Origin of the sequence: Paraburkholderia youngii (assembly GCF_013366925.1) — a bacterium.
Lineage (GTDB): Bacteria > Pseudomonadota > Gammaproteobacteria > Burkholderiales > Burkholderiaceae > Paraburkholderia > Paraburkholderia youngii.
Window position 1 is genome coordinate 171,225 of the sequence record NZ_JAALDK010000003.1, and the last position, 115,343, is coordinate 286,567.

Annotated in this window: 90 protein-coding genes and 27 pseudogenes (1 of these 117 only partly in view); 58 read left to right on the plus strand and 59 right to left on the minus strand. The window is 60.0% G+C overall.

Annotation, left to right across the window (positions count from 1 at the left end):
* The first annotated feature begins 101 nt into the window (after positions 1–101).
* From G5S42_RS39355 to G5S42_RS45335, 5 genes and pseudogenes are all read left to right on the plus strand, one after another.
* Complete coding sequence (locus G5S42_RS39355; RefSeq protein WP_176112150.1) at positions 102–890, plus strand: transporter substrate-binding domain-containing protein; 789 nt, start codon at positions 102–104, stop codon at positions 888–890.
* Positions 891–983: 93 nt separating this feature from the next.
* Positions 984–2,228 carry an NAD(P)/FAD-dependent oxidoreductase gene (locus G5S42_RS39360; protein ID WP_176112489.1) on the plus strand — a complete coding sequence of 415 codons (1,245 nt, stop codon included), beginning with the start codon at positions 984–986 and terminating at the stop codon, positions 2,226–2,228.
* A gap of 85 nt (positions 2,229–2,313) precedes the next feature.
* Complete coding sequence (locus G5S42_RS39365; RefSeq protein ID WP_176112151.1) at positions 2,314–3,435, plus strand: aminotransferase; 1,122 nt, start codon at positions 2,314–2,316, stop codon at positions 3,433–3,435.
* 324 nt (positions 3,436–3,759) lie between these two features.
* Positions 3,760–4,635: a tyrosine-type recombinase/integrase gene (locus tag G5S42_RS39370; protein ID WP_176112152.1), complete on the plus strand. Its 876-nt coding sequence runs from the start codon at positions 3,760–3,762 to the stop codon at positions 4,633–4,635.
* 21 nt (positions 4,636–4,656) lie between these two features.
* A pseudogene (locus tag G5S42_RS45335) lies at positions 4,657–4,836 on the plus strand (transposase zinc-binding domain-containing protein); the annotation flags it as partial.
* A gap of 81 nt (positions 4,837–4,917) precedes the next feature.
* Here the strand turns inward: G5S42_RS45335 and G5S42_RS39380 are convergent.
* From G5S42_RS39380 to G5S42_RS39395, 5 genes are all read right to left on the minus strand, one after another.
* Entirely contained in the window at positions 4,918–5,907 is a 990-nt protein-coding gene (locus G5S42_RS39380; RefSeq protein ID WP_176112153.1) for a tyrosine-type recombinase/integrase, read from the minus strand.
* Entirely contained in the window at positions 5,904–6,035 is a 132-nt protein-coding gene (locus tag G5S42_RS45340; protein WP_281375186.1) for a hypothetical protein, read from the minus strand. The genes G5S42_RS39380 and G5S42_RS45340 overlap by 4 nt, the downstream gene beginning before the upstream one ends.
* A 75-nt stretch (positions 6,036–6,110) precedes the next feature.
* Entirely contained in the window at positions 6,111–6,923 is an 813-nt protein-coding gene (locus G5S42_RS39385; protein WP_176107577.1) for an IS5 family transposase, read from the minus strand.
* Between the two features lie 19 nt (positions 6,924–6,942).
* Positions 6,943–7,677: a tyrosine-type recombinase/integrase gene (locus G5S42_RS39390; RefSeq protein WP_176112154.1), complete on the minus strand. Its 735-nt coding sequence runs from the start codon at positions 7,675–7,677 to the stop codon at positions 6,943–6,945.
* Positions 7,674–8,921 carry a site-specific integrase gene (locus tag G5S42_RS39395; RefSeq protein WP_217710323.1) on the minus strand — a complete coding sequence of 416 codons (1,248 nt, stop codon included), beginning with the start codon at positions 8,919–8,921 and terminating at the stop codon, positions 7,674–7,676. The genes G5S42_RS39390 and G5S42_RS39395 overlap by 4 nt, the downstream gene beginning before the upstream one ends.
* A 166-nt stretch (positions 8,922–9,087) precedes the next feature.
* Here G5S42_RS39395 and G5S42_RS39400 point away from each other — a divergent pair.
* Positions 9,088–9,831: pseudogene (locus tag G5S42_RS39400) on the plus strand (IS91 family transposase); the annotation flags it as partial.
* Positions 9,832–10,107: 276 nt separating this feature from the next.
* Here G5S42_RS39400 and G5S42_RS39405 read toward each other — a convergent pair.
* A pseudogene (locus G5S42_RS39405) lies at positions 10,108–10,862 on the minus strand (IS110 family RNA-guided transposase); the annotation flags it as partial.
* A gap of 70 nt (positions 10,863–10,932) precedes the next feature.
* Here G5S42_RS39405 and G5S42_RS39410 point away from each other — a divergent pair.
* Positions 10,933–11,958 (plus strand): IS110 family RNA-guided transposase, encoded by a 1,026-nt coding sequence (locus G5S42_RS39410; RefSeq protein ID WP_176112155.1) that lies wholly within the window; start codon positions 10,933–10,935, stop codon positions 11,956–11,958.
* A gap of 255 nt (positions 11,959–12,213) precedes the next feature.
* Here the strand turns inward: G5S42_RS39410 and G5S42_RS39415 are convergent.
* A pseudogene (locus G5S42_RS39415) lies at positions 12,214–12,477 on the minus strand (IS110 family transposase); the annotation flags it as partial.
* 125 nt (positions 12,478–12,602) lie between these two features.
* Here G5S42_RS39415 and G5S42_RS44725 point away from each other — a divergent pair.
* Positions 12,603–12,864, plus strand: a pseudogene (locus G5S42_RS44725) (transposase); the annotation flags it as partial.
* Positions 12,865–13,213: 349 nt separating this feature from the next.
* Positions 13,214–13,744, plus strand: a pseudogene (locus G5S42_RS39420) (transposase); the annotation flags it as partial.
* A 164-nt stretch (positions 13,745–13,908) separates the two neighbouring features.
* Here G5S42_RS39420 and G5S42_RS39425 read toward each other — a convergent pair.
* Both G5S42_RS39425 and G5S42_RS39430 read right to left on the minus strand, forming a co-directional pair.
* Positions 13,909–14,862: an IS5 family transposase gene (locus tag G5S42_RS39425; protein WP_176112156.1), complete on the minus strand. Its 954-nt coding sequence runs from the start codon at positions 14,860–14,862 to the stop codon at positions 13,909–13,911.
* 11 nt (positions 14,863–14,873) lie between these two features.
* Entirely contained in the window at positions 14,874–15,797 is a 924-nt protein-coding gene (locus G5S42_RS39430; protein WP_176112157.1) for an SDR family oxidoreductase, read from the minus strand.
* 150 nt (positions 15,798–15,947) lie between these two features.
* Here G5S42_RS39430 and G5S42_RS39435 point away from each other — a divergent pair.
* Positions 15,948–16,754, plus strand: a pseudogene (locus tag G5S42_RS39435) (helix-turn-helix transcriptional regulator).
* A gap of 507 nt (positions 16,755–17,261) precedes the next feature.
* Positions 17,262–19,664 carry a two-partner secretion domain-containing protein gene (locus G5S42_RS39440; RefSeq protein WP_176112158.1) on the plus strand — a complete coding sequence of 801 codons (2,403 nt, stop codon included), beginning with the start codon at positions 17,262–17,264 and terminating at the stop codon, positions 19,662–19,664.
* Positions 19,665–19,887: 223 nt separating this feature from the next.
* On the opposite strand, the pseudogene G5S42_RS39445 reads toward G5S42_RS39440, so the two are convergent.
* The 4 genes and pseudogenes from G5S42_RS39445 to G5S42_RS39460 form a co-directional block, all read right to left on the minus strand.
* Positions 19,888–20,965 (minus strand): annotated as a pseudogene (locus tag G5S42_RS39445) (amidohydrolase family protein); the annotation flags it as partial.
* Between the two features lie 40 nt (positions 20,966–21,005).
* Complete coding sequence (locus G5S42_RS39450) at positions 21,006–22,319, minus strand: MFS transporter (protein ID WP_176112160.1); 1,314 nt, start codon at positions 22,317–22,319, stop codon at positions 21,006–21,008.
* A gap of 90 nt (positions 22,320–22,409) precedes the next feature.
* Positions 22,410–23,684 (minus strand): CaiB/BaiF CoA transferase family protein, encoded by a 1,275-nt coding sequence (locus G5S42_RS39455; RefSeq protein ID WP_176112161.1) that lies wholly within the window; start codon positions 23,682–23,684, stop codon positions 22,410–22,412.
* The gene (locus G5S42_RS39460; RefSeq protein WP_176112162.1) at positions 23,681–24,664 is read right to left on the minus strand and encodes a hydroxymethylglutaryl-CoA lyase; all 984 of its coding nucleotides are present in this window, start codon (positions 24,662–24,664) and stop codon (positions 23,681–23,683) included. The genes G5S42_RS39455 and G5S42_RS39460 overlap by 4 nt, the downstream gene beginning before the upstream one ends.
* A gap of 167 nt (positions 24,665–24,831) precedes the next feature.
* Between G5S42_RS39460 and G5S42_RS39465 the strand changes: the two genes are divergently transcribed.
* The 3 genes from G5S42_RS39465 to G5S42_RS39475 all read left to right on the plus strand — a co-directional run bounded on the left by G5S42_RS39465 (position 24,832) and on the right by G5S42_RS39475 (position 27,863).
* The gene (locus tag G5S42_RS39465) at positions 24,832–25,653 is read left to right on the plus strand and encodes an IclR family transcriptional regulator (protein WP_176112163.1); all 822 of its coding nucleotides are present in this window, start codon (positions 24,832–24,834) and stop codon (positions 25,651–25,653) included.
* Between the two features lie 362 nt (positions 25,654–26,015).
* Positions 26,016–27,449 (plus strand): MFS transporter, encoded by a 1,434-nt coding sequence (locus G5S42_RS39470; protein WP_176112164.1) that lies wholly within the window; start codon positions 26,016–26,018, stop codon positions 27,447–27,449.
* A 192-nt stretch (positions 27,450–27,641) separates the two neighbouring features.
* Positions 27,642–27,863, plus strand: coding sequence for a hypothetical protein (locus G5S42_RS39475; protein ID WP_176112165.1), 222 nt, complete (start codon positions 27,642–27,644; stop codon positions 27,861–27,863).
* A gap of 234 nt (positions 27,864–28,097) precedes the next feature.
* Here the strand turns inward: G5S42_RS39475 and G5S42_RS39480 are convergent, their stop codons facing one another.
* Positions 28,098–29,258 carry a phage integrase N-terminal domain-containing protein gene (locus G5S42_RS39480; protein WP_176112166.1) on the minus strand — a complete coding sequence of 387 codons (1,161 nt, stop codon included), beginning with the start codon at positions 29,256–29,258 and terminating at the stop codon, positions 28,098–28,100.
* Between the two features lie 1,150 nt (positions 29,259–30,408).
* Between G5S42_RS39480 and G5S42_RS39485 the strand changes: the two genes are divergently transcribed.
* From G5S42_RS39485 to G5S42_RS39500, 4 genes are read left to right on the plus strand one after another with little or no spacing between them, the layout of a single operon-like run.
* Positions 30,409–31,425: a PRTRC system protein D gene (locus tag G5S42_RS39485; RefSeq protein ID WP_176112491.1), complete on the plus strand. Its 1,017-nt coding sequence runs from the start codon at positions 30,409–30,411 to the stop codon at positions 31,423–31,425.
* Entirely contained in the window at positions 31,422–31,787 is a 366-nt protein-coding gene (locus G5S42_RS39490; protein WP_217710324.1) for a hypothetical protein, read from the plus strand. The genes G5S42_RS39485 and G5S42_RS39490 overlap by 4 nt, the downstream gene beginning before the upstream one ends.
* A gap of 35 nt (positions 31,788–31,822) precedes the next feature.
* The gene (locus tag G5S42_RS39495) at positions 31,823–32,047 is read left to right on the plus strand and encodes a hypothetical protein (protein WP_176112027.1); all 225 of its coding nucleotides are present in this window, start codon (positions 31,823–31,825) and stop codon (positions 32,045–32,047) included.
* The gene (locus G5S42_RS39500) at positions 32,047–32,313 is read left to right on the plus strand and encodes a hypothetical protein (RefSeq protein WP_176112168.1); all 267 of its coding nucleotides are present in this window, start codon (positions 32,047–32,049) and stop codon (positions 32,311–32,313) included. Before G5S42_RS39495 ends, G5S42_RS39500 begins: the two co-directional genes overlap by 1 nt.
* Positions 32,314–32,385: 72 nt before the next feature.
* Here G5S42_RS39500 and G5S42_RS39505 read toward each other — a convergent pair whose 3' ends face one another.
* The 6 genes from G5S42_RS39505 to G5S42_RS39530 form a co-directional block, all read right to left on the minus strand.
* Complete coding sequence (locus G5S42_RS39505; RefSeq protein WP_176112169.1) at positions 32,386–32,610, minus strand: hypothetical protein; 225 nt, start codon at positions 32,608–32,610, stop codon at positions 32,386–32,388.
* Between the two features lie 104 nt (positions 32,611–32,714).
* Positions 32,715–33,854, minus strand: coding sequence for a primase-helicase zinc-binding domain-containing protein (locus G5S42_RS39510; RefSeq protein WP_176112170.1), 1,140 nt, complete (start codon positions 33,852–33,854; stop codon positions 32,715–32,717).
* 246 nt (positions 33,855–34,100) lie between these two features.
* On the minus strand, positions 34,101–34,670 hold the full coding sequence (locus tag G5S42_RS39515; RefSeq protein ID WP_176112171.1) for a single-stranded DNA-binding protein: 570 nt from the start codon (positions 34,668–34,670) through the stop codon (positions 34,101–34,103).
* Positions 34,671–34,681: 11 nt separating this feature from the next.
* On the minus strand, positions 34,682–35,542 hold the full coding sequence (locus tag G5S42_RS39520) for a hypothetical protein (protein WP_176112172.1): 861 nt from the start codon (positions 35,540–35,542) through the stop codon (positions 34,682–34,684).
* Between the two features lie 8 nt (positions 35,543–35,550).
* The gene (locus G5S42_RS39525; protein WP_176112173.1) at positions 35,551–35,979 is read right to left on the minus strand and encodes a hypothetical protein; all 429 of its coding nucleotides are present in this window, start codon (positions 35,977–35,979) and stop codon (positions 35,551–35,553) included.
* 125 nt (positions 35,980–36,104) lie between these two features.
* The gene (locus G5S42_RS39530; protein WP_176112174.1) at positions 36,105–36,476 is read right to left on the minus strand and encodes a hypothetical protein; all 372 of its coding nucleotides are present in this window, start codon (positions 36,474–36,476) and stop codon (positions 36,105–36,107) included.
* Between the two features lie 541 nt (positions 36,477–37,017).
* On the opposite strand from G5S42_RS39530, the gene G5S42_RS39535 reads away from it, so the two are divergent.
* The 7 genes from G5S42_RS39535 (at position 37,018) to G5S42_RS39565 (ending at position 42,716) form a co-directional block, all read left to right on the plus strand.
* A complete protein-coding gene (locus tag G5S42_RS39535; RefSeq protein ID WP_176112175.1) occupies positions 37,018–37,701 on the plus strand; it encodes a nuclease-related domain-containing protein in 684 nt (227 codons plus the stop codon).
* A 241-nt stretch (positions 37,702–37,942) separates the two neighbouring features.
* On the plus strand, positions 37,943–38,368 hold the full coding sequence (locus tag G5S42_RS39540) for a hypothetical protein (protein ID WP_176112176.1): 426 nt from the start codon (positions 37,943–37,945) through the stop codon (positions 38,366–38,368).
* An 85-nt stretch (positions 38,369–38,453) separates the two neighbouring features.
* Positions 38,454–39,704 carry a hypothetical protein gene (locus G5S42_RS39545; RefSeq protein ID WP_176112177.1) on the plus strand — a complete coding sequence of 417 codons (1,251 nt, stop codon included), beginning with the start codon at positions 38,454–38,456 and terminating at the stop codon, positions 39,702–39,704.
* Between the two features lie 38 nt (positions 39,705–39,742).
* Positions 39,743–40,921: a FlhC family transcriptional regulator gene (locus G5S42_RS39550; protein ID WP_176112492.1), complete on the plus strand. Its 1,179-nt coding sequence runs from the start codon at positions 39,743–39,745 to the stop codon at positions 40,919–40,921.
* Positions 40,911–41,093, plus strand: coding sequence for a hypothetical protein (locus tag G5S42_RS39555; RefSeq protein WP_176112178.1), 183 nt, complete (start codon positions 40,911–40,913; stop codon positions 41,091–41,093). The genes G5S42_RS39550 and G5S42_RS39555 overlap by 11 nt, the downstream gene beginning before the upstream one ends.
* A gap of 18 nt (positions 41,094–41,111) precedes the next feature.
* Entirely contained in the window at positions 41,112–41,480 is a 369-nt protein-coding gene (locus G5S42_RS39560) for a hypothetical protein (RefSeq protein WP_246392478.1), read from the plus strand.
* A gap of 228 nt (positions 41,481–41,708) precedes the next feature.
* A complete protein-coding gene (locus G5S42_RS39565; RefSeq protein WP_176112180.1) occupies positions 41,709–42,716 on the plus strand; it encodes a CAP domain-containing protein in 1,008 nt (335 codons plus the stop codon).
* 809 nt (positions 42,717–43,525) lie between these two features.
* Here G5S42_RS39565 and G5S42_RS39570 read toward each other — a convergent pair.
* From G5S42_RS39570 to G5S42_RS39635, 14 genes are read right to left on the minus strand one after another with little or no spacing between them, the layout of a single operon-like run.
* On the minus strand, positions 43,526–44,695 hold the full coding sequence (locus tag G5S42_RS39570; protein ID WP_176112181.1) for a hypothetical protein: 1,170 nt from the start codon (positions 44,693–44,695) through the stop codon (positions 43,526–43,528).
* Between the two features lie 12 nt (positions 44,696–44,707).
* The gene (locus G5S42_RS39575; RefSeq protein WP_176112182.1) at positions 44,708–45,316 is read right to left on the minus strand and encodes a type 4 pilus major pilin; all 609 of its coding nucleotides are present in this window, start codon (positions 45,314–45,316) and stop codon (positions 44,708–44,710) included.
* 17 nt (positions 45,317–45,333) lie between these two features.
* The gene (locus G5S42_RS39580; protein ID WP_176112183.1) at positions 45,334–46,467 is read right to left on the minus strand and encodes a type II secretion system F family protein; all 1,134 of its coding nucleotides are present in this window, start codon (positions 46,465–46,467) and stop codon (positions 45,334–45,336) included.
* Complete coding sequence (locus G5S42_RS39585) at positions 46,464–48,722, minus strand: ATPase, T2SS/T4P/T4SS family (protein WP_176112184.1); 2,259 nt, start codon at positions 48,720–48,722, stop codon at positions 46,464–46,466. Before G5S42_RS39585 ends, G5S42_RS39580 begins: the two co-directional genes overlap by 4 nt.
* A gap of 3 nt (positions 48,723–48,725) precedes the next feature.
* Entirely contained in the window at positions 48,726–49,448 is a 723-nt protein-coding gene (locus tag G5S42_RS39590) for a hypothetical protein (protein WP_176112185.1), read from the minus strand.
* Positions 49,435–50,763 (minus strand): type 4b pilus protein PilO2, encoded by a 1,329-nt coding sequence (locus G5S42_RS39595; protein ID WP_176112493.1) that lies wholly within the window; start codon positions 50,761–50,763, stop codon positions 49,435–49,437. Before G5S42_RS39595 ends, G5S42_RS39590 begins: the two co-directional genes overlap by 14 nt.
* 8 nt (positions 50,764–50,771) lie before the next feature.
* Positions 50,772–52,385 (minus strand): type II secretory pathway protein, encoded by a 1,614-nt coding sequence (locus G5S42_RS39600; protein ID WP_176112186.1) that lies wholly within the window; start codon positions 52,383–52,385, stop codon positions 50,772–50,774.
* A gap of 4 nt (positions 52,386–52,389) precedes the next feature.
* Positions 52,390–53,001, minus strand: coding sequence for a toxin co-regulated pilus biosynthesis Q family protein (locus tag G5S42_RS39605; RefSeq protein ID WP_176112187.1), 612 nt, complete (start codon positions 52,999–53,001; stop codon positions 52,390–52,392).
* A 3-nt stretch (positions 53,002–53,004) separates the two neighbouring features.
* A complete protein-coding gene (locus G5S42_RS39610; RefSeq protein WP_176112494.1) occupies positions 53,005–53,433 on the minus strand; it encodes a lytic transglycosylase domain-containing protein in 429 nt (142 codons plus the stop codon).
* The gene (locus G5S42_RS39615; protein WP_176112188.1) at positions 53,433–54,734 is read right to left on the minus strand and encodes a TrbG/VirB9 family P-type conjugative transfer protein; all 1,302 of its coding nucleotides are present in this window, start codon (positions 54,732–54,734) and stop codon (positions 53,433–53,435) included. The genes G5S42_RS39610 and G5S42_RS39615 overlap by 1 nt, the downstream gene beginning before the upstream one ends.
* Complete coding sequence (locus tag G5S42_RS39620; protein WP_176112189.1) at positions 54,731–55,534, minus strand: transglycosylase SLT domain-containing protein; 804 nt, start codon at positions 55,532–55,534, stop codon at positions 54,731–54,733. Before G5S42_RS39620 ends, G5S42_RS39615 begins: the two co-directional genes overlap by 4 nt.
* Positions 55,527–56,825, minus strand: a complete 1,299-nt coding sequence (locus G5S42_RS39625) for a TraB/TrbI/VirB10 family type IV secretion system protein (RefSeq protein ID WP_176112190.1) — start codon at positions 56,823–56,825, stop codon at positions 55,527–55,529. The genes G5S42_RS39620 and G5S42_RS39625 overlap by 8 nt, the downstream gene beginning before the upstream one ends.
* 12 nt (positions 56,826–56,837) lie before the next feature.
* Positions 56,838–57,722 (minus strand): TrbG/VirB9 family P-type conjugative transfer protein, encoded by an 885-nt coding sequence (locus G5S42_RS39630; RefSeq protein ID WP_176112191.1) that lies wholly within the window; start codon positions 57,720–57,722, stop codon positions 56,838–56,840.
* Positions 57,719–58,420, minus strand: coding sequence for a VirB8 family type IV secretion system protein (locus G5S42_RS39635; RefSeq protein WP_176112192.1), 702 nt, complete (start codon positions 58,418–58,420; stop codon positions 57,719–57,721). Before G5S42_RS39635 ends, G5S42_RS39630 begins: the two co-directional genes overlap by 4 nt.
* A gap of 831 nt (positions 58,421–59,251) precedes the next feature.
* Here G5S42_RS39635 and G5S42_RS39640 point away from each other — a divergent pair.
* On the plus strand, positions 59,252–59,800 hold the full coding sequence (locus G5S42_RS39640; protein WP_176112193.1) for a hypothetical protein: 549 nt from the start codon (positions 59,252–59,254) through the stop codon (positions 59,798–59,800).
* Positions 59,801–60,098: 298 nt separating this feature from the next.
* Here G5S42_RS39640 and G5S42_RS39645 read toward each other — a convergent pair whose 3' ends face one another.
* Complete coding sequence (locus G5S42_RS39645; RefSeq protein WP_176112194.1) at positions 60,099–61,298, minus strand: replication initiation protein; 1,200 nt, start codon at positions 61,296–61,298, stop codon at positions 60,099–60,101.
* A gap of 980 nt (positions 61,299–62,278) precedes the next feature.
* Between G5S42_RS39645 and G5S42_RS39650 the strand changes: the two genes are divergently transcribed.
* Together G5S42_RS39650 and G5S42_RS39655 are read left to right on the plus strand one after the other, a co-directional pair.
* Positions 62,279–63,505, plus strand: a complete 1,227-nt coding sequence (locus G5S42_RS39650; protein ID WP_176112195.1) for a ParA family protein — start codon at positions 62,279–62,281, stop codon at positions 63,503–63,505.
* Entirely contained in the window at positions 63,502–64,521 is a 1,020-nt protein-coding gene (locus G5S42_RS39655) for a ParB/RepB/Spo0J family partition protein (protein ID WP_176112196.1), read from the plus strand. The genes G5S42_RS39650 and G5S42_RS39655 overlap by 4 nt, the downstream gene beginning before the upstream one ends.
* A 309-nt stretch (positions 64,522–64,830) precedes the next feature.
* Here the strand turns inward: G5S42_RS39655 and istB are convergent, their stop codons facing one another.
* The gene (istB, locus tag G5S42_RS39660) at positions 64,831–65,676 is read right to left on the minus strand and encodes an IS21-like element helper ATPase IstB (protein ID WP_176112197.1); all 846 of its coding nucleotides are present in this window, start codon (positions 65,674–65,676) and stop codon (positions 64,831–64,833) included.
* A pseudogene (gene istA, locus G5S42_RS39665) lies at positions 65,673–67,176 on the minus strand (IS21 family transposase). Before istA (G5S42_RS39665) ends, istB begins: the two are co-directional and overlap by 4 nt.
* A gap of 4,072 nt (positions 67,177–71,248) precedes the next feature.
* Between istA (G5S42_RS39665) and G5S42_RS39670 the strand changes: the two are divergent.
* Complete coding sequence (locus tag G5S42_RS39670; protein WP_176112495.1) at positions 71,249–72,400, plus strand: PDDEXK nuclease domain-containing protein; 1,152 nt, start codon at positions 71,249–71,251, stop codon at positions 72,398–72,400.
* A gap of 614 nt (positions 72,401–73,014) precedes the next feature.
* Here G5S42_RS39670 and G5S42_RS39675 read toward each other — a convergent pair.
* From G5S42_RS39675 to G5S42_RS39700, 6 genes are all read right to left on the minus strand, one after another.
* Positions 73,015–73,983, minus strand: coding sequence for an SMP-30/gluconolactonase/LRE family protein (locus tag G5S42_RS39675; RefSeq protein WP_176112198.1), 969 nt, complete (start codon positions 73,981–73,983; stop codon positions 73,015–73,017).
* Complete coding sequence (locus tag G5S42_RS39680) at positions 73,983–74,768, minus strand: SDR family oxidoreductase (RefSeq protein ID WP_176112199.1); 786 nt, start codon at positions 74,766–74,768, stop codon at positions 73,983–73,985. Before G5S42_RS39680 ends, G5S42_RS39675 begins: the two co-directional genes overlap by 1 nt.
* Positions 74,769–75,036: 268 nt before the next feature.
* Positions 75,037–76,236, minus strand: coding sequence for an IS110 family RNA-guided transposase (locus G5S42_RS39685; protein ID WP_176112496.1), 1,200 nt, complete (start codon positions 76,234–76,236; stop codon positions 75,037–75,039).
* Positions 76,237–76,342: 106 nt separating this feature from the next.
* Positions 76,343–76,849 carry a hypothetical protein gene (locus G5S42_RS39690; protein ID WP_176112200.1) on the minus strand — a complete coding sequence of 169 codons (507 nt, stop codon included), beginning with the start codon at positions 76,847–76,849 and terminating at the stop codon, positions 76,343–76,345.
* A gap of 8 nt (positions 76,850–76,857) precedes the next feature.
* On the minus strand, positions 76,858–77,853 hold the full coding sequence (locus G5S42_RS39695; RefSeq protein WP_246392482.1) for an iron-containing redox enzyme family protein: 996 nt from the start codon (positions 77,851–77,853) through the stop codon (positions 76,858–76,860).
* 56 nt (positions 77,854–77,909) lie between these two features.
* Positions 77,910–78,842 (minus strand): IS5 family transposase, encoded by a 933-nt coding sequence (locus G5S42_RS39700; protein WP_217710326.1) that lies wholly within the window; start codon positions 78,840–78,842, stop codon positions 77,910–77,912.
* 377 nt (positions 78,843–79,219) lie between these two features.
* On the opposite strand from G5S42_RS39700, the gene G5S42_RS39705 reads away from it, so the two are divergent.
* The 6 genes and pseudogenes from G5S42_RS39705 to G5S42_RS46075 all read left to right on the plus strand — a co-directional run.
* The gene (locus G5S42_RS39705) at positions 79,220–79,477 is read left to right on the plus strand and encodes a DUF8583 domain-containing protein (protein ID WP_176112201.1); all 258 of its coding nucleotides are present in this window, start codon (positions 79,220–79,222) and stop codon (positions 79,475–79,477) included.
* A 70-nt stretch (positions 79,478–79,547) separates the two neighbouring features.
* The gene (locus G5S42_RS39710) at positions 79,548–79,808 is read left to right on the plus strand and encodes a hypothetical protein (RefSeq protein WP_176112202.1); all 261 of its coding nucleotides are present in this window, start codon (positions 79,548–79,550) and stop codon (positions 79,806–79,808) included.
* Positions 79,809–79,939: 131 nt separating this feature from the next.
* Positions 79,940–80,081: pseudogene (locus tag G5S42_RS39715) on the plus strand (IS5/IS1182 family transposase); the annotation flags it as partial.
* Between the two features lie 3 nt (positions 80,082–80,084).
* A pseudogene (locus G5S42_RS39720) lies at positions 80,085–80,201 on the plus strand (transposase); the annotation flags it as partial.
* A gap of 580 nt (positions 80,202–80,781) precedes the next feature.
* Positions 80,782–80,964, plus strand: a complete 183-nt coding sequence (locus G5S42_RS44735) for a DUF3892 domain-containing protein (protein WP_246392581.1) — start codon at positions 80,782–80,784, stop codon at positions 80,962–80,964.
* 246 nt (positions 80,965–81,210) lie between these two features.
* Positions 81,211–81,432 (plus strand): annotated as a pseudogene (locus G5S42_RS46075) (IS110 family RNA-guided transposase); the annotation flags it as partial.
* A gap of 57 nt (positions 81,433–81,489) precedes the next feature.
* Here the strand turns inward: G5S42_RS46075 and G5S42_RS39735 are convergent.
* Entirely contained in the window at positions 81,490–82,224 is a 735-nt protein-coding gene (locus tag G5S42_RS39735; RefSeq protein WP_176112203.1) for an IS6 family transposase, read from the minus strand.
* Between the two features lie 560 nt (positions 82,225–82,784).
* Between G5S42_RS39735 and G5S42_RS39740 the strand changes: the two genes are divergently transcribed.
* The gene (locus tag G5S42_RS39740; RefSeq protein WP_376777309.1) at positions 82,785–83,495 is read left to right on the plus strand and encodes an IS6 family transposase; all 711 of its coding nucleotides are present in this window, start codon (positions 82,785–82,787) and stop codon (positions 83,493–83,495) included.
* Positions 83,496–83,529: 34 nt separating this feature from the next.
* Here the strand turns inward: G5S42_RS39740 and G5S42_RS39745 are convergent, their stop codons facing one another.
* The gene (locus tag G5S42_RS39745; RefSeq protein ID WP_246392484.1) at positions 83,530–83,769 is read right to left on the minus strand and encodes a cupin domain-containing protein; all 240 of its coding nucleotides are present in this window, start codon (positions 83,767–83,769) and stop codon (positions 83,530–83,532) included.
* 157 nt (positions 83,770–83,926) lie between these two features.
* On the opposite strand from G5S42_RS39745, the gene G5S42_RS39750 reads away from it, so the two are divergent.
* The 3 genes and pseudogenes from G5S42_RS39750 to G5S42_RS39760 all read left to right on the plus strand — a co-directional run bounded on the left by G5S42_RS39750 (position 83,927) and on the right by G5S42_RS39760 (position 87,496).
* A complete protein-coding gene (locus tag G5S42_RS39750; protein ID WP_176112205.1) occupies positions 83,927–85,276 on the plus strand; it encodes a tetratricopeptide repeat protein in 1,350 nt (449 codons plus the stop codon).
* A 40-nt stretch (positions 85,277–85,316) separates the two neighbouring features.
* Positions 85,317–86,576: pseudogene (locus tag G5S42_RS39755) on the plus strand (MFS transporter).
* 11 nt (positions 86,577–86,587) lie between these two features.
* The gene (locus tag G5S42_RS39760) at positions 86,588–87,496 is read left to right on the plus strand and encodes a LysR family transcriptional regulator (RefSeq protein WP_176112206.1); all 909 of its coding nucleotides are present in this window, start codon (positions 86,588–86,590) and stop codon (positions 87,494–87,496) included.
* Positions 87,497–87,707: 211 nt separating this feature from the next.
* On the opposite strand, the gene G5S42_RS39765 is transcribed toward G5S42_RS39760, so the two are convergent.
* Together G5S42_RS39765 and acnA are read right to left on the minus strand one after the other, a co-directional pair.
* Positions 87,708–88,601 carry a GntR family transcriptional regulator gene (locus G5S42_RS39765; protein ID WP_176112207.1) on the minus strand — a complete coding sequence of 298 codons (894 nt, stop codon included), beginning with the start codon at positions 88,599–88,601 and terminating at the stop codon, positions 87,708–87,710.
* 50 nt (positions 88,602–88,651) lie between these two features.
* Positions 88,652–91,275 (minus strand): annotated as a pseudogene (acnA, locus tag G5S42_RS39770) (aconitate hydratase AcnA).
* A 260-nt stretch (positions 91,276–91,535) separates the two neighbouring features.
* Here acnA and G5S42_RS39775 point away from each other — a divergent pair.
* A pseudogene (locus tag G5S42_RS39775) lies at positions 91,536–92,165 on the plus strand (lactonase family protein); the annotation flags it as partial.
* Positions 92,098–93,092: pseudogene (gene tnpC / locus G5S42_RS39780) on the plus strand (IS66 family transposase); the annotation flags it as partial. The pseudogenes G5S42_RS39775 and tnpC (G5S42_RS39780), both read left to right, overlap by 68 nt.
* On the opposite strand, the gene G5S42_RS46195 reads toward tnpC (G5S42_RS39780), so the two are convergent.
* From G5S42_RS46195 to G5S42_RS39790, 3 genes are read right to left on the minus strand one after another with little or no spacing between them, the layout of a single operon-like run.
* On the minus strand, positions 93,003–93,215 hold the full coding sequence (locus G5S42_RS46195; RefSeq protein ID WP_512885626.1) for an IS66 family transposase: 213 nt from the start codon (positions 93,213–93,215) through the stop codon (positions 93,003–93,005). The pseudogene tnpC (G5S42_RS39780) and the gene G5S42_RS46195 overlap by 90 nt on opposite strands.
* Positions 93,112–94,368: an IS66 family transposase gene (tnpC, locus tag G5S42_RS39785; protein WP_512885839.1), complete on the minus strand. Its 1,257-nt coding sequence runs from the start codon at positions 94,366–94,368 to the stop codon at positions 93,112–93,114. Before tnpC (G5S42_RS39785) ends, G5S42_RS46195 begins: the two co-directional genes overlap by 104 nt.
* Entirely contained in the window at positions 94,344–94,790 is a 447-nt protein-coding gene (locus G5S42_RS39790) for a transposase (protein WP_246392486.1), read from the minus strand. The genes tnpC (G5S42_RS39785) and G5S42_RS39790 overlap by 25 nt, the downstream gene beginning before the upstream one ends.
* A 14-nt stretch (positions 94,791–94,804) precedes the next feature.
* Here G5S42_RS39790 and G5S42_RS45535 point away from each other — a divergent pair, with 14 nt between their 5' ends.
* The 3 genes and pseudogenes from G5S42_RS45535 to G5S42_RS39805 form a co-directional block, all read left to right on the plus strand.
* Entirely contained in the window at positions 94,805–95,008 is a 204-nt protein-coding gene (locus tag G5S42_RS45535) for a transposase (RefSeq protein ID WP_176112208.1), read from the plus strand.
* 225 nt (positions 95,009–95,233) lie between these two features.
* Positions 95,234–95,587 carry an IS66 family insertion sequence element accessory protein TnpB gene (gene tnpB / locus G5S42_RS39800; RefSeq protein WP_176112209.1) on the plus strand — a complete coding sequence of 118 codons (354 nt, stop codon included), beginning with the start codon at positions 95,234–95,236 and terminating at the stop codon, positions 95,585–95,587.
* A gap of 90 nt (positions 95,588–95,677) precedes the next feature.
* A pseudogene (locus tag G5S42_RS39805) lies at positions 95,678–96,391 on the plus strand (transposase domain-containing protein); the annotation flags it as partial.
* Between the two features lie 318 nt (positions 96,392–96,709).
* On the opposite strand, the gene G5S42_RS39815 reads toward G5S42_RS39805, so the two are convergent.
* The 3 genes and pseudogenes from G5S42_RS39815 to G5S42_RS46080 all read right to left on the minus strand — a co-directional run.
* Positions 96,710–97,255 carry a non-canonical purine NTP pyrophosphatase gene (locus tag G5S42_RS39815; RefSeq protein WP_176112210.1) on the minus strand — a complete coding sequence of 182 codons (546 nt, stop codon included), beginning with the start codon at positions 97,253–97,255 and terminating at the stop codon, positions 96,710–96,712.
* The gene (locus G5S42_RS39820; protein ID WP_246392488.1) at positions 97,201–98,307 is read right to left on the minus strand and encodes an adenosine deaminase family protein; all 1,107 of its coding nucleotides are present in this window, start codon (positions 98,305–98,307) and stop codon (positions 97,201–97,203) included. The genes G5S42_RS39815 and G5S42_RS39820 overlap by 55 nt, the downstream gene beginning before the upstream one ends.
* Before the next feature lie 280 nt (positions 98,308–98,587).
* Positions 98,588–98,770, minus strand: a pseudogene (locus G5S42_RS46080) (DDE-type integrase/transposase/recombinase); the annotation flags it as partial.
* 130 nt (positions 98,771–98,900) lie between these two features.
* Here G5S42_RS46080 and G5S42_RS39830 point away from each other — a divergent pair.
* The 4 genes and pseudogenes from G5S42_RS39830 to G5S42_RS44740 all read left to right on the plus strand — a co-directional run.
* Positions 98,901–99,833, plus strand: a complete 933-nt coding sequence (locus tag G5S42_RS39830) for an IS5 family transposase (protein ID WP_217710326.1) — start codon at positions 98,901–98,903, stop codon at positions 99,831–99,833.
* 35 nt (positions 99,834–99,868) lie between these two features.
* Positions 99,869–100,160: pseudogene (locus G5S42_RS39835) on the plus strand (DDE-type integrase/transposase/recombinase); the annotation flags it as partial.
* Between the two features lie 942 nt (positions 100,161–101,102).
* Positions 101,103–101,324, plus strand: a pseudogene (locus G5S42_RS45920) (transposase); the annotation flags it as partial.
* A gap of 155 nt (positions 101,325–101,479) precedes the next feature.
* Positions 101,480–101,815 (plus strand): annotated as a pseudogene (locus tag G5S42_RS44740) (transposase); the annotation flags it as partial.
* A 93-nt stretch (positions 101,816–101,908) separates the two neighbouring features.
* On the opposite strand, the pseudogene G5S42_RS44745 reads toward G5S42_RS44740, so the two are convergent.
* A pseudogene (locus G5S42_RS44745) lies at positions 101,909–102,179 on the minus strand (helix-turn-helix domain-containing protein); the annotation flags it as partial.
* A 51-nt stretch (positions 102,180–102,230) separates the two neighbouring features.
* Between G5S42_RS44745 and G5S42_RS39850 the strand changes: the two are divergent.
* Together G5S42_RS39850 and G5S42_RS39855 are read left to right on the plus strand one after the other, a co-directional pair.
* On the plus strand, positions 102,231–103,583 hold the full coding sequence (locus G5S42_RS39850; RefSeq protein ID WP_176112211.1) for an STM4012 family radical SAM protein: 1,353 nt from the start codon (positions 102,231–102,233) through the stop codon (positions 103,581–103,583).
* On the plus strand, positions 103,580–104,533 hold the full coding sequence (locus G5S42_RS39855) for a class I SAM-dependent methyltransferase (RefSeq protein ID WP_176112212.1): 954 nt from the start codon (positions 103,580–103,582) through the stop codon (positions 104,531–104,533). Before G5S42_RS39850 ends, G5S42_RS39855 begins: the two co-directional genes overlap by 4 nt.
* A gap of 57 nt (positions 104,534–104,590) precedes the next feature.
* Here the strand turns inward: G5S42_RS39855 and G5S42_RS44750 are convergent, their stop codons facing one another.
* On the minus strand, positions 104,591–105,184 hold the full coding sequence (locus G5S42_RS44750; protein ID WP_246392490.1) for an IS4 family transposase: 594 nt from the start codon (positions 105,182–105,184) through the stop codon (positions 104,591–104,593).
* Positions 105,126–105,737 carry a hypothetical protein gene (locus tag G5S42_RS44755; protein ID WP_246392611.1) on the minus strand — a complete coding sequence of 204 codons (612 nt, stop codon included), beginning with the start codon at positions 105,735–105,737 and terminating at the stop codon, positions 105,126–105,128. The genes G5S42_RS44750 and G5S42_RS44755 overlap by 59 nt, the downstream gene beginning before the upstream one ends.
* Here G5S42_RS44755 and G5S42_RS39865 point away from each other — a divergent pair.
* A complete protein-coding gene (locus G5S42_RS39865; protein ID WP_176108167.1) occupies positions 105,663–106,985 on the plus strand; it encodes an IS5 family transposase in 1,323 nt (440 codons plus the stop codon). The two genes, G5S42_RS44755 and G5S42_RS39865, sit on opposite strands and share 75 nt — an antisense overlap.
* Before the next feature lie 27 nt (positions 106,986–107,012).
* On the opposite strand, the gene G5S42_RS39870 is transcribed toward G5S42_RS39865, so the two are convergent.
* On the minus strand, positions 107,013–107,366 hold the full coding sequence (locus G5S42_RS39870) for an IS4/Tn5 family transposase DNA-binding protein (protein WP_246392582.1): 354 nt from the start codon (positions 107,364–107,366) through the stop codon (positions 107,013–107,015).
* Positions 107,367–107,519: 153 nt separating this feature from the next.
* Between G5S42_RS39870 and tnpC (G5S42_RS39875) the strand changes: the two are divergent.
* The 6 genes and pseudogenes from tnpC (G5S42_RS39875) to G5S42_RS39900 all read left to right on the plus strand — a co-directional run.
* Positions 107,520–108,192, plus strand: a pseudogene (gene tnpC, locus G5S42_RS39875) (IS66 family transposase); the annotation flags it as partial.
* A 160-nt stretch (positions 108,193–108,352) separates the two neighbouring features.
* Entirely contained in the window at positions 108,353–109,585 is a 1,233-nt protein-coding gene (locus G5S42_RS39880; protein ID WP_176112213.1) for a site-specific integrase, read from the plus strand.
* On the plus strand, positions 109,582–110,529 hold the full coding sequence (locus tag G5S42_RS39885; RefSeq protein ID WP_176112214.1) for a tyrosine-type recombinase/integrase: 948 nt from the start codon (positions 109,582–109,584) through the stop codon (positions 110,527–110,529). Before G5S42_RS39880 ends, G5S42_RS39885 begins: the two co-directional genes overlap by 4 nt.
* Entirely contained in the window at positions 110,526–111,521 is a 996-nt protein-coding gene (locus tag G5S42_RS39890) for a tyrosine-type recombinase/integrase (protein WP_176112215.1), read from the plus strand. Before G5S42_RS39885 ends, G5S42_RS39890 begins: the two co-directional genes overlap by 4 nt.
* Before the next feature lie 88 nt (positions 111,522–111,609).
* A pseudogene (locus G5S42_RS39895) lies at positions 111,610–111,867 on the plus strand (transposase domain-containing protein); the annotation flags it as partial.
* 175 nt (positions 111,868–112,042) lie between these two features.
* Positions 112,043–113,170: a molecular chaperone DnaJ gene (locus G5S42_RS39900; protein WP_176112216.1), complete on the plus strand. Its 1,128-nt coding sequence runs from the start codon at positions 112,043–112,045 to the stop codon at positions 113,168–113,170.
* A 95-nt stretch (positions 113,171–113,265) separates the two neighbouring features.
* Here the strand turns inward: G5S42_RS39900 and istA (G5S42_RS44760) are convergent.
* Positions 113,266–114,283 (minus strand): annotated as a pseudogene (istA, locus tag G5S42_RS44760) (IS21 family transposase); the annotation flags it as partial.
* Between the two features lie 517 nt (positions 114,284–114,800).
* Here istA (G5S42_RS44760) and G5S42_RS39915 point away from each other — a divergent pair.
* Positions 114,801–115,146, plus strand: a pseudogene (locus G5S42_RS39915) (transposase); the annotation flags it as partial.
* Positions 115,147–115,162: 16 nt separating this feature from the next.
* On the opposite strand, the pseudogene G5S42_RS39920 reads toward G5S42_RS39915, so the two are convergent.
* Positions 115,163–115,343: pseudogene (locus G5S42_RS39920) on the minus strand (IS110 family RNA-guided transposase) (it continues 1,027 nt past the right edge of the window).

Sequence of the window (115,343 nt, forward strand, 5' to 3'; positions counted from 1 at the left end):
GGCACGTCAGCAAGCCGTCTTACGCGATGTCTCCATAGCGCCGCACTGAAACCACGCTCGCGCACCCACTCGTTGCCGCCCACATACACAGGGGACTTCTTATGCTTCGGAAGCTTGAACTTTCTTTCATTGTCGCTGCCGCGTTAACGGGCTCGCTCGGGACTATCAGTGCGCATGCGCAGGACACATTGCGCTTCGGCATCGAGGCGGCCTACCCGCCGTTCGAAAGCAAGTCTGCGAGCGGCCAACTGCAGGGCTTCGACATCGATGTGGGCAATGCCGTGTGCGCCAAGCTGGCTGTCAAGTGCATCTGGGTGGAGAACGCGTTTGATGGGTTGATCCCCGCGCTGCAGGCGAGGAAATTCGGCGTAATCAATTCCGCAATGAACATCACAGCCAAGCGCAAGCAGTCTATCGACTTCACCAAGCCGATCTATGTCGTTCCGATTGTTATGGTTGCGAAGCGGGACTCGGGTTTGGCACCCGACGTGAAGAGCCTTCAGGGAAAGCGCGTGGGCGTGCTGCAGGCATCGTCCCAGGAAGATTTCCTGAAGCGCCACTGGGAAAACGCGGGCGTCACTATCGTTTCGTATTCCGACCAGGACCAAGTGTACGCAGACCTCATTGCCGGACGCATCGACGCTGCCGTGCAGGAAGCGCAGACAGCTCAGAACGGTTTTCTGAGTAAGCCGGCGGGCCAGGAATATGCGATCCTCGGCAAACCACTTGCCGATCCAGCGACGCTCGGCGAGGGAACGGGATGGGGTCTGCGCAAGGGCGACAAGGCGTTGGTCGCGAAAGTCGATGCCGCGCTCGACGCACTCAAGAACGATGGCACATTGAGCAGTCTTTCGCAGAAGTATTTCCATCGCGACATCATCGCGAAGTAAGTGATCCTCGCTGGGCGAGACATCCCTGCGGCAGATCGTGCGAGCCTCCCCATGGCGCTAATCCGATTCGGACAACCAAAGCGAAGCGAGTTTATGGATTTCGATGTGATAGTGCTCGGCGCAGGGATCATCGGCGTGTCGTGCGCGGTGCAGTTGCAGGACCGCTGTCTGAGGGTCGCCCTGGTGGACCGGCGCGCTCCAGGCGAAGAAACGAGCTTCGGCAACGCGGGGCTGATAGAAAGTTCTTCAGTTGTCCCGTACGGTTTTCCGCGCGATCTCGGCACATTGCTCCGTTATGCAAAGAATCGCTCGACCGACCTGTACTGGGACTACCGGGCGTTGCCGCACTTCGCAAGCTGGCTGGCGCGCTTCTGGTGGGAGTCGTCCGCCGAACGATTGATGGCTGCCGCGCGCGACATGTTGCCCTTGATCCGGCAAAGCATGGCGGAACATGACCGCCTGATCCAACGCGCGCATCTTGGCCATCTCGCTCGCGACAGCGGCTGGATGGATGCGTTTCGCACGCCGCGGGAGTTCTCCAGGCAGGCGCAGTTTGCCCACAGCCTTGCGCGAACCCATGGCTTGCGAGTCGCAGTGCTGGATGCGGCGGCGCTATCCGCACGCGAACCGGGTATTGCTGACGGATTTTGCGGCGCGCTGCATTGGCAGGATCCAAAGAGCATCGTCAATCCTGGCGAACTGACCAAAGGTTATGCGCGTCTCTTCGAAGCGAACGGCGGCGCTCTGCTGACTGGCAACGCCACCACGCTCGATGCACACGCCGACGCCTGGATAGTTCAGACTACGTCTGGCCGTATCAGCGCACGACAAGCCGTGGTGGCGCTCGGCCCCTGGTCTGACACAGTCTACGGGCCGCTCGGCTATCGCATCCCTTTGCGTGCGAAACGTGGGTATCACATGCATTACAGCCCTACCCGGCCGATGTTGCAGATGCCGTACGTCGACGCTGAACAGGGCTACGTCGTGGCGCCGATGGAAGGGCGCTTGCGGCTGACCACCGGCGTCGAGATCGCGCGGCGCGAAGCCTGGCCCACGGGTATTCAGCTGGAACGCGCGGAGCGTGCGGCGCGACCCACTTTCGGTCTTGGCCACCGAATGGACGCTAGTCCATGGCTCGGCCTGCGTCCATGCACACCCGACATGCGTCCCGTGATCGGTCCCGCTCCCCGCCACCGCGGACTGTGGTTCGCTTTCGGGCATAACCACCATGGACTCACGCTCGGTCCGGTGACGGGGCGGCTCCTGGCTGAGATGATGACAGGAATGCCGACGTTTTCCGATGCAACGCCCTTTCGCCCCGAACGGTTCTGCCACTAGGCAGGCCGATGCCTGTCGACGAATAGAGGGCATTACCACCTGCTGCAGAACTCAAACAGGTTACTAAACAATCAAGGAGTGTGACATGAGAATCAAGGACTTTGGCGTCGAGCGCTGGATGGATCTATATGAGACCAAGTGCACGTATAACCTTGCTGAAACATGTGTCGAATCGCTGACCGTGGACCAGTTGTTGACGCTCGCCGGCAAACAGGACAGCATCCTCGATGAGCTGCGCGAGCTCAAGCTCACATACGGCGCAATCGAAGGCTCAGCGCGATTGCGCGAGGCGATCTCGGCAATGTACGACCGTCAGTCACCCGAGAACGTGATCGTCACGCACGGGGCTATTGGTGGAAATGCGTTGGTCTATGAGACGCTGGTCGAACCGGGCGACACGGTGATTTCGGTTCTGCCCACCTATCAGCAGCACTACTCCATCCCTGAAAGCTACGGCGCCGATGTACGAATTTTGAAGCTGCGCGAGGAAAATGACTTCCTTCCCGATCTGGCTGAACTGCGCAGTCTCGTCAACGATAACACCCGGCTCATCGCGATCAACAACCCGAACAACCCCACGGGCTCGTTGATGGACGAAGAGTTTCTCACCAAGGTCGGTGACATTGCGCGTTCGTGCGGAGCCTACGTGCTGTGCGACGAGGTTTATCGCGGCACCGATCAGCACGGCAGCGGCTATACCGCATCGATAGCAGACGTCTACGAGCGCGGCATCAGCACGGGCAGTATGTCGAAGACGTACTCGCTCGCCGGACTTCGTCTTGGATGGATCGCCGGCCCCACAGAACTGATTCGTGCCGTCGCAATCCATCGTGACTACAACACGATCAGCGTTGGAATGATCGATGACCACTTTGCGTCAATCGCGCTGGAGAACCGGGCAAGGATTCTCGCCCGCAACCACGATATCGTCCGCACTAACCTCGCACTGGTGGACGCCTGGATCGCCGAGGAACCCTCCATCTCGTATGTGAAGCCGAAGTCGGGGACGACCGCGCTGTTGAAGTACGACCTGTCGATGAACTCCGTCGAATTTTGCACACAACTCATTCAGGAAACCGGCGTCATGCTGACGCCCGGCAGCGCACTAGATATGGAAGGGTATGTGCGTCTGGGCTATGCGAACAATCGGAAGGTGCTGGAGACGGGGCTCCGCAAGATGTCGGAGTTCCTTGCCGCACATCACTGACTGATGCAAACGCTCGCGGTTGTTTCGGACTGGATTTTATACATTGACTAGCGGTGCGAATGCCGGGCTTTTCGACGCTTTCCGCCGGCGTACCTTGTGTGGTCCGGGCAGGCACGGATTCTTTGCGGTACTTCGAACGGCTGCCTGGCCACCAGGAGCAGGCAAAGATCGAAAAATGCACCGCCGTCCGGTATGGGTCGACGGACTAAACCGCTTACGCGGTAGGGGCTACGGTCCGGCGCTTGAGGTCTGGGAGAGGCCGGGCGCGCGGTTCTATGTTGGCGAATGAGGCAATCCGCCTCGTTCTCCAGCAGGAGCCGAATCATGACCTCCTCCCAACCAACCGTCAGCCCGCTGCGCCAGCGCATGATCGACGATATGCGCATGCGTCAGCTTTCTCCGAAGACCCAGTACGCCTATCTGAGGGTCGTGCGAGAGTTCGCCCGGTTTCTCCACCGCTCTCCCGACACCGCTTCCGCCGAGGACCTGCGACGCTACCAGTTGCACCTGGTCGATCACCGTACCTCTCCGGTTTCTCTCAACGCCGCGATCACCGGGCTGAAGTTCTTCTTCGAGATCACGCTCAGGCAGCCCGAACTGATGGCTCGCATGCAGCCGGTGCGCGTGCCCCGTGTGCTGCCCGTCGTCCTAAGCCCCGATGAGGTCCGCCGGCTCATTGCCGCGGCGGGCAATCTCAAGCACCAGACTGCGCTCTCGGTTGCCTACGGCGCCGGCCTGCGCGCGAGCGAAGTGGTCGCGCTGAAGGTCGGCGACATCGACAGCCAACGCATGACGCTGCGCATCGAGCAGGGTAAGGGCCGCAAGGATCGCTACGCGATGCTCTCGCCCGTGCTGCTCGAACGCCTGCGCGTCTGGTGGCGCGTCGCGCGGGCCCAGGGGAAGATGCTCGATGGTGGCTGGCTGTTTCCGGGCATGGATCCGGTCAACCCACTGACCCCAAAGCAGCTCAACCGCGCAATACACGCCGCTGCCGTGACTGCGCAGATCGACAAGCGCGTGTCCATGCACACGCTGCGTCACAGCTTCGCCACCCATCTTCTGGAACAGAGGGTCGACATCCGCGTCATCCAGGTGCTGCTTGTTCACAAGAAGCTCGAGACGACTGCGCTTTACGCGCAGGTGGCCACCGACCTGCTGCGCGAAGTCACCAGCCCACTGGAGCTCCTGCCCTCCGAATAGACTGGCCCCGCAGGACGTCCCGTGCTTGAGGTCGCGGACATATTCCGCGCCCGCGGGCCAGCATGGCGAAACACGATACGGCTGAGCCCGGGGCAACTGAAGGTCATGTCGGCCATCGAACGGTGCCGCGCGGCGGCACTGGGCGGACATGTGCTGCGCTGTTCAGGCTGCGCAAGGACAGAGGTGTCCTTCAATTCGTGCCTTATGGGGAGTCTTTCCGTATGTGGAGTAGACACGTCGATCGAGCGCGAGCCGGGGAGCCCGCGCCCCTGCTACTCTCCATTAAAGCCTCGCCTTGAGCATGGCGATGACCTTGTCGGATGGCCTAAACGAGCCCCTGCGCAGTTCCGGAGGAACGATTGCGTTGAGTGCTTCAAGCTTCTCGCTAGGGTCGGCGCGGGTGTAGATTTCAGTAGTAGCCAGATCGCTATGTCCGAGCCAGAGAGACACTTTTCGGATATCGTTCGTGCTCTGCAGCACTATCATTGCGCACGTATGCCTCAAGACGTGCGGCGAAACACGTTTCTGTAACAATGAAGGGCACTTCTCGCTCGCTATCTCAGAATGATGTTTGAGGACGTAGGCAAACCCCCAGCGGCTCATCGCTTCACCCCGGGCGTTGACGAACAACTCCGGTACTGGAGCCGTTCCCCGTACCGCGATCCATGCACGCAACGCATTTGCGGTCACCTTCCAGAGGGGGAGCGTACGCTCACGCCGTCCCTTGCCATGAACGCGGATACTCATCGACGGCAGTGCAACATCCGTCATTTGTAACCCCGTCAACTCTGAAACGCGCAGGCCACCGCAGATAGCCAGATGCAGCATCGCCCGATCCCGGATTCCCTCACGTGTTGTCGGGTCTGGCGTATCGAGGAGAGCCCGGATTTCCCTTTCTAACAGGTACGGTACCAGGCGGGAATCAGTCTTCTTGTATGGAATGCCGAGGACACGCTGTACCTGCTCGAGCATTACGGGCTCGCGATGCTCAAGGAAGTGGAAGAAGGACCTGATTGCGGCTAGTCGTACATTGCGGGTCTCCGGCGAGTTGTGTCGTACATTTTCAAGATATTCCAGGAACGCACTGATCATTCCGGCATCGAGGTGCTCCAGTGCAAGTGATGAGGGAGACGCTTTGAGCCGTTGGGCGGCAAACTCGAACAGAAGTTGGAAGCGGCAGGCATAGGAATCGCAGGTATGCTGACTGGCGCCTCTCTGATGTGCGAGGGTCTCGCGAAGGAATGTTACGACGTGGGGTGCGAGCGGGATCATTTCTGCTCTCCGGCGAGGAAGCCCTCTGCGGCCACTGCAATATCGCGCAGGAGCTCCGGAGTGGCCTCGAGGTACCAGTACGTGGCATAGATGTTCGCGTGCCCCAGGTACGTCGCGAGGGCCAGCATGTGCTGTCCGACGCGGTCCCGCCCTTCAGAGCTCGCCTCCAGCGCACGGACTGCGAACGTGTGCCTTAGAGCGTGTTAGGAACTTTGAAGTACTGACACGGCGTGGACAAGCATGAGCATTGCGAAGACGACGAAATGAAGCCCAGCGAGAGTTTCGGGGAGCCGTTCATAGTCACGTGCGAGACGCCGGAAACGGTTGAGCCAGCCAAAGCTGCGCTCGACCACCCACCGGCGGGGGAGCAGAACGAAACCCTTTTTCGTTTCTTCGAGTTTGATCACCTGAAGGTCAATGCCCTCGTCGAACGCAGCCTGCGCTGGCTCTTTGCCCGTGTATCCCTGATCGGCAAATGCCACCTTGACCGTTCGTCCCGTTACCTGCTGGACCTGCCGCGCAAGCTCCGCTACCTGTGCGCGCTCCTGTTCATTGGCTGGGGTCACGTGCACCGCCAGCAACTGTCCCAACGTGTCTACTGCAATATGTACCTTACTACCGCGCTTGCGCTTATAACCGTCATAACCCGCACGCGGGCCGCTCTCGCAGGTCGACTGTATCGTGCGGCCATCGAGGATGACCGCGCTGGGCTGTCCCCGACGGCCCTGTGCCACGCGTATCACCGAGCGCAGGTCACTCACCATGCTCTCAAAGCAGCCAGCCTGCAACCAGCGTTGAGTCTGCTGATACACCAACTCCCACGGCGGGAAATCATTGGGCAGCATCCTCCACGGCGCGCCGGCACGAGCCATCCAGCGCAATGCATCAAACATGTCGCGCAGTTCGTATTTGCGCTGGGGCGCGTCAACGTCCATCAGCGTCAGATACGGCGCCGCGAAACTCCATTCCTCATCCGACACATCAGTCGGATACCCTTTGCGGTCGGTTGTTTTCATCCCGCCAGGATACCAGGTCTCAATCGAAGTTCCTAACACGCTCTAGCTCATGTAACCGGGGACTGTGACCGTTGAACGTGACGCCAATGCCGGCGATTTTCAGCAGCTTCCGGAACGTCCAGTAAACAACCGTGTACCTGAGCGGGTGACCGTCGTCATCAACAAACGCATGGTCATCGCCCGGGTGTGCCAGTCGCCGTAGCGTCAGATATTTCTGCAGACCCTCCGTCGCCGTCTCGTGCAGAGGAACCAGACGGCTCTTCTGGAATTTGCTCCTTCGAATGACGAGTCCGTCGGACGTAATGTCAGCAAACCGTAGATTCAGTGCTTCGGAGACGCGCAGACCAGTGGCGGATAGCAGAGCGATCAACGCCGCATATGTGTGTGGTCGCAGTGCGCTGGCAGGCCCGAGATTCATCGCAGCGTCGATCAGGCGCTCGATGTCAATCTGTGTGTAAATGTACGGAGGCCGTCGGGTCTTTCGGTAGCCAATGTAACGTTCCGGCGGTAGCTCATGGTTCTGATCTTCGATGGACAGATACCGGGCGAACCTGCATACGGTCTTCAGCCGCGCGTCACGCTGGGCCACCGACGCAGCCTCAGTTGCCCAGTCGATCGCAGTCTGTGCGCGGACGTGCGTTTCACCGCGATTGACTGCAAAGCGCGCGAAGCTGCGCAGCAGGTATTCCACGTTCGACAGCTTGAAGCCCGCGGCACGACGCGCCGCGAGATAGGACTCCACGGCGGGCATCATTTCATCACCTCTGGCCAGGGCTGGGCGATCTGCTTGAGCAATGCGAAGTCGACTTTGGCGTAGTAGGCTGTGGTGTCGATACGGCGATGCCTGAGGACCATGCCGATCTGGTCGAGGGGAAGACCGTGACGCAACATCTCGGTCGCTGCTGTGTGTCGCAGCAGATGTGCACCTTTGGCCGGTGAATTTACCTTGGCCCGCTTGAGCGCGCGTTTTACTACCGAGGAAATGCCATCGCCCGAAACAAACGGTCTGAACGGAGCAATGTTGCGTACGAAGACGCGGTCACCTCCTGTCACTCGGGATCGGGATTCGAGATAACGCAGGAGTGCCTCACCAGCGTCTTGGGGCAGCGGTAGTCGAACTTCATAACGCCCCTTGCCCGAGACCCGCAGCGTCCCGGTTTCCCACTCAATGTCTCTCATTCGAAGGTTTGCGAGGTCGCCCGCACGCACCCCGAGTCGCACAAGTAACAGAATGATCGCGCGGTCGCGACGTGCTCGAACTGATTGGCCATCGCAAGCGGCAATCAGACGGTGAACATCGTCAGGTGCAAGACACTGGGGGAATGTCGACAGGCGCCAATGCGCCAGTGTGGGAACTGCTTGATCGAGACCGGCCCGACACAAGCCGTGAACACACAGATAACGCAGGAAGGCCCGCGCGCTGGTGACCCGCTTTTCAGCGGTACCGGCACCACAACTGCTAACGCTGTCCAGCAGGAACGTGCGTACGCGCTTTGGATCCCATCTGCTGACATCGTCCCCAAGCGACTCGAGCATTGTCGTTGCATCGCGACAGTAAAGCCGAAGTGTTGCGGGCTTCGCACCCCGATGCTTTTGCATCCAACGCCGGAAACCGCTAACGATCGCGGGTTCGCAAATCCCAACACTTGCAGGAATCCCGGCTTCACAGACACCAATCTCGACCAGGTATTCATGAAAGCGCTTTGCGCCGAAGTAGACATGATGGTTTGCTTTACCTCCTTTTGCATCTGGACAACTGCACGTTGGAAGATGTCGACGGAAGATTTCCAACATCTGCGGACCTACCTCAACCAGCGCTCTGCCACTCATCAGCATGAAGCGGCCCAGATGATCGGCGGCCCGTATGTACCGCACAGCGCTCGCCGCTGAATATCCATCCCGCTCCAGCGCATCAGCAAAGCCGTCAATGAAGACGCCGGCCGGTCCTGTACGCAAGCGCCTCAATGTCTTGGGTGCTACCAGGTATGTGTCTAGCATCACGTCCTCCTGTGATGATTGCCCGTTAAAGCCAGACCACGATAGCAACGGAGGGACGTGTTTTAATGGGGAGTAAAAATACAGGATTGTTCGGTCTGTCGAGCCGAACATGGTTTCGGACTCCCTGTTATCCAGGACTCCCCATAATGCATGTAATGGAGCGCACTCCATTACGTGTGGGGACCGGCATTGCCCGAAGTGCCAGGCCAGCGCCGCACACCGGTGGCTCGAGGCACGTCAGGCCGATCTGCTACCCATCGAATACTTCCACGTCGTCTTCACGCTTCCCGCACCCGTCAGTGCGATCGCCTGGTACAACAAACGGATCATCTACGGCCTGCTGCTCGACATCGCCGCCGACACGCTGCGCACGATCGCCGCCGATCCCAGACACCTCGGCGCCCAGATCGGGGCCACGCTCGTGCTGCCCACCTGGGGCTCGGCACTCACGCATCATCCACACGTGCACGGCATCGTACCCGGCGGCGGACTCTCGCCCGATGGCGAGCGCTGGATTGCGTGCCGGCCCGGCTTCTTCCTTCCGGTGCGCGTGCTCTCACGCCTGTTCCGCCGCCGCTTCCTCGAGGCACTCCAGTTGATTCACCGCCGTGGCGAGCTGCGGTTCTTCGGCGAGTACACCGGGCTCGCGGACCCCGCCACCTTTGCCCGGTGGCTTGCACCGCTACGCACCTGCGAATGGGTGGTCTACGCCAAGCGCCCGTTCGCCGGACCAAAGGCCGTGCTCGAGTACCTCTCACGCTACACGCACCGCGTCGCCATCTCCAACCAGCGTCTCATCTCCTTCGATGAACGCGGCGTGACGTTCCGCTGGAAGGACTACCGTGCCAAGGGGCGTACCCGCTACAAGACCATGACTCTTGAAGCTGGCGAATTCATGCGCCGCTTTATATGAACGCGTCCCGTTTGCAACAGTTTTCTTGTGTTCAGACAGACAGGATGGGCTGCGGCTCTATATCCGGCCTTGTTGCAGTCGGTATTGCTGCCTGCGGGCCTCTATGAAATACGCTGACTCGCACCTCATTCCCTGCACGAGCTTGGAGCTCGACGGCGCATTCAGGTTTAGCGAGTCCCGGTCCTACCTGGTTTGTCATCACACTCGATTGCTGCGCAACCTTTCGACGTTCACCCTGTGTTGAACGTTGACCTTCTGCTTCGCGTGAACCATTCAGGCCGGCTTCACGCTCACGTAGGCCTTCTCGTAAGGCCGGTCATGGGCCAGCACGGCCCAGATCGTCCGAGCCATCTTGTTCGCCAATGCAACGACCACCACATTCTTTGGCCGCCGCCTGATCATCTGCTCGACCCACTCGCCGGGTTCCTTTGCGTGCTCTATTACGCTACGCGCACCGTGGATCAGCAGTGTGCGCAAATAGGTGTCGCCTCTCTTGCTGATCCCGTGCAGCTTACCTTTCCGCCCGAGCCGGTCTGCTTCGGCACGATGCCAACCCATACAGCAAACTCCCGGCCCGAACTGAATGCCTTCGGATCGCCCATCATTGAGACAGCTGCCGTTGCCGTCAGCAGCCCAACGCCGCAAATTTCGCTAACAGCCTTCACCGCTTTGTCTTCCTTCTTCCACTCGCGCATCCGGCGCTCTATCTCGGCAACCTGTTCATCCAGCTTCGCCAGTCCATTCCACTGCTCGCGAAACGTATCGATCAGCACGGCAGGCAGACGCTCCGCGATCCGTTCGAGCACGACCGGTATCTCCTTGTTCAGCTTGTTCCGGCCCTTGCTCATGACCTCCCCATATTCCGTCAGCAGTCCACGCAGACTATTGATCTGCATCGTGCGAAATTTGATCAGCTGCTGTCGCATACGGTGTAGCGCCAGCATCGCCTGTTGCATCTCGGTCTTCACCGCGATGGGCTTACCGGGTTGCTGCACGGCCATCCAGAGTGCCCGGGCGTCCGCTGCATCGTAATGGGATGGTCCTCCCCACCTGACAGTGGGTTACGCTGTATCGGCTCGTTCAACCGGAGGCAATGCCATGCAAGACGTAACAGTCATTGGAATCGATCTCGGCAAACGTTCGTTTCACCTACACGGCCAGGACAAGTCTGGTAAGGCTGTGTTCCGCAAGAAGGTATCGCGACAGCAGCTGATCGAATTTCTAAGTAACTTTCACGCTTGCACGGTAGTTATGGAAGCCTGCGCCGGCGCCCACTTCATGGCACGCAAACTTGCAACCTTCGGGCACCAGATCAAGCTCATCTCACCGCAGTTCGTTCGCCCATTCGTAAAATCAAACAAGAACGATTTTGTTGACGCCGAGGCAATCTGCGAAGCTGCCTCACGGCCGGCCATGCGATTTGTTACTCCGAGGACGGAATCGCAGCAGACGCTGTCCGCACTACACCGGGTACGCGATTCACTGATTCGCGATCGCGTATGCACAACGAACCAGTTACATGCCTTCCTGCTTGAGTTCGGCATCAGCCTGCCGATTGGCAACGCGGTCGTCAGGCGACTCCCGGCCCTGCTCGCTGAACACTCATTGCCACCGCGTCTGGTTACCATTCTCGAACGCTTACATACCCACTACAAGTATCTTGCGCAACAGATCGCGGAGCTCGACAGGGAAATTGCACAGCAACTCGCCGACGACGACCTCGGCCGGCGTCTGTTGACGATCCCTGGGGTCGGCCCGATCACCGCTAGCGTCCTTACAGCAGAGATGGGCGATGGCAAACAATACGCCCGCAGCCGTGATTTCGCGGCCTCGATAGGTCTGGTTCCGCGTCAATACAGTACAGGAGGCCGAGCGAACCTTCTGGGCATCAGTAAAAGAGGCGACAAGAATCTCCGCCGGCTGCTGGTTCAATGCGCGAGAGTGTTCATGCAGAGAATTGACAAGAATTCAGGCCCATTGGTCACGTGGACGCGGCAAATGCTCGCGCGACGACACTCCAATGTTGTGGCCTGCGCATTGGCCAACAAATTCGCGCGAATCGCATGGGCGATCGCAGCGCGCAAGACGAGTTTTAACGCTGGGGCTGCAGCCATGCCCGCATAGCGAGTTTCACACAGCACCAAACAAGTTACCCAACTGGTTTTGCGACCGCTGACACCTGATGACGTGAACGGCACAGTGGCCCGACGAGGAACCCGAAACAAGAATGGGCTCATATGAAGCCGCCATCGTTCTGAGGTTCGTCGGGCGCGACTCTCATCGTGGCGCGGGGAGTGATCCCCTTCAAGACGCCGAATAGATTCACGCAAGCCAACCACAAAATCGGAATCAGCGTTGCAAAAACGGGGAGGACCATAGATTCTTGTTGCCGATGTTGAACGCCTTCACGAACTTCGCCGGCATCAGCTTTACCTCGTGACCCATGTTCGTCAGTTGCCGGGCCCAGTGGTGCGATCCGCCGCACGCCTCCATGCCGATCAGGCACGGAGCCCGGTTCGCGAAGTGCTCGAGAAACTTTGCCCGCTTGATCGGCTTGTTTACGATTTCTCCGGTTTCCTGATCGACGTAGTGGACCTGAAAAACCGACTTTGCAATGTCAATCCCCACTGGCGTAAGCTTCACGACGGATCCTCCGGTTTGCCTGGAAACTTCGTATTTTCCACGTGGGCACATCGATGCCGTTGGCCCGTGAGGATCCACCTCCCTTTGCGCTCACATTCACGGGTGGGACGCGTTCATTTCATTCCCTGCTCCATGTCCTGCCCGGCAGGCTTCCATCGTATCCGTCACTATGGATTGCTTGCCAACCCGGTGCGTCGAGCCAATCTGGCAAAGGTGCGCGAACTGCTGCATGTTGCACCCAGGCTCAGCCCGTCACCAGACGACGCTCTCATTGAACGCCGGCCCACCTTTATCTGCCACCACTGCGGCGCGCCAATGATCGTCATCGACATCCTCGCGCGCAGCGCCCCGATCCGGGCACCACCGATGCGACGGGGGCAGACATGAGCACCGCGGTTCCTCGATCTGCATGTCGAACGTCGGCTTCGCGTCAATGCGGCCCACGAATGGACGCTCGCGCATATCACTTCGCGACCTGCCTCGCGTGCCCGCGTCATCATCGCGATCGCACCTCAGCACCGCTTCGTCATCGCGTCAGTGCCCGTCCTGCATCCCGCCTGAACGCGCCGCATCCGGCACCGCTGAGCATCCTGACCCATCAATCGCCATAGCCGCGAAGCTCCGATCGAATCGGCGCGCCCCGCGGTTTCCTCCATCGAGATCCTATGTAGCAGAGAGTCGCGCAATCGGTGGATCGTATAATCAGCCGTAGGAGCCTTACCCAAAGGAGAGGATCATGCGCACGGATCAGGCACGCACGACATATTCCGAAGCAGTCGTGCTCGCAGTTTCGCTGGAACTTGCGGCGGCAAAGTGGAAGATCGCGCTTCACGACGGCCAGCGCGAGAAGCCTGCGGTGCATACGGTAGCGCAGCCACATGCCGCCACTCGCCTGCAAGCCGTGTTGGACGTGATCGAACAACAGAAGCTGCAGTGGTCGCTACCTTTGGAGACACGCGTTGTGGCGAGTTACGAGGCCGGCCAGGACGCGTTCTGGATCTGCCGCGCTCTGCAGGCTCGCGGGATCGAATGTCATGTCGTCGATCCCGCGGGCATTCCCGTCGAGCGTCACAGGCGGCGCGCCAAGACGGACCGACTCGATGTTATCAAGCTGGTCATCAATCTACGCGCGTGGCTGCGCGGCGAGCGCGATCGGATGCACGTGGTCCACGTGCCCTCACCACAGGACGAAGCGTCGCGCCAGCTGATGCGCGATCGCGGCGAATTGCAGAAGGAAGTGCTGCAGCGCTTCAGCTATTCGAGGCGCCAAGCCGTTCTAGGGAAGGTCTGCACAACTCGTTTTCAGAGAGTTGGCCGTTTGCCACTTGCGTCGTATCAGCCATGAGAGTCTGCTGGCAGGTTGGTCGCCTGGTTTTTTGAAGCGTGACGACCACTGTTTGCCGAGATTCGCGGCCTGAATCTGCGAGCGTTTCAAGCTTTCCACAAAGCCTTGCGTGCCATCCACAGGTTGCCCAGAGCAAATAGTGTCGTGATCTGGGCGGTGTTCTTCATCAACCCCCGGTACCGGGTCTTCGTATAGCCAAACTGCTGTTTGAGGACGCGGAACGGATGTTCAACCTTGGCGCGGATGCCGGCCTTCAGGCGTTCAATCTGATCGAATATCGCGTCCAGCCGATCGGTTAGGTCCAGTTGTCTGCGCCTGCCTGGTCGCATCGCGACATGCCAGCGAACCGCGCTTACCTGGCAGCGCTTTTCGATACCCTGATATCCGGCGTCAGCGTACACATCCATTTCCTGGCCGTGCAACAGCGCTTCGGCCGCATTGATGTCATGAACGTTGGCGGCTGTGCCGATGACCGTGTGGACCAGGCCCGACTCTGCGTCCACGCCGACGTGCGCTTTCATCCCGAAGTACCATTGATTTCCCTTCTTCGTCTGGTGCATTTCCGGGTCCCGTGTACCAGAGCCGTTCTTCGTCGAAGTGGGTGCGGAAATCAAGGTAGCGTCGACCGCCGACCCCACCTTCAGCATCAAGCCTTTCTCGCTCAGGATCTCATTGACCAGCGTTAGCATCTGCGCAGCCAGGCCGTGCGTTTCGAGAAGGTGACGGAACCGGAGAATCGTGCTCTCGTCCGGCAAACGCGTCATACCCTCGTCCAGCCCAGCAAACTCACGATACAGCGGCACGTCATAAAGCGCCTCTTCCATCGCCGGGTCTGACAGACCAAACCACTGCTGCATGAAGTGGATCTGCGGCATCGTCGCAATAGGAAACGGCGGCCTTCCAGTCTTACCCCTTGGATAGTGCGGTTCGATCAACGCAATCAACCTCGACCATGGCACAACGCGCCTCATCTCATCGAGAAATTCCCGCTTGCGCGTGCGTTTAGTTGAAAGATCCAGACCAAGACCAAGCTGTGTCATCGAGGTACCCCTTAAACCTGCCTTCTCCCAGGATAGTCCACCGAGACGTCAACGCCAGGACTTTTGCAGACCTTCCCTAGATCGGCAATCAGCCCGGGCCCGGTCGGAGTCCAGCCGAGCGTCCTCCGCGTCTTTTCGCTTGATGCCACAAGGTCGCGGCTAGCGAACATTGCCAGCCAACCAAAGTGCGTCGAAGCTTCTCCCGCGGATATGGATCTTGTGGGCACTTTCAGCCCGCGGCCGATGGCTTCGGCAATATTCAGCATCAGCACGCCTTCTTCAGCCACCGCATGATATTTCGCGCCCGCTTCGTTCTTTTCCAGCGCCAACCGGTAAAGACGGGCGACATCCGAGATGTGTGCCGCTGCCCAGCGGTTGCGTCCTTCCCCGACATAGGCTGACACGCCTTTCTCGCGCGCCACAGCAACAGCGTAAGCCAGAAGCCCTTGCCGCATTGTGTTGTGAACTTGGGGAAGCCGCACCACCGAGGCGCGCACGCCTCCCAGTGATAGCGCCGTCTGCTCGGAGACGCGGGGAAAGGGGAAATCTGGCGGCACGTCATCGTACTCGGTCGCGACCTGGCCCGGCCCGGCTAATCCTGCCGTCCCCGACGTGGCAATCAGAAGCCGATCTGAGCCAGCGAGGACTGAGCCCAAAGCTTCGATCGCGCGGCGATCGACCTCGCAAGACCTTGCAAAGTTGGACCAGTCGTGAATAAAGCCCAAGTGAATGACGGCATCGGCCGCCGCTGCGCCCCTCCGAAGGCTTTCGAGGTCTTCAAGCGAACCGCGATGTACGTCTGCTCCAATAGCTGCCAGGGCTTTTTCTCCCTCGTCTGAACGAGCCATGCCGAGAACCTTATCTCCCGCAGCAATCAGTTCCTTAACGGTGGGAATGCCGATAAATCCGGTGGCGCCGGTGATGAAAACGCGCATGAACCTGTCTCCAACTTTCGCTGGAGACAAGTCTCAGCTTTGCGAGTGTTCCGGTAAAGTAGTGACATTATCATGGTAAGACTACAAACAGCATGAAGTCGCGCCGGGACAACGAAAAACCTCCTCGCCGCCTATTTGCGGGACCGGCGGATGAAGCTTGATCCCGCAGTACTCGGCTTTCCCGCAGAGCGCCGGCGGACGCCTGGGCTGCGCCGTGAGGAAGTGGCGCAGCGCGCCAATATCAGCCCCACCTGGTACACGTGGCTCGCACAAGGTCGCGGCGGTGCCCCCTCGGCCGATGTGCTCGATCGAATATCGCGGGCCCTGATGCTGACGGATGTCGAGCGCGAGCACCTTTTTTTTCTAGTTGGCCTCGGGCGGCCGCCCGAAGCCCGCTACCAAGAGAAGGAAGGTGTCACGCCTCGGCTGCAGCGTGTCCTCGACGCCTTGGACCCCAGCCCCGCCCTCATTCGCACTGCCACCTGAAACGTCCTTGCCTGGAATCGGGCGGCCACTGTCATGTTGGGCGACTATGGCTCCCTGCCGCCAAACCAACGCAATGTGCTGCGCACTATTTTCCTTGATCCGCGTGCGCGCGCCGTGCAGTATGACTGGGAGAGCGTCGCGCGCCACATCATCGGTGCATTCCGGGTCGATGCCGCGCGTGCGGGAGCGGCAACGGAGGTGGCGCCTCTTGTTGATGAGCTGTGCCGGCTCAGTCCCGAGTTCAAGGTGATGTGGCGCGACAACGAGGTTCGAGAGGTCCACGGCGAGGTCATCAAGCGCATCCGCCATCCGGTGCTCGGCCCGCTCGCCTTCGAATATTCGACCTTCTCCGTCGACGGCCGGACTGATCTCAGCATGTATCCCGCGACGCCGGAGGATGCGAAGACGATCGCGTCCCAGATCAGCTTGCTGTCAAACCGACTACCGTCGGCCGACATGCGAGGGCCGTAGTGGCGCTCGCAATAACGCAGGTTCAGGCATTCGAAGCTCGATTCCCGAGAGTCTCTCAGGACCCTGCAGGCACCGAATATGGCAAGCGGCTGTGGACACCAACGCTCGGCTTGCGAACGGCCGTTCGGGGCCGGCTAGCGCCCGACGACCAAGCCTGGCGATCGCCGCGGGCGCGGCTTTTCATGCAAGCGGCATAGAGCGACCCATAGCCGTCCTTCGGCCTGACGCGAAAGCGAGGGCAGCTTTCCCAGCCCGAACGGCCATTCGATTAACCGCCAGTCTTCGACCTCTTAATGCGCGCCGCACCTTCATCCGCGTGCGCGAGGCCGCGAAGTCGGCCTATCCCTCGGGCGGTAATCCTGAAGCAACACACATTGTGACGAAGGGCGCAAAACGCGTAGATTTAGGCGCATCTGGAAAACGTCTCGCGCTAATCTTCATACATAGGTCGCGCAGTTCGCGCCCTTTCTGGCGCGTGCCGATCGTACTCCGTTACACGGAGGACGTATGAGCCCTGCTGCTGGTTTGGCGCGTCTGCAACGCGCATCTGGAACCTGTCGGTCGTCGCGAAAGCTCTCGCTGTTTGTCGCTGCACTGACAGTACTGCTCTCTGGACAACACGCCTTCGCCGCAGGGCCGCTGCCGCAAGGCGGCCGCTTCGTAGGCGGATCAGGAAGCATTGCCCAGAACGGCACGAACCTGAACATCACGCAAACAGGCTCGCGGGGCATTATCGAATGGGACAGTTTCTCGATCGGACGGCGCGCCACGGTTTCAATTAACAACGGCACTGGCGCGACACTCAACCGCGTAACGGGTAACGACTTCTCCACCATCCTCGGCACGTTGAGCGGCACCGGCAGTGTGTACCTTGTCAACCCGCATGGGGTTTTAATCGGGCGAAACGGCGTGGTCTCGACGGGCGGCCGCTTCGTCGCTTCGACGCTCGACATCCCCAACGACACATTCTTGAATCCGCCCGCGATCGGTGGGTCGGTGTACGCGGGCAGTTCCACGGCCAATGTGATCAATCTCGGCAAGCTCATCTCGTCGGGCGGGGACGTGTTCCTCATATCGGCGAACAAGGTCAAGAACGCAGGGACGATCGATGCGCCAAACGGCAATGCCGAACTTGCCGTGGGGCATCAGGTCCGTCTGATGGACGGCACGTATCAGCAAGTTTTCGTGGATGTGGGAAGCGGCGGCACGATAATGAACACGGGGTCGGTGCAGGCGGCGATCATCAATCTGCAGGCGGCCGACGGCAACATTTTCGCGCTCGCCGGTCATTCGGGCGCGCTGCGTGCCACCGGCACGGCGACACGCGCCGGCCACGTGTGGCTGGTCGCCAACACCGAGACCGCGACGTCGGTGATCAACACTGGCAACGTGGATGCGCGCAGGGCGCAGATCAGCGCACGCAATGCGGACGGCAGCGGCGGCGCGGTCGATATGTCCGGCAAGGAGGTCGAGGTCGGCGGCGCGGACGTTCAGGCGAAAACCTGGAACATTACAACTGGGGACTTCATCGCGGACGCCCCTACCGCTCGCACGCTAAGCGCAAGCCTGAGCCACGGTGCCTCGATCAACGTGGACGCGAACGGCGCTGACGGTCAACGTGGGGCGACCGGCAAGGGAGACATCGCGATTGAGGCTAGTGTGCGCTGGCACGGCGCCACCTCGCTGACGCTCGACGCGGCGCACTCGCTGACCATTGCGCCGAACGCGACCGTCGCCAACCACGGCGCAGGCTCGCTGATTCTCAATGCCGACTCGTCGGGATTCGACAACGGCGGCAGCGTGACCAACCTGGGCACGATCAACTGGTCGCGAAGCACGGGCATCGTCACGGCGCTCTACGACATGAACGGCAGCTACACGCCCGGTACATTGCGCAGCAATCCGTCCTGGCGTGCCGCGCCGTTTAGTGGCCTGGTGACCCAGATCACTGCCTATCAGCTCATTAACTACCTGGCAGACCTCAGTGCGGTAAACAACAACCTCGCCGGCAACTATGCGATGGGCAACCGGGCAATCGATTTCCTGAATCCGGTGAATTTCGGCGGCATCGGCACCGCTGCCACACCGTTCACCGGCCAGTTCGACGGTATGGGCCATGGCGGCATCTCGGGACTGAACATCTCCGGCAGCGCCGATACCGGACTTTTCAGCGTGATCGGCAAGACAGGCGTCGTGCGCAATTTTGATCTTTCACAAAGCTCAGCGACCTCCTCCGCAGGACCGGTCGGCTTGCTGGCGGGCACCAACTATGGGCTCATCGTGCGGATTGGCGCCTTCGGTAGCGTGCAATCCACGGGTGACACAAGCAGCGTGGCCGGGGGGATCGTCGGCGAAAATAGGGGCCGAGTTGAACAGTCATTCGCCGGCGTGAGCGTGACCGGGGCTGGAACCGTGGGTGGCCTTGCCGGTACGAACGACGGTTGCATTGACCAGTCGATTGCGTTGGGTAGTGTGACGGGCGGTGCGCAAGCCACGCTCGGTGGACTCGTCGGTGTGAACAATGGCCGGATCAACCAATCCATGTCCGAGGAGATCGTAGGGGGTGGCGTGAACGGTGGCGCGGTGGTCGGCGGCATCGTGGGCAGCAATGCGGGCGTCATCCGCGAGTCCTATTCCCAATCGACGCTTATGCCTGATCCGGGTGCGACGACTGGCGGTATCGCTGGCATCAATAGCGGAAGCATCGCCCCGGACGTGTTCTGGAACAGCGAGTCTTCCGGCGCGACTGCGGGGGTGGGCTCGGGAACACCGGTGGCAGATGCGAGCGGACTCACTAATGCCCAGCTACTCGACCGTGCGAGCTTCGGCCCGACCTGGGATTTCAGCGCGACCGGTACATGGGTGATGTCCTCTAACGGGCCGGCGCTGCGCTGGTTGGCCGGACGTTGATATCCGGGTATGGGTGACCAGGGTCGTGAGTAAGCTTCCGTGGCAGTTTCGCACGACTCCGCTTCGGGGACTGGCAACCGTATCTCAAGCGGGTGTCATTGATAAAGCGGGCAGCCGACCCGTTTCTGTCATACGTTCAAGCCTGTCCAAAGGCAGCTTTCTGATCGACAGCGGTCATTACAGGCTTACAGCCGGCCCGCTGATCGTTCCGACGCACTTCCGTGAGGCGATAGACCTTGCTCACCGTCCCCCGGAACAAGGCCTCGCGCTCGTCAGCGCTAGCTTGTGCAGTCAGCTTCTTGAAGGCGTTCCAACCATTACTGAATGGATAGGAGCCCTTGTCCACCGGGAAATTGCTCTCGAACATGCAGCGGTCCGCACCGAACGCTTCGATACACGTATGCATCCATGGCTTCCACGCTTGCGCCAATTCATCCGATGACGGCGGTCGCTCGCCCTTTTCAAACTCGAAGCCATTGATACGCATGCCGAGTCCGCCCACCTTCACATAGACATTCGGCAACTGAGCGAGTGCGCGCATTGAGCTCGACCAGGCGTCGAACGCTTCAGCGCGGTGGCTTGCGTAACTGGCGATGCGGACTACCCCGCCGCAATGGTTGATGATGAAAGGCGTATCAGGATGGACCTTTGCCAGATCGAACAACTCCGGCAATTGCGCGAAGAACAGCCATGCGTCGTACGACAGCCCCAGCGATCGGAGCTCCGCGACCCCGGCCCGGTAGTCGCGATCGAGCAGCAGTCCCCGCGGCGCTGCCGAAATCGGATTCACCAGCGTCTGGTCAGCATCCCACGTAACCAGATGCCGAACGCCGCGGAAACGGCCATCGCCAGCATCCAGTTCCGCTTCGAGAACATCGCGCACCGCCGGCCCCCGGCGAAGATCCGCATAGCCGACCATACCTTTCGCCACCTGCGGCTCGCCACTCTGCAAAGGAGCCGTGACACCCGCGACATACTCGATCTCTCCGACCGGTCGCATCGGCTCCGGACCCGACGGGCGATACCGGGTCAACGCCTGCATGAACACCGACGCGGTGATGTTGTGACCGGATCGCGCGTCCTCGAGATACTCGTCGACAAGATAGGTCCATCCCGGACGTTCATAAAAGTGGTGATGGGCGTCGATGATCGGCATGTCGGGCTCAAGCGCAGCCTCGGTGCCAGAGGCGAGCCAGTCCGACCGAACGGGAAGGTAGTTGCTAGTCGTACTCACGGCATGTTTTCCTGTTTGCAAACGCCTGACGTAGAGCGATAGCAGGCAGCATCATTGGTACCGCCATTGCGCTCAGCAAGCGGCGGCGTCGGGTGATGATGGTATTGCTATGAGCGCTCTGCGCGATCGAATGTATAAAGTGACAAAGGCAGCAATGTCGTGATGCCTAGCACAATCGACAGACCAATCATGCCGGCCTCGAACGTACCGAAACTGTCCTTCAGATAACCCACGAGGTACGGTCCCGCAAAGCCGCCGAGTGCACCGATCGAGTTGATAAAGGCCAGGCCACCGGCAGCCGCCTGTCCGGAAAGGAACCGGGCAGGAAGCGTATAAAAGATCGTCCGGCCCGCAATCGTGCCGATCAACGCCAGCGTGATGCCAGTCATCGCCGGAACCAGCTGATGGAAATACGTCGAGACACCCAGCGCAATCGCACCAATCAAAAGGCCTGCGGCGAGATTTGCGATCGGGCCGCCGCGACGATCGACCCGCTTTGCCCACCAGAGCAACGCGACGGTGGCAAAGAAGTAAGGCACGGCCGACATCCAGCCGGTCTGCATTACGCTCATCCCGTGAGCCCGCAGCATCTGGGGCAGCCAGATGCCGATGCCGTAAGAGCCCATCGTAAAGCCGAAGGAAATCATCGCCAGAATGTAGGTGCGCGCGTCCTTCAACGCTGCGACGAAATTTTTCTTCTTCTGACTGGACGAGCCTTCCCGATCAAACGCACCTTGCAGAGCTTGCCGTTCCTCGTGAGACAACCACTTCGCATCGGCGGGCTTATCCGCCAACATTTTCAGTACGAGAAAGCCGAGCACGCATGCGGGCAGTCCTTGAACGATGAACATCCACCTCCAGCCCGCCAGTCCCAGGACACCGTCCATATGGAGCAGCGCCGCCGAGAGCGGACCACCGACGAGCGACGACAGCGGCGTGGAGACGGTGAACCACGCGAGCACCCGAGTGCGATAGCTGGCCGGGAACCAGACGGCGAGGAAAAAGATCACACCGGGAAAAAAGCCCGCCTCACCGATGCCGAGCAGCAGCCGGACCGCGTAGAAGCTTTTTGGGCCGACAGCCAATGCCGTTGCCACTGCGAAGAAGCCCCAGGTAATCATGATGCGGGCGAGCCAGCGCCGCGCGCCGAAGCGGTACAGCGCGAGGTTGCTCGGGACCTCGAACAGACAGTACCCGGCGAACATGATGCCCGCCCCCCAGCCGAACTGTGTGGCGGTCAAACCCAGATCGTGATTCATCGTCAGCGCCGCGAAACCGACGCTCGTGCGATCCAGATAGTTGAAGAAGTACGCAAGGGCGAGTAGCGGAATGAAGCGCCACGCGGCTTTCCTGACTGCGGACTGCTCGAGGGTGGCACCCACCGCGCTGCCTGTCGTGATGTCCGATGAAATGGATGTCATGTCTCGTCTCCAGACGAATCACGGCGCGCAAAAGGCCCTGCCGGCCTCTGCGGCTTAGTGATTCTTTATTTGCTTCGCTGCTTCGCTGCTTCAGGCGCTGGCGAGTTCGTTCGCCGACGGGTTCGATGCATCGCCAGGTTGGGCGTCCTGACACTTGACTACCCCAGCCTCGGTCAACTGTCTGAGGTCTTCCGGTGTGTATCCGAGACCCGACAGAAGCGCTTGAGTGTCCTGACCCAGCGAAGGGGGCGCCGCGCGCAGGTGCAGGCGCTCACCATCCAAGGTCAAGGGCAGCAGCGCAGTCCTCGTCGCTATGGGCTGTCCCGCGCCGCTTGCATCGGGCGGCAACGTCACTTCGGCGAGTCCGCCGGTGGCGAGCAGGTGCGGATCGTCGAACAGATCCTGCGGCTTGGTAATCGGCGCATAGGGCAGTCCGCAGCGCTCGAAAATCGTGCTGATCTCGGCCGCGGTGAACGCTTCCATGTGCTTTCGAAGCAGCGGCAGCAACCATTCGCGGGCCTGCACGCGCTGATTGTTGGAAGCGATACGCTCGTCCGCCTTGAGCTCCGCCAGCCCGAAAGCGTCGCAGAACAGCGCCCATTGCGTATCGGAGACAACGGCCAGGAAGATCTGCTCGCCGTTTTTGACCGAGAACACGTCGTAGACGGCCCACGCTGAAATGCGGCTTGGCATCGGCGCCGCCGCTTTGCCGGTCACGGCGTACTGCATCATGTGTTGAGCCACCAGGAACACATTGTTCTCGAACAGCGCGCTCTGCACTTCCTGACCCCGGCCCGTGCGTTCGCGTTGAGCCAGCGCCGCCATCGCGCCTATCGCGCCGAACATTCCACCCATGATGTCGTTGACACTCGTTCCGGCGCGCAGCGGCCTGCCTTCCGGTCCCGTCATGTAAGCGAGGCCGCCCATCATCTGCACGACCTCGTCGAGCGCGGTGCGATGATCGTATGGGCCGGGCAGAAAGCCTTTATGCGACACGTAGACGAGACGCGGATTGCGCCTGGACAGCGCGGCATAACCGAGGCCGAGCTTGTCCATCGTGCCGCTCTTGAAGTTCTCGCTGAAGACGTCCGCTCCAGCGAGGAGCTTGTGAACGATTTCCACGCCACGCGGATCTTTTACGTCCACGGCGATGCTCTTCTTGTTCCGGTTGAACGTGCTGAAGAAGCCCGCACCGGAGCCGCGCAAAGCGCGCGTGCTGTCGCCGGAAATAGGCTCGACCTTGATCACTTCCGCGCCCAGGTCCGCCAGCACCATGCCGCATGTCGGCCCCATCACCATGTGCGTCATCTCGACGACGCGTACGCCGCTATACGGCAGATTCTGGTTTGCTTGCAATTCGCTCATTGCGCTACTCCAGTCAGGCAGCCTTCGGGTTGCGGCGCGCTGGGTGCGCGGCCGTCTGCATACGCGAATCCCTTTGGGAGCCCCGCGTCCTGCACGTGTCCGTATAACGCTTCGCCGGGCAGCGCCTCGGCGAGAATTGCACGGGCGGCGATCAGCCTGTCGATGTCCACACCGGTGTCATAGCCCATGGCTTCGAGCAGGAAGGCCAGGTCTTCTGTCACGATGTTGCCGGTCGCGCCCGGTGCATACGGGCAGCCGCCGAGACCCGCCTGGCTGGAATCGATCGTCGTCACGCCGACTTCGAGCGCTGCAACGACGTTGGCCAGCCCCTGTCCGCGCGTGTTATGGAAGTGGGCCCCGCCAGCCTTTGCGCCGAGTTCCGTTTGCAGACGGCGGAACACCCGGCGAACCTGGGTCGGATTCGCGTAGCCGCTCGTATCGGATAGGCCGATTTCATCGACGCCGCATTCGGCCATTGCCACGCACATGCGCATGGTCTGATCGTCGGTCACAGTGCCCGCGATCGTGCAGCCGAAGGCGACCGAGACACCGGCCTCGATCTGCACGCCGGGAAACCGCTCGTCACGAAGCGCGACGATATTGCGCACTTCTTCAATCATCTGCTCGTTGGTCTTGCGGATATTGGCCAGCGAATGTTCGTTGGTCACCGAAACGGGCAGCGTCACCTTGTGCACGCCGGCTTCGAAAGCGCTCTGGCTGCCACGAAGATTCGGCGCTAGAACCGCGACGTGCAAACCGGGAATGGAGAGCGCATGCGCGACGACTTCGCGGATGTCAGCCATCTGAGGCAGCAGTTTCGCCGGCACGAATGAGCCCACTTCAATTTCCTTCAGGCCTGCAGCGGCGAGCGCCGAGATCCATCGCAGCTTCGCTGCCGTGGGCATGACAGTTTTGGTGCTCTGCAATCCGTCACGCGGACCGACCTCGCTGATCAACACCTTGGGATTGGGCGTATTCACGACTGACTCCTTGGTTCTATTACGCAGACCGAGGTTCTATGCGATAGAACTATAGGTGCGCTTTGCGGCTTGGTGAAGACGGGTAAACCCCCGAAATCGCGAAAAACAGAACTTGAGTTCTGTCACACGAAACATTAGAGTGACGGCATAACCAGGGAGTAGAAGAGATGACTATCAGTGGGCCCGGGAATGCAGAGCGGTCGCTCGACGCATCGGACACAAGCAGTGGAGTCGCCGTTCTGGATCGGGCTTTCGCGATTCTCAACGCTTTCGGCCCGACCGACGACCGGTTGACGCTCACCGAGCTATCGCGCCGCACCGGCTTGTATAAAAGCACGGTCTTGCGGTTGCTCGGTGCTTTGGAGCACGGCGGATTTATACGGAAGCTGAATGACGGTCAGTACGCTGTCGGACATCAACCGCTTCGCCTCGCAACGCTTTACCAGCGGTCTTTTCAAGTCGGCCCCGTTGTGGAACCCATCCTTCAGCAGTTGAGTCGCGACCTGGGCGAGACGGCCTCTTTTTACGTCCGGCAAGGTGACAAGCGCCTGGTCCTGTATCGCGTGGAGCCCTCGAGAAGCGTGAGAGTAGCGATCCGGATTGGCGAGGAATTTGAGATCGACAAAGGCGCCTCCGGCAAAGTGCTGCTCGCATTCAGTGAATCATCGGATCCGCGCTGGAATGAGGTGCGGGAACGATTCTGCGCGGTCTCATACGGTGAACGAGATCCCGAAACAACGTCAGCATCAGTGCCGGTGTTCGATTCAACCGGTCAGCTGTTGGGCGCTCTGACCCTATCCGGGCCGAAAGGCAGATTCGACGCCCCAGCCACCATCAACGTTGCTCTTAAAGCATTGCTTCTCAGCGCGAAGCGAGCAACGGTCGACTTGGGGGGCATCGGTGCGAGATACGATGCAAGCATCGCCAGATTCGTCGAAGAAGACGCTGCCAAACCGGAAAAAGCGGATGTCGATAGCGGAAATGCGTGACCCGGGCACGCGGCCCTAGAGAAGGCGCCCTTTGCATTAGGCATGTGAACCCCGGCATGCCATCTGAATGCCGCGCAAAGCGCAAATCGCCTTGCTGCGGCAACGATCACATCCTCCCTTACAGCGACCAAAGCGCGCAGCGCCCGGCTTTCCCGGTTGGCTGAAAGCTGTCCTTATTCATTGTTGAGCCGATTCCACTCCGTACGTGCTGAAAGATGCGCTTGCCTAGCATGCAAGACAGGGTCGGTGCTGGTTATCCCTAGTCGCTCCTTCGTTACCTGCACGGCTACCATAGGCATTCTGTTACACAGAACTCCGTTCTATCTACCAGAACTTCAGTAAAACAGCCAGGAGATATGCAGATGGCCAGTCTTCCCGTTAATGGGACAAAGCTCTCGTCCGGTTCACCTATCGTTGGAGAGGCAGAGCGAATCAACGCGCGTATCGACCGCTTGCCCGCGACGCGCTCGATATGGATGCTGGTCTTCGTTCTGGCTGTCGGCGGCTGGTTTGAGTTCTACGATCTATTCTTGACCGCGTATGTCGGACCGGGCCTCGTCAAGAGCGGCCTGTATTCGACGACGACGGCGTCGTTCTTCGGCTTCTCGGGGCTTGGCGCGTTCGTCGCGGCATCGTTCGCGGGTCTTTTCATCGGCACGTTCTGTTTGTCACGCCTTGCCGACCGCTTCGGACGCAAGACGACCTTCACCGTCTCGCTGCTTTGGTATTCGGTAGCGACCTTTGTGATGGCTTGGCAAGACAGCGCGTCCGCAATCAATCTGTGGCGTCTGATCGCGGGCATCGGCGTGGGCGTTGAGTTGGTGACGATTGATACATACGTCAGCGAACTCGTGCCGATGCATCTGCGCGGCCGCGCTTTCGCGTTCGTGCATCTTGTGCAGTACGCCGCCGTGCCTGCCGTCGCACTGTTCGCATGGTGGCTCGTGCCGCGCACACCGTGGGGCATCGACGGATGGCGCTGGGTGGTAGTCATCGGCTCGCTGGGCGCGATTGTCGTGTGGGCGATCCGCCGCCGCGTGCCTGAGAGCCCGCGCTGGCTCGCGCAGCAAGGCCGTCTCGAAGAAGCGGAAAGTGTGACGCACGCGCTCGAGGCAAAGGTGATGGAGCAATACGGGAAAGCGCTGCCCACGCCAGTGGAACGCGTCGAGCGCGCGGTCACCGTCGGCAAGGCGCGTTTCGGGGAGATCTGGCAGCCCCCGTATCGCCGCCGCGCCATCACAATGCTTGTCTTCAACCTTTTCCAGGCGATCGGCTTCTACGGCTTCGCGTCGTGGGTACCCACGCTGCTCGTCTCCAAAGGCGTGACCGTCACGCATAGCCTGATGTATTCGTTCGTCATCGCGGCGTCGAATCCGTTCGGACCTTTGATCGCCATGACATTCGCCGATCGTATTGAACGAAAGACGCTGATCGTGCTTTCCGCGCTCGGCATAGCCGTGTTCGGCACCCTGTTCGCAACACAATCGTCGCCTGCGATTCTGATGATGCTAGGGGTGCTCATCACCCTGTGCGGCACGCTGCTCTCGGTTGGCTATCACGCTTATCAGACCGAGCTTTTCCCAACACGCATCCGTGCCACGGCGGTCGGCTTCGTCTATTCGATGTCGCGCCTCTCCGCAATGTTTTCTGGGTTCATGATCGCCTTCGCGTTGCGGCACTTTGGTGTTGAGGGCGTATTCGGGTTGATAGGCGGTGCGATGGTGGTGGTCATTGGCGCGATCGGCTTCTTCGGTCCGCGCACGAATAATCGCACGCTCGACGACATCTCTCATTGAGCGCAAGAAATCGCGGTCTCGCCGTTAGAGATCCGCGCGGCAACGCGGTCCTGCCCGACGTCGCGAAGCACGAGGACTGACGCTTGAAGCGACTCTCGCGACGATGGGCTGGTTCGTGCCAACTATATGAATGCGGGAGTGGAGTTTTACTGCGCAGCGAACTGGCGCAACTCGTACAGGGACCGGGCTGGGATGATGTCCGATGCGACTAAAAATCTCGAGACTCGCTTCTTTCAAAGCGAGGCGATGCTGGTTGAGCACAAGCTGATGGCCTCGCGTACGGTTGCAGTGCGCGGCGCCGACCCGATCATTATCGAAGCTATTCCATTGAATACAGTTGCCGACTGTCATGCACGAGCAGTGTCTCATGCTAGCCAGCAAGCCGACGTTCGCAAATCAAACTTGAATGACTGAAACTGGCCGATTGCGTCAGTTCGCCAACGGCCGCTTACCGGCGCTCCAGTTCGCAAAACCTGAAATTGGCTGACTGACTGGTTCGGAGAAAGCCATCCGACCGGAGTGGGTCGAACGGAGCCCTCCACGGGACTCACTGCGAAGAAAAAAAAGCCGACTATGAAAGGTCTGACGGCCGCCGCCAGAACCTGAGAGAGATTCCATTCTGCAACACGCTGATTGAACGGAATCAGGCTATGGCATGTCAATTTCCGGTTCATTCCCCGCTGCGGCCCCGAGTATCCGGTAGAGCGCCTGACACGAGATACCAAGGGCCGTGGCGGCATGGCTCTTGTTGCCTTCGGCAATCCTGAGCGCCTCGTGAACCTCCTCGACCGTCGGCAACTTCCTTTGTAGCCGCTCCTGTTTCGCAAACGTCGACAGGTAAGCATTCGCCTTGGTCACACGGCTGTGTCCTGCCGCCTGAACGACGCGGCGCATCGCCTCCCGGTGCACCTGCGGATCTGGACGCTCACCGGCCCGCTTGATTGGCGCCGGTGTTCCTGCGGTCCGTTCATACAGCGATTGCAGGTAGCCGTGGCGCAGGCCGTGACTCGTGATACCCAGACCTGCCTTCGTCACGCCGTGCTTTTCCAGCACGTAGTAATACCAGTCACGCCATTGCCTCAGCGTACGATCAGCCGGCACCGTCGAGCCCGTCACGCCGTTGCTCAGGCTCGCCGCTTCTTCAAGAATCGCTATCTTCGCCTCGATCGGCACCTCGCGCGGCAAACCGCCCTTCGTGCCGCGTACGACGGCGAGCATCTGGGGATCGCGCACGGCCTCAACCGGCCGCAACATGAAACTCTCCTCGACGCGCACACCGAACGCCGCCTGCAGTTTCAGTTGTACCGCCGTGTAAGGACACGTCAGCGCGATCTCTTCGATCTTGGCTGCAGCGTCAATGCCGTGCGCCTCCCATGACTTGTCCTCTGTCGCCACATAGCTGCGCACAAGACCATGCTCACGCCGGTCAACATAGTCGGCCAGCGTTCGCACCAGTTTCGGCTTGCCCATCCATTGTGCGATCGCCCGCAGGTACGTCAGCTTGTTCTCGATCGTCCCCCCGCTCTGGCCATCCGCGACCCAGTGTTTGACAAGAAATTCGACGTGCTTGTGTTTGAGAGACCACGGCGTCTGCAACGCATAGCCGTGATCCCGCAATTCACGGAACGACTTGCACAGTGCAGTCGCCCGCCGTTCCTGCGTTTTGACAGACAGCGCCTTGTGACTGATCCGGGTGGTGCTGTGGATCTGCGTGACGTGCGTATCGAACAGAGCGAGCAGCGCAGCCCTGAACTCGGGAGCGAATCGGTATTTGTTCACCACTGCACGCACGTTGAGAATGGCGGCCATCATGACGCTCCGCGCGGCGAGTTCGCCGCAGTATCGTTGCCCGGCGCCCGCTGGTTCGCAGCATCCCTACCTGATGCCGTGGCCCGAACCAGCGGGCTTGTCTTTTCTTCGCCGCCTATGCGGCTTCGCCGTTTCCCCGGCGCGAGGGTCCTGCCTTCCGTTCCTTTAGCGATTCCATCCGATCAGCCAGATGCATGGGAAGAGCATGCGGTCCGACTGTCCAACCTGCTGCCTGCCGGTGTACATCGAGCTTCGCGCAACCCACCACCGACGTATTCGCGAGGCATCCCTGCCGTCGCGCTGCGCGGATGACTCCGCTTTATGCAGCTTCGTGGCTACCCTGCCGGCGTGACGCTTTGCGCGTCGGGTTCGTTCGCCGCTTCGCGGTGACGCCCCCTCGCTATTGGCCGGGCAAAACCTGATACGCGTTTGTGTACGGCCGCGCGCGCCGTGTCCTCTTCCGTCAGGGAATCGCGGTGTTCCGGTCTTTTCCGGTCCGCAGGAGTTCCCCCGCCCCCAAGCACGTTCATCTCCGCCGCGGTGTATCGGGCTTCGTGAACGCACCCAGCTATTGCTGAAAGGGCGTGTGCAAACGCAGATGAGCATGCGAAAAGTGTCCGGTGTCCGGTCTCTCCACATGTCCTCATTGCGTCACATCGCGGCAAACCGCCGCCAATCGTATGGATATCGCACTGTCCAGGGGTCCTCATGGTGGACCATCGTGGACTTGATTTACTTCATAAAAAGGCCGCTTCATTGTGCGGCCCGGTCATTTGCCTGTTTCTGGCCCGTTGCGGGCCTGGGGATATGGTCGTGCGAGTGCCCTGCACTCTGGTTCGATGCGTCATGGACGCGGTAGGTGACCCAAGGATAGAGGCGAATTAAACACACGCACCGCCCGAAAGCTGGGCGGAACCGGTTGGCTTTGCTGACTTGACTTCGCTGGACGCTCGATAGACTCGAAATCAGGCAGAACTGACAGAAAAGTGTCAGTTGCACCAGCAGGCCCCGGCGCGATGCGCAAACTGACACTTAAGGGTCAGTTATCTGATAGTTCGCCGGTTCACGCGATATGTGGCGGAACAAACTGATACTTATCTGTCAGTTTTCTGTCACTTCATCGCGATCCATCAAATCGAATGGAGTCATCTTGAAAACTTCCGTCTTCGCAGTCGATGTCGGCTACGGCAACACCAAGTATGCACATCGCGCAGCCAGCGGCAGCATCGCCACCGGTATGTTTCCGTCGCTCGCCCCGCTTGCAGCGAGCCGTGCACTGTCCGGCTACGGCGACAGCGTGCTCGCGTCACGCAGGGTCGTGACCATCGTCATCGACCAGATCGAGTATGAGGTCGTTCCCGATGTATCGCTGACTGCCGCTTACGGCAATACCGGCCGCGCCCTCTCGAATGACTTCGTCCTCTCCGACAACTACGCAGCCCTACTCGCCGGCGCGGTTCATTTCGCCGGCGTGACACATATCGAACGTCTGGTGCTCGGCTTGCCCGTCCACAACATGAAGAAGTATTCGAGCGCCTTGCGTGACCGCTTCACAGGCGCCTTCGATTTCGGTGCAGGACGCGTCACCGTAGACAAGGTGGTAGTCATCCCCCAGCCGCTTGGCTCGCTCGTCGCTGCGTCGGCCAACCGCCAGAGCGAGTTCGGTCGGGACAGCGCGCATCTTGTCATCGACGTTGGCTATTTCACGACCGACTGGGTTTATGCGAATGGCTTCACGATGGACGACAAGCGAAGCGACGGCATCCCGGGCGGTGCATCGCAGATCTATCAACGGATCGCGGCACTCATATCGCGCGACCAGGACGAACAGGTCGAGGATATCGAACGCATTGACAAGGCGTTGCGCGAGCGCAAGCCATTCTTTTTCTATGGCAACGACATCGACCTTGACCCATACCTGGAACAGTCACAACCCGTCATCGCGGGTGTCGTGAAGGAAATGCAGAACAACGTCGGGCAACTCACAAATGTGCGATCGATCATCCTGTCGGGGGGCGGCGGAGCCCTGTATGCGCCCGCCATCCGGAAGGCATTCCCGCGCGTCACGCTGGAAGTCATCGAGTCACCCTGCATGGCGAACGCAAAGGGCTTTCTGATCGTCGGCGAAGCTGGCCTCACGCGCGAGCGTGCTCCTGCTAAAGCATGAGCGAGAAGTTCGACATGAAGCTGGTCATCGACGCGGTGACCACGCCGCTTCTCCATGCGCGACTGAGCCAGGCATCGTCATACAGGGAGCGGGCCGCTCTGCTTCGTTCGCTTGCCGAGTCCGCCCTACGCGGGCAAGGATCGGCAGGCATGAACGCAGCGGCTTCCTTTGCAGGCGGCTCTCCGTTATCGTCGGGAACGCAACCGGCAGCCGCTCAGGTGCGTCAACCGGAAGAGGCCCCGCGCGTTGTGCCAGAAGCTACTGCCAGCGTCGAACGGAGTCACGTTGTTTCCAACGACAGCGACCCGGCCAGGAGTTACGACGTCAATGAAATAGCCGATGCGTTCGGCTCATTCATCTGAGCGAGGCGACTTGACTTCTGTTTGGTGATGCGAAGATGGGTTATCGCATCGGTGTGTTCATGGCGCGCCGCGCCTTGCACCGGTGCAACACTCTGGGGGGTTATATGCTGGAACTGATCGACATTATCCGCGGTGGTCTTCCGCTCAGCGAGGCGCGTACGTGGCTGTTTTTCGCGACGGCCGCGGCCTGCTGTTTTGCTGGCTGGTACAACTACGATGTGCTCGTGTGGTACACGAACCGGAAGAAGGGTGCTCAGTAATGGACCCGATCGAACGTCCGACTTCGTATTACAGCAGGTTCATGGGACTGCCGTTCTTCGCACGCCGCGCGATCATATTTGTTGCGTCGGTCGCGCTGTGGTGGTTCGTCGCGATGCTCGCGAGCAAGCACGTGGTGGACATGGACCTGTGCGTCATACTGCTGATGACGGGTGCGGCTGGCGCGATCTGGTCGAGCGAAATCTGGCGGCTGTGGAAGGTCTTCGCTATCGTTGTGGTGGTATGCCTGGCCATCCTGAAATCCTGAAGTTGGCGAAACGCGCAGACGAAAAAAAACGGCTCCCCCAATAACCTTGGGGGAGCCGTTTCTCTATACCGATCAGTGCGGCCGGGGAGCCGCGGTAACAAGTAGACGGCGGGCGCAAAAGTCCCACGCTTCATCAAAACTCTGGTCACGGCTGGCGTATTGGGTATTGCCCGTTGCCTTCCGGTCAATCACATCAAAGGCCACTGCTTCGGACTTGACGACCGGCTGACGGCCGCCTTCGGCACCGTTCGTAGCAACGATCGCGAACCCACCCACGAGAACCTGGAACGAGCGCATTTTCTTCTCCAGAAAAGTAGCCCGACGAGATATTCCCCGGCGGGGAATATCCCCACCGGGCAAGATAAAAAGACGTGCGGCGAAAGCCGGCTTACTGCAATGCTTCAGGCGAGCGCTGCGAGTTGAGCAGCCTTCACACCGCCGCGACAGTTCTCCATCGACGGCACCGCATTCGCGCACTGTGCAACCCACTCGTCAGCGAAGTCGGTTCCGCGTACACGCGGCCGGTGAACAATGGCCGTGAACCCTTCGGCTCTCAGACGCTTCGCGAGCTCGACGCCACCTGCGACGCCGACGGACTTGCCGGTCTTTGGATCGACCGCATCGAAATCAACGAAGATGTGCACGACGCGAATACCCAGGCCTTCCGGCACAACGAACTGACGCAGCAGACCGATGTTCAGGCAGTACCACGTTGGCACATCGAAGAGCATATGCGCAGCACAGGCCGTCTCGAGCCCCTCGGCGACACCGATTTCGCCATTGACTGGCTCCATCAGACGCACTGCTCCGCCCGCAAGCGGATTGAGCGTCATGTCGTTGAGTTTCGGGTCAAGGATTTCGCCCTCGGCCGACACGATCAGCGCCTTGGCGGGCGTCGATCGCTCCAGAAACGTCCGGTGCAGCGTACCCAGACGTCCATCGGGCAATTCGAACCGCGCGAGAATGCCTGGCCAGCTGCCAAGTACCTTCTTCTCGTGCCGGTACTCGAGCATGCCGAGCCGCAGCGCCGGCGACGGTGCGACACACAGGCCGGGCACGCGGGCGCCCAGGTAGCGCATCACAAGGTCGCCCGCCGACAGTGGTTTTGCAGCATCCCACATCGAGCTCAGACGCCTGGCGGTGAACTCCGGGCTTGCCTTACGCTTCGGCCTTGGCGGTTCAGCAGTGCCAGCCAGACGGATCGCCCGGGGCGCAGAACCACCGTCGATCTCGCGCATCAGCCGGTACAGCCCCATCCGGTTGACACGTGTGATCAGCTGAAGGCCGTCGCCCGCCATCACATCGCCATTGTTGCAATGGCGGCATACCCAGTCGCCTCGCCCACGCCTGTTATCGTAGGTGAAGCGATCGTCGCCGCCGCAAACGGGACACGCACACGCCTTGCCAGTCAATCTGTCAGCAGGCACGCCATAGCTCACGAGGAGCGAGATCCATTGCTCCGGGGAGCGCGTGAACTCCTTCAGCTTGCGCTGTAGCCACGTGTACTGCTCGGGCGTGAGTTCCCTTCCATTCAAACTCATAGTCACTCTCCTTTGCGGAAGTGGGTTAGGTCGGTGCCTGAGACAGGCGTAAGAACGCGTGCTCAAAAAAGCGGTCCGCGCGCTGCGGGCGGCTTTTTTCAGCAGACGTGCTGGCTGGGTAGAAATAGGAGACAGGCGCGAACGGCCGTTGCAGAAGATCCGTCGCACGACACGCCCGAAGGCGTGTCGTTGCGAAGGTGAGGTGTTACGGGAGAAGAATTTGAAGAGCGGTGAGCCTTTCCGGGATCAGATTGCGGACCATGCCGCGCGCGGGTACGCCGGGCGGAATGGAATATCATCCTCGGGTTCATCGAAGCCGCCGCCACGCGGAGCACCGCCACCGCCATGAGACGGCTGCGGAGGTTGCGCGCGGGTGCCAATATTGTCCGGCGCACGCGATTCACTGGAACGCGAGGCCGGCGCGGGCCGGCTGGCACGCGAGCCACCACGCTGTTCGAAGTCACCGCCGCTGTCGCCATTACTGCGGCCGCCGAGCATCTGCATCTGTTCCGCGACGATTTCGGTCGAGTAACGATCAGTGCCGTCCTGCGCCTGCCACTTGCGCGTGCGGATGCGCCCTTCGAGGTACACCGACGAGCCCTTCTTCAGATGCTCGGACACGATTTCGGCGAGACGCCCGAAGAACGAGACCCGGTGCCACTCGGTCGCTTCCTTCATCTCGCCTGAGGCCTTGTCCTTATAGCGATCGGTCGTCGCAAGACGGATGTTGGCCACTGCGTCGCCGCTTGGAAGATAGCGAACTTCAGGGTCTGCGCCGAGGTTGCCGACGAGAATTACCTTATTGACTGATGCCATTCTTGATTCCTCTATTTAGTAATTGACCATAGCCACTTGTCCCACATGACCTGTTTGCCTTCGACCATGACCGGACTGCCATCGCTACGGAATGCCGGGACCTTGATCTTGCGCAGGCGCCGCACTGAAACAACATCACCGACGACGCAGTGACATTCTGCGATTGCGTCCTTCAGGCCTTCACCTTGAAGCGTTCGCTCGCCCGTCGTCGTGTCGATGTGCATGGCGAATGACTTGTAAAAGCGCCCGGGCCTGTTGCGATCCGGGAACCGCTCTTCTCCCCAGGACAGGATGCGCCCCGTCACCGCGGCGTCATTCGACTCCCCTCGCGTTCGGGCGCGAGGGGCGCTGCCGCGTGCGGGCCGGTCGTCATCGCCACTCACGTGCGAGGCAGCAAGCCCAGCTTCAGGGGTCGGCGCTTCATTCGGGTCACGTGGCTCCGACTTCGGGATGTTGAGCGATGTGCTGCCCCCCGATGTGCTGCCCCCGCGAATCGCGGTGACGATCGCATCCTTGAGCGTGCAACGATGGGAAGCCACCTGTGACCAGTGGGGAGCGAGATCCGGCACGATCTTCAGGCCGAATTCGGTTTCCTCGGTGTGATCATCGAAAGCGGGGATGAACTCAACAATGTGATCGCCCTCGTCGACGAACAGGTGCGGCGTGTCACCGATCGTCACCACCGTTTCGTTTGCCGCTCCCTGCCCTATCTCGTGCGGCACACCGACGCTACCGGTCGTGTGAGGCGCGGGCGTCGGGACGGGTGCGGCCGGTGCGCTGGCCTGGGGTAACGGTGAGGTGGGTTGTGCGGCGGATTTGCCGGGGAAGAGGTCCGCGAGTACGCGGGTGAGGAGTGATCCAGCGTTTGCCATGCTGCCTCCTACAACAACGTGCCGAAGCACATGCGTTGCAGCTCGCGCAGATCGCGCGCCAGCAGGGGTGTGCTCATGATGACGTCCTGCATCGTCTCCGGATCAATGCCGTTGACCTTGCAGACGTAGACATAAGGCAGCGCGCCATTCCAGTAACCCATGATCCAGCCGAGCGTCGCGCGGTAGTCGTCGACGTCGATCTTGCGGTTACGCAGACGCTCGGAGAGCAGTTCCGCGCAGTCCATCAGCGACTCAGGCATGCGGTCGCCACGGCGGCTGTCACTTGCAAACGAGATCAGGGCGTCGATCATCCTGTCGCGAACCGTTGCGCTCCAGAACTGCGGATCGGGAAGAGGGTCAGGCCGGGGGGTAGTGACGAGAACCGGCGAGGAATCGCCGAACATGTCCAGCTGCCAGGCAGCCACATGCGTTTCCATGTATTGCTCCGGTGTCTGGCCGGCAATCCAATGACCCGTAACCGGGAATGGATTCCCGGCATGGGTTGAGGTGCCGTCACCGAGGGCATAAGCCCTGGTGACGGTAGGTGGTGACAGTACCCCGGCTATTGGGTACCGGTTTTGAACGGAACAACGACAGCCGATTTTGCATATTGCTTCATCGGTGCCGGTTGAGCAGCCGGGTCGTTCGCAGCCGCAGTTGCGTGTGCAACGGTAGCGGTGCGAGCTTTCGCGGCGTCAGCAGCTCTGGCAGCAGCAGCGAGTTTTTCAGTCTCGATGCGTGCGGCTTCAGCGTCGGCTTCGGCAGCTTCAATTGCCGTGGCCTTCTTCATCATCGCCTTGTACAGCCCGTTCGCGGCGACTAATCCAACAATCAAGGCGACCGCGAACGAGATCGTGGCGAGATAGACGACAAGACAGAGGGCAAGCAGCTTGCCCGGTGTCTTAAGGGCGCCATTGAACAGAACTTTCAGCATTTTTCTCTCCAGAAAAATTCACGCACAAGGGAATGTCCGGACAACGTCCAGTGGTTTCGATGCTCGGGACGAGCAAGGAAACTCGGCGCGAGGCGCTTTCGTAGGAACCCGGAAAGGGCCCCTACGGGAACACCAGCGCAGAAGAAAAGATGAAGGGAATGCAGTGCAGACGCGCGACTACCGTCACGCATTTCGATGCGTCGGGGACGACGCGGGGGATGGGCCTAGATTACCGCGCGCGAGCCTCGCAGCAGATATGAATGCTCGCGAAAGTCGTGCAGCTTAAAAGGCAGGCGAGTCTCGCACCTGGCGGCTACTCGCGCCATTGCGTCAGCCGGCTGACGGCCTTAACCCGGAAAGCTCGACTAAACCATATAGCTTTTCGGGATTGCATGAAGGCGAGCAGAAAGCTTTGACAGTGGGTCATACGTTAGTGCGGCACATGTATTTTTCCGCACGGCGCCAGATCCGCCGGCGACGACTTGACTTCGAAAATTACGCGGCAGACTGGAACTCATCTCCACTCAACGAGGTTCCCACGATGCTGACGACCATCCTTGTCGTGTCCGGTTGCGTATTCGCCTGGCGGACACTCACCCGCCAACGCAAGCCGGACTCCACCACCGCACCCGCCACGCGCAACCAGAAAAGCGGCGACGAAGGCGAGGCGCTCGTGCAGGCGGAACTTCGCTCCGCGCTGCAATGGCTGTGCGGCGAAAACTTCTACCTCCACCCGGGCGCCCTGCTGCTGAACCACGCGCCGGGGACCGAGTTTCCGACGGCAGAACTGGATCATCTTGCGATCACGCCCTTCGGCATCTTCGTCATTGAAACCAAGAACTGGGCGGGCAGCATCCTGCCCGGCCCTGACGCGCAAACCGTTGTGCGCATCGGCGCCGACGGCCAACGCGAAACACGCCGCTCGCCGCTTCGCCAGAACCGGTCCAAGGTGGGTTTCCTGCGGGGTGTGTTGCCCGGCATCTGGCCGGTTGAAGGTCTGGGTGTGTTCGCGAGTGACCGCTGCGAAATTTCGGCCGCCCTTCCCGCCAATCTGATTCGTCGCGCCGACCTGCATCAATGGCTGCGAGCCCGCCAGGCACGCCACGACGCGAGGGGCGATCTCCCGGTGAACGTGCACCACGCCTGGCGCGCAATTCGGGCGGTGGCTGTCACCGGTGACGCGGCGATTCATGCTCATCGCATACACGTCATGCAATCGGCATGAACTGAGGGAAAACCCTAAATAAATGACACTGAATGTCTAAAGGTTCCGGAATGCTTGCCGATTCAACCTTTGCTTCGCGCAAAAGTGACGATCGTCACAAAAGCTGCACGTAATTGTGCGCCTTTCGGCCGAACCGGCTGAAAAACGAAGCGTATTGTGGCCAGGGGATGAGTGCTACGCGCATCAGAAAGGTCAGAGTGCAGCGTCACGCCACACGGAAACAGAACAGAACAGAAAAGAAATGAAAAACGCTAAACATTCCTCACAAGACCGCTCCGCGGCCGGCTTACACATGATGATCGCGAAGGCGATCGCCGACATCGTGCATCTTGTCCAGCAGGACCGGACGCAGAACCTCGGCGACACGCCTCTGGTGCGGCAGCACGCCACCAACTGGGCATTGAGCTTCGTCGAGCGCGAATTGAAGCTCTCCCGCTTCAGCGCCAGGCTCTACCTCCGGTGCCACCAGCAATTCGGGACCAATCCGGAAGCCATCCGGCACCTCCGCCTGACCGATATGTGCCTGCTTTTCCGGGCGACCGATGAACTCGTCTCCTTCATCGTAGAAGCCAGAAAAGCTGTCCCGCTCCTTCCGCCCCGGGAAGTCAAAAGGCTGATCGACGCCTATCGCGGGCCGGGCAACCACCACGCGGCCTCGCACGCATAGCGTCACCGACAGACGTCCGTCGGCTTCGCTTCGCGCAACACCTGCGAACCGGCTTCCACCGAATTGAGCAAGGACACACACCATCATGAGCAACAGTAAGGACCTGAAAAAAGTCAACAACGACGAGTTCGACCCGACCCGCCTCGACGCAGGCGGTGCGGACGGATCGGATGCGCTGGAAGAGTCGTTGCCTCCCACCTTCGTCCATATCCCTAACCAGAACGAACTCAGTCAGGCCGCGCGGCAGTTCTTTGGTGGCCAGCTGGAAGAAGCTCTGATGGCCTCGATCGTGGCCGAAAGCGAAGAAGTTGCGCACTCGACCCGCAAGATCCTTGGGGAGCATATGCGTATCGGTGGCAACTTCGCTCATATCATGATTGCCGTGCAGAACGATTTCGTCAGGCGCCTGGGGGATACGCCGAAGTCCCGGAGTCTGGCGAAGGAACTCGTCTACCGCTACCTGCAGCATGCTTTCCGACGCTCCCGTTCATGGGTGGACCTCTATATCCGCTCGTACGAGAAGTTCAGTTCAAATGCCGGCGCCGTGCAATACCTCGAGCTCACCGACATGCAGGCGCTCATCAGCAATGACATCGGTGACGACATCATCGAGATGGTCATCGAGGCAAGGAAGGAGAACCCTGATCTGAGCAAACGGGAAATCAAGAAGCTCATCAAGGATTTTCGCGATCAGATTGCCGAGAAGAACACCCGTCTTGACCTCGTGACCAACCAGCTTTCCGATATTGCCGGCGAGCTTGACGACACGAAATCTGATCGGGACCGCCTGACGGAGGAAGCCAAGCGTCTGCAACGGCAGATCGAGCAGGAGAAGAAGAACGCGAGCGGCACGCTCGTTGAACTCGCCGAAGCGCAGCGGATGCTGAGTGTGCTGCAGAACCAGCTTGCCAATACCGAGCGCGAACTGACCACCCGGACGAACGAACTGCGCGCAGCATCGGAAAAGGTGCAGACCAAGGAAGTCCCCGTGCCGACGCTGCCTGAACACATCAGGAATCTCCAGGAAGCGACGCAGAGCGCGATGGACGATTTCAAGAAAGCCAGCGAGAAGGCCGAGGCAATGCGGGCGGAGGTTGCCGCACTCGAGCAACGACGGGACGCGGAGGCCGCAAGGATCGAAGCGCAGGAGGTCCTGGAGAAGAAGATCAAGGGGCTGCTCCAGAAATTCGGCGATTTCATGCAGGACTACCACAGCGCACAGCTTCTGGTCACCGCAGAGGGCGCGCATAAGGCCTTCGCCGGTCTGTTCACGGCGCTGGCCGATCTCGTCGGCAAGTTTCACGGGGAGCTGCAGGCTGCTGCACGCGCAGCCTGATTGTCGGCCGCTGGATACAAGAGAGAAAAAAATAAATGATGGAAAACAAAGATAACTACCGCGCGGTCGAGCGGCTCTACGTTCCGGACTGGCTCAACGAAGTCATTCAGGTGACGAACTTCAACCTGGTCGACCACCTGAAGCTGATGTTGCGGCACGACAGCCGCTTCAGCGAGGTGCTGAACATTTCCCGCGAGGAGATCGACCAGCTCAAGCTGAATCAGGCCTCATTGCGCAACCTGCTGCGCACGCCTTTCCTGATGGTCGAGCCCACGCTGCAAACCGTCGAGGACTGGCGCTGTTTTGTCGACCAGACGCCGACGACCGTGGCCGTCGACATCCTGCGTCGCAAGACTCCGCCGCTCGATCACCTGTCCCTGTATGCCGTCAACCATCAGAACGTCGCCTTTCTGAATCTGGTCACGCAGGTGCTGAACATGAGCGTGCTGTGTGCGCCCCTGCTCGGAATCACGACGGAACTGGCGAACTATCTACGGTCGGTGCCGCAGTACAAGCTCAATCTCGCATTGGGTGGCATGCAAGGCCTGCCGCTGTTCCGCTGGCGCTTTAACAGTCCCACCTTCTGGTACGAGTTTGCCGCAAGCAGCCTGACCGATGAAATGATTGCGCATCTGATCATGCGCACGTCGCCGGCGCGCGCGGGCGAGCTGCCAATCCGGGCCGACTGGAGCGGGTTGCGACTCGGACGCGCGACCAATGAAATTTTCGCGGCCGCCATGATGGCGCATGGCCTGCGCGCCTCGACCGCCTCCACGCTCTTCCAGTTGAACCAGCACCAGATGCGAACGCTTTATCAGAAGATCCATGGCAGAAGCTCCCCGTGCGGGAACGTCGCCACGTCGCTGCCCTGGTTCGTCGAGAGCCCGTTTCACCGCCTGCACGCGACAACCTATATGTGGCTGTACCGGTCGGCGATCGCGATGGACGCCAACGCACCCGAGGCGCTGATTGCGACGAACGATATCTATGCGCGCCTGTTCGAAAGCCGGCTCATCTCTGCCGATCGCGGCTGGAATCTGACCCGTTCGATGGCTGCCGACACCCGACTGACCGTCGCGCCCTGCCGTTCCTGTACCACGCACTATGTGGTCTCGAACAACGACACGAAGATCGAGGTGCATAACCGCTTCGCATGTCCTGCGTGCCTGCAGCAGCTCAATGCGAAGAAGCCGCGGAGGAAGACACGTGACGCCTGAAACCGCGCAAAAGCCGGAACTGCCCGCCGGGCTGGTCGTCTTCAGCGCAGACGGCAGCGCGCAGTTCGGCTGGCAGAATCCCGAGACCGGTGCATTCCATTCGGAAGCAGACGGTAACGTGATTGTGGATGCGATCGGCGTCGTCGCATGGCTTGCGGGACGGGTGCACTGACTGAATATGAAGAAGACGATGGAAGACTTCGACTATCTCGCGCCCGAGAGCAACGCCGCGTGGCTCGACGGCCGCGGTGACGGGCGGTTCGAGCAGTATGAGCAGTTCTATCGCGACGAGCGGGCCCGACTGGCCGAAGGGTTCGACCTGAAAACCGTCAACGAGGGATATCAGGATTGGGCCGGTCGCCAGCCTTCGCGCCTTCTCTCGATGCTGAGCGCACCGTGGTTTGGCCGGGTCGCCGTCGTCTTTTTCTGCCTCTATATAGGATCGCGCCTCATCCCGGTCGTGGCAAAACTCCAGCCTGTTGCGACCGGCGGCCTGCTCATCGCGGCCTTCGTGGCCCTTCGCGTGTTTCACTGGCGGCGTCGCCGGCGGCGCACCTGAGCGTTCACCGCCTCTCCTGCGGGCATCTACGGATTACATACTGGGAGCCTCGCTCAATTCTTACGGGGAACGTCCGTTATCACTAGAATGCGCAACGGCCACGGTGCGATCACCCGACGATTTCGGGAGCGCGACCGGACGCGACTTGACTTTGCGCTTAGCTCGATAAGATGGAATCAAGGTCGTGCAAGGGGCACGGCCAACAACAAATCCAAGGATTTTCAAATAATGAAGAAGAACATTTCAGCTTTGACCGCCGTTTCGTTTGCAACCGCCCTCGCCCTTTCGGCATGCGGCGGCGGCGGTGGTGGCAGCAGCGGTAGTAGCGGCGGCACCAGCAGCAACAACGGGAGCAGCAGCACCCCGCCAGCGTCCACGGCCACCAGCGCCAACGTAACGACGCCGCAGTACACCGCTGATAGCGCGCAACTCGCTGTTTTCAACACGATTAACCAGCAACGTCAGCAGTGCGGGTTCCCGTCTCTCGTTGAAAACACCCAACTGGATCAAGCCGCGCAAGCTCACGCCTCCTATATGGGTCAGAATGGCGGCACCATCACCGATACCGAGGTAGCCAGCAATCCTGGATTTACCGGCGCCACGTATGCTGATCGCGCGGCTCACGTCGGATTTCCCGGATCGCAGGTCTATATCGGAGGTGAAAGCGCGGGTTATTACACGAACGCCACGCTGACCGAAGCGGCGTACGGACAAGCGATCGCCTATGCATGGATGGGCGGCGTCTACCACATCGCTATCGCCTCCTGGCCGGTTACGGAAATCGGCTTGGGCTGGAATGAAACGACGTTCAACGGGTTCCCTGAAATCCAGGCGTCGAATTCGATTGCGAACATGCAGCCCCTCGCTGGCAATTTGCCCCTGACGTTCCCGTGTCAGGGCACCACTGGCGTCGCGTATAAGACGATTGGCGAAACCCCAACGCCGCCGAATACCTCGGGTGCCTACGGGACGCCAGTATCCGTAGTAGGTAACGCGGCCGATACCATCGTTCTGACGTCGGGCACCTATACCGACTCGTCGGGTAACGTAATCAATCTGCAACTTTTGAATTCGTCAATCGATACGAACAACGAATTGCCAGCGTTCGAGGCTGTCGCGTACCCGGTCGCCCCGTTGAATGCGAATACCACCTATACCGTGTCGCTCACCGGCACGCGTAACGGTACGGCATTTTCGCGGAGCTTCACGTTCACGACCGGCAACGTGATCGGCTGATCCGCGACAACCCAAGACATTTCGACTGGTTCACCACGGGCAATCGCCCCCAGGCAAAAAGCCCCGCGTTTCCTGACGCGGGGCTTTTTGTTGGCTCTACGTTTTGTGGCGTTTGCGAACTTTCTTATCACCTAGTGGTTAAAACCCGAACACGCGTAATCGGGCTGCGGTGGAATCGAAGCGCCCGGATAGCCGCTAGACACCGCGTATAACGACGCAAGTGGCCAAGCGTTCCCGTCGGCGTACGTGTCCCAATTGTCGCCAATGGACGTCACGTAGGGCCGCCCTTTACCGTCCATCAAAACCGGGTATTGCTTACCGAAGTAATACTGAAAATACGTGGTTGATCCATCGGACCAATTATTCTGATAGACCGCTGTTGGCATCGAGCCAGATTTGTTCCCATTGGTGAAGGTCTCGCAAGCGCCCCATACCCAAAATCCCGTAATCGACACGATAGTAGGTGGCGGCGGGTTCTGAGGGATGCAAGTCAGGTTGACCCACGCCGATCCATTCCAGTCTGGGCCAGCCTGGTCGTAGCCAGGCGGGCAGCCCGGTTTTACCTGATAGTTACACTGTGGAGCGGTGTATTGCGAGCCGATCCACTGTGCCGCAGCTACGGTCGTCCATCCAGGATCTGTGGGACACGTCGGTGCAGTCTGCCAGACCGTTGTTATGTGACCGACGCACGTCGAGTCCTGATTGTTGACCGAGCACCTTACCGGCCCTGCCACCGCAGCATGGCTTACAAGCACCGCACAGACGGCCAGCGCGATCCTGATTATCAGCTTTGTCATTTTTCTCTATTCTCAATAGGAACAATACGTCGTCGCAACGGCGGTGCCGGGGATAACGGTGCTGTCGCCTGGGCTTCCATCCACGATATAGACCGTCCATGGGCCCGTACCATCGACCCGGTAGTGGATCGAGGCGGTCGGGTCGGTGTAGGTGCTCTGTCCGGACACCACAATCCCCGGCGTCCCGCCCGCCGGACACACTGGATTGGGCACGAACGTACCGTTCCCGTCGGGAATAGCGGTGTAGCCGTACCACAGCTTCGGCCCGCCAATGGGCATCCACTGCAGAACGCCCGACACCTTCTGGCACGACAGAATCAGTCCCGAACCGTCGCTTGCCCCGGCCGTGGCATTCACCGCCGGGCAAGCGGTTCGTGGCCAGCCCACGCTGCCCATCCCGATCGTCGTACCGGCGGTGACAGTGGTGCCAGCCGTAACACTTGTGCCCGCGGCTACCGCACCGCTTGCCGCCACCGCGCCCGTGGCTCCAACATTCGCCGCGCTTACCGTCCCCTCTGCATCCAGGTCGTGAACGTTGTGCAGGCTCACGTGATTGACGTTCTGGTCTCCCGTCCACGTCAGCGCGCCGTCGCGCCGGATATAGACCGAGTTACCGTCCGAGGTTGGCCCATTGGTCGCAAGGATCGCGGCCGGGACGTTGCCCAGCGGATTGGTCGCGGTCCATGCACCGTTCAGGCCTGTGATCGTTCCCGCGTTCTGCGTTTTCGAGTACCCGAAGGAATTGCCGCCAGCCTGCGCAATCTGCGACGCGCCAACGATATCCGGCACTCCGCCTCGCGTGAGCGGCTTCGACGGATACATGACGTAGGTGACGTGGCAGTCACCGGCGCTCGCCGTACACGTTGCAGGCCCGACACTCATGCTGATCACGTACGACCCGCCCCAGAACGGTCCCGGAGCGTGCGGCTGTTTCAGGTTTTCCTGCTTAAAGAGGTCATTGAGCGTCGGCGGGTTGGCGATCACCGCGACAGGGCCCCCTGCAATCAGCGTCGCGTAATTGTTGGTCACCCAGTCAGATAACGCCGAATTGATGACCGCCTCGTTCTGGCCTTCGGCCGTCATGACCTGCGAGCGCCGCTTCGCTGCGTCTTCCTTGATCGCGACGGTCGTCATCAGCGCAGCGGCCACCAGCACGACCACCATCTCAACGATGCTGAACATGGGCGACTGTCCTTAGTTGTTGTGCGTCGCGTACATCGCGATGCTCGCCGTCGCACCGCTCGAGCTGCACGCCGTCCCCGCAGTCGACTGGTTAAAGGTCGTATTCGGATCGGAGACGGTCGTCCCATTGACGGTCACCTTTGTATAGGCGCCCGCCACAGCGCCGACCGCGAGCGAACAGACCGTTGCCGGAACCGGATAGGTCAGCACCATCGCATCGTCGGTCGTGGAAATGGTCGCGACCGCTGCTGTCACCGAGCCACCGAAGATACCGGTCAGCGTGCCGGACGTCTTGTTCACCCGGCTACCGGCCGAATCGAACGCGTGATTCTGCGCAAGCGTGAGTAGCGATTCAGCCGAAAAATCCGTGTCGCTCGCCGTCGCGTCCTGGATGCCACTGCGGAAAAGTTGCGACTCGCTCTTGAACTGGTGCGCGTGAATACGATCCATCACGAAGCTGCGGCCCTCATAGACGATGAGTGCAAGCAGCGCGGCACCCGCCATGACGGCTGCGCCTTCGATGATCGACAGCTCACCGGACTGTTTGCGCCGGCGTCCCATGCGCAGGATCGCTGCCTTGCGTTGTTCCTGGGTCTGATTCTGGATCGGGTCCTTGTTCATTTTTCTCGTTGCCTCGGTCAATTTGATACAGCGGATGTAGTCGGGGAAGAATCGAAGCTCGCCGCGCCGGTCGCCGCGTACGATCCGATGCCCAGCACAAAAAACAGCGTGACGGCGAAGCCGAGCAGCACGTAATGCGTGATACGTGCATTGCGGCGCACGGTGGCGACGACGCGGTCCAGCGATGTTCGGCCCAGATTCTTGATGGCTTGCACGAACTGGTCGCGCCCCGCCGCGTCGGCGATCGTGTCGATCACCACCTCGGAGAAGATGCCGGTATCGAGCGCCCGCATCGGTTCATCGGGGCGTTGCGTGAGCCGCCGGCTCATGCGGTCGATGTGCCACCGGAGCCACGGGTCGGCGGTCTTGGCAAGCCGGTCGAGCGCAGCGCGCAGGACGAGATTTGAATCGAAGAGACCGGCAAGCGACACGATGAGCAGCGCAGCACGCAGGTCGCGCCGGTTGCGCCACATCAGCGGCAATGCATCTACGCGGTTGCGGAAGTGTCCGGTCCAGCGTTTGAGCGTCCAGAAATACAACGACACCAGACCCGCGGCGATCGCAGCGCTCAGCCACCAGTACTCGTAGCAGAATGTGTCGATCGCATAGAGCGTCTGCCCTACCGGCAGCCATTGATCGACCGGCTTCGTGTCTGCGACAGCCGGGAAGATTTCCCCGCCGAACAGCATGCAGAACATGTAGAGATAGACGATCAGGAACGCGGGGTAGGCCATTTCCAGCGACGTTGTCGACGCGAGCACACCCTCCGCGTGCGCAGCCATTTCCGCGAGCTCCAGCCCGCGCACCGCGGCGTCTTCGCGCGTCGACGTACCGGCGATATCGAGGAGTGCGTGTTCCTGGCTCGGAATGAACGGCTTGAGTGCGGTGGCAAAGTCGTCACCAGCGACCATGCGCTTCGCAACCGCATTGAACACCGGCCACGTGAGCCACCTGCGCGAGCGATGACGCTTTTCGAGGGTCGTCAGCCGCTCGAGCAGCGTCTCGCGATTGCGCAGCCCCTTGGCCGCCACGTCCAGACGTGTCTCGCGATAGAAGGTCTCGCGCACCTTCTGGAAGCGCAATCTGGCGATGCGCAGCCGCTCCTTCTGCGGCAGCGCCATGAAGAGTGTATGAATCAGTCCCCGGATCACGACGGCAGCCTCCCGTCACGGTCAGCGAAGATCCGGTATTCGTCGAACGGACGCATCGCGGTGTCGATGAAGCGCGGATCGATGATCCCTTGCGACGCCTTGAAGAGTGCGTGCTCGTAGATCGTCTTGCCCGTCATGTCATCGGTGTCAAAGCCGGTCGTGCGCGCCGATCGCCACACGCTTTCAGCGCCGCGCCAGTCGCGTTCGGCAACGCGGTCCAGAAACTCCAACGTCGGCCGGAAGATCTCCATTGCAAGCGTCTGCCCTTTCGTACCGGCCGCGACCTTGCCCGCCCGTGTGAACAGTCCCTTCAGGCGGCAGTGTTCGCAACCGGCTTCGTCGCGGCAAGCCATCTTCGAGGTGTCCAGACCGAACTTGCGTTCGAGCGTTTCAATCTGCGCTGCGGGCATCACATCGCGCGCCGGCACCTTGCAGTGGGGGCACAGAAGGGGGATCAGTTTCTGGTTCGCGACCGCATTGATGAACTTCTCCGAGGACACTTCGTCCATCGGCAACTGCAGGCGCCCACCGGCCAGGCGCATGAATGCGCCGATCGCGCTATCCGCATGAAGCGTGGTACGCACCGGATGCCCTGTGAGTGCGAGCTCAGCCACGAGCCCGGCGACAACGCGGTCCCGGATCTCCCCGACCGTCACATCGTCGGGGTCCATGCGCATCAGCGTTCGGATCACCTCGGCGCACTTGCGGTTCGCTTCTTCGTCGGTCTCATCGGGACGACGCGGAATCGAAATGTCCGAGAGCCACGGCTGCGGATACTCGGACGGTTCATTGACTGCGAACTGCTTGCGCAGGTCACGAGACGCGAGCATGAAGGACATCGCACGCAGCAACGTGGACTTGGCCGAGCCCGTCTCTCCGGTGAAGACCGTGACCCCGCCGCTGACGTTGCCCAGCGCCTGAACGATGCGCAACTGGGACGTCTGCAGCCCCATCTGTTCCGGCATCAGCACCTTCAGGTTCCGGAAGTTGCCGTCGAGCAGCCGCAGACCGACGTCGAACCCGCCAACGAGCGGTGAACTCTGCCAGCGGATGTTGACGATGTCGGAATGCACAACGAGCGGGATCATTGCCGACTGCGAAGCAGTAGGCTGGAACGTCTCGCCGGAGTTGGTGTTGCGCGCGACGAGATCCTGATAGGCAGCCGACAGCGCGCGACGCACCAGCGCCTTGGGCAGCTTGCGGTACGTGTAAAGGTCTCCGTTTACGCGGAACCGGACTTCGACATCGTCGTTGAAGTCGCGGTACTCGAAGTGGATGTCACCGGCGCCATACGCGTGTGCGGCTTCGGCCACGTCGCGAAAGGTGCCGATCGCACGCGAACTCTCCGGAAGGATGGCCGCCGAGCGGTTGCGCTCGGTCGCGTAGATCGCGGCGATCACCGCGTCCGTTGCGATCATCTCTTCATGCACCTTGATGTCGGCGCGCTCGAGATCCTTCACATAGGTCGGATACAGCGCGGACTCGTGGAACGTGCGAGTCGTGATGACGATCGCCATCCCCGCTTGCACTTCGACCGCCACAAACTCGCGGCGCGCCGCATCGGTAATGCGCAGGGTTGCATCCTGACCGCGCTCACTGAGGATGCGCTTGAAACCCAGTGCGTCGGCGGCCACCAGCTGCCGCAGGCCTGACGGCAGGAACTCCGCCTGCTGCGACACCACGTCAGCTTGTGCATGGACTTCGTGCGCCTCGTGCATCCCCTCGGCGGGCTGTGTCGGCGGCATTGCCTGCGGTGCAACGTCATGCGCTTCGCCCCGAGACTCGTCGGACTCAGCCGTATTGCGTCGCATGACGGGCGACGCCATCGCTGACTCAGGAACATCGGCCTGCGTCGTTCCGGGGACGTTCTCCGCGGCCCGTTGCGCTTCAGCCGCGTGGTCAATCGTCGGCTCAACTCGCGCCGGGTGACGGGGTGCTTCCGGCTGTGCAGGATCGACGCCGGCCGCCTCGTGCGCGTCGCTGTCATTGGCTTCGACGTCAGTGACGTCGCCCATTCTCAGTCGCATGCCCAACGTCATAGGCTGGCCCGGCTTCGTGTCTACAGACTCTGCCTTGAGTGGCTTGTCCCTACGCACGAAGCGCGGCTCGCGATCCGTGTCCTCCTTGCGCCCTGCACCCGCGATAGGCATCGACGCGGGGGATTCGTCAGTGAACCCGGCGCGCAGTGCACGCAACCGCCCAAGAATGCCGCGCGAGGACGGCTCGTCTTTTTCAATACCGTTGAACAGGCTCATCGTTTATCGTGCGGCAGCGGAAAGAGGAAAGGAGGAAGGCAGCGGACCACCGAGATCACTCAGCGTTCGCGCCGGACCGCCCGGCTGCTGCGCGTTGTCGGACGTATTGGCCGTGCGGCCGCTGATGGTTTCGGTCCAGGTACGCTTGCCATCGGTGACAGTGACAACGAATCCATCAACCCGCTTCACGGTCCAGCCATTGAGCAGCTTCACGCCAACATGCGCGGGATAGGAGGCGTTGCGGTAGTCGTACAGCACCGACGTTCCGCTCGTATCGCTGAAAGCGCCAACGAATCGCACCGGTTCCGCGTGGGAAGCCGGCGGTGTCGCCCTGATGACCTGCGCAGTGACGGGCACTGTCGAAGGCGCAGGCGCGTTGAGCGTGACAGCAGTACCCTGCGGCCCGCCATCGCCGGCAAGCTGCCGTGCAATTTTCGAACGGGTAATCTGGTCGATCTCGTCGATCGACAGGTGCGGCGCAGTGGGAGCCGGTAACCTCTGCGCTGCCGGTTGCGAGACGGATTGCGAGACCGGTTGCGAAACCGGTTGAGAAGCGGCGGAGGGCGAAGCAGCGCCTGGCGAACCCATGTCGAGATTGGCCGAGGGTACGCGCACGCTCGCCGTCTGCATGTGCGGCGAAGCCGGCTTCGTCTGTTGCGCCTGCGCAGCACCGGTGATCAGCGTCAATGCACTGGCAATCGCCGTCAGCCGTTTATTCGAGAACATAGTATTTGCCCTTCGCTGTGAAATGAATACCACCCTGGTCGGCTGTGCCGCTGCCCGTTTTTCCTGTTGCGCCCTGTTCGGTCAGCTTCAGCTCAACGGTTATGGAGTCGAGCGTCATGTTCGATGGCAGCTTCGCGAGCAACGGTGATTGCCAGCGAAAGCCGTTGATCTCCCATGTACCGACACGAATCATCTGCGCGGGCCGCGGGCCGGTTGCGCCCGGCGGGATCGCGAGTAACGGCCTGGCAGGTTCGATGTGAACCGTGTACCCGTAGCTGATCAGCTCGAATGGTTTGGTCGAAAGCTTCTGCGGTGGTGTCTGCAGGGCGTCGATCAGTCCCTGCTCGGTCGGCCATGCCTTCTTGTCACTGGCTGTCACGAACGCGACGCCCGGCACCAGCGGACCGCGCGCTCCGGCATGCAGACCATCCGCATCAAAGCGCAGCGGACGCATCGCCTCGGGCGCCGCCTGGCGGAGGTCCTCAAAGCTCCCGCCGTATCGGCGAAGGGTCATGGCGCAATAGCCCTGCGTCGCGCACACTGCCTTCTCAAAGACCCAGCCCGCCACGACTGATTCGCTGTTGCCAAGCGTGGAAAGAAGCGCTGGCGCGAGCAGATTGGCGCGCGGCATCTTTGCCGCGAAGGTCTGACGCACAAGCGCCTCATATCGATCTTCGAGCGACGGCTCTTTTGGCGCAGGCGGTGCAGGAGGATTGAGCAGGTCCAGCAGCTGGATGCCACCGAATACAACGGCCGCGGCAATCACCAGCACCGGCACGAGTGTCGGCAGGTTGACCGGTACTTTCGCGATGCGGCCAGTCTTGCGATCGTCAAGCAGCGCGGCCGCGCCGAAGCTCTCGTCCACGTCTCCCACGGCCTGGCCGGAACCGAGCGTGGTCAGCGCCAGATTCAACCGCAGGCATTCCTGCTCGATCGTCAGACGCCTTTCGTGCGCCTTCGGTACCGTGAGAACCTCGTCGCTGCGTACGACACCACGCACCACGAAGACGACGTGCACGCGCTGGTCATCCTGCAGCATGACGAGTACGGCAGCCCTTCCCTTCACACGTTCGTGCTGGGCGATCCGCGCCGCTCCCGAATACAGGCGCGCGCCCTTGATCTCACCCGTCTCAGGTGCGCAGAAACCACCGATAGTGTCCTTGCCGACCTTGTATTCGATGTAGTGCGTCGCGCCGAAATCATCGCCGTATCGGCGGCGCTCGGCGCGCATCTGTTTTGCAGGATACGCGCGCCAGTCCAGTCCGAAAACCAGGCGCGCGTTCTTCTCGCGCGGCAGCGGATCGGTAATGTGCATGCCCGTGCTCACATCGACGGGACGACCGTAGCCGTCAGCATGATCACCTGGAAGGTCTTCGACTTGTTCCACAGACCCGTGATACCCGCGATACCGCCATTCGTCGTGCTGTTCGCAAGGTCCGTCATCTGGCCGTACAGCACGACCGTCTGACCATCAGACAGCGCGATCGTCTGGTCCTCCTTGCTGCCGGTTGTGTGTGCGAGCTGGATCTGTTGCAGCGTCTGGCCAGAGCCGACAGACGCCGACGTGAATGGGCCATTGAGCTTCGAACTGTCGGCCCAGTACGAGAGGATGATCTGGTTGTGGTCGTTGACCGCTGGCAGGATGTTGACGAAGTCACCGGTGGTCACCGTTCCGGGCGTGAGACCCGGCACGCCCCCAGACGTGGCCGTGAGGCTCCCCGCAGACGGCGAGGTCGAGCGCAGATAGTCGTCGCTCTGGAACGAGGCGATGGAAACGGGCAGGCCGTTAAGCGTCATCTTCGTCTGCGTGCTGTCCTGCACCGTGCGGCCATACTGGTTCAGTGCGTTGATGACAGCGTTCGTGCCGGAGAACGGCGCATTCGATTGCAGCACTGACAGGCCGACCGTACCGCCGCCCGACGAGAGCGATGTGGGCGACGTGAAGCTGACCGCATACTTGGCAAGACCGCCCTGGATATAGTTGAACACCACGTCGGCATTCACGCCCGCCTGACTGCCGTTGTTCAGCGCGATCTGCAGCGTGCGCACGCGCAGCATCACCTGACGCGTCGAAACGGCGTTTTCCTGCGCGAGCAGCTTGCCCATGCGGTCTGCCGCCTCACGCGTGTCGTAGACCATCACGAGGCGGCTTTGCGGGTTCACGGTCACACGGCCCATTGGCGAGCGCAGCTTGTCGAGTGCATCGCTGATCGCCTTGATCTGGTCGAAATCCCCTTCCCGCCCCGTCGACGTCTGTGCCGCAAAAGAGCCCGTATTGCCGCCCGATCCACCGGTGCCGTTCGCCTGGTTGCCCGTCGAGGTGTCCATGCCCTTGGACATGGTCGACTTGATCGACACCTTGCCCGGGATCGCGGCAATCTGATACATGCGCGTGACAAAGCGCGTGATGTTGATGGTCGAGCCGTCGAACGACCAGTCGAGACCGAGGTCTTCGGTCATGCGTGTCAGATACGCGCCGGCATAGCCCGTGAATACCTGCCTGTAGACAGGCTCTTCATAGGCATTGCCGTTCAATCCTGTCGTTGTGCCCTTGCCCCCCGCCGACTCTCGCGGCACCAGCGAACTGCGCGGCACGAACACGTCGGGGCTCAGATGGACCGGATAACCGGTTGCGCCCGAGATGAGGGTCGAAATCTGCCTGATACCGATGTTCGCAGGCATCGTCACCTTCTTCTCGCGGAAGGTGGCGGGCAGCGTCGCTTCATACGCGACAGGCACGAGCCGGTCGCCGAGGAACGCCGTTGGCACGTCTTCCACCAGTGCCATCGAACCGGGCAGATTGGCCATCGCGTCGCTCCCGGTGCGATGAGCCCCGTCGTAGGCCGCGTTGATGTCGCTCTGATTGACCGCGCAACCTGCGATCATCAGCGAGCAGGCGACGGAAAGGCCAGTTTTGATAATGGATGCGTGACGCATGGTGTTAGTCCTGGCAGTTGGCCGCGCGCGCGATGACGCGGATGACGTTGTTCGTGTGACGGCAGATGCGCGTGGGCACGCGCATATGATTGGTCGCCTGCATGACCTGCGTGAGAACGGTCGTGAAGTCGCCAGAGAAAGTCGCGTTGAATTCGAGCGGCAGATCGTCATCGACCTTCCACGCAAGTTGCCAGCCCTGCGTCTGCAACCAGCGGTCGAGCGCGTTGCGCAGATTGAGGTCCTGCGGCGAGAGCGAAAGCGTCAGCGTGGCAGCCGGTGCTGTCGGAGTGCCCGGCAGAACCACCGAGGCAACACCTGTTGCGGTCTGTGAGGACGAGGCATCCAATGCCGTCCGTGCAACGGGTGCAGCAACCACCGCGGGGGCTGGCGCGAGTGCGGGCGCGGGCGCCGGTGCTGGTGCAGAAATCGCTGTTGTCGCGCGAGACGACGGGACTGCCGCGAGGATCTGCCATCCGTCGCCGGCGGGGGCCGCGACGTGCGACTGGTCCGGGTCGATTGCGGCGTGGCTCCAGCCTGATGCGCCCACTAGCGCGAGTGCAGCCAGCACACGCGCGATCACGCGCACCCGTTCATTGCGTTCGATGGTCACGTTCATTCGTTATTGCCCCTGCCGCTGCAGGCGGCGATAGATTGCGTTGGCATAGATCAGCTGCTTCTGCGTCGAAACCGCGTTATAGGCACCCACGGCCTTCCAGGTCGGCCCGAACTGTCTGATGTTCGAGGCCAGAATCCACGTACCGACGTAGGCGTTCACGCAGGCGTTGAAAAGGTGTTCCCGGCGAATGCCATACCGGGCAAGCCTGGGTAGCCACGATGAGTTGATCTGCATCAGGCCAATGTCTTCGGTCCCGTTGCTGTTCACGTTCACCGCGTTTGGCTGCATGCCGGATTCGTGCTGCGCGATCGCGCGCACGAGTTGTGCGCTGATATGCCGGTAGGCAGCGGCGTCATCCAGGCACTCAGCACGCGCAACGGCGGTGCAGCCAAGCAGTACCGCGCAGACAACGGAAATGGGCGCGGCTTGCATCACGATTTGGCCACCGCCGTTGCGGGCGCCGTCGGCGCGGCAGGAGAACCGGGCACAGGACGCTCGAAATACTTCACGTCGTGGCGACGTGTGACGTTCACCGTATTGCCGTCCGCGGTGACGATGAACTGTTCGGCCGTGCCGCTGAACATGTAGTACCGGCCCTTCTGCTCACCGGAACCCAGGTGCTTCACGTCCGCCACGTTGATCTGCACCACCGAGTCAGCGAACTTGAAATAGGTGTGGCCGTCGCGGTCGAACACAGCCTCTAGATGCGCCGGACTGGGAGTGTCGAATTCATAGACAGTCCCCGCTGAACGCGCGAGCTCGACCGTCTTCGTGCCGTCCGACACGACCACGCGCTCGGCGCGCTCGATGGTCATCACGTTCGTGCCGGCATCCCACTTCGGATGCAGCGAACGGCCTTCGGGCGTTCTGAACGTCAGCTCCCCGGTCGGCTTCGACGTGAAGCGGATCTGTGTATGCGTGTCGTCGCCGTCGCGGATCGCCTGCGCGCCGAAGTATTCGGCCAGCAGCGATGCCGGCGGAGTGGGCGATGCCGCTTCGTCTGTTTTTGCAGCCACGGTCTGCGCGGCCGCATCAGCTTGCGGTTTCTCGCCAGCCGCATAGTTGAGCGCGCCGGACTTCGGCGTATCGCGGTGCAGGCGGATGTGGCGCGACGTGAAGTCGATGTCCGCGTACAGTCCGGTTTGCGTCATCAGGCGATCGAGCGCCTGCATCCAGTTCTCGCCCGCGCGCGTTGCAAAGGCGCTTGCATCCGTGATGTCCACATCCTTCTGTGCAGACCCGGTCCAGCCCTGCGGAGCCAACGCCTTCACGAAGCTGGCCACGGGCATGCTCGCCTTGAGCGCGCGGACCGGTTCGAGCGCACCATGCGTGCCGATGACCACGAGGCGATTGGTGAAGCCATCGAAACCAGCGGGCTGATCGCCACGCAAAGCCGCGAGCGCACCACGCGCTCCGCCGGCGATGAACGTGTTCGCCTTCGTCCAGCGCGCACTGGCCTGCCGGCCGGCCACCGTGTACGTGACCGTTTCGGGCGTGCCGTCGACCACGACATAGGGGCCTTCCGCGTGGCCACCGACCGCGGAAATAACCTGGCCCGCGCGAGGCTGGATGTAGGTCTTCGATCCGTCGTTGAAGATGAGCGCAGGACGTTCTGCGATACCGCCTGCAATCTCGTAATCGAAATCGAATGGGTCAGTGTTCGCCGCATGTGCCGTGATCGCGCCGAACAGCGCGAGCCAGGCAAGAGCAATTCGGGAAACGTTGAGCTTCATAGGCCGGTCTGGATCTGGTTGAGGTGTCGCGCGAAACGCGCGAGATACGCCTGCCCCGGAGCCGGATTGGGGCTGTGGTAATACGCGATCGCCTTCGCGACCGAGTGAGTCTTGCTGTAGTTCTCGTTGAGAATGTCCTCAGCGACGCGGATGCTGGTCACAGGTGCCAGGGCTTCCCACAGCGAAGCGAAGCGCCGCGCATGCCAGCACCAGTTCACCTGCATGAGGCCTACGTCGAAGTCGCACCGCCCGCGCGCGATCAGCGACTGGATCACGCGATATGCGTCCTCGCGCGATCTGAAGAAATAGCCCTGCCCTGCAACGTTCAGGGTCCATGGCCATGCCCGGCCATTGAAGGCAGATTCATTGAGCGCGATGCCCGCCAGCACCTTCGGATCGACGCTCGCATGCATCAGCTCGAACGGCGCCGTCGCGCCTGCGCACGCCCAGCCGCCACGACCTTCCGCGACCGCAGCCTGCGCGTCGTCATCAAGCACGACAGGTTGCAGCCAGCCCTTCTTCACCAGCAGACGCTCGAGCGGAACCTCGCGCGCATCGACAGACACCGTCATACCGGTCTCGGGATTGCTGCGCACCGGCTGGCCGACGAGTGGTGCGGCCCACGATTCGAACGCTTTCAGCCCGCAGTAGAAAACGGGTTTGCCATCGAAGTTCGCGACCGAGCGTGCGCCTGCCTGCGTCAGCACGAGGCTCGTCGGGCTGATGATGTTCTCGATGGTCGCCGCGCGGCCTGTTATCGAAAGCGCCGCCAGCGAGAGGATGACGAGGCGCCTAGTCACCGCGGTACGGCTCCATGTAGATGTCGCGATTGACCTTGATCATGAAGCGGCGCTCGCCCGGGCCCGTCGTGATCGTGGGCGGGATGTTCTTGTAGCGATCGAGAACAGACTGCGACGTCTGCGCCGCGACCTGTCCGGCCGTCGTGCCCACCTGCGTGACGCCGAGCGGGCCAGTGGTGGTCGACGACGTGCCGCCCTTGTCGAATGCGCCCAGAAGGATCGCCGTGAGGAACGACGTGCCGAAGATCTTCAGGAAGTGGCTGTTGACGTCGCCGGACAACCCTGCCGACCCATCTGCATCCGCACCCTGCCCGCCGTAGAGCGGCACATGCTTGCCGTTGGGTAGCCGCATTTCGGTTGCCGCCACGAGAATGGTCTGTTGGCCGGGCTGGATATCCGAACTGTAGGGCGCGGTGATCATCGTGCCCTTCGGGATCATCAGGCAGTCACCGCGAATGCTGTCGTAGACGTCCTTTTCCACCATGAGCGCAGCGGTGCCGGGACGATCGGAATTCAGCCCCTCGATGGAGAGCACGGGAATGTGGTGCGGCGGCGAAAGCACGCAACCGTGCGCCTGTCCAACGAAGCCGCCGCGGGAAAAATCCTCGCCGTTGCCGGATTGCCCTGCTGCGGTCCTGATAAACGCCGTGTCGCGGTCCTGCGTCGATGAAACGGCGCCACGCCCGGCCTCCGGACCAATGCCCGCTGCCGCCAGCGCTGCGGCGACCTGTGCACCGGCTGCACCGGTGGCAGCCTGCTGGGCGGATGCCTGTCGCGCGGCAATCTGCTGCGGCGTGAGGATGCCCGGTGGCAAGGTCGCCTGCGCGGTCCCGGAATCCTTGACCTTGACGCCGGGACGGAAGATCGCCGACGCGTAAATTGCGTCGGTATCCGCCTGCGTCCTGAGTTCGCGAGTGCGCTGGTCAGCGACGAAGTTATCCGCGGTCAGACCTGGTGCGAGGCTGGGCGCTGCAGCGGAAGCCGCGCGCGGCAACGCGGCGGCTCTCGCCTCGGACGCCGCAATCCGTCGTGCGGCCGATTGCTGATCCTCAATGAGCTTGTCGACGTCCTCGGTGCTGTTCGACCTGTCGACCACTTCTGCCTGTTTGGCCTTCTTTGCAAGTTTCGCCTCGTCGTCGGCCTTGGCGCTCTCCTTGACCTGATAGTAGAAGCCGAGTGCCGCAATGACGACGGCCGCGACTGCGCCCGCGCTGATGAGCGCGTTGCGTGGAGACTTCCCCTTGACGATCTGCGCCTGCGCGCCCGTCGGCTGTCCGTTTAGCCCTGTCATGTGCGCGTGCTCTCAGAAGCCGAAGATGCCGGGACGACCGCGCCTGATCGTGACCTGGTCGTTCGCAGCGCGCAGGACGATCTCGTCGGGCACTTCCTGCACGACGATGTATTGCCCACGACGGATGAAGTTGGGGCTGACGTTGTCTCCATGATCCTTCACGATCGGCACTGCAAAAGGCGCATTCGCAGGCAGGCGCAGCCATACCGACTTGCCATCGTCGAATACCGTCTCCGGCCGGAACGGTGCTGAGCCAGAAACCGTGTAGTCGAAGTTCAGCTTGTCGGGCGACACACCGAGCGGACCGGAACCATTGGCATGGGGTCCACCCTGCCCCGCATCGGTCGTGTCAGCGTTGCTGTCCTCGCGCGCGCGAACCTTGGCCATCAGCGAACCGGGATAGTTGAACCGCACGGTCTGATAGAAGAGGCCACCCATCGGCGAGGAGACGAGTGTCATGTCGTACTCTCGCTGATTGGTCGTGAGGTGCAGCGTGTTGACAAGACCCGGCTTGACCGGCTTGATAAACACGTGGTTCGACCCGTCGGTATCCACGATCCACTGGATCGAATCGCCAAGCGCGGGCTCAGTCGCCAGCACTTCTCCGCGCGCCAGCTCGATCGTTGTGGTCTTGAGCGGCGCAGTCATGATGCGGTAGATCTGGTCGCGGCTATAGGAGAACACCGCCATGCGGGCGTCGCCGGGCATGGTGATCGGGTCGGTACCGGCGTTATAGGGATTCACCGGGCTCATGGGATCGCCAATCGCAGTGGCGATATCGAAGGGTGCGGACGGAACCGGGCTGCCCTTCCCTGCAGCAGACACTGGCGAGCAAACCACCGTGACGCAGGCAAGAGCCGCGACCCACGAGGCGAGCGTGCGGGAGTCGATCATCATTGGGTCTTTTGGATTGAGAACAACGGATAGAAAACGCCGAACGGGTTCATACCGAGCGCGTCTTCCGAAGTCGGGGGAATGATCTGGTAGCGGAACGTCAGGGCGTACTTCTGCACCACCGGCTTGTCAGTCGGCGATTGCGTCGTGCTTGTCGTGAACTCCACCACCGCGGTCGAGTCTTCGAGCATCGCGACGTTGGTCACGCGTACTTCCCGCACCAGCTTCGGGTTGAGCGTGATCTGCTGGAACGGTGCATCCGTCTTGACCCAGTCGCCGAACTGGTTGCGTGCATTGCCGACCATCATGGCCTTCACGCCGTTGATGTTGCGAGCCATGCGCGAGGTCTGGATGTCATCGGTGAGCACCGGCTCGATCGTGAACCATCGCTCGACGGTCTCACGAAGCGAGGTGCGGATAGCCTGATCGTCTGGCTTGTATGCCGTCAGTTGGGTGACGACAGCATGGCCGTTCGCGTCCCCCGACACACCATAGGCCTTCACGACGGACGGCGCTGGATTTCGGGTGTAGATTGCGCCGCCAGCAATGAACACGAGGATGAAGCAGAAGGTCTTCCAGTGGTTCGCTTCAACGCGCAGGCGCGAACCGTTATCGAAGATGATCTTCTCGGGATCATCTTCGGAGTAGCCCCCAGGGGCGGTAGACAGTGCTATCTGCTTTTTGCTTCGGAAAAGAGGCATGACGCTCGTTCCATTTGAACCGACTCCATTGAATCAGTCCGCATGGGAAGCAAGTCATGCAAAAGAGGTGCGATTTATGGAGGCTTTTTGGCCTCGAGTTCCTGGCTTGCGCGGTGTCAGCCGGCTGACGGCCTTAACCCGAAATGATGAGGGATTTTGGGTAGCTTTCCGGGTTAATCGAGCCCGTCTCGCGGGTTAGTCTCACACAGACTTTACGTGCGATCCGATTCCACGCGTTCCATGGCTTCGTTCGGTATTTTGTTGGCGGTTCGGTCGACTCGCGAGAAGCGAATTTTCAGGAAAATCAGATACATGCGATGAGGCTGGCCATTTTACCGGAGCCCGAAAAAGTTTCAGCCGGCTGAAACTTTTATATCAAAATGAGTAATAATAGTCGGTGCATCAACATCAAATTCCACCTTTTAGGCGAAATCCGACGCCAATAGGCCGAGATCAAGCTTAGGTTGCAGGCAAGTGCGGTTTGCCAAGCTTCACCATCGCTGACTCAGCTGCCTTGCGCCAGCGCTTTTCCCGTTTGCACGGATCTTTCCGCGCGACGTCAAAAAATCCCTGCACCTCACCTGATCCACAAGCGCGTCAAGGATTGTCGTTCACGACGGGGAAGGAATGCGCGGACGCCAAAGGCGTCCTTGACAACGCGTCAATGCTGATACGATTGCTTGCATGCCCCGGTTCACCCCTGCAACAGAGTCAGAAGGACCTAGAGCGCGCCAACGCTAACTTCATTGAGAAGCGTGCGGTGTTCCCGCAGTTCAGGAAGCGTAACCAGCACGACAGCTTCCGCTGCCATTCAGTATTCCTAAGGTAAAAATGAAATTCGACTTTTCTGCCAGAGAGATCCCAAACCAGCGGACAGCGATTGCAACCCACAAACGCCTGAAGGCGGCAAACGAATCGCTCGTTGTCATCGGCCGGTTCTATCTGGCTCTAATTGAGCAGGGACTCTGGCCGACCCAAAAGGCACTTGCTTCAGAATTGGGGGTTTCTCGAGCGCAGATGTCAAGGATGCTCGCGGCTGCACGGCTGCCCGAGGAGGTTCTGCGTGCATTTGGTGATCGGCAGGCGTTTTCATTCGCGGATATCGCGACGCTTCAGTTTTTGGTGAAGGAAAACGGCGAGCAGGTCATCAAGCAGCGGGCGCGAGCTGTCCCGCAGAACACGAGGCCAGAAGACGTCTTGGGAATCTTGACTACTGGCAAACGGCCGGCCCCGCGGGGGATCCGTATCAGGCTTGGCCGGGACAGGAAACACCTACGTGTCGAATCGACGAACATAGAGCGTGTCATCCCCCGAATCGAAGAGCTCGAGCAGTTCCTTAACGTACTGTTGGCAGTCGATCTGGCTGCCGCAGGCCGGTGAAACGAGCGGCTTGAACAAGATAGCGGCAATCCTCCTCGTCACGGTGGTTCGTGAGTGTCTGCTACGAGCACGCGCGAACAATGACCGCTTGAACATTCCCAACGACGAACGCGAGACAGTGGTCGCACACATATACGATCGGCTGAGGGACAACTCGTCGCTAACGTGCGTCGCGATTATTTTCACAAGGCTTCCGCCACGATTGTCCCCTATCGACCTGTCCGAGGAAATTAGACCACTACATGACTTTGGTGCGCGTAGCAGCCGGCGCAACCGTGATGCGTTTTTCGGTCAACGGTCATTGACCATCCGCGACCTTTGCACGTAGCCACGAGGTATAAGCCGTTCGCTCCAATGCGTTCTTGAATGTTCCAGTTTCCGGCTGATATGTGTTTCCCTTACCGCCTTCCGCCATATATTCGCCAGCGAACTTTTGCTTCTCGGCTAGCGTCATCGACTTAATTCTTGCGGTCGTTCGGCGCGAACGCTCTTCGGCAGAAGTATCCGCTTCTGCTACCGCGGGAAGTGTTGGAACCGATTCGGTCTGCCCATTGCCGGGCCCCACTTCGATGCGAGCGGCCTTCTCGAATACGGTCCTTGCATAACCTCCAGCGTTTCCACGGATCTGCTTGCTTTTAGCCCTCTCCTCGACGTAAATGGCTGTCTGCAACGCGCGATCTGGCTCCTGTTGAATCCAGCTTATAGCGAGTCTGTCTCCGACTCCAAGGCGAGTAAGTCGCTTAAATGCGTCGGATTCCCGAATAGATTTCTGCTCTTCATCCTCGTTGTCGTACATCGACTTCTGAGGATTGTCCTCGACCAGGAAGCGTATCTGGACGACACGTCTTGCCTCTCGCTTGTACTCGGGAGACACGACGATGTTTGACACCTGATTGATCTCTTTAACAGCCTTTTTGATCACTTCGGCCGAGAAATGCTTGAACTCGTCGTACATGCTCGCATCGGCGCCAAGTAGGCGACGCCATGTTTCGACGGGGATCCAACCCGTCGATCCCGTTCGTTTGAATCGGAGACAGTTCTCGTATAGGGCAAGCGCGTAGCCCCCGCTAAACTGCCGCTGAACATTGATGTTGATCAGGGTGTAAATGTCAGGATTCGCGAGCTTCCCGGCGAGCCAGTCGCTGTATTCATACGAACAGAGGCCATTCTTGATGCTGGCGTATGCAATGAGTGGCGAGGCTTCCCAGTCAGTTTTACCACCGTCATGAAGAAGATCGAAAGAGATAGGTGTCGACATGACCTTCAACAAAGCACGCTTCAACGCGTCGTGGTTCTTGCTGTCGAAACCTAGCATGGTGCAAAAGATGCCAACAGGCAACGTATGGCGCTTCTTCGTTAGCAGATCGTCGAATGCGTTAAGTAGCAGGACGTTCACAATCTTTCGCTCAAGCAACGACAGTTCGCCGCTTACGTGAACGGTGGCGACGTGCTTTTTTAGTTCGCTAGCCTGGGGACCAAGCGGCTTGATGTTGGGCATGCACTCTCCATGAGGCTTTCGAGATTCTAGGAGCAAAAAGTCATGTCGGCAACTCATCTCGCACTGACTTTTCCTGTTACACGCTCGCTGCTCCCCATGAACCCTGACCTTTCGATGTCGCTTCGATCTCGTGAAAAGTCATGGTTTGTGGGGCCGGCGGCCGAGCCGGCGAAAGGTCATGGTTTGTGGGGAGCTTTTCGTCAGCACAACAAGCGAAAGGTCAGGGTCTGTGGGGAGCTTTCCAGGGGTTGTCCCTCAGATCCGTAAAGGTCAGGGTCTGTGGGGTGGATAGCAGCGCTTAAGCGGGCTGCGGTGAAGTCCGCGATACGCCGAGTGCGATTTCGGCCCGCCAGCTACGGCGGTGAGAAGTCATGGTCTATGGGGAGCACATCTTTCCCCCATAAACCATGACCTTGTCGCCCATAGACCATGACCTTTCGGTATGTGACATATCGAAAACTATCGTTACATCAATGAGTTACCGGTACAACCGGTTGAGCCCCCATGGACCCTGACTTAACCCCATCAACCGTGACCTTTCGCCCCATGAAGGCTGACCTGAAATCACGATATGGACCCATAGGCCCTGACCATTCGCCCCATAGAATATGACCGGACCGCCCGCAAACCCTTACCAAGCAAGGATCCGGCAACCGTAAACGTTTTAAAGTTGTTGTCTTTTAAAGAAACAACAACAGTTGTTGTCTCTTTCGTGAATCAATGGAGGCGGGAAATGACCGCTCGCTTCGACCGGTGAAGACGCGTAAACGCGTACCCGCGAGTTAAGGTGATTTCTGCGATAACTGCGGAAAGCCCCGACTGGCTGTGAATCCGAGAGTTGGCTAACAAGCACGAACTACTTGCGTTTCACGTGGTTAACAACTAAGCTTCCGCGAAATTCAACATCGGATGGCATTTTTCGCTCTACGTGTTGAATCAAACATGTGACGGTGGTCGTTACATCGATAAGGGAGCCGTTGATGAATACAGCAGTCCGGCGTGCTGAAAAGCCGCAAATGTCCATAAAGCTGAAGCACGCGCCTAAGCCTATGCCACTTAGCGCGATCAAGGCCATTGCGGATAACGCCAGTGGAATGCTCGTAGATGTACGCGAGAGCATGCTTGCCCCTCATCCGCGCAAAAACCCCCCGGTATTCACAACCGCGCAGGTCGGCGACTTGTGCCGAATCGACCGTCAGCGAATGCACTATTTGTCTCGGACCGAGGCTGACCTGCCACAAGGTACGCTCCGTCATAGTCGCAGCAGAGAATTTACGCTTACTGAGACGCGGGTATGGATCGATCGGATAGGGCCGTATTCGAAGCGACCTGCTGGCGTGAAGGGAAAAAAGATCGCGATCGGCAATTTTAAGGGGGGAGTCAGCAAAACGACTACTGCGATGACGCTAGCGCAGGGTCTCTCATTGTTCGGCCGCAGGGTTCTTCTGGTCGACCTTGATCCGCAGGCGTCACTTTCTGCGCTTCATGGAATCCTTGCGGACAGCGAGGTCTCTGATGAGCAAACTGTTCTTCCGTTGATTTACGGAGATGAGGAGGATCTTCAGTACGCTGTACAGTCGACGTATTGGGACGGGGTGGACCTTGTCCCTGCGAGTGCGGCGTTGTTCGGTGCAGAGTTTTTTCTGCCATTTAAGCAGTCGAAGGACCAGTCGTTTCAGTTCTGGAATGTTCTGAACAAGGGACTCGAACCGCTATTGAGCGACTATGACGTTGTCATTATCGATACGCCCCCTGCCCTCTCCTATTTGACGATCAATGCCTTCATGGCGGCGGACGGACTTATAGTGCCGACACCACCGAGCGCGCTCGACTATGCGTCGTCGACCCAATTCTGGAATCTCTTTTCAGACCTTTCTGAGAGCATGCAACAGGTTGCGCCTGAACTTGTTAAGAGCTTCGACTTCATTCACGTGCTACTAGCCAAAGTCGACCAGAGCCAGGCTGCAACTCCGATTGTTCGCGACTGGATCAATAAGACCTACGAAGGTCTCGTTCTCCCGATAGAAATTCCCACGACAGCCGTTACCCAAACAGCTGCTGCGGAATTTGGCACGGTGTACGACATCTCTCGTTACCAAGGAAGCTTGAAAACCTATCAACGCGCACGAGAGGCATACGATCGATTTGCAGAGATCGTCGACCAGCAGCTCGTCGCACTTTGGCTCGCAGATCAGGAGGCCGAATGAGCATCAAAGACCGTCTTGCCGCAAAGGCAGCAACGATTGGAACGTCGCCGCGTCCGCAAAAAGGCAATGAGGATACGCCGGGCAGGCCCAAAACTGCTCCCGGCCAGTTGATGGCGTCCCTGCCCTTGCTTGCTGAGAAGGAAAAGGAGCTCCAAGCCGCGATCAAGCGCATCGAGGAACTAGAATCCTCTACGAGTACACATTCGGAGGAAGTGGAGATTTCGAGCCTTGTCGAGGTGCCGGGGCGTCGGCGAGTTCTGTCGCAACAGGAATACGGCGAACTGCGGGCAAACCTTGAAGCAAACCCACTTATCCACCCGATTGTCTATCGACCCCTAGGTGATGGGCGTAACGAAATCATTTCCGGTAACAATCGGGTCGCGATTTACCGAGACGATCTAAACCGCACAAAAATTCGTGGGGTACCCTTTACGGGCACCGACATGGAAGTTGAGCTCGGAGCAGCGTTCTCGAATCTGCTTGCTCCGTCACTGCCGGACTTCGAAAAATATCGGCAGTTTCAGCGCATTCAGGAGAACCTAGGGCTCACGCAGGCAGACATCATTCGGGCCTCTGGTTTGGCACAAAGCCATGTTGCACGGATTCTGTCATTCGACAATCTTCCCGCACCGGCAAAGGAGATCATTGCGCTCAAGCCACATCGACTCGGTGGCACTGCTGCGGCTAAGCTCGCTGCATTGGCTCAACAGGGGCATGAGGAAGGAGTGACTCGTGCAATAGCGGCGCTGATAGATTCTGACGAGATGACGCAGGAGAGGGCGCTAACGATCGCGACACCGGCACGTCCCAAGACTCCGCGGCCGAGCGCCAAGTCGATTAACTTTGGGAAGAGGAAGTTCTGTGACGTAACGGTACGAAGCGGTGTGATTGGGCTGCGCTTTTCAGGAAAGGACAGTGAGGCAAAGGCCGAAGAGTGGGGCGATCGCATCGCGAACTTCATCCGTCGCGAACTTGAATCAGAAGGTGATGCGTCATCCAACTTGGATATTCAATAAAATCAGCTACTTAGGCGGTCGCTAGAAATATCCGGCCGCCACCATCCAAGTTGGATATCCTTTTAAATCAGGTACTTAGCTTTTTATGGTTCTCCCGCCGCGCCGGCCTGCGGTGGCAATGACAAAATTCCTCGCAGCCGAGCCTTTAAATGGTTTCTCGCGGCACGGGAGGTCCAGCTCGGACCGGGACGCTTCATCGCGGCCTGGGACGACGCGCCCATAAACCATGACCTTTCAATAAAAACGATTCGAGCCCATCTGTAGAGCGTCAAGCATGAAGTCCGGCCGAACGACAATTATCTTGTCCGGTCAGTGGGGGTAATTGTCGCTGTTCAAGAGGCCATAGTTGTCGCTCCTTGTGGCTCGGGATCCGGTAGTTGACGCCGCCGTGCAGCCTTGTTGTCGGTGGCGTTTCCGACGCCGATAGCTCTCGACGTTCAGTTCGAAGATCGTCGAGTGATGGACCAGGCGATCGATGGCGGCCACTGTCATGGCCGGGTCGGGGAAGACATCATTCCAGCCGGAGAACGGCTGGTTGGCTGTGATCAGAAGGCTGCGTCGCTCATATCTCTCGGCGATCAGTTCGAACAGCACGCTGGTTTCGGCCTGATCCTTACGGACGTATGAGAGGTCGTCGAGGATGATCAGATCGAAATGGTCGAGCTTCGCGAGCATCGACGGCAACTGCAGGCTCTGGCGTGCAACCTGTAGCTTCTGCACGAATTCGCTGGTGCGCGTGAACAGCACCCGGTAACCGGCGTCGATCAGAGCGTGGCCGATGGCCGAACCCAGATGTGTCTTGCCGCCGCCGGGCGGCCCGAACAACAGGATCGTGGCCCCTTTCTCCAGCCACGAATCGCCGCTGGCCAGCGCCATGACGTGCGCCTTCGAGACCATCGGCACCATGCTGAAGTTGAAGGTATCGAGCGTCTTGGTCGGATCCAGATGCGATTCGATGCGGTGCCGCTCAATGCGCCGTTTCACGCGCTCGGCGAGTTCGTGTTCGAGCAGTGCACCAAGTAGCCGCGTGGCCTGCCAGCCTTCCTTGTCGGAACGCTGGGCAAATTCAGGCCACAGCCGGCCGATGGTCGGCAGCCGCAGTTCATTGAGCATCAACCCCAGACGGGCGGCATCGTAGGTAGCAGCGGTGTTCATACCGGCACCTCGTCATCGAGCAGCGTGTCGTAGAGTGCCGCCGATGGCGTCGCAACCACCACTTCAGGACACTGGGGCTGACGCGGTGCAAATTCGTGACGCAACTGCTCCAGGTCGGGTAACTTGCCGGCAGCGAGCAACGCATCGAGCCGTTCGGCAAGGATTGCCTCGACGCCGTGATACGCGGCCAGCTCGAGTAGCCCGACCATGAGCTTGCAGGCTTCGCGTTGTGCCAGTCTCGCCTCAAGCTGCTCCCAGGTGCGGCGATACGCTTCGCGAGGAAACAGGTCGTCGCGAAACGCCAGGCCCCTGAAGGCCTGCGGCTTACGTCTGAGTGCATCGATGAAGTGTCGGTAGTCGAGGGCGCGACCGCGGCCGTAGGGCACACGCGAGCCTCGCTGGGTGCTGTGCACCAGTGCGCCGGACAGATAGCAGTCGAGTCGGTCGTTATAGAGCCGTACCCGCAGGCGGTGGCCGATCAGGCGCGATGGTGCGCTGTAGAGGATTCCGCGCACGGTAAAGGTGCCACAGCGGGTAACGCGCGCTTCTTCCTCGACGAAGTCGGTCGTGCGACGCTCGGGCAGATCGTGCAGATGCTCGCGCTCAACGTTGAATCCAGCAGCATTGCGCCGGTTGCGGCGCATGACGACTTCGCGAACGAACCCGTCATAGGCAGCACGCTCGGCAAAGTCGCGATGACCGCGCAGCATCAACGCCTGATCGATTGCCTCCTTCAGGTGACGATGCGATGACTCCACGCTGCCGTTCTCGTGGCCCCGGCCGCGGTTGTTGCGCGTGCCGACCATGCCGTAATGCTCGAGCAGCGCGGTATAGCGGACCGTGAAGTCGTCCTGTTCCTGCAGATTCCTGAACGCCGCCGACAGACTGTCGGTGCGGTGTTCCCGTGGGCATCCGCCGGCCTGCCACAATGCATTCTGCAAGCCTTGGGAGAGCGCTTCAAAGCTCTCGCCCCCATCGACGACACAGGCGTATTCCCAGTGCGAGAACGCGAGCACAAAGTGGTACAGCCGGTGGGCGAACAGCACGCCGGTGATCGTGATGCCGAGGCCGCCCATATCGGTGAAGTCCGACAGCCCCTGTGCGCCAGGCAGATGCTCCTGGGGAAAGAAGACTTCCTTGCCTGGTCCCTCAAGGGCACGCCACTGGCTAACGCGTCACTCCAGCGTACGGCGCATGCTGTCAGGAAACTCGCCCGGATGCGTCTCCTGCAGTTTGCCCAGCAGCGTGATGGCCTTCCGCCCGGGGACGCTGCGCAGCAGAGGCAGCACTTCACTCTCCCAGACCTCGGCAAATGGATCGGGGCGAGTGCGCCAATCGCGATGGGGCTTCTGCGACGGTAGCCGGCCATCGCGTTCGATTCGCCGTGCCGTGCGCGAACTCATGCCCGACTTGGCAGCAGCGACTTCCTGAGTGTGATGTTTGCGCTTGCTTGCTCATATAGAGGCGGACCTGCTGGTCCGTGATTCGGGTTCCGGACATGGCTGTTCGCTTCTTCTTGAACGCGATCAGCCATCCTATGACCCCATCATCCCGGCGCCGCTGGTGGTGCGTCGTCTCCGGCGGCTACGCCGCCTCCGACTCCGCACCACCAGCCAACACAATCATCAATCGACCGGACAAGATAATTGTCGGCGCCCACCCATCCCATCAACCTTTGCTTGCCAATCGCCAAGATCTCGTCACATCTAATGAATCGGCGAATCTAAAAGTCGGGGAGACCACCCTGCGTGGCCGTTCATCGGGCGCTTGAGCAGCGCAGGCAGTTTGTCGTATGAGCGCGTTACGGCCATTCCTTAACTGGATGGCATAGAACGCACGAACGGAGCTCAGGGCGTGAGGGCGGATGCCCGACGTCCCTCGCCGCATCGGACATCTCGAGGTAGATCAGGTTATGGGCCATGAGGGTGCCCCAGAACTCCTGCTACACAACCGAAGGTCAGCTCCATGCCCAGCACGTATCGATCTGCCAATGACGCTCGTAGTACGGGACGACATCTCCTAGCTTGAAATGCCTTCGATCTGGCAACGACGTCTGCGACATCCGTTGCTGACCCCACCCCCCACCCCACGGCAAGCAGGGCGCACGCATGCCGGAATTCGGGCAGCTCCGGGCATTTGGCGCGCGTTCGCGGCAACACGCAAGCGCGCACAATCTGCTCGCCAAGTCCGCCACTCACCGTCTCCCAACACGTATTGGCTGTGCCCGGAATGATGAAGCGCCGGTTCTCGCGACCCGAAACCAGATTGCACCGGAGCTGGGCAGGCAGGATCCCTTTATCGAATACCGTGATGAAATTGGCCGGCACCCGGACTATGAGCTCACACGTCCAGATCATCTCGTTGATATCGTACGGACAGAACTCCGCATCACGCACCCAGATGCGTCGCCAGCGCGGTGAGCGTGACCGCTCGCACGTGAGGATAGATGCCAATGCGGCCATGAGCGGGGGGCCCAGGCGCCGAAATGCCGGCAATTGGCGGCAGTGTTGGCGGTTCGCCGCGTGGTGTTACCCATCCTGAAGAGCGAGACACTTGAAGAGGTACCGCGCCGGATTTTGCGCGATTCGTAAAACAGCCCGACCCGGCGACGACGCGCTGCTGCGCCCTTTTGATGGCGCTCCAGTTGACAAATGACACATCGGCTGGGGGCAGTTCAAGGTCCAGTCAGTCGACGACTTCCTTCATCGACTGGTTGCCGGTACCACGTCAGTGCAATCGCCAGCCATAGACCTAGTGCGCGCGTGGCCGCGGCCGTTTCGCGCCGGCACTAGCGCCGGCCCTGCATCGCACACGCGATCTCGGGAAAAGCCAGTATTTCGGAGCGCTTTTCTGCGCGTGCGTCGAGCGACTTCGTCAGATGCACCGTCCATGACTCAAGCACCCGAATCATGCTCACGACACGCACTATCGTTGACCGTCTTCGTCTCGCGGCAATTTGCAACTCGGCATGGCCATCCGGTTAAGGCGGACTCGCGAAGCAGTCATGACGTCCGGACTTCCATAAGCAATGCTTCCGATTTTGAGCGAAGAAACGAACTTCTGAAAGCTGCGAAGGTAGAAGGTTCTCGACGCAGGAGGCTCGCGAAAAGATCGTGAACCCTTCCGGAGGTCGCATCCAGAACCTAAGGCGTCTATTCAGGATAAACGCGGTTCCGAACGCACAAAGCGGTGTGCGGAAACATCCTCCTCGTGTCTTGGGGGTTGCACGCAAACAGAAGAGATACGACCTTCACTCCAACCCGTAGAGAGCATAGAGTGGCCGGCCCATTGCAGAGAAACGAGAGACGTATCGGCACGCAAGCAATCAACCGTGAAACAGTGCTTTAGCATCATCGAGCGAAAAAAAAGCTAAGCAAAACGCGGGCTTGCGCCCAATTTTTGTTGCCCTTTTAGCAATGTTTCACGCCGCAAAGAGCGCCTCGATGGTTGCAGTACGCTCAGTGAGTGCTGCGGGCGGCATTCCGCAGCCTTTTGATCAGAAACGTAGTGGACGATACGTATTTCGTAATCACACGACTCAGACAGCCACGCGTCGGCTAGGGCAGGTTAGCCGATTGCGGCCATATCCCGCGGTACTGGAAAGGACGCGCTAAACGCAGTCTCCGTGATCCCGTTGCTCTTCGTGAACAGCCGTTGCGTATGGACCGTTACAGACGGGGCGGTCCTACGTCGCATCTAGGCTCGATGCCTGGACTTAGACCTAGTCACGAGCGACTTCTCCAGAACTGAGACTGCCATATAAAAGCGCCGCGAGACCGTTGTCGCGCAACGCCATTTAATTCAAGATTATGTGGTCCGGACTTCTTCGCTTCGCATGGCCTATCGCCTCGAACTCGTGGCCCTCGCGCTGCCCGTCAATTGCGCGCCCGAATCGCTCCCGGCGCCAGTATCTCAGTTCGTCGCCGCCTGCTGGCCGGGAATGAGCCGGGCGCAGTTGTATGACCGCGCGCGCCGGTTTGCGTTGCGCCCTTCCCTGCGGGCGCGCCCCGAACGTAGGCCGGACGGCGTGCAACTCTATGCGCTCGTGTTGGTGACCGGCGATGCGCGCGCCGAGCTCGTAGCTCACGTGCGCCGATTCACGCGTCGCGTTGGGACCCGGCGCGCCCGAGCCTCTTTGCCGCCGGTACAGGACGAGAGGCAAACTGGGCTCTTCTGAGAGCCCGGTAATAGAGCAGTTGCGTCTTTATGGCCCGCACGTGAAGGCCACGATCTTGCAGACGCGGTTGAAAGCCCCTGACAAGACCCAGCCTACGTTTACCTGCTTTCCGTGAAGACGGAAATCGACCGCGAAGTCTATGAAAGGGAGGTCTGTGCGGAGGCTGGTCGGCATGCCAGTTCGACCGCCAGATCAGTAGCCAGCTGTACGAACGGGTGACAGTGTCGCTCAACAAGCCGGCTCTAGTGGGAAAGTAGCCGAGGTCCTGTTAGAGGTTATCTCGATCGAGGAAGCGATACGCGACCCGTTCGTCCTCGAGATTTTGGACATAGAGTACACCCTGCGAATCACCGCGACTCTAGTGGATTGGCTTGGCTAGGGTTGTGGGCCGGCACGGACAGCACCTCGGGGTTACAATGCAGACCCTTTGAATGGAAGGGGGCCGCTTTGCCACGAACAAAGAGCTTCGAAACTTCAAAGGTTGTCGCGGTTCGAATAGACCCTGCCGTTGAGCGAAGACTTCGATTACTCGCCGAGACTAGCGGACGCAAGCAGTCTTTTTTCCTCCAACGACTCATCGAAGAGGGTATCGGCGCGCTGGAGGAAACTTGGTTGCCTCCACACCTGCTTGAGCGAGTCCGTGCCGGAAAGCTTCCGCAGTTAAGCGAGGATCGCTCCGGCCCAGACCTTTTTGACTGACCGAAGGCGACGCAGCGTCACGGGCGGACCCCGTGATCCTCTGTGCCGAGAAAGGCCCCGCCGAATCACTACGCGCTCGACAACCTTCCCGAACAAGGTTCTAGCGGCGGAGTACCAAACGGTCTTGCCGGATGAAGCCACGATCGCGCGGGAGCTTGAACGCTCGCGGGCGGAATTGGAACGGCGCGCCAACGACGGCTGAAGTCGCGTCGCTCGTCAAGGGCTGCGGCATAGAACAAATTCAATGATTCACTTCGCGTCGGCGCCCCCAAAAGTCGCTGCCTGTCTCCCGGCACTACATCCGACCATCAATCCATTTCAACACCGTGTGGACGCCGGAGTGCGGTGGCTTCGCGACGTGCGGTGCGAGCGCAATCGTCAAGGCATGAGATAAACAATGCAACTAACCGTCATTTTCCCCCTCTGCCTCGAAGTTGCGGGCGCCACGAGAGCTACTTCGTCCCTCCGCAGACAGCCAGCAGGGGGAATTCTCTCCTCGCCGCGGAGAGAATGGCCTAGGAGCCTAGGGAAGCGCGCACCCGGTCGATGCTGTCCGAGTGCATGGCTCTGTCGCGCAAGCCGCCGGTCGGCGACAGCATGTCAAAATGGGTTGGTCTTGCGAAGGTGAACGCGGGGCTGCTTCAGGAGTTCCAGTCGGGTATCCTCCTTTCGATGAGACTAGTGAAAGCCGAAACAATGAATGACGTAATACTGCCCGAAGGCGCCTACAGCGACACGCTCGCTGACGTGGTCGAGCTGTTGGAGGAGGGGCGCCGGACCGCGGCGCGGAGTATCAATGCGCTGATGACGGCGACATATTGGCTGGTCGGGCGTCGGATCGTTGAATCTGAGCAGGGCGGGCAGGGGCGTGCGGCTTACGGGCAGGCGCTCCTGAATCGACTGTCCGCAGATCTGACGAGGCAGTTCGGTCGGGGTTTCGGTGCAGACAATCTGGAATTGATGCGCCTGTTCTACCAGAGCTATCCGCCGGGTCAGATTTCCGAATCAGCGATTCGGAAATCCAGGACGCAGGCGGCCAAGGCAACATCCGAATCACCGGTTCGGATTTTCTCGCTTCAACAGTTGGCTGAGCGCTTCCCGTTATCCTGGACGCATTATGTGCGGCTGATGCGACGGACACGTTCACCCGAAGAGCGGGCGTTCTACGAAACGGAAGCATTACGAGGCGGCTGGAGCGTGCGACAGCTCGAACGCCAGATGGGCACTCAGTTCTACACCCGGACATTGCTGTCCAAAGACAAGCGTGCGATGCTCGAAAAGGGTGCCGTTGCTAAACCCAACGACACCGTGACGCCCGAACAAGCAATTAAGGATCCCTATGTACTAGAGTTCCTGGACCTGAAGGACGAGTACTCCGAAAGCGACCTTGAAGAGGCGCTAATTCATCGGCTTGAGGACTTCCTGCTTGAGCTGGGCGGCGACTTCACATTCGTCGGGCGGCAGCGGAGGTTACGTATCGGCGACAGCTGGTTTCGCGTGGATCTGCTCTTCTTTCACCGAAGGCTGCGATGTCTGGTGATCATCGATCTCAAGCTGACCGAGCTGAATCATGCTGACGTCGGCCAGATGCATATGTACTGCAATTACGCCAAGGAACACTGGACTTTACCCGATGAAAATCCGCCGGTTGGTCTGATCCTTTGCGCGAGAACTAACGCGGCAATCGCGCGCTATGCGCTTGACGGCCTGCCAAACAAGGTGCTTGCCGCGGAGTATCACACCGTGCTTCCAGACGAACAATTACTTGCTGACGAACTGGCAAAGACCCGTCGCGAATGGGAGGCGCAGCATCCCATTCTATCGGACAGTGGTCGCTCGCAAGACTAACGTACTTTGCAATCAATCATGGGGACCATCGGAGCCGGCCTCATCACACAGCCGGCTATTGCCGTCGCTCAGGTAACGGCTTAGGCCTGGTGGCCGAACATGCTTTGCGGTCGTTCGCAGGATCAGAGATCGCGATGACAGTGTTGCCGAAGTTCCAAACACGCCTTCCTAAAACTCGACGCAGTATGGTTGATGTCAATCCGCACTGTTAAGGGAAGAATACCTATCTGAAGCGATGCGTTCTTACCGGAAACTAGCTCGTCGGGAGCTTTTGGGGCCTGCGCAAAAAGACGGTTTCAAATGCTGGGTTAATTTGCCGAAGAGCCGTGCCAGCAGACATGTAAGAACCGAGCTGGATGAAGTGACTTCGCGAAAACGCGGGCAGAGGCCACGATGCCGCCGCACCGCTATTTCTCTATTTGCCGGTTCGAACCCCACCCGGCCCCCACCAGCCAATTTTGGAGGAGGTTTGGGCTTTTGTGTGCCGTTAAGCACAAGGTGGCCATTTGGCCCCGTTATGCCTTATTGGCCGATCAGCCACATTTTGTCGCTGAAACGCGCGGCTGGGTAGCTTTTCTTTCAGACATTCCCGCGAGATCTCGTGCCGCGCCGTCTTATGGCAGGGAAATCCGCAGCTCTCTGGCAGGGTGCAAGGGACTACCTTTGACTGGCGATTCGAAACGCCACAGGCATGTGTCCCCGAGAGAACCAAGGTATGCAATGTGGCCGTCCTCTCCGTCAAATGCGATGCTGGAAATGTTGCTCACATATTTTCCGGTTCGGAGCCCGTGCAAGTCGGATCGCTTCAGACCTCGACCTTTCAGGACTTCCTCGAGTCCATTCACTGTTCCCGGGTCACAATCCTCGAACATTAGTTCGCTGCGCCCCGCAGCGACACGGTACAGACGGTTGGAGATGATGCTGACAACCCAAACGCCACCGTCCGCATCGAGTGCCATTCCGTCGGGATAGTCACCAATTCCGAAAGTCGCCAGTACCTGGCGATGGGACAGCGATCCGTCTGCTGCTACGTCGAACCGCAGAAGTCGGCGGCCGAACGTTTCGTTCACGAACAGGTGTTCGCCCGACGGCGAAACTCTAATCTCATTCGACCAACCCAGTCCGCGAGCGACAATCCGGAAGCCTGTCCTGTCACCCAGAACGATAAATCCTTCGTTGGCGCAAAGACGAAATACTGGATCCGGCGCGCCTGAACTACTGATCGAGAGCCACACCCGGCCTAGGTCATCGACATAGACGAAATTGACTTCTCGCAGTGGACGCCCGTCGACTTGTATCGCAAGGCGGCGAACCTGCCTCTCCGAGTCCAGGTGCCAGACACCACCTTCAACGCCGACATTTGCAATTAGAAATTCGTCATTTTGCAACGCGGCAATACCGTTGGGTACCAGGCCGTCTTGATGCCCCCACTTTGATACCGTGCCGTCCGGCCCGATACATGAAATGCCACCGGTTCCGTTGGAGCAGAAGAGACGGCGATCTCGGCCGAGTACAACGGACTCGGGACGCACAAGGTCGGCACCGATCCGCTGCAGGGCATGCGCTTCGATGGCGATTGACATCACAGGCCCCTTGTTTGGCCGCCGTCAACATCGAGGATTGCTCCATTGATGAAACCCGCGCGCTCTGATGCGAGGAAACATACTGCCGAGGCCACTTCTTCTGTTGTGCCGAAGCGCGCAATTCCACAACTATCGAGCAACTCCTTCTCGGCGTCTGCGCGACTGATTCCTCGCGCATCGATGATCTTTGCGAGGGACTGCTCACGGCGGTCGGTAGCAATTCGGCCAGGGTTGACTGCATTGACGCGGACACCTTCGCGCACGCCAAGATCTGCCAACGCTTTCGTAAGATGGTAGAGAGAGGTATTGACTGCGCCGCCCATCGCATAGTCGATAACGGCGGTGCGCGACATGATGCCTATGGTGTTGACGATGCAGCCCTTCGCCGCGCGTAAAGTCGGCCCGCAAGTCCGCGCGAGGCGCCGGGCACTGTGGAACTTAAGCGCAAATCCCTGCTCCCACGCTTCATCGCTCAGAGCAAGAAAGTCCCCCGGCTTCGTGCTTCCGGCGTTATTGGACAAAATATCAATTCGCCCGAACAAGCGCAGCATCTCGCCATGCACGGCATCAAACGCGGCTGCTTCAGTCAAATCTGCCTGGAAGCTAAAAATTCTGCCGGCACGTACTGCCGAATTCGCAGGGCCCGGCGCCTCCAAATTTGCGCTGCTTCGTGCAACGGCGAGCACATCTGCGCCCTCGCGTGCGAGCGCGATGGCAACTGCAGCGCCAATCCCTTTGCTGGCACCCGTTACGAGTGCCGCTTTTCCCGACAATCCCAGATCCATGACTGCTTATATGGGCGCCTCCCGGTTTGCCAGGTGATAGTTGCGTGCGACGGACAGGATGAGGCTGCAGGCTTATATCCGGCCTATGACGCGGACGCGAGTCCGCTGGCCCTGATGGAATCAGCCGGGGAAGGCCTCAGCTCCTTGAAGTCCTCGAAGGACTAGCAGCCATTCAGGTTTGTTTCCCCGCGGTCCGACCTGTTTTGCCATCACACGTGTATCTACCTGCGCAACCTATCAGCGACCACTCTCCTAGTAAGTTGATGTTTTACGTGGCATGCGCCACGTAGCCGGGTTGATACGTTCGCTCGCGAGCCAGAAGAGCCCATATCGTGCGTGCCATCTTGTTAGCTAACGCGACGACGGCGACATTGAATGGTCGTCGCATGATCAATCGTTGCAACGAGTCGCTCAGGTGCTTGCGATGCGCGAGTACTGAGCGCGCTCCGTGAATCAGCAAGGTGCGTAAGTACACGTCGCCGCGTTTGCTGATGCCCAGCAGCTTTACGCGGCCTCCTGTTCCGCTTTGTCGTGGCACGAGCCCGATGAATGCGGCGAACTCTCGCCCCGAGCGAAACGTATTGGCATCGCCGATGGTGGCGATGGCCGCCGTGGCGGTGAGCAACCCCACGCCGGGAATGGCTGCGAGTCGTGTGGCCGCTTCGTTTGCCCGTTTCCAGGTCGATAGCCGGCGCTCGATCGAGCGAATTTCACCGGTGAGTGCTCGGATACGTTGCAGTTGCTCGCGAAGCGTATCGATGACCATCGCGGGCAAGGTGTCGGCCAGGTCGGTCAATGCGCGTGCCGCATCATCCAGGTTGTGCGACCCACGATGTACGGCTGCCCCGAATTCATAGAGCAGGATTCGTTCAGTTCCTCGTGGTCGCCGGACACGCTGTGGAACGCCTCGTTGTCCTTGACCGCGGCCATCAGGCGCAGCGACATCTTCGGCGGCTCGCCGAAGATGCCCTCGACGACCATGATCGCGGCGAATGATGACACCGGATCGACATCGGCGAGCAGCGTGAGCGCGTCGACGAACGCGAAGTGCAGCGGCAGCGGCACGATGTTCGCGAGTATGCGGGGCGCGACGCCGAGCGCCTCGCAGGTCGTGCTTTCGAGCGCCTCGTGGCCGTATTCCTCGCCGTAGTAGCGGAACATCATCGTGCGCAGAGGGATGCTGAGCCGCATGCTCAGCAGCGGCGCGATGATCTCGACGAAGCGACGCGTCACGTGGTACTGCTCGATGAACGGGCCGGCGACGAGCGGCGAATAGCCGCCGTTCAGCGCGTCGACCGCGCTCACGTATGGATTCTCTCCCCAGCGGTTCAGCGTTTCGCGCGTGATCAGTTCGGTCTGGCGCATGAACTCGAGCCCGCTCGACAGCGACACGGCCGGCAGGTCCGAGCACGGCAGCCGCTGCGCCTCGTCGCCGCTCGCGGCGACGAGGCTCGACGCGACGAGCCACAGATGCGACATCAGGTCGTGCTCATCGTACAGGCCGGCCGTGTCGAACCGCGCATCGTGCGCGGCGCTTGCGCGGGGCGCGCCGGAAAACGCGTCGAGCATCAAGTCTACGGCTGCCAGCGTGAGCGGTGCCGCGCGGCGGAAGTATTCGAACTCGATGCGCAGCAACGCGAGATGGAAGTTGGGTTCGACCTGCGCGTCGAACGGATCGTCGTGCGCGTCGAACAGCGTGCGCGCGGAGGCGGACCGGTAGAGGTGCAGCCGCAGCATCGCAGCGTCGCGCGCGATCGCGTCGCGCCGCGCGGCGCGGCGAGCGCATCGGCGGCCGTGTCGTCGGCCTCGCCAATCAGCGAATGCGTGTCGAGAAACGTGCCGAGCGCGTGCCAGCCGGAGTCGGGTTCGCTTTCGCGCAGCGTCCACCACAGCGGCGACGCCGTGTCGGTCAGGCTGTGGAGCTCCGCGGCGATCTGGTCCGCGGCGTCGCTGGCGTCGAACGCCAGCCGGTATTCGTGCGCGCCCGCGCGCATGCTGACGAGCGCCGAGCCGGGCTCGTGGTGAATCGCGTCGATGACGAGGCGCGGCGACTGATAACGCTGAAATGTCCAGAGATCCATGGCGACCCTCAGTGGAAGATGCGCGGCAGCGGCGCGCTGTCGTCTGCGTAGTAGGCGAGGATGGTGTGTTCCTGGCGCACCAGCGTCTCGACCATCAGCGAGACGTTGCGTTTCGTGACCGTGCAGGCTTCGGGGTCGATCGCGGTGTCGAGCGCCATCAACTGCCGCGAGATGTCCTCGTGCCGGTAGGTGTCGTTCAGGTCCGCGTGTGCGCGAAGCGGCCGGTAGAACGCTTCCGGCATGCCGAGGGCGACGCAGCGCGCGTCGAACGCGTCGATGAATGCAGGTTGCGCGTGCTCGAACAGAAACAGGCTCGCCTTGAACGACAGCGGATGCTGGCGCGCGTGCACGCCGAGCGCGGCCGCGAGCGAGAAAGTCGCGGGCAGCGGCTGGTGCTGCTCGATCTCGGCATCGCCGAGCCCCACGGCCTTCAGCGACGCCTCGAGAAACCGGTCGTGGCCGAGCTCCGATTTCAGGAAGTCCTGCAGCAGCGTGCGCTCAGCGGGACTGGCGGCCCAGCCGAGCGCGGGGCCGATCAGCCCCGGCGCCGCGCGCACGATCCAGTAATACTCGAGCGCATAGCCGATCAACTGACGGCGCGTCGCGCGCTGTTCGACCGGCGCGCGCAGGAATGCCGAGCGCGCGCTGCGCGCGGCGGTGCGGTCTGCGATCCGGCGGATGTCGCGGTAGAGCTGCGCGCCGTTCGTCGCCACCGCGGCGCGGCGCGGATCGGATTCGATCAGCAGGCGCAGTACGTTGAAATCGGCGAGCAGCGGTGGAATCTTGTCGGCGATGCGGGGCGAGCGCGTGGCCAGTTCCTCGGGCGTCAGGCCGCCCACGTGCAGGTCGCCGATCAGGCGCGCGACGTCGGTCGCCTCGTCTGGCGCGAAGCGGAACGCGCATTGCCGGCCGCCGGCGCTCAGCACGGCGTCGCTATCCGTGAGCTGCGAGGTGACTATGCCGCGGAATTTCGGCATCGCGGGAGCTGCTAGCGAGCTGTCCATGGTGGTCGCCTCAGGCTTTGTCCGGATGGGTACGAGTTCCCGTGCCATGGACGCGACTATGCATTTTTGACGCAAACCGGTTTGCCGAAGGCGTTCCACCGGTTCAGCAGGTTGGCGATGATTACGCCTTCGCCTTCCTGCGACGCAAGCTCCTGCGTCAGCAGGCGCTCGCCGATGCAGCGCTTGATGCGCGAGATCTGTGCCTCGGCCAGCGAGCGCACACCGTAGCCGTATTTCTTGTGAAATGCATAGATGCCTTTGTCCTCGATGTATCTGACGATCTGGTCATGCCGGCGGGTTCTCTCCTCGCCGTGTACGACCGCGTGAGCTGGCGGTGGGATGACGGGCGTCACGCCCGCGCCTGAAAGCGCTTCGGTACGCTCGATGCTGTAGTACGCGCCATCGGCAATCACCCGATCCATCGGCACATCAGCGGGCAACACGGCGTCCATTCCTTCGCTGTCCAATACTTCTGTAGTGGTGATGCGGATCGCGTGTACGTTCATGTCAGCGTCGATCGACTGATGCATCTTGCGCCACGGCGTGCGCGCGGCCTTCTGAGCGTACTTTTCCTCGTACCACTGGCTCGCCCGCCCAAAGCTCAATCCCGTGCTGTCGACCATGAGACTGATCGTCCCGCCGCGCGCGAGACGCCGGGCCAACTGTTCGCAACGCTGCGTGACGCTCACCTCCAGTGAAGCGAACCGTTCGCCCAGCTGACTGGCGCTGGGCACCGGGATGTCCAGCCCGCGAGTCTCCCAGTAGTCCTCCATATAGCCGGTGATCTGCCGCATCCCCCAACCCAACAGCCGGTAGAAGGTAAAGATCAGCTCGATGTACGCCGTGGTGTAGGTCGGCTCACGCCCCGACACGCCCGGCGTACGGATCTTTGCGTTGATAAGCTGCGCCTTCAGATCGCCGCCCGGCACATACAGGCTGATCATGCCGCGCTTTCTCAGGCTCTGGTTATACGCCCGCGCGTTCGTCACCCGGTACCCCGGCTTCTTGCGCTTGCGCCGTTCACCGTCTTTAGTCTGGCTTTATATGGCATTATTCAAGCTGGCTTCATGATGTTGCGCTATTACACCCCCCAGCATCTTTGCAATACCCCCATCCGGACAAAGCCCATCGCCAGCGGCCGTGGGAACTAATGCGACATCTAGTGCCGCCGGACGGGATCCTGCATCGATTTTCGGCATGGCTACCTATTCCTCACGGAATGTCCTATTGCTGCACGATACAGGGTGCGTGTGACAAGAAGGACGTAATGAAGGTGCTCCTTGCGGCAGATCAAGGGCTGCGGTGTCAATAGCGCGTGTCAAAACGGGTGTGCGATTAGAATGGTTGGACGTGTAAGGAGCAACTGATGACATTGCTGAAAGACCGTGTAGCCGCGACGGCGCAAAAGCTGAACACCCTGAAAGAGGCACGAAAAGCTTCCGACAAGGCGCGCCGCAAGGCATACAAGGAGAGCAAAGCCGACCAGGCACGAAAGCTCGCGCTCGTGGGTGAGGCCGTCTTGCGGCGAGTTGAGCGCGGAGAAATGGACGAAGCCGACTTTCGGCAAATGATGGATGAGGCTCTCACACGGCCGGCAGACCGGGCATTGTTCGACCTCGACTGAACGCGCCGTCCGATTCGGACGGTGAGCTTTTGCAGGTATCGCCGGTGAGTCTTTTCAGGAGCCTGGTCCGATGACACCCCCCCACAATGGGGCGCACGGCGCCGTCCATCTGCTGACTGACAGCGACGCGCTGACCGCGAGCGTGCGGCGCACGGTGCGACTCGAAGCTGCGCCCGACGGCAAAAGCCTGGTCCTGATCGACGTCGACCAGCGCAAACCCGGGACTCAGCGCGAGGTGCGCTATGAGATCACGCCGGCCGAGCTGATTGCCGCGATCCGTGCGCACGGCGCCGAGCTGCCCGGCGAGAGTCATGGCGAAACTGGCAAGTGAAAGCGATCAAATGGGCGTTGGTGCATAGATAGGTCGATGAAAGATCGGGGTAATAAGATGACGTTCCCGTTCTCTCTGAATAGACGCATGCGCATAAGCACAACGCCGCTCGTCGGCACCACATCCCGAAGATGGCGCCTCGTGTGACGAACTGGCCGGAGTATGAAGCGGGCCTGCGCAGCCGTGGGAGCCTGACGTTGTGAATCACACCCGAGGCGCTCGCCCAGTGGCAAGCCGCGCTATTCGGATCTGGCGATCGAAACGGCATTGATGCGTGTCGTTGAAGGGATCAACAACACGATCAAGGTCATCAAGCGCCGGGCTTACGGGTACCGTGACGAGGAGTACTTCTTCCTCAAAATCCGCGCCGCGTTCCCCGATAATCCTCGATGAACGTTTTTTTTGACCTGACTCAGATCCGAACCGGCAACGGATTTCTGTGCCGGCGTGCTCTCCTTGTTCCCTTGTTCGACAGCTGCTTGCCAGTGACGCGTCTTTCTTACCCCGGAGCCATAACCAACTCCCGTAGATGGTTGTCTGTGCACTGCTCAGGTAATGTAGGATGATTTAAACGGCTTCCGCGACTGGCGTTCGCCCGCCACCTCCACGCCGCGCTCAGCGAAGCTTTTTCGCCGCACACGAATATGCGTGAAATCTGGAAGGGTGCAACGGACAGAACGGTCGGCGAGGTCACGGGCGGGCAAGTCATCGACAGCTGATCGCGACCGAGTTTCGATGCCGCACGGTGCAACAGTTCCCGGGTGTACCAGTCTCGTCAGCATCGTGCTGACTATTCCGTATTTAAAATCTGATTTTGCAGAAAGCATTGAAAATCATTTTTCTTTTCGTTGATGCGACTATGTTTGATGCACGCTAACGCATATCAAGTAAACCTCGGTTGCACCTGCAGTTCCTCAATATCATTGACCATACAATATCAAACTCCATCATAAAGATTGGGGGTTTTATGGCAATGCGTATTGAGGTTTTCTGCATCAGCAAGACAAATAAGGAGAGTAGGCACGAGGCCATTTCGCATATCGGCGGAAAGAATGCCGACGGGAGTCGGTGGAAGATCAGCGAGAAAGACGCGATTAAGGGGATTGAGACGGGTAAGTGGAATTTCTATGTCGCCGGAGATGGCCAGACATGCTGATGTGCTCGTCTGGCAAACCCCGCAAGGCCACAAATTCCTCAGGACCGGGCGCGAGTTGACCACTGCGGACGATCTTCTCAGCCTGCCCGAGTGCCCAATAAATGCCTCTCCTTGTTTCTAATTACGGGAGTTTCCCGTATCGGTCAGCGCCGCGCCGTCTAGATGCTATGTGGGAGGGCCGCGGAAGTAAGCCCGACTGGAGTAAAACGGAGCTTGCACACTCGTTTTCTCCGAAGGAGCACGCAAATGGATGCGCCCGACGCAGCCCTCCGTGGGCAGAATACGACGGCAGGTGGCCGCCTGTACATGGCTTTTGGACTGGGCGAGAAGAGCTGGAAGCTCTCACTTGGGGATGGCCAGCGCGCGCCCAGCCGCTGTACGGTCGCCGCGGGTGATACCACGGCGGTTCTCACCGCTATCGCCAACGCCAGGGCGCGTTGCCATCTCGGCGCCGACGCATCCGTCTACAGGGCGTTGTCACGTTAAGGTATACGAGACGCAAGAGCGCACAGGAGGTAGATTTGCTCAGAAATTGGACAGATCCTGGGTGAGCCCAGTGAAGCGATGCCACCCGGCAAAGCGTGCGGCGAGCTGTTTGCGATAGAGTGAGGCACGCAGTAAATGTCGCGTGAGCGCGAAGTGCTGGCGAATCGGTCCGAAGCTCGATAAGAATGCTTGTGTGCGACCAGGATCGCGGAAACCACGCATCCGGCGTTCGCGCTCACGCGTAGACTGATGGCTGTTTTCGGCACGGTTGTTCACCCGGGCACTGGCTTTGACGAAGACGTGTTTGATGTTTGCCAGTTCGGGAATTTCGGCCTTCGCGGCCGGATAGCTGCGCAATTGATCGGTGACAATCCTTCGTGGCGCGTCGGCACAGGCGGCCAGCACGCGGTTGAAGAAGCGCTTTGCTGCGGCCTTATCGCGATGTTTCTGCAGCAGGATGTCGAGTTCGGCGCCGTGCTGGTCGACTGCCCGCCAGAGCAGATAAGGCTCACCGCGCAACGTAACGAAGACTTCGTCCAGATGCCATGTGCGCCCAGGCTTGCGGCGAGCAGCTTTGACGCGATGTGCGAAGCCCGCGCCGAATTTGTCGCACCAGCGGCGGATCGTCTCGTAACTGACAACGACACCGCGCTCGAACAGCAGTTCTTCAATATCACGCAGGCTAAGTTGGAACCGGAAATACCATCGAACCGCGAGACTAATGATTGCCGCCGGGAACCGGTGGCCGTGATAAAGCGATTTTCTTTTCTTCATCGTGACATCTTACGTGACCACCTCGCCAACGTGACAGTGCCCTTCGCGCTCACGCGACATTTACTGCGTGCCTCACTCTATCGCAAACAGCTCGCCGCACGCTTTGCCGGGTGGCATCGCTTCACTGGGCTCACCCAGGATCTGTCCAATTTCTGAGCAAATCTACCTCCTGTGCGCTCTTGCGTCTCGTATACCTTAACGTGACAACGCCTTGGCGTGGAGTCAGCCGAGGAAGCGCAGCAGCTTCTTGAGGATACGCTGGAAGAAATACGAGCCAGAACCTCAGATTGACGCCATCAACGCCGCGCGTGAAGCCCCGGTGAGGATCCACCAGAACAAGTATCTAAATAACATGATCCAGCGGGACGGATTGACAGATACAGCCTTTAACATCACGCCAACGTTCACTTTCCACGGGTTGCCTGAGCAGACTTCAATTCGATGACAGAACGGTCGGACCGTGGTGGGCCAAACCCGCTTTGCACGGTTGTGGTGCAAATAGCGCTCAAGGATCGGCTAGAGTGTCGCCCTGACCGATTTGAGGAGCCGCGATGAACAAGCTGAACAGTCTAGACGGGCTATTCGCCGGCCGTCATTTTGACCGTGAGGTGATCATTCTTTGTGTGCGCTGGTATCTGCGCTACAAACTCAGCCTGCGCGATCTCGTCGAGATGATGGCTGAGCGAGGGTTGTCGCTGGCTCACACGACGATTCTGCGTTGGGTGCGCCACTATACGCCCGAGTTCGTCAAGCGCTGGAACCATTTTGCCACGTCTGCGGGCCGGTCGTGGAGGGTTGACGAGACGAACCTGAAGATCCGGGGCAAATGGGTTTATCTATATCGGGCGGTGGATCGGGACGGCCAGACGGTAGACTTCATGCTCAGGTCCAAGCGCGATGTGGCCGCGGCAAAAGCCTTTTTCGGCAAGGCGGTCAAACATCAAGGCCGGCCACCCGAGACGGTCACCCTCGATGGGTATGCTGCGTCGCACCGGGCCGCGCGTGAGATGAAAATTGACGGCCTGCTTCCCGAGGACACGAAGGTGCGCTCTTCGAAGTATCTCAATAATCTGATCGAACAGGACCATCGTCACATCAAGTCAAGAACGAACGTGATGCTTGGATTCAAACGGTTCAGAAGTGCCGCGATCACGATTTCAGGCATCGAGTTGATGCATCGCATTCGCAAGGCGCAGTTCGACCTCTGCGCGCTCAGGCTCAGCGATACCACCGCGCCCGCGGTTTGGAACGCCGTCCTGTTCAATCGATAAGGTATCCAAATCTATAAAGATTAATTCGACCACGCTACCTATTTGCACCGGAGCCGTGACGAAGACCCGTCGGCAGCCACACTGCCTGCTCCGGCGAAATGACGATCGACCCGCCTTCCGATATCACGGTCAACGCGCCCGAGATCGCATACACCATCTGATGCCATTGGTGCGAATGCTCCGGGAAAAAGCGCTGGGCGGGAATGAATTGCGCGCGCACCGACAACGGGTCCGGCGGCGCCGCGTCAGCGGGCGCTTCAATCGTTTCCCACATCACATGTCATCCGGTTGGCAGTTATTCGACATATTTTGACCGCTCGTCGAAAGACTGTCATCCCAAAAATTGTTTTAATGAAGGTTCCCCCGCATTGGGTTCCTGCGCGATGAAGAATGCGCTGCGCACCACGCCCAACTTTGGAGTATTGCGCCTTATGGCTCGCCACGACCGATACGATCTGCCACTTTCCACCGACTCCGACCTTGCAGCGGAGCGATATCGAACGGGTATCGACCTGCTGTTGTCGCTGTGGCCCGGTGCCGGCGAGGCGTTGGATAACGCGATCGCAGCGGACCCGGGCTTTGCACTGGCGCATGCAGCGCGCGCCCGGCTGCACGCGATCAGCGCACAACCGGCGCAAGCACGCGAGAAAATCGCAACAGCGCAGGCTCTCGTTGCGCGTCGCGGCACCGAGCGTGAGCGCAGTCACGTCGAGGTGCTAGCGCTCGCGATCGAAGGGCAGGCGCCGAAAACGCTTGCCGGCGCATTGGCGCATACCGATAGATGGCCGCGCGACGTTGTGATTCTCTCGATGCCACTCGGCGCATTCGGCTTGTACGCGTTCTCCGGCATGGCGGATCACGACCAGGCGCGAGTCGACCTGTGTGAGCGGCACGCTCGCCATTTCGATGCCGACGACTGGTGGTTCCTCACGTATCGCGGCTGGGCCCACGGCGAGAACGGCGATGTCAAGCTCGGCCGCACGCTCACGCAGCGCGCACTCGAATTGCGTCGTCATAACGTGAATGCCGTGCACGCGGTCGCTCACGTTCTGTACGAGTCGGGTGCGAACGACGAAGCTCAGGACGTGATTGCCGGCTGGCTGCCAGAGTATCCGAAGGATGGCGTGTTGCATGGTCACATTGCGTGGCACGGCGCGCTCATCGCACTGGAGCGCGGAGACACTCGCCGCGCCATCGCGATCTACAACGAGCACGTCACACCGTCGGTGTCGCAGGGCACACCCATCAATATCGTCAGCGATACGTCGTCGTTTCTGTGGCGCATGCAGGCATATGGCCACAACGTTTCCGAAGGAATGTGGAATGACGCGGCACACTACGCGTCCGGCTATTTCAGGGATGCGGGCTTCCCATTCGCGGATTTCCACAAGGCGCTCGTCGGCGCTGCGACAGGCGATACGCAAGCGGTCGAGCAGCGGATCAACGCGCTCAACAAGCTGGTCGATGAAGGCCGATTGCCTGCTGGTTCGGTAGTCCCGAAAATTTGCCGGGCGTCGCTTGCGTTTGCAGACGGGCAGTACGCGCTGGCCGCGCGGATTCTAGAACCGGTTGCGCGGGATGTCGTGCGCATAGGTGGAAGCGGCGCACAGCGCGAGATCGTTGAAGACACACTGCTCGTTGCCCTGATGCGAAGCGGGGAACTGAAGAAAGCCCACGCGCTGCTCGACAGGCGGTTGCACCGCCGCCCATCGCCTCGCGATACCCGATGGCTGAATGAACTGGTGGCTGTGGAAACGGCGAGCGGTTTGTCGAATGGCTGATGGTGGCGCCTCGGGGAAGAGAATGGACTCGGGCAACACGATGAAAGCGCCGGGACTGCGCCGACTGCTGGTCGATAGCATCGGCCCCGTCGCGGCAATCTCGCTCGCGCAGCTGTTCGGCACGGCGTTGTGGTTCAGCGCGAACAGCACCGCCGCCGACCTGATGAAGCTGTGGCACGCGAGCGCAGCCGATATCGGCTGGCTGACAAATGCAGTCCAGCTTGGATTCATTCTCGGCACGCTCATCATCTCGTTGAGCAGCGCGGCCGACCGCTTCCGCGCAAGCAGCATCTTCGTGTGCAGCGCGCTTGCTGGTGCGATCCTCAAATCTTGGTTTTGCGTGGCTCCCGGCGGGGCTCGTGAGCGGCGGCGTGTACCGGTTCGGCGTGGGCGTCTGTCTTGCCGGGATTTATCCGATGGGGATGAAGCTCATCGTCGGCTGGGCGCCGAAGCGCACGGGTCAGGCATTGGCGCAACTCGTTGCGATGCTCGTGCTGGGTACGGCGCTACCACATGCGATGCGCGTTATGGGCACGGGCATTCAGTGGCAGCTCATCATCTCTGCGTCATCTCTGCTGGCTGTGGGCGGTGCGATCGTTATTGGGACATTGGGAGAAGGGCCGCATTCTGCGGTCAGGGTGCGCGCGCATCCGGCGGGGTTGCGCCAGCGGGAACTCAATCCTCTGTGATCGACGCGTTCCGCATCCCGTCATTCCGGGCGGCAACGTTCGGCTATTTCGGTCACATGTGGGAGTTGTACACCTTCTGGATTGCCGTGCCGCTGCTGGTTTCCCATTCGTCTCTCGTAACACGTTTTCCCGCAATCGGCGTGCCGGCGATGTCGTTCGCGATTATCGGCATGGGGGCCGTCGGCTCACTGGCGGGCGGTGTGCTGTCGCGACACATTGGAAGCGCGAAGGTGGCAACAGGCGCACTCGCGATATCGGGCTTTTGCTGTCTGACCTTTGCGCTCGGTTGGCGCTTCCTCTCGCCTGATTGGCTGGCCTTGCTCATGGCGATATGGGGTGCAACCGTCGTCGCCGATTCGCCCCAGTTCTCCGCGCTGGCCGCGAGGGCGTGTCCGCCTGATCTCGTAGGGAGCGCACTTGCCATCCAGAACTCGATCGGATTCGCCGTGACGGTGGTGTCGATCGCGATCACGACGTCGCTCTTCGAACGCGTCGGCCTGGACGCGACCTGGCTGCCGTTTCCCGGCCCCGTGCTCGGACTGGCCGCGTTCGCTGCCATGTCGCGACACACCCGTGCATCGGTGAGAACCTTCGGGATGCCCCGCGGCTGAAGGAGCAAGTTATGCTAGATCTACAGTATCTGTCGATCGTTATGGAAGTCGACCGTCTCGGCAGAGTGACGGCCGCCGCCGAACGTTTGAATGTGACGCAGTCCGCGCTGTCACATATGGTCCGGAAGTTCGAAGAGCGACACTGCGTCAAGTTGTGGACGAAGAACGGCCGCGGATTGCGTTTCACACATGCGGGCGAATATTTGCTGGGACTCGCGGAACGCGTGATCCCGCAGATGGAACACACCGAGCGATCGCTGACCAATTTCGCTGAAGGTCGCCGTGGAGCGTTGCGTGTGGGAATGGAGTGTCATCCATGCCAGAAGTGGTTGACGCGCCTGACGCCTCATTATCTGGCCGCGTGGCCTGACGTCGATTTCGACGTGCGTACCGCTTTCCGCTTCGACGGCGTCGCTGCGCTGCTCGGCTACGAGATCGACATGCTGATCACGCCGGACCCCATCGACGTGCCTGACATCGTGTTCGCACCTGTTATTGACTACGAACTGATGCTCGTCGTGCAGGACGAGCATCCGCTCGCCGCGCGCGAGTTTGCGCTGCCGCAGGATCTGATGAACGAGGAACTCATCACCGTTCCCGTCAGCCAGGAGCGTCTGGATATCTTCACGCGGTTTCTCGTGCCCGCGTATTGCACGCTGAAATATCACCGGACGGCGGAGCAGACCGAACTGATGCTGCAACTCGTCGCAGCCGGACGCGGCGTGGCGGTGTTACCGGACTGGCTGGTGGCAGAAGAGGGCGAAGGGTTGCCGCTACGCGCCATCCGTCTGGGCGAACAGGGTATCAGTAAATGTATCAACGTAGGCGTGCGGAACGGAGAAGAGGAAATTGCTTACATTGCGGGGTTTCTCGATCTTGCGCGTGAGCTCGGCGTGACAAGTAGTCGTCACGTCGCGTAAGGGCGTCAACTGGCCACGCTGCTCATTACCATCTTCATCATTGGATTGACCGCTCTGTCGCTCCGGCGGTGTTGTCTCGGTGCGCGTTCGGCCTATTTGCCTTTTTCACATGGCCCATCACGATCTGGCGTCGATGGAGTGCTCAAGCAGGAAGGGGGGCGCCGTCCGAGCGCCAGCAGACCGAAAAGTACCACGGCGTTTGAAGCGTGGCCTACGGTTCAAGAATCTCGCTGATGCGCGAGAGCGCGTCGAGCGTATGCAGCAAATGTTCACGCATCGCTTCCGACGCTTCTTCGTTGCGCTCGTGTTCGAGCAGTTCCAGCAGATGCAGATGCTGCTTGGCGTGCTCGACATAACGTTCTCGATGCTGCATCGAACGATACGACAGCAGACGGCGCACGCGATTGACCCGTTTGATCGTGTCGATAAAGAAGCTGTTGCCCGATGCCTCGACCAGCGACTCGTGAAAGCGCACGCCGCGATCGTGCAACTGATCCGCCGTATCCGTTTCGATGCCACCTGCCAGCAGATGCTTCTCGACATCGCGGCAGCGCTCCAGCACCTTGCGTTCGAGCCGGTATCCAGGCTCGAGCAGCGCCGCCGGTTCCAGCGCCAGGCGCAGCCGGTACGACTTCAGCAGACTGTCGGGTGTGGTCAGCATGGGCGAAAACTGCCAGCCGTAACCGGGCTTGCGCTCGGCCCAGCCTTCCTGCGCGACGCGTGCCATCACGGCCGTCAATTGCGCGCTCGTCAAGCCATAGCGCGTACGGATCAGCTGTTCCGAGAACTCGTCGGGTAACTGGCCTTTCAGACGGTCGTCCGCGATCTGGAAATACACGTTCGTCACGATATCCGTTTCGGTGAGGCCCAGTTCGTTCACGACATCCGCGAGCGGTTCAACGACAGGCTTGGCGACGAAAAACCCGCGATTCTTCTCGCGCGTCAGGATGCCCTTCTCATGCAGCAAGGCCAGCGCCTCGTTGACGGGCGAGCGCGACACGCGCAGACGGTCGGCGAGCATCTGCGCGGGCAGATGCGCGCCGGCGTCGAGTCCTTCCGTCTTGATCAGTTCAACAATCTGGGTCGCAATGGATCGGTCGATCATGTGAGTCGTGCCTTCTGCCTTCTTATCGCGTGAACGCAGCGGCGGCGGGTCTAAGCCTCCTGCGTCAGCAAACTTTTCTGCAATATCAGCGGGATCACGCCGCCCGAACGGAGCAGCGCGCATTCGAGCTGCGTTTCGACGGCCGCGGTCGCCTCGATGGGTTGCACGCTGCCATTGGCGCGAATCACGCGCACGGCAATCTTGCAACGAGGCGACAGCGTATCACCCGCGGCGTCGACTTCGAGCTTATCACCCGGCTGAAGATCGAGTGTGTCGGGGTTGACGCCGGGCGCAAGCCGCAGCGGCAGGATGCCCATGCCGATCAGGTTCGATCGATGGATGCGCTCGAAACTCACGGCCAGCACCGCGCGGACGCCGAGCAGCCGCTGACCCTTGGCCGCCCAGTCGCGCGACGAGCCCGTGCCGTAGCGCTCGCCCGCGACAAGTACGACGGCATCGCCGTCCTGCTGATAGCGCTGCGCGGCTTCGAAGATCGGCAGCACGTCACCGCTTGGCACGTGCAGCGTATGCGCGACGGGCATGCCGGGGCGCAGGCGGTTGACGAGTGTCCGGTTGTAGAAGGCGGCGCGCACCATCACTTCCCAGTTGCCGCGCCGCGAGGCGAACACATTTAGATCGTCGCGATCATCGCCGCACGAGACGAGGAAGTCGGCGACGAAGCTGTTCTTGGGGATCGCGCTCGCAGGCGAGATGTGATCGGTTGTCACGTCGTCGCCGAGGACGAGCAGCGGATAAGCCGCGTAATGCCCCAACTGGCTACCCTCTGCGATCGAAGCGAACGGCGGGCGGCGCAGCGCCGTCGATGCCGGATTCCAAGGAAAGCGTGCACTGTCCGGCGCGTCGAGATCATGCCACGCCGGGTTGCGGCTCGCGAGCGCGAAGGCGCGCGGATAGTCGTGAGGATCGGCGGCGGCGCGCAGCAGCGCGCCGACTTCTTCACGCGTTGGCCAGAGATCGCGCAGATAGACGGGCTTGCCATCGGGTGTCTGCTGGATCGGCTCGACGCTCAGGTCGCGTTCGGCGTCGCCCGCAAGCGCAAAGGCAATCACGAGGAGCGGCGACATGATGAAACCGAGGTCGAGATCGGGATGAATGCGGCCGGGGAAATTGCGGTTGCCCGACAGCATCGCGACGGGATAGATGCTCTTCTGCGCGAGCGCCTCGCGGATCGGCGCCGTCAACGGTCCCGAGTTGCCAATGCAGGTCGTGCAGCCATACCCGACGATATTGAAGCCGACGGCCGACAGATCGTCGATCAAGTTCGCACGTTCGAGATACGCGGCGGCGGCGGGCGAGCCAGGTCCAAGCGATGTCTTGACCCACGATGGCACCTTCAGGCCCAACGCGCGCGCTTTCCGAGCAAATAACCCAGCGGCGATCAGCAACGCGGCATCGGAGGTATTCGTGCAGCTCGTGATCGCGGCGATCGCGACGGGATGTTTCGGCATCGACGGATGCTGCTCCGTTTGCGCGAAGCCGATCTTTGCAAGCGTCGCCGCTGTCTGCGAGTAGTCGAGCAGATCCTGCGGACGGCGCGGACCGGCGATATGCATGCCGATGCTGCCGAGGTCGATATCGATCGTGCGCGTAAAGCGCGGCTCGGCTTGCGGATCGAACCACAGACCTGCGTGCTGCGTGAACGCTTCGACGAGTCTCACGGATTGCTCCGAACGGTTCGTCGCGCGCAGATAGTCGAGCGTGTGCTGATCGGCAGGGAAAAAGCCCGTCGATGCGCCATATTCCGGCGCCATGTTCGCGACGACGGAGCGGTCGCCCGCAGTCAACGTCGCGACACCGGGACCGAAGAACTCGACGAACTCGCCCGACACGCCGATGGCGCGTAGCCGTTGCGTCACGGTCAGCGCGAGATCGGTGGCGAGCACGCCTGGCCGCATCGCGCCCGTCAGCCGCACGCCGATCACATCGGGAATGCGCTGCATTATGGGCATGCCGAACATCACCGTCTGCGCTTCCAATCCGCCCACGCCCCAGCCCAGCACACCGATGCCGTTGATCATCGGCGTATGGCTGTCGGTGCCGATCAGGGTATCGGGCACGGCCCACTGCTCGCCGTCGCGCTCGACTGTCGTGACGACGGTCGCCAGTTGCTCCAGGGTGATCGTATGCATGATCCCCGTGCCCGGCGGATGGATGCGCACACCCTTCAACGCCTTAGATGCCCAGCGCAGGAACTGTAGCGCTCCGCGTTCCGCCGCAATTCGAGCGCGAGGTTCTCAGGCGCTGCGTCCTTCTGCGCGAAGTACTCGACGGCGAGCGAATGATCGACGGACGAATCGACGGGCAACACGGGATTGAGCAACGCCGGATCCGCGCCCGCTTCCGCCAGCGCGTCGCGCATGCCGGCGATGTCGACCAGCGCCGGCGTGCTCGTCGTGTCGTGCATCAGCACGCGGTTGGGCTGGAACGCGATCTCGGCTTCGCTGGTCGCGCGCGCCGTCCACGCGAGGATGGCTTCGACGGCTCGCCGACGCTCTTCGCCGTCCATGTTGCGAACAACGTTCTCGAGCAGCAGCCGCATGACGACGGGTAATTCGCGGAGCCTGTCGCCGAACAATGCAGGCAGGTCGACAAAGCGATACGACACGCCATCGACGCTCAGGCGGGCTTCAGTGGGGCAGTAAGTGTTTTCCATGACTGCATTTTTGCACTTCAAAAGGTAAAAATGCAATCTAGTGCAAACCCCAGATACAATAAATGCGGAGACATCACGTGAAGAAAACCGGTCATGACAGGGGTGGTTCACCGGACGAAGCGACCCCCGACGGAGCCCGGCGGCGCATCGTTCAGGGCGTCGCGGCGCTCGGCGTGCTGGCTGCTATCGGGCCCGTCGTACGGTCGGTTTTCGCGGAGGAACAGGCGTTGCGCCAGACAGATCTCAAAGGAAAGAAACCCATGTTTGCTTATGTCGGATCGCGGACCACCCGCGAACGGAATGCCCACGGCGAGGGCATCAGCGTCTATCACGTCAACACGGAAACGGGTGGACTCGAACTCGTCCAGCTCGTCAAAGACCTCGTCAATCCCTCGTTCCTCGCGCTGAGCGGCAACGGCGAGCGTCTCTACACCGTGCACGGCGACATGAGCGACATCAGCGCGTTCAAGGTCGACAAGGCGTCGGGCAAGCTGACCTTTCTGAACCGGCAAAGCACGCAGGGCAAGAACCCCGTGCACCTCGCGATCGATCCGTCGGGCCGCCATGTCGTCGTGTCGAATCACATCGGCGCAAGCCTTGCCGTGCTGCCGATCGCCGAAGACGGCTCGCTTCAGGAGTTGACCCAACTGGTTCACCTCGAAGGCCCGATCGGTCCGCATCGCGTCGAGCAGAAACAGGCCAAGCCGCACTTCAATCCGTTCGATCCGACGGGCGAATTCGTCATCGTGCCGGACAAGGGACTCGACCGCGTTTTCACGTTCCGTTTCAAGGACGGGCAACTGATTCCTGCGACGCCCGCGTTCGTCGCATCGCGCGAAACGGCGGGGCCGCGTCACGTCGCGTTTCATCCGAAGGGAACGTATGCGTATGGGCTTCTGTACGAACGACGGCCACGCGCTCGTCGAGATCGGCGTTGAGATCAGCGAGCAACTCGATGTAATTCCGGCGCAGTTTCGCGTGCTCCAGCACCAGCGCGTCAAATATGCGTGTCCATGCTGCGATCTCGGCATCAAGGTCACGCCTGCGCCGCCGCGTATCATCCCGCGTGGGCTGCTGAGTGAATCAGCGCTTGCGTGGATCGCCACCGGCAAGTATCAGTTCGGGATGCCACTGTACCGTCAGGCCGGACTGCTACGTCGTTTCGGCGGTGACATCTCGTCCAACACGATCGCCGCAAGCATGGTACGCGTCGGTCTGGCGACTCAGCCGGTGATCAACCTGATGCGTGATGCGCTGCTCGACGCGGATCTGGTCTACTGCGACGAGACGACATTCCAGGTCCTGAAGGAGAAGGGGCGCAAGCCTCAAACGAAGAGCTACCTCTGGTCGCAGATGACCGATTCAGGACATCCGGTCCGCTGCTTCACGTACACGCCGGGACGCCGCGCTCAGCTGGCCGACAAACTGTTCATGAGCGCGGTCCTGATGACCGATGGCTATGAGCCCTATAACAGCATCGCCGACCGATACCAGCTCGTGCATCTTGGATGCTGGGTTCACTGCCGACGCTACTTCGTCAAGGCAGAAGAAAATGTGCCGAAAGCTGCGCGCTCGCCCGACCTGCTGGCCACACGCTTCATCAAGCTGATCGGAAGGTTGTTCGTCGCTGAGGCACGCAGCGCGAAATGGGAAGCCAACCGGCGACAGCGATTGCGACGGCGATACAGTCCCCCGGCGTCGTGCCCAACAGCCTGCTCGGAAAGGCGCTAACTTATCTGCGCGAGCAATGGCCCAGCCTGATCCTCTACGTTGAGAACGGCAACTGGCCCATATCGAACAACGACTGTCATGCCGCTAGCGGCATGACAGTCGTTGTTATCGGCTGGCACATGTCCATCGTCCAGATAGCGCGTAAGCGCCTCCCAACGTTTGAGGCTGTAGTCGAGTGCCGCGGCGACACCCGGATCCGTCCGGCACACGCTGCCGTTGCGTGAGCAGCCATGCATGGAGTTCGTCGGCGATGGGGCGAGCCCGCTCCTGACGCACAAGACGTCTTCTATCGGGCTCGAGTTGTGCGGCGTCGCGTTCTACTTCGTACAACGCACCGAAGTATCGCAGCGCGGGCTCGGCCAGCTCGCTCTGGTGCTTGACGTGTAAATCAAAGAATTTACGGCGCGCGTGGGCCAGGCACCCGATCTCTGTGACCCCACTCCTGAAGCTGGACTTGTAGCCCCCGTAATCGTCGCACGCCAGCTTGCCGCGCCACTCGCCCAGGAATGCGCGTGCATGTTCGCCGGCGCAGCTATCGGCGAAGTCATAGATCACCGCCTTCAGATCGGCGAACTGCGTGGTGCTGTACGCCCACAGATAGGCTCGATGGGTCTTGCCCTTTCCCGGGGCAAGCATCTGTACCGGCGTCTCGTCGGCATGCAGTACCGCGTGCTGCAATACCTCTTCGCGAAGCGCATCGACCAGGGGCTGCAGGCGCACGCCACACGCGCCAACCCAGCCGCCGAGCGTCGATTGCGCGATCGCCAGACCCGCCCGCGCAAAGATGCGCTCCTGTCGATACAACGGCAGGTGATCGCTGTACTTGGCGACCAGCACCTGAGCGAGCAGACCGGTGGTCGGGATGCCCTTGTCGATCACGTGCGGCGGCACCGCAGCCTGCACCAGCGTCTCGCATGCCTTGCACGTCCATTTACCCCGGATGTGCCGCTCAACCGTGAACACGCCGGACGTGTAATCCAGCGTCTCGCTGATGTCCTCGCCGATGCGAACGCGCTCGCAGCCGCACGTACAGATCGTACTGTCCGGCTCGTAATGAATGTCGGTACGTGGCAGTTCGGGAGGAAGCGGTTCACGCTTTGGCTGTTGCCGTGGTGTCCCTGCCTGCTCGCCGGACTTCAGCCCCTGCAGCTCGAGCCCGATTGCCGCCAGATCCGCGTCGAGCGCTTCCTCGAGCAGGCTCAGTTGCTCCTTGTTGAGCTGCTCACTGCGCCTGCCGAACTGCTGCCGCTTGATGACCGAGAGTTCGTGCGTAAGCTGGTCGATACGTGTTTGCCGGTACTGCAACTCTCTTTCTTTCTCGGCGGCATCGATGCGAATCAACGCAACCACCCCTGCAGCCACGTTGCGCAGTCGCTCGCGGCCGACAGTGGCCAGCGCACCGTGATCGCCGTCGCGCCCCTGCGTACCTCGATCTCGATGTGCGTCGCCGCTGCAACACCATTCTGCATCTGCAGCGGCACAAATTCCGGCGACGAGACATTCAATTCCTGTCGGGCCGCTTCAGCGGCATCGCGTTCCTCCCGCGCCGCAACCCAGCTACGCAGCAGGTTGGCGTTCAACCGGTAATGCAGTGCCACGGCCGCAATCGACACATTCGGCTGCATTGCCGCCCGAATGACCGTCTCCTTGAATTCCTTGCTATGCCGCCGGCGCCGTGTCGGCTGCACCACATCCTGGACAACCTCGACTTCGTCCGTCATGTACACCTGTCCATTTAAAATTTGAATGGACATGATCGTCGGGCGGCACGACTTGCCGATCAAGATGACTTCGCCGGGTGCTTACTCTCAAAGTCACGCACATCGACGAAGGCGGTAGGCGCTGCTTCGATCCCGACGGGAAACGACGGCTGATCGAGGCGTGCGAGAAACCCGGTGCATCGGTGGCTGGCCTGGCGCTCAAGGCTGGCGTGAACGCCAACCAGATGCGCAAGTGGATCATGCTGGAGCGCAGGGGGGCTCGGCGGAATTCGTACCCGTAGTGGAGGTAGCCGAACCGGATGCTGTGACGGCAAGCGCAAATCTGCGTTCGTCGCCTGCCGTGACGCTGGTGCTCAGGCCGCGCGAAGTCGTGCGAAGTTCGCCGGGCTCACCGTCACCGTCGCGCCTGGTGGCGCGACTTCCCAACGGGGGAGTCTCGAACTTGAGTGCAGCGGGCAGGATCCGGCATTGATCACGACGATGATTGACGCGTTGAGAAGCCGGTGATGCTGCGCTTCGCCAACGACCTGCGCGTCTACCTGTATCGCGAACCGGTTGATTTCCGGTGTGGCCTCAACACCCTTGCTGTTCTGGTCGAGGAATCGATGCGGCTGGACCCGCTTGCCGGCGCCGTCTACGCGTTCCGCAATCGTAAATGTGACAGGATCAAGCTCCTGCTGTACGAGCGCACTGGCTTCTGGCTGTTGCTGCGCCGGCTCGAGGAAGACCGTTTCGTGTGGCCGCGACGCGATGAGGAAGTGATCGAGCTGACAACGCAGCAGCTGCACTGGCTGTTGGACGGCATCGATATCGACGCGCTTCGCCGTCATCCTGTCCGTCATTACGAGCACGCCGGTTAGCCCGGCACGTTGCAGGTCAGTAACGCGACAGGCGCCTTTTACGGATTGACGTAAACCTGTAGCGCGCCGCGCTCCGCTATCCTGGAGCGCATGACGAATGCACCCGACCTCAAGCGCGTACCCCATGCCGTCCAGGGCTATATACACGATCTCGAAGAACGCGTGGCTGGCGACACGAAGCGCATCGGCGAGCTGAGCCAGCGGATCGAACAGCTTGAGGAGTAGGTCCGTCTGCTGCAATCAGAGCGCTACGCACGGAAGAGCGAGAAACGCCAGGATCGGGGGTTCGACGAGGCGGAGCAGCTCGCCAGTGAGCCCGGCGACGAAGACGACGCGGATGCGGGGCCCGCACTGCCCGACACCGGTTTGCCACTGGTCGGCCAGCCTGAGCGGAGCAAGGTCGGACGCAAGCCGTTGCCGGCGTACCTGAAGCGCGAACGCGTCGATCACGATCTGCCGGAAGACCAGCGAGGCTGCCCGTGCTGTGGCAATCCGATGCATCGCATCGGCGAGGATATCAGTGAACAGCTGCACGTCCAGGTCAAGTGGACGGTTCGCCAGAACGCGCGCGCAAAGTACGCATGCCGACACTGCGAGCGTCACGCCGAACATACACCGGTCGTGCTCACCCCGATGCCAGTGCAGCCGATTCCGGGTAGCCATGCGGACGCCTCGGTGATCGCGACGGTGGCGACCGCGAAATACGTCGACGGCATGCCGCTGTATCGGATGCAGGCGGCACTTGCCCGCTGGCAGATTCCGGTGAGTCGGGGCACGCTCGCGCAATGGGTGATCCGTCCAACAAGCCATCCCATCGCAGAATTACGAACAATTTGTGGGTAATCCTGAGGGGAAACCCGGGGCGGTTCAATGTCCGTGTTGACTTATGCCATTCACGGTCCATCCAGCTGCAGAGGGCCCTGAGCCCGCCCTTCTTCTTGTAGAACTCCGCAAGGGCCAGGTGGGTGCCATAGGTAGAGAAAATCTTCGGGTCATAGCCAAGCTCTTTCGCGATGTGCGCGATCAACGCGTCCCAATTCGGCAGACCAAGGTTGGCAGGCACCCCGGCCCCCGCAAACAGCATCAGCTTGCCAGTGCGGTGGGCATCAAGCAGTTCGTCTTTCATTTCGTGCCCTTCGCAGATTTGAGGTGGGCGGCAAACAGATCCAGCGCTTTGCGGCGCATGGAGATGTCGTCCTTGGCGGCCCCCATCTCCGCAAACGTCTGTGTGCTGCCATCCGGAACGAAGACACAGTCCCATTGGAAGTGAGTGGGACCGGCAGGTTTGCGAGGTACGGTTCCGTTGATCGCACCTTCTATTATATGGATCTCGCGCCCGTCGCAGTACCCAAGGATCGTTTTGGCAGTCACCTTGGCGTCGCCAAGCCCTGTAACGAGGTCGGCGAAGCGATCCGCTTGTAGCCTGTCCCAGAATATCTGCGTCAAACCTGCGGGAAGTCCATTGAGGCCGCTCAAGTACAAGCCTGTATGTTCGACGAACAACGGGCGACCGATGGACTGGAACGCCTTGGTCAGCTTGTCCCGCACCAAACTCTCGACGTCTTCTGTCTGGAGCTCCTCGATTTTCCTCGACACCGGCACGATGTCCACGCCTACGGGGGCAAGGATCCGCTGCACTTCGGTGATCTTGTGCTCGTTGCCCGACATAAATCGGATTTTAGATCCTTCACGAATGAGTAGCGTTTGGCTACTTCGTACTGCTGTCGCATGTCACCGATCGACAGGCCTTCGGCCATCGCGGCGGCTTGGTCATCCGCAAGGCCGCGCTGGTGGATTGCGGGGTTATCCGAGCAAATGACAAACGGCACGCCATATCGCCGGAACTGTTGAAGCGGGTGAGCCTCGTTCGCAGGAACTGCGCCAGTAAGCCGATTGCTGATCGGACACACCTCGACGCAGATATCCCTCGCAGAAAGAAGCTCCAGCACATCTGGATCTTTGCCAGCCGCTGTTCCGTGGCCAATTCGATCTGCGCCGAACAGTTCTACGGCAGACCGGACGTTCTCAACGCGGCCTGTTTCACCGGCGTGGATCGTGATCCCGAGATCGAACCTGTCTTTGGCCGCCCGAAAGAGCGAGGGCAACTCTTTCGGATATGCCGTTTCTTCATCGCCAGCAAGGTCGAGCCCAATCACGTCCTTCGGCTCACCAAGGTCCTGGTAGGCCTGCAGGAGGGTGGATAGGTTGACCGCGCTGTAGTCGCCACGCGTCACCGTGAGAATCAGGCCGCGCCGGATACCGTGGCGCAGTGCAGCCACCCTGGTCGATTCGATAAGGCGCTCGAGCGCCTGTGCTGGCGAGCACTTCTGAAGCTGTGCAAGGTACAGAACGCTGCTTCGGAGCTCGACGAAGCGCACGTTGTTTTCCGCCAGGCCCGCGACAACTGCAAGGGTGAGGCGATCGAGATTCTCGCGCTTCCTTGGAAAGAGCTGCAGAGCTTGCCATGGCGTTAGGTATTCGGCCAGCGACTGGCAGGGTGTCGCTCGAACTAGGTCTCGCTCAAACTCGAATCCGGCTGGCAACACGGTCGCTTCGTCTGCCAGGATCTCTCGAATCGTCGACGTTGGAATCGCGCCGTTCATGTGCATATGGAGTTCCCCCCGGCTATGCACGTCCGCGCCCTTTCCGTATTCGTGCGCTTCTTTGGCGTCGCGGGCATCGCCAAGCATCCCAGGTAGGTCAATCTGCCGTTGATCCAATCGTAGTTCCTGTATCTACTTATCGAGAGTCCTACTCGTTTCTGTGCGTTCTTGCGCGTTCCCATATTGTAACGCCTCCTCCGCAGAGACGCGTTAAGAACGTCCGGTCTGCCGTAGAACTGTTCGGCGCAGATCGAATTGCCCACGGAACAGCTCAACTGGTTCTGTCGCAGTAAGAGCGAGAGGTCGGCCAAGTCCGATATGATATGGATTCCTTATCCAGCCAGAAAATAGAATTGCTGTGCGGGGGTTTGCACCAACGCCGCCATCGTTCAATTGCCCCTTGACGCAGGATGCGGGCACAACGAAATTTCTCGAACCCAAGCATCGGTCGGGTCCGGCGCTTGATCGCCCGATGATCCTGTTCGATGATGTTATTCAGATACTTTTTCTGGCGGACCCTGATCGGCACCTCCCGCCGGGCGTTGATCGCCTGAAAGGCAGCCAGATTCGATGGGCTTTGTCCGGATGGGGGTATTGCAAAGATGCTGGGGGGTGTAATAGCGCAACATCATGAAGCCAGCTTGAATAATGCCATATAAAGCCAGACTAAAGACGGTGAACGGCGCAAGCGCAAGAAGCCGGGGTACCGGGTGACGAACGCGCGGGCGTATAACCAGAGCCTGAGAAAGCGCGGCATGATCAGCCTGTATGTGCCGGGCGGCGATCTGAAGGCGCAGCTTATCAACGCAAAGATCCGTACGCCGGGCGTGTCGGGGCGTGAGCCGACCTACACCACGGCGTACATCGAGCTGATCTTTACCTTCTACCGGCTGTTGGGTTGGGGGATGCGGCAGATCACCGGCTATATGGAGGACTACTGGGAGACTCGCGGGCTGGACATCCCGGTGCCCAGCGCCAGTCAGCTGGGCGAACGGTTCGCTTCACTGGAGGTGAGCGTCACGCAGCGTTGCGAACAGTTGGCCCGGCGTCTCGCGCGCGGCGGGACGATCAGTCTCATGGTCGACAGCACGGGATTGAGCTTTGGGCGGGCGAGCCAGTGGTACGAGGAAAAGTACGCTCAGAAGGCCGCGCGCACGCCGTGGCGCAAGATGCATCAGTCGATCGACGCTGACATGAACGTACACGCGATCCGCATCACCACTACAGAAGTATTGGACAGCGAAGGAATGGACGCCGTGTTGCCCGCTGATGTGCCGATGGATCGGGTGATTGCCGATGGCGCGTACTACAGCATCGAGCGTACCGAAGCGCTTTCAGGCGCGGGCGTGACGCCCGTCATCCCACCGCCAGCTCACGCGGTCGTACACGGCGAGGAGAGAACCCGCCGGCATGACCAGATCGTCAGATACATCGAGGACAAAGGCATCTATGCATTTCACAAGAAATACGGCTACGGTGTGCGCTCGCTGGCCGAGGCACAGATCTCGCGCATCAAGCGCTGCATCGGCGAGCGCCTGCTGACGCAGGAGCTTGCGTCGCAGGAAGGCGAAGGCGTAATCATCGCCAACCTGCTGAACCGGTGGAACGCCTTCGGCAAACCGGTTTGCGTCAAAAATGCATAGTCGCGTCCATGGCACGGGAACTCGTACCCATCCGGACAAAGCCCAGGAGTGGGGCGAATTTCGCTGCGCTTGAGGCTATCAACGCCGGGCGCGAGACGGCGATTAGGATTCGTCAGCCGAAGTATCTGAATAACATCGTCGAGCAGGACCACCGCGCGATCAAGCGCCGGACCCGCCCGATGCTCGGGTCCAAGAAATTTCGTTGCGCCCGCATTCTCCGGGGTGACATCGAAATCAAAATCATGCACATGATCGTCAAGGGGCAATTGAACGATTGCGGCGTTGGTGCAGACTGCCGCACAGCAGTTCTATTCGCTGACTGTATAAGGAATGCATGCCATATCGGTCTTGGCCGACCTTTCGCTCTTACTGCGACAGAACCCGAGCTGGTGCCCTGTACCTTGCGACAAGGACATCGTCCCCCTGCCACTGTAAATCCGAGACAGCCTGCCCATAGTCGCGCGACTTCGCGACAGTGTAGGCGTCCAGCCATGCGATGATCTGTCGCATTTGTCGCAATTGCGACATTGAGAACATTGAAGCGACCGCATCGGAAGACTCGCTGGAATACCGAACTGACGTGGGATTTGCCACCTCACGCACACTTGGCACAAAAAGTGATAGTCAAGAGAGAAGCCTCTTTTGAATTTCGAGTGGGTGGATTTGGCCGGGTCAAGGGCGGGCGTAACCCCGGCGGACCGCACCCTTGATGCGGTCAAATCCAGTCGCACGCTTGACGGCTCGGGCCAGGCAAAGCCTTGCGGCGCCCAGCTCCCGAGCTCGTCCGGCGGCAAGGACTTCCACGCCTTGGGGCGGGGTTAGGGGTGGGGTAATCCACGCCGAAGAGTCGAGTCTTCCGCTACCGCGCAAGGCGTACCACCCACTCAAATTTCAAAAGAGCCAGAGAGAAATTAGTGGGTGCGGCAGCAGGCAGCGTAGTGCAAGGCATTGCACATCGCTACGGCCAGCTCGTTCAACGTAGCAATGGTTAGGGATACACAATGATAGCTTTATCGAAAGAAGAGGCGGGCGCAGGCCGTGCTGTGCACGGAGAGCTATCCCTCCCCGACATGAAGGCCGGGGTTGCCCGCGCCTTCTAATGAAAAATTTTTTAGTATCAATCGCCTCGTTTGTGTTGCTACTGTCGATGACGGTGACCTCAGCCGCTGCAGCCGTGGCTGCCCCCGCGCCGTTGCCAAAGTGGAGCGTGTTGATTTTCATGAACGGGAAGATGTGTTTACATTTTGTCTTTTGCGCGAGCAGGCCAAGATGATTCGAACGTTATTGAGCGATGAAGTATGGGCACGAATCGAATCCGTCTTGCCGGGCAAGGAAGGCGATCCAGAGCGCACGGCGACCGACAACCGTTGGTTTGTCGAAGCTGTCCTCTGGATCGGCCGGACCGGATGCCCCTAGCGCGATTTGCCGAAAGAGTTCGGCCGATGGCATACGGTGTACATAGGCTTTGTCCGGATGGGGGTATTGCAAAGATGGTGCGGGTTGTGTAGAAGCGCAACATCATGAAGCCAGCTTGAATAATGCCATATAAAGCCAGACTAAAGACGGGTGAACCGCGCAAGCGCAAGAAACCGGGGTACCGGGTGACGAACGCGCGGGCGTATAACCAGAGCCTGAGAAAGCGCGGCATGATCAGCCTGTATGTGCCGGGCGGCGATCTGAAGGCGCAGCTTATCAACGCAAAGATCCGTACACCGGGCGTGTCGGGGCGTGAGCCGACCTACACCACGGCGTCCATCGAGCTGATCTTTACCTTCTACCGGCTGTTCGGCTGGGGGATGCGGCAGATCACCGGCTATATGGACGACTACTGGGAGACTCGCGGGCTGGACATCCTGGTGCCCAGCGCCAGTCAGCTGGGCGAACGGTTCGCTTCACTGGAGGTGGGCGTCACGCAGCGTTGCGAACAGCTGGCCCGACGTCTCGCGCGCGGCGAGACGATCAGTCTCATCGTCGACAGCACGGGATTGAGCTTTGGGCGGGCGAGCCAGTGGTACGAGGAAAAGTTCGCTCAGAGGGCCGCGCGCACGCCGTGGCGCAAGATGCATCTGTCGATCTCTCGCTTCAGGGCCCGCGAGGTCAGGTCGCGGCGCCCGGCCTGGATGTCTGCCGTAAAGGCCAGCCAGGCGCTCACTGGTGAAACGCGTTTGCCACGTTGTGATGAATCGCGAATCGCAGCAATTCGGCCATGATCGCCGCCCGCGAGGCCCCTTCGAAGAGCAGCAAGATCAACCGCGCACGCCTTACCTGGCCAACCGCCATCGTGCGGCTGCGCTGCATCGACATCAGCTCTTCGCGCTCGGTTTCACTCAGATTCATTTTGCCCATGCACTATTAGATAAGTGCAATTTCATTGGTTCAATGGACTAGGAGAAAAGCATGCAGCAAATCGCGGATTCAATTCGACATTCTATAAGGAACAATCACTTAAAGTCGTATGTATATAGTTACCCTTCGAAAAGGTCGTATAAAAGTCTACATAATATCGGCATTGCGGAAATATGGCACACCGGTGATCGCGGGCCAGCTTCAATATATATCCATATACCATTTTGCAGATACAGGTGTACTTATTGTACGTTATTTCTAACTACCCAGGGTACAGAGGATATAATACAAAACTATGTTGATAAAATATGTGAACAAATCAAATTTTATGCGAAATATACGGGACGGAAGACAGTTGCATCTGTGTATTTTGGTGGCGGAACTGCGACTATTCTAAACGAAAAACAATTCGGACAGGTTTTTTCATCGATTCAACACGGATTCCCGAATATTGCGTCCTCTGCTGAGCTATGTGTCGAAGGTTCTCCCGACTCGATGTCCGAAGAACTCCTCGATTTCTTAAAAAGCCAAGGCGTGAACCGAATCAGTATGGGTATCCAAACCATGGATTCCGCTGAACTGAAGGCCAGCGGTCGCCCATACCCGGTTTCGACAACAATCTCCGCGGTAGAAAATATCCGAAAGCGTTTCGAAAATTTCAATCTGGATCTGATCTACGGCCTTTCAGGTCAGACCTACGAAAGCTGGCAAAATTCGCTCCGCCACATCGTTTCATCAGGTCCACTTACTATCTCACTGTATCCTGCAATTAGCCGACCTCTCACAGCGATTTATAAGCAGCAGCGATTGCATCCGGAGCGATACATCGACGACCAGACCACGTATGCGATCTACGATAGCAATGTCGAGTTCATGCAAATGAATGGATACCGACAAGAGTCCTTCACTAGGTTCACCCGTCTGCCAGAAAGCAGCAGCGCGTACGCCCAAGAGACTTCCGACTTTCTCGGCGTTCCGATGATCGGAATTGGAGCAGGCGCAAGAAGCTACAACGGAAAATACCACTACAGCTTCGACTACGCGGTCGACCTCAACGAGGTCGGCAAGGCCATTCAAGATTATTTGAGCCTCGAAATCACCGAACACAGCATGGTGAGGTACGGGATTGTTCTGGATGCTTACGAAGAGCGCTTGAGATATTTCATCCTCAGCCTTACGCTGAACCAGCTTTCTCGGGCGTACTATTCATCACAGTTTGGCCGGAGTCTGTATTCTGATTTTTTGGACGTAATTGATGCACTTGAGGCTGAGGGGTGCATCGAGCCACCGTCCAATGACAAGATTCGATTGACCAGGAAGGGTTACAAATACAGTAATTTGGTCGCGCACCATCTTTTCTCGAGCCATGTGAAAACCCTGGAAGAAAGGTATGTTCCACGATGAACAACAGTGAGCAATTTTGGGAGAAAGGTTATTCGGACGCGAAAGTTTGGACGATGGGCGGACCGAGTGTTGAGGTATTTGAAATTGAACAGTTTCTACCACGAAACTCGACTGTTATAGACATCGGCTGTGGCGAAGGCAGAAATGCGCTCTTTCTTGCCCTCAGGGGACACAAGGTGACCGCCTTGGAACTTTCCTCGAACGCCGTGAAGAAACTTCGTTCGATTGCTGACCGTTATTCATTGAACATCGATGTGATCGAGCAACGGATCGAGGATTTCGTACCGGATGAAAATTATGATCTAGTTATGGCGCACTCGTCGTTACATTTCGTGACGAAAGACGTGTGGATTCCCTTGCTTCGGGAAATGCGGCAACGGACTAAGCCGGGCGGATTTCACAACTTCACATCGATTATTGGAATTCCTCGCTACCCAGTTCCGCACGAGTGCCGACATGCCAATTCGTTTGACCGAGGCGATCTCGACTCGCAATATGCGGACTGGCAGATTCTTCGTTCCGATTTCTACGCCAAGTGGGATTGCCATCCGGGTATTCCGACGCATGTGCATGCCGTTGAGAAGTTTCTCTCGAGAAAAGCAAACTCGGTCGAGCGGTTCACGTTGACGAAGGTCGATCTTTCGAACAGCGACAATCTTCCTTTAATCTTGTTCGACAGCATACCCCTTGGAGCCGATGCTACCGCAGTCAAGTCGATGGGTGTTCGTCCGAGACATGTCAATCGGATTGAAATGCTAGGGTGGAACATGACGTCTCCTATGGAGCTGACGGGCAACTATGTGGTTGAAGACTGGATTTTCGGGAAATACGGACTCCAATTCACACAGGGCATTTTGACGGGTAAATACGAGTATTTTACGTCACCAGTTTCGTTGCGGAACTCTAGACATCATGTATGGACCTGCCGCACCTCAAGGCACGCGGATTAACCTTGTGAACCGCCCCGGGGTTTTCCCTCAGGATTACCCACAAGTTATGCAGTCGTGCTATTCGTCCTGCCTGAATATTCGGTACATCATCGTAATTTCATGCAGAACAAGAAAGCCACGCCAGATGACGGTAGGCCCTGGAGGATGATCACGCTTTCGAGGAAGATAGCCGCCGAGTCTGGCGATCCACAAAATCACCTGCGCGAGTGAGGGCGGTTCATCGGGCATTTCTGTACTACCGTGCGTACGGCAGTAGAGGGCCTGCCACTCGATTGGCTGCAGCAATACTTCGCACGACAGGTTTCCATCAAGCCGTGCAAGCAGCATCGCGTACAGGATTCTCCACCTTACTACGGCGAACAACGCTGTGGCGCGTACGAATCGTTCGACATTGCCAAATTGGCGGGTTTCAATGCGACAGCCGCTTTTAAGCACACGATGCCACGATTCAATTGTGCATCGACGTGCATACCATGCCAGACGCTCGAGGGCCTGTGCTCGCGTATACGTAGGCACCGAGGTCAGCAATAGCCATTCCAATGGCTCGGCTCCTTCGTCTACGTTCGTTTCCAACGCATGAATTGCAAATACCTCAATTTCGGGAAGCTTCTCGCGACGACGATTTTGCCGCGGACGAAGGCGTACGGGCATGCATCGTACAACCAGCCGTGCGGTGCGCGCCTGTCGGTTTTCGCGCAGGCACCTGCAGTTGCGTTTCTCCAATCACTGGCAAGGCTAGCACGGTTTCCAACAAATATCGATCAGGGTGTGCAACGTGTCGATTCCACGAAGCGCGCACCAGCCAGTCGACACCGGCAGGCCGCCGTGCCAGGAACACATCGTAGACATCGCCTTCGCGATCGCTCACGCCGATGACTTGCGTATGCGGACAGTGTGTCTTGAGTATGCCCAGCTGCTCGATACCTTCGAGCCATTTCGCGCGCTCTTTCTCTTGTACGCTTCGTTGTCCGCGCAGATGTTTCTTGCCCAACTCCTCCAGCCTACGTAGTCGAACCTGAACAATTCGAAGCGCCTTTTGCGGCAAGAGTTTGAAGCGGAAAGTTGTTGATGCATTTGCAGGAACCTGGCATTTTATGGGTAATTTCCTGCAAATTCTGTCGAGGTCTGGATGGGTCCGAAGGCAGTGGTGAGCGAAGGCGATTTGTTCCGGCATCCTCTGCGCGAGCAGATCAACCTGAAGCATCCGCTGGTGCGTCTGACCGATCTGATCAACTGGGATGGATTGAATGCGTCGATGAGCGCGAGCTTCGTCTCACGCAAAGGTCGGCCGGCCACCTCACCGAGGTTGATTGCTGGTTTGTTGTATCTCCAGCATGCGTTCGATCTGTCGGACGAGGAAGTGGTCTGGCAATGGGTGGAAAACCCGTATTGGCAGGTCTTTACTGGCGAAACGTTTTTGCAGACCGAGCCGCCGATCGATCCGTCGAGCCTGACCCGCTGGCGCAAGCGCCTGGGTGAGGCCGGAGTTGAAGAACTGCTGGCCGAGACGATCGAAGCGGCGAAGCGCGCGGGCGTGATCAAGGCCTCAAGCGCAAAGCGCGTAATCGTTGACACGACGGTCATGCAAAAGGCGGTCGCCCATCCAACCGATTCGCGTCTGCTCGAACGGTGTCGCGAACATCTGGTGAAGGCTGCGGCACGGCACGGGTTGAAGCTGCGGCAGAACTACAACCGCGAGGCGCCGCACCTGGCGCGTCAGATTGGCCGCTACGCGCATGCGAAGCAGTACAAGCGCATGAAGAAGGCGCTGCGCACGTTGCGCTCGCGCGTTGGGCGGGTGATGCGTGATGTCGAGCGTCAGCTCGATTCAGTCGCCGACACTGGGCGCATCGCGCTGCAGGAATTGATCAGCCGCACGAGGCGGATCCTGTCTCAGAAGCAGAAGGACAAAAACAAGCTGTACGCACTGCATGCGCCAGAAGTTGAATGTTTGGCGAAAGGCAAAGCCCGCACGCCCTACGAATTCGGTGTGAAAGTGTCGATCACGACGACACACAAGGAAGGGCTTGTGGTTGGCGCCCGCTCGATGCCCGGTAACCCATACGACGGTCACACGCTGGCTGAAGCGTTGGAGCAAGCGGCGATCTTGAGCGATGTGAAGCCCGACGTCGCCATTGTGGATCGCGGTTACAAGGGTATCGCTGTCGAGGGAGTGAAGATCTACCACCCGGGATTGCGGCGCGGAATCACGAGGGGCCTGCGCGCGATGATCCAAAGGCGAAGCGCAATCGAGCCTGCCATTGGTCACATGAAGGCCGACGGCAAACTCGACCGGAACTGGCTCAAAGGCGCACTCGGCGATGCAATACACGCCGTGCTGTGCGGCGCTGGCCACAACCTGAGGATAATCCTCAGAAAGCTGAGGCTTTTTTACGCCCTTGTTCTGATTGCCTGGCTTAGCCGGTCAATCACCGTCGACTTCCAGGCTTGAGGGCAAGCGCCGACCAAAACGAATTATTCAGACCCGACTACGTATCCACGTCTTCGGGCCGATCACGCTGAGTGGCAGCCCCTCAGGCGTGAGCGCAAGCAGACTGTGTATCAGGAAACCACGAACGTGTGGATCGGAGCCATATCCCAGACCTTCGGTTGCCCGCAAATGAGACAAATTGAACTCAGTGGTGTCCTGAACCGCAAGTACGATCTGCACCTGCTGCATGCGACAAAGCGTTTGGCCGATGTGCGCGCCCAGCACGCCATCGACATCCACCTGTGGGTTATCGAAGAACCGATAAGCCGCCTTCAGCTCAGAAGAATTGAACGATTGCGGAAAAGAGCAATGCGGATTCGTCGAAAGCCTACGCGCCAGCATCACGAGCCGTCTGGTCAGGCGAGCGTCGCCACGTTCGGCGCACCAAACTCTTCACTTGCCCAGTCATCGAGGTCAGGGGTGTGCGACAACGCCCGGCATCACAGATCATGAACGGATCAAAGTTAACATCCGCTGTCTTCGTTTACAAGCTGCAGTGAACTTCATTACAGTCGCCTGTACGACGCGCTGTACAGGACGCTGCTGTCGCAGTCGCTGGTTCGCGGCGACGAGACGACGCTTCAGGTGCTCAATGAACCCGGCCGGGCGGCGCAGAGCAAAAGCTATGCATGGGTCTATCGCAGCGCGGAGGATTGTGCCGAACCGGTCGTGCTGTTTGAGTACCAGCCCGGGCGCTGGCCAGACGCATCCGCAAAAGTTCCCGGGCGACTACAGCGGTATGTTGATGAGCGACGGGTACAGCGCCTGGAGAACACTGAAAAAAGCGACGCACTTCGGCTGCATGGCGCACGCGCGCCGGCTGTTCGTCAAGGCGGACAAGGCAGCGCAGAAGAACGGGGATGACGGAAAACCGAAGGCGCCGAACGCTCGCGTGGCAAGAGCGCTCGAATACTTCCAGGCCCTGTACCGTGTCGAGGCGCTGGCCAAAGGCGACCTGCCTGCCGGGCAGACCCGTGCTGACTACGCATACCACCTGAGGCAGTTGCACAGCGTGCCGGTGCTCGAGGCGTTCAAGGCATGGCTCGATGAACTGGCACCGAAGGTGGCGCCGCAAAGCCTGCTGGGCAAGGCCATCGCCTATACCCGAAACCAGTGGGAATATCTGAGTCGCTACGTCACCGATGGACGTGCTCCAATTGATAACAACTGGGTTCATGCCGCTAGCGGCATGAACCCAGTTATGCCGACTTCCCGATTATGCCGCGTCGTGCACCTGTATGACGGCGGGTATGGTCTTTCATGAATGCTGTGTCGGCATAAACGTATGATTTCTCAGGCTGGCTATCGCGCCGGCCAGGAGAGATCAGATGAATGCGAAACGCACAGTCAGTGAATCCGGCGGGCTGCCGGTCCATCACATCGATGCATTTCTTGATCGTCTGCGGACGGCACACTACTCCGAGGTATCGCTTCGCAAGAAACGAAGAGTCCTGTGTGCGTTCTCTGGGTGGATGGAGAACAGGGGCATCGACCTGATTGATCTTGATGAGTCTGTCACGGCTCGTTTTATGAAGCGCATGATCGGCGCATCACGAGACCGTGTCCAGCGTGCACGTCCCACATTACGGCAGTTTCTCGCCTATCTGCGCGCTGAAGCTATTGTGTGCCCGCCGACGTTGGGCCGCCAATCCGCGATCGCGCACATTTACGACCGATACGTGGACTATCTGAGGCAGGATCGTGGACTCGCGAGGAACTCTCTGCTCGTCTATGGCCCGTTCATTCGCGATTTTCTCGACAGCCACGCGGCCGGCGACGGAAGTTTATTGCCAGATGCATTTGACGCGGTAACGATCCGGAATCATCTTCTTGCCCGCAGCAAAGGCCGATCGGCAGAGTACACGCGGCTGATGGCAGTTGCGCTTCGCTCGTTCTGCCATTTCCTCTTTCTGCGCGGCGATACGGCACGAGACCTGTATGAGTCAGTGCCTTCGGTTCGTAAATGGCGACAGTCAACTGTGCCAACGTTCCTCACGCCTGAGCAGCAAGAAGCTCTCATTGCATCGGCAGACCAGTCGACCACGACTGGGCTTCGTGACTACGCAATCCTGCTGTTGTTGGCGCGGCTTGGCTTACGTGCCGGAGAAATCGTCGCAATCGAGCTCGACGACATTCACTGGCGTTCGGGGGAACTCGTCGTTCATGGAAAGGGGCAGATGGTCGAGCACGTCCCGCTGCCATCGGAGGTCGGAGAAGCAATCGCAACATATCTCCGCGATGGTCGCGAAGCGAGTGCATCGCGGCGCGTCTTCCTTCGCAGATTGGCACCTCGGGTTGGTTTGGCGGGGCCGGGGGCGATTGGCAAGATTGTTGGTCAGGCCTTCGCACGTGCCGGTTTCCGCCCCGCGTGCCGTGGCGCCGCACATCTGTTCCGTCACGGTCTGGCGACGACGATGATTCGTCATGGGGCCTCGATGGCAGAAATAGCCGAGGTCTTGCGACACCGCTCACCGGACAGTACCGCGATCTATGCAACGGTGGCGTTTGAGGACCTGCGCGAGGTCGCGCGCTCGTGGCCCACGGCTGGAGGTTCAATATGACTGCGATCCGCGATTCTCTCGCTCGGTACGTGGCGGTCCGCCGGGCTCTCGGGGCGTCATTCTACGAACCTGCATTGGCACTCGGCCATTTCGTTGATCTTCTCGAACATGAAGATGCTGAGTTCATTACTACCGATCTGGCTCTGCGCTGGGCAATGACGCCCACACTCGTCGAACGTGCCACCTGGGGGCGACGCCTCTCTCAAGTAAGAGGATTCGCCAGATGGATGAACCTCATTGACGGTCGAAACCAGATTCCCCCCGCGGGGCTCCTGAGTGCCCGCAGACGGCGCAATGCCCCGCATATTTACACTGAGCACGAAATTGATCTGCTTATGGCCCGAGCCGCTCAACTGCGATCCCGAACCGGCTTGCGAGCACTGATCTATTCGACGCTCATTGGGCTTCTTGTGGCGACGGGTCTCAGGCCAGGCGAAGCGTTTCGGCTCGACCGGTCCGACGTTGACCTCGTCAGCGGAATACTCTCCATCCGGGAATCGAAGTTCGGCAAATCGCGCTGTGTTCCTGTAGCAGAGTCGACCCGGTTGGCACTCGAACACTACGTCCAGAAACGCGATCAAATCTGTCCTTTACGGTTGAGCGAGGCGTTCCTGGTTAGTGAGCGCGGCAAGCGACTGAAGCCCGGCACTGCACGCAGCATGTTCGTCAGAATGTCGCGCGCTGTCGGTCTGCGACCGGCGACAGAGGATGGGCGCGATGGTTACGGTCCACGCCTCCAGGACTTCCGGCATAGCTTCGCGACTGGACGGCTGGTCGAGTGGTATCGTGCCGGTCTCGACGTAAGTAGGGAATTGCCGAAACTTACCGCCTACCTCGGGCATGTCAACGTCGGTCTTACGTACTGGTACATCGAAGCGGTTCCTGAATTGCTTGAACTTGCGGCAGCCTATCTCGACAAGAACTGTCCAGGAGAACAGTCGTGAGCGCCGCCGATCTTCCATCACTCGTTCAGCGCTTCTTTACCCAGCGCCTGCTCGAGCAGCAAGGTCTAAGTTCGCATACGGTGGCAAGTTACCGTGATACGTTCCGGCTGCTGCTAGCGTTTGCCACGAACCATATCGGACGCGCGCCGTCAAAGCTGCGCATCGAGGACTTCGATGTGTCGTTGATCGAGGAATTCCTGCGGCACCTCGAACACAGCAGAGGGAATTCGGTGCGGACACGCAACACGCGGCTTGCTGCCGTGCATGCCTTCTTCCGGTTCGTCGCGGTCAGCGAGCCTGCGCTGTTTCTGCAGTGTCAGCGCGTTCTTGCAATTCCATCTAAACGCTGCGAGCACGGCCCTGTTGAGTTTCTGACAGAGAGCGAGGCCGCCGCTCTGGTAGGGGCGCCTGACGTACGAACGTGGACCGGCACCCGAGACCGAGCGCTGCTTCTTGTAGCGGTTCAAACGGGTCTGCGCAACAGCGAATTGACCACTCTCCGGCGCCAGGATGTGATGCTCGGTACAGGCGCCCACGTCCGTTGCCTCGGCAAAGGCAGAAAGACGAGATGCACTCCTCTGCGACCGGATGTTGTTGCAGTCCTGAAGGAATGGCTGCTCTATCAACCAGGCGAACCAGGTGATCCGGTCTTCCCCAGTTCGCGTGGTGGTCATCTCAGTGCCGACGCTCTTCAGAGACTCGTGTCGCGCAACGCCGAAATCGCGCGTCTCTCGTGCCCCTCGCTGAAGAAAAAATCGATAACGCCTCACACGCTTCGGCACACGGCCGCGATGAGCCTGATGCATCACGGCGTCGACCTGACTGTGATCGCGCTCTGGCTCGGTCACGAATCCTCGGAAACGACTCAGATCTACTTGCACGCCGACATGCAACTCAAGGAACGCGCGCTCGCGCACGCCACGGCGAGCGGTGTCGCGCTGACCCGCTACAAACCACCAGATCCGTTACTCGCCTTCCTGGAGGCTCTCTGATAATGCCGACACTCCAAGCGACAGGGAATAGAGATCCGCCCAACCGTTGTGCGCGTGGACTCATGACGCGGCATAATCGGGAAGTCGGCATAACATATGCGAGCGCGACATCAGGCCATTTGCGACATCGAGAAAATCGTGGCTGTTCAGCGATACGGTCGACGGCGCAAAAGCTAGCGCTACGATCTATAGTCTCGTACTGACGTGCCGGGCCTGCGGTGTCGAGCCATACGACTATCTGCTGCACGTACTCAAGGTGCTGCCACAGCGCGCCCCAGGCGCGGACGTGACCGATCTGCTGCCGTTCAACTACGCGCGACAACAGGTCGCGACAAACAGCGGCTGACGCAGAGAGCGCGCGTCGCACAACATGACGGCGTGCGCTTCCATCATCTCAACATATACACCAACGGCTGTCCCACCGCCGCAGTGCGGCCCATGTCCGTCCGACGAATGGGAAAGCGTCGCGTCGGCTAAAATGTTACCCGTTTCCCGTCCTGCGAAAACCGGAATCTCATCTCATGTCCAAGGCGACCCACCACGCCGTCAGCATCGCGCCGGGCCATAACAAGGCCAGCCTGTCACGGGGACAGAAGGCATTCAATTCGCTGATCAGGCAGATCGAAAAGCGTCGCACCCGCTTGCGGGCATGGGAGCGCGTCACGCCCGACTTCCAGCAACGGTATGTCGACGTTCTGTTGCCGCTCGAACGGGAGTCGACGGATCTGCAGGTAAAGTTGGTCTATCGGCTTGACGACGTATGGAACCAGAAAGGGCTGACAAAGACGGAGCGTCGTACAGTCTCCACGCTGATTTCGAATCTGGCAGGCGATCTGGTCGAAGCGTGCAATGATGCGCAACTGAAGGTCATTTACAACCGGCACAGCAAGTCGGATTACGATAGCGAAGCAGCCGCTGAGCTTGAGGACATGAAGGATGTGCTCGAAGCGATGCTTGGCGTTGAACTGGGTGAGGATCTCGACATGAGTTCGCCCCACGACATGCTGCGACGCGCCCAGGCAAGGATGGAGGAGCAGCAGGCGCAGTACGAAGCCGCCGACCAGGCTCGGCAAGCGCGACGTGCGAAACGAAAAAAGACGGCAAGACAGCAGGCGGCTCAGGCAAGGCAGCAAGCCGAGCAGGCAGAATTGAGCCAGTCTATCCGCGAGGTCTATCGAAAACTCGCCAGTGCCCTGCATCCCGATCGCGAACCGGACCCTCACGAGCGGGAGCGCAAGACGGCGCTGATGCAGCGAGCCAACCATGCGTATGGCAGGAACGACCTGCTCAAGCTGCTCGAGCTACAACTGGAGCTTGAGCATATCGACCAGAGTGCAATCAATGAACTCAGCGAAGACCGGCTGAAGCACTACAACAAGATTCTCAAGGAACAGCTCGGGGAACTGGATCAGGAAATCCTCCAAGTGGAAGCCAGTTTCAGGCATGCGTACGGAATTCCCCCATTCATCGACATTGCCCCCGCGACGGTCCTTCACAATCTGGCAAACGACATCGCCGGGCTCCAGCAACACATACGTGATCTGGAAACTGATTTGCTCGTGTTTGAAGACCTCAAGCAATTCAAGGGCTGGTTGAAACAGCTGAAATATCGGCAGACAGCCGTTCCCTTCGACGAATTCCCATTCTGAGTAAATGGCCGGTTGGCATGAATACGGCCGGTCGTGAGGAGAATCGACCGCTTACGTTCAATTCGTCAAGACGGGTTTGCCGGCCGCTTACGCTTGTTGATCTCGACGTGGTGGTCGATGTGAACCTTGACGGTGCGAAACTGCGCGATTTCGTAGGGAATCGCAGGCAACGGGCGCAGCGCCGGAGCGTCCAGCGCGGCGAAAGCACTGGCGCGGCTGCCCGGCAGCTTCTGGAAGGGTCGGTCATTCAGCGTGGGCAGCAGCTCGGCAATCGCGCGATCTACCGCGTACACCGTCTCGAACCGCTGATGGCGCAGTCGCGCCATGATCCAGCGTTCAACGACCTGGACTGCAACCTCGACCTTGGCTTTGTCCTGCGGCCGCCGCGCCCGCGCCGGGAGCACCGAGGTGCCGTAATGACGCGCGAAGTCGAGCACGGTGTCGTTGGCGCGCGGCTCATAACGGTCGGCGTTGGCAATCAGGGCCCGCGGATTATCTGGAATGACCAGTTCGGGGACACCGCCAATGAAACTCAGCGCGCACGATCGAGCCGATCCAGTCAGCCATCGTCTCGCGCGGCGTGGCGCAAGCGAAGGTGTAGTTTTAAGCGCCCAGTGCGGCGACGAACACATGGGCACGCGTACCATCGGCCACCGCGATGGTCGGGCCCGCGTAGTCGACAAACAGCTTCTCGCCGGCCTTGTGGACCTGGCGCATCGAGCGCTTCAGGCTCTTCGCCCAGGTGTGGTAGTGCTCGCAGAATCGCGTGTGGCGGTAGGTCTTGCCGCCGGGGTGGGCGTCGACATATTCCTGCCATAGCAAGGTCAGTGTAACGCCCTTGCGGCGCAGTTCCTGGTGTATCCGCGCATAGTCCGGCGGCACATAGGCGCTGCTGCGCGAGCCCGGCAGCAGGCGAGCTGCGATGGCCGCTTCGTCGAGCTCACGTAGCTCATCCCATGCCAGCCCGGCATTCGCAGCGAGCGACACGTACTTGGAGACTACCCCTTTGGAAATCTGCAGCGCCGCCGCGATGCGGGCGTGAGAGAACCGGGACTCGTGCTTGGGTCGTAACACGTCTTTGATCATGCATATCGTCATTGGGGGTGTGGGCATCGCCTCTCCGTGTAAAAATGGGGAAGGTTATCCACAACCGGGGATTGAACAATACGCAACATCTCCACGTCGATCATCGCCAGGCAGACACCGCGAAACCACTGGCGCATGACCCGTCAACGGGCCGGTCACGATCGCCGGAAAGACCGGTCACGATCAGCTGGAAAATGCCGGTCACGATGCCGGAATCACCGGTCACGATAATCCGGAATCACTGGTCACGCTCAGCCGGAATACGCACTTGATCTGCTGGAACACTCTTCAGCGCGTTCGGCAGTCTTTATGAAACCGTCTCTTAAGATCTTTCCACAAAAGACCTGCAGAAAGACGGATACCTCATCTATAACAACTTCGTTATCCGTAGGGTTTCTGCGGAAAAATACCCGTAGATTGTGGCGGCCTTCCTGTAGACCTATGGGCTACACGGCGGAGAGGACTAGAAGCTTCGCATCGTCCATCGGCTAAGAGCGGCTAACACAACCTGGACATCAAGCCCTAGGTTTCGTATCCTGGGCGCATGTCCAGAAGAAAAATCAGCAACGAACTGTGGGCGGCGCTGGAACTGTCGATTCCGGCATTTACGCCGTCACCGCAAAGGCGGCCGTCGGCGCACAGTTGACGACCGCGCAGCACTGAACGGCATCCTGTATGTCCTGCAAACGGGCATCCCATGGGAAGACCTGCCGCAGGAACTGGGTTTCGGCAGCGGCATGACACGCTGGCGACGGCTACGAGACTGGCAGGCCGCAGGCGTGTGGGAGCAACTGCATCTGGCAATGCTTCGCCGGTTGCGTGAGCACGACCAGATTGATTGGGAACGGGCGAGCCTCGATGCTGCCAGTGGTGCCAGCCCCCGGGGGGGTGCCCCTATGTAATTCGTCAAGCCTTAGGGGCTGACTTGGGTTCGTAAAAGGTGCCATCGCGCAGCATGGCGAACAGGACATCACAGCGTCGCCGTGCCAGCGCGATGAGTGCCTGGTTATGTCGCTTGCCGTGCTGGACCTTCCGTGCGTAATACGCTCGCGAATCGGGGGGTCTCGCAAGGCCGCGAAGGCGATAG

Bases quoted from the DNA above. Each gene is read 5' to 3' on its own strand.
- G5S42_RS39355 (WP_176112150.1), top strand. From the start codon at position 102: ATGCTTCGGAAGCTTGAACTTTCTTTCATTGTCGCTGCCGCGTTAACG.
- G5S42_RS39360 (WP_176112489.1), top strand. From the start codon at position 984: ATGGATTTCGATGTGATAGTGCTCGGCGCAGGGATCATCGGCGTGTCG.
- G5S42_RS39365 (WP_176112151.1), top strand. From the start codon at position 2,314: ATGAGAATCAAGGACTTTGGCGTCGAGCGCTGGATGGATCTATATGAG.
- G5S42_RS39370 (WP_176112152.1), top strand. From the start codon at position 3,760: ATGACCTCCTCCCAACCAACCGTCAGCCCGCTGCGCCAGCGCATGATC.
- G5S42_RS39380 (WP_176112153.1), bottom strand. From the start codon at position 5,907: ATGATCCCGCTCGCACCCCACGTCGTAACATTCCTTCGCGAGACCCTC.
- G5S42_RS45340 (WP_281375186.1), bottom strand. From the start codon at position 6,035: ATGCTGGCCCTCGCGACGTACCTGGGGCACGCGAACATCTATGCCACG.
- G5S42_RS39385 (WP_176107577.1), bottom strand. From the start codon at position 6,923: ATGAAAACAACCGACCGCAAAGGGTATCCGACTGATGTGTCGGATGAG.
- G5S42_RS39390 (WP_176112154.1), bottom strand. From the start codon at position 7,677: ATGATGCCCGCCGTGGAGTCCTATCTCGCGGCGCGTCGTGCCGCGGGC.
- G5S42_RS39395 (WP_217710323.1), bottom strand. From the start codon at position 8,921: ATGCTAGACACATACCTGGTAGCACCCAAGACATTGAGGCGCTTGCGT.
- G5S42_RS39410 (WP_176112155.1), top strand. From the start codon at position 10,933: ATGCAAGACGTAACAGTCATTGGAATCGATCTCGGCAAACGTTCGTTT.
- G5S42_RS39425 (WP_176112156.1), bottom strand. From the start codon at position 14,862: ATGACACAGCTTGGTCTTGGTCTGGATCTTTCAACTAAACGCACGCGC.
- G5S42_RS39430 (WP_176112157.1), bottom strand. From the start codon at position 15,797: ATGCGCGTTTTCATCACCGGCGCCACCGGATTTATCGGCATTCCCACC.
- G5S42_RS39440 (WP_176112158.1), top strand. From the start codon at position 17,262: ATGAGCCCTGCTGCTGGTTTGGCGCGTCTGCAACGCGCATCTGGAACC.
- G5S42_RS39450 (WP_176112160.1), bottom strand. From the start codon at position 22,319: ATGACATCCATTTCATCGGACATCACGACAGGCAGCGCGGTGGGTGCC.
- G5S42_RS39455 (WP_176112161.1), bottom strand. From the start codon at position 23,684: ATGAGCGAATTGCAAGCAAACCAGAATCTGCCGTATAGCGGCGTACGC.
- G5S42_RS39465 (WP_176112163.1), top strand. From the start codon at position 24,832: ATGACTATCAGTGGGCCCGGGAATGCAGAGCGGTCGCTCGACGCATCG.
- G5S42_RS39470 (WP_176112164.1), top strand. From the start codon at position 26,016: ATGGCCAGTCTTCCCGTTAATGGGACAAAGCTCTCGTCCGGTTCACCT.
- G5S42_RS39475 (WP_176112165.1), top strand. From the start codon at position 27,642: ATGATGTCCGATGCGACTAAAAATCTCGAGACTCGCTTCTTTCAAAGC.
- G5S42_RS39480 (WP_176112166.1), bottom strand. From the start codon at position 29,258: ATGGCCGCCATTCTCAACGTGCGTGCAGTGGTGAACAAATACCGATTC.
- G5S42_RS39490 (WP_217710324.1), top strand. From the start codon at position 31,422: ATGAGCGAGAAGTTCGACATGAAGCTGGTCATCGACGCGGTGACCACG.
- G5S42_RS39495 (WP_176112027.1), top strand. From the start codon at position 31,823: ATGGGTTATCGCATCGGTGTGTTCATGGCGCGCCGCGCCTTGCACCGG.
- G5S42_RS39500 (WP_176112168.1), top strand. From the start codon at position 32,047: ATGGACCCGATCGAACGTCCGACTTCGTATTACAGCAGGTTCATGGGA.
- G5S42_RS39505 (WP_176112169.1), bottom strand. From the start codon at position 32,610: ATGCGCTCGTTCCAGGTTCTCGTGGGTGGGTTCGCGATCGTTGCTACG.
- G5S42_RS39510 (WP_176112170.1), bottom strand. From the start codon at position 33,854: ATGAGTTTGAATGGAAGGGAACTCACGCCCGAGCAGTACACGTGGCTA.
- G5S42_RS39515 (WP_176112171.1), bottom strand. From the start codon at position 34,670: ATGGCATCAGTCAATAAGGTAATTCTCGTCGGCAACCTCGGCGCAGAC.
- G5S42_RS39520 (WP_176112172.1), bottom strand. From the start codon at position 35,542: ATGGCAAACGCTGGATCACTCCTCACCCGCGTACTCGCGGACCTCTTC.
- G5S42_RS39525 (WP_176112173.1), bottom strand. From the start codon at position 35,979: ATGGAAACGCATGTGGCTGCCTGGCAGCTGGACATGTTCGGCGATTCC.
- G5S42_RS39530 (WP_176112174.1), bottom strand. From the start codon at position 36,476: ATGCTGAAAGTTCTGTTCAATGGCGCCCTTAAGACACCGGGCAAGCTG.
- G5S42_RS39535 (WP_176112175.1), top strand. From the start codon at position 37,018: ATGCTGACGACCATCCTTGTCGTGTCCGGTTGCGTATTCGCCTGGCGG.
- G5S42_RS39540 (WP_176112176.1), top strand. From the start codon at position 37,943: ATGAAAAACGCTAAACATTCCTCACAAGACCGCTCCGCGGCCGGCTTA.
- G5S42_RS39545 (WP_176112177.1), top strand. From the start codon at position 38,454: ATGAGCAACAGTAAGGACCTGAAAAAAGTCAACAACGACGAGTTCGAC.
- G5S42_RS39550 (WP_176112492.1), top strand. From the start codon at position 39,743: ATGGAAAACAAAGATAACTACCGCGCGGTCGAGCGGCTCTACGTTCCG.
- G5S42_RS39560 (WP_246392478.1), top strand. From the start codon at position 41,112: ATGGAAGACTTCGACTATCTCGCGCCCGAGAGCAACGCCGCGTGGCTC.
- G5S42_RS39565 (WP_176112180.1), top strand. From the start codon at position 41,709: ATGAAGAAGAACATTTCAGCTTTGACCGCCGTTTCGTTTGCAACCGCC.
- G5S42_RS39570 (WP_176112181.1), bottom strand. From the start codon at position 44,695: ATGTTCAGCATCGTTGAGATGGTGGTCGTGCTGGTGGCCGCTGCGCTG.
- G5S42_RS39575 (WP_176112182.1), bottom strand. From the start codon at position 45,316: ATGAACAAGGACCCGATCCAGAATCAGACCCAGGAACAACGCAAGGCA.
- G5S42_RS39585 (WP_176112184.1), bottom strand. From the start codon at position 48,722: ATGAGCCTGTTCAACGGTATTGAAAAAGACGAGCCGTCCTCGCGCGGC.
- G5S42_RS39590 (WP_176112185.1), bottom strand. From the start codon at position 49,448: ATGTTCTCGAATAAACGGCTGACGGCGATTGCCAGTGCATTGACGCTG.
- G5S42_RS39595 (WP_176112493.1), bottom strand. From the start codon at position 50,763: ATGCACATTACCGATCCGCTGCCGCGCGAGAAGAACGCGCGCCTGGTT.
- G5S42_RS39600 (WP_176112186.1), bottom strand. From the start codon at position 52,385: ATGCGTCACGCATCCATTATCAAAACTGGCCTTTCCGTCGCCTGCTCG.
- G5S42_RS39605 (WP_176112187.1), bottom strand. From the start codon at position 53,001: ATGAACGTGACCATCGAACGCAATGAACGGGTGCGCGTGATCGCGCGT.
- G5S42_RS39610 (WP_176112494.1), bottom strand. From the start codon at position 53,433: ATGCAAGCCGCGCCCATTTCCGTTGTCTGCGCGGTACTGCTTGGCTGC.
- G5S42_RS39615 (WP_176112188.1), bottom strand. From the start codon at position 54,734: ATGAAGCTCAACGTTTCCCGAATTGCTCTTGCCTGGCTCGCGCTGTTC.
- G5S42_RS39625 (WP_176112190.1), bottom strand. From the start codon at position 56,825: ATGACAGGGCTAAACGGACAGCCGACGGGCGCGCAGGCGCAGATCGTC.
- G5S42_RS39630 (WP_176112191.1), bottom strand. From the start codon at position 57,722: ATGATGATCGACTCCCGCACGCTCGCCTCGTGGGTCGCGGCTCTTGCC.
- G5S42_RS39635 (WP_176112192.1), bottom strand. From the start codon at position 58,420: ATGCCTCTTTTCCGAAGCAAAAAGCAGATAGCACTGTCTACCGCCCCT.
- G5S42_RS39640 (WP_176112193.1), top strand. From the start codon at position 59,252: ATGAAATTCGACTTTTCTGCCAGAGAGATCCCAAACCAGCGGACAGCG.
- G5S42_RS39645 (WP_176112194.1), bottom strand. From the start codon at position 61,298: ATGCCCAACATCAAGCCGCTTGGTCCCCAGGCTAGCGAACTAAAAAAG.
- G5S42_RS39650 (WP_176112195.1), top strand. From the start codon at position 62,279: ATGAATACAGCAGTCCGGCGTGCTGAAAAGCCGCAAATGTCCATAAAG.
- G5S42_RS39655 (WP_176112196.1), top strand. From the start codon at position 63,502: ATGAGCATCAAAGACCGTCTTGCCGCAAAGGCAGCAACGATTGGAACG.
- istB (WP_176112197.1), bottom strand. From the start codon at position 65,676: ATGAACACCGCTGCTACCTACGATGCCGCCCGTCTGGGGTTGATGCTC.
- G5S42_RS39670 (WP_176112495.1), top strand. From the start codon at position 71,249: ATGAATGACGTAATACTGCCCGAAGGCGCCTACAGCGACACGCTCGCT.
- G5S42_RS39675 (WP_176112198.1), bottom strand. From the start codon at position 73,983: ATGTCAATCGCCATCGAAGCGCATGCCCTGCAGCGGATCGGTGCCGAC.
- G5S42_RS39680 (WP_176112199.1), bottom strand. From the start codon at position 74,768: ATGGATCTGGGATTGTCGGGAAAAGCGGCACTCGTAACGGGTGCCAGC.
- G5S42_RS39690 (WP_176112200.1), bottom strand. From the start codon at position 76,849: ATGGATCTCTGGACATTTCAGCGTTATCAGTCGCCGCGCCTCGTCATC.
- G5S42_RS39695 (WP_246392482.1), bottom strand. From the start codon at position 77,853: ATGGACAGCTCGCTAGCAGCTCCCGCGATGCCGAAATTCCGCGGCATA.
- G5S42_RS39705 (WP_176112201.1), top strand. From the start codon at position 79,220: ATGACATTGCTGAAAGACCGTGTAGCCGCGACGGCGCAAAAGCTGAAC.
- G5S42_RS39710 (WP_176112202.1), top strand. From the start codon at position 79,548: ATGACACCCCCCCACAATGGGGCGCACGGCGCCGTCCATCTGCTGACT.
- G5S42_RS44735 (WP_246392581.1), top strand. From the start codon at position 80,782: ATGCGTATTGAGGTTTTCTGCATCAGCAAGACAAATAAGGAGAGTAGG.
- G5S42_RS39735 (WP_176112203.1), bottom strand. From the start codon at position 82,224: ATGAAGAAAAGAAAATCGCTTTATCACGGCCACCGGTTCCCGGCGGCA.
- G5S42_RS39745 (WP_246392484.1), bottom strand. From the start codon at position 83,769: ATGTGGGAAACGATTGAAGCGCCCGCTGACGCGGCGCCGCCGGACCCG.
- G5S42_RS39750 (WP_176112205.1), top strand. From the start codon at position 83,927: ATGGCTCGCCACGACCGATACGATCTGCCACTTTCCACCGACTCCGAC.
- G5S42_RS39760 (WP_176112206.1), top strand. From the start codon at position 86,588: ATGCTAGATCTACAGTATCTGTCGATCGTTATGGAAGTCGACCGTCTC.
- G5S42_RS39765 (WP_176112207.1), bottom strand. From the start codon at position 88,601: ATGATCGACCGATCCATTGCGACCCAGATTGTTGAACTGATCAAGACG.
- tnpB (WP_176112209.1), top strand. From the start codon at position 95,234: ATGCTGCGCTTCGCCAACGACCTGCGCGTCTACCTGTATCGCGAACCG.
- G5S42_RS39815 (WP_176112210.1), bottom strand. From the start codon at position 97,255: ATGTCGGGCAACGAGCACAAGATCACCGAAGTGCAGCGGATCCTTGCC.
- G5S42_RS39850 (WP_176112211.1), top strand. From the start codon at position 102,231: ATGCAGCAAATCGCGGATTCAATTCGACATTCTATAAGGAACAATCAC.
- G5S42_RS39855 (WP_176112212.1), top strand. From the start codon at position 103,580: ATGAACAACAGTGAGCAATTTTGGGAGAAAGGTTATTCGGACGCGAAA.
- G5S42_RS44750 (WP_246392490.1), bottom strand. From the start codon at position 105,184: ATGCCCGTACGCCTTCGTCCGCGGCAAAATCGTCGTCGCGAGAAGCTT.
- G5S42_RS39865 (WP_176108167.1), top strand. From the start codon at position 105,663: ATGGGTCCGAAGGCAGTGGTGAGCGAAGGCGATTTGTTCCGGCATCCT.
- G5S42_RS44755 (WP_246392611.1), bottom strand. From the start codon at position 105,737: ATGCTTCAGGTTGATCTGCTCGCGCAGAGGATGCCGGAACAAATCGCC.
- G5S42_RS39870 (WP_246392582.1), bottom strand. From the start codon at position 107,366: ATGCTGGCGCGTAGGCTTTCGACGAATCCGCATTGCTCTTTTCCGCAA.
- G5S42_RS39880 (WP_176112213.1), top strand. From the start codon at position 108,353: ATGAATGCGAAACGCACAGTCAGTGAATCCGGCGGGCTGCCGGTCCAT.
- G5S42_RS39885 (WP_176112214.1), top strand. From the start codon at position 109,582: ATGACTGCGATCCGCGATTCTCTCGCTCGGTACGTGGCGGTCCGCCGG.
- G5S42_RS39900 (WP_176112216.1), top strand. From the start codon at position 112,043: ATGTCCAAGGCGACCCACCACGCCGTCAGCATCGCGCCGGGCCATAAC.